This window comes from Acidisoma sibiricum (genome assembly GCF_057837225.1).
This window is the reverse complement of sequence record NZ_CM174445.1, coordinates 581,098-691,915: the sequence shown is the minus strand read 5'-3', so window position 1 is coordinate 691,915 and position 110,818 is coordinate 581,098. Positions and strand designations below refer to the sequence as shown.

Below are 110,818 nucleotides of genomic sequence, written 5' to 3'. Positions count from 1 at the left end.
GCATCGCGCGCGACAATGGCGGCCGCGCCTTCGCCTGGGCGACGGACACGGATGAGCGCAACCGCCTCTGGAAGGCGCGGCACGATGCCTATTGGGCCTGCCGCGCCATGCGCCCGACCTATGGCGCGCTCATCACCGATACCATCGTACCCGTTTCCAGACTCGCCGAAGCCGTGCTGGGCGTGAAGCAGGATATTGCCGAATCCGGCCTGCTGGCGCCGATGGTGGGGCATGTGGGGGACGGCAATTTTCACACCGTCATTCTGGTGCCGCCGGAGGAGGGCGGGTTGGAGCGCGCCTGGGCGCTGGACCGCAAGATCGTCGCGCGCGGCCTGGCTTTAGGTGGGTCGTGTTCGGGCGAGCATGGCGTGGGCGGCGGCAAGCGCGGCTTTCTGGTGCAGGAACACGGCGCCGAGACGATCGCGGTCATGCGCCTGATCAAGGCGGCGCTGGACCCCACGGGCATTCTCAATCCGGGCAAGCTGCTGCCGGACTAAGCCCGGCAGCAGTTCCAACGCGCTAAGGGCGGGTTCTCAGCCGGTCAGCTCGGAAAGAAAGACGTCATGCGTCATCGGGCGCGAGAACATCGGATAATTCTTTTCGACGGCAAAACGCTGTTCCTCGGCGCTGACCGTTGCTGTGCAATCGGTCAGCGTGACGACGTCGAAGCCTTTCTCATAGCCGGTGCGCATGGTGGATTCGACGCAGCAATTGGTGAGAAAGCCGCCGAGCGCGATGGTTTTGATGCCCCGCGCGCGCAGGATGAAATCGAGATTGGTGGTGGCGAAGGCATCAAGCCCGCGCTTGCCCTCGATCACGATATCCTCCTCCTCGGGCTTCAGCACATCGACGATCTCAGCGCCCCAGCTGCCCTTGCGGAAGGATTTGCTGTCGACCACGCCTTTAAGGATGCCGTAAGGCGCGGGGCTGACTTCGCGGTAGTCCGGCGCGAAGGAGATGGGCGCATAGACGATGAGCGCGCCGGCGTCGCGTGCCTGGCGCACCAGGGACACGGTATTGCCGAGCATGCCCGTGCTCTGCATCACCGGCTTCACCGCCTCATGCAGCGTGCCGCCTTCGGTGGTGAAATCGTTCTGATATTCGATCAGGACCAGGGCGGTGGTTTCTGGCGACATCGGACGGCTCCTTTTTTATGCGTGTTCCCGGATGCTGTCCGAGATGACGTCTTTTTTGAAGCGCCGGCCAGTATAGCGTCTTGTCAGGCCGGCGTGTAGCCAGGCTTCTTGTAGAGGGTTTCTGGCTTGTTGGTGATGTCAGGCCCGTAGACCTTCTCGGCCCAGTCGCGCTCCTCGAATTCCTCGATGCTGACGGAGACGAGATCATCCGACAGCTTGGCGGAAGAGGCGACAGCTGCCGTCACCGCGGCCGCGATCTCCTGCTTCAGCTGTTCGGACCGTCCGGTGGTCAGTTTGACGATGACATGCGGCATTTTTGTTTTTCCTTGAGCCTCGATGGCAAAGCCAGGCGAGACTAGCGCCAATCGCGTACCGCGAATACTGACCATCGCGCGGCGGGCCCATGGCCCGCCGCTTCGACAGAAAGGCGTGAGACTTACGGCGCCTGCGGAGGGGCGGCAGGAGCACCGTTGGCGTCAGGCGCGGGCGGGGGCGGCGGAGGCGCGCCGGCATCGGGGCCCGCGCCGGGCGGGGGCGGGGGCGCCATGCCGATCGGCTCCAGCGTGCCGCCCGCCGGGCCGATTGCCCGCGCGGCCAGAACGTGGCCGAGGTCCGAACTCATCTCGTTGCCGGACACCGTGATCGCTTTCCCCGGCACGAGCAGGCTGGCCATTTGTGCCGCGGCCGGTGGCGGCATCCGCACGATGGTGCCATTGGTCAGCAGCACACCGTTGACCTCTCCCCGCGGACCATGAAGCGTCATCTTGACGGTATCCTGGATCTGCGTGCTTTGACCGTCATCGGAGCCCGGGGGCGGGGGTCCCATCGGACGCGCGGCACCCGGCCGGCCTGCACCAGGCCGGGGCCCGCCAAATCCGTTGGTATCGGCAATGACGGTGCCGCTTTTATCATTGGTTACAGACATGGCCTGAACCAGCGGGATGGCACGCGCGCGCAGGCCGTGGATGGTGACGCTGTCGCCGGGCTTGACGCCCTGGACAAGCTGTTGGCCGAGATAGGGCGGGATATGGACTTCAGTGCCATCGGTCAGGATGAGGCCATCGACATCGCCGCGGGGCGTCAATTCGTATTGTGAGACGGTGCCCTTGGTCGTCGGCATTTGCGCGGGATCGAACAAACCCGTGGCCGTCTGGGCGAGCGCTGGGACGGAGGCCATCGCAAGGAGGAGCGGCGTCGTCAGCAGCGTATGCGAAAATAGTCTGGTCATCTGTTTCATTCCTTCTGTCCGGGCCATGCCCGTGGCCTCAACAGCGCAACTCCCGTACCAACCCATAATGCGTTAAGATCATTGAATAAAATTCCCCCGCGATGCCATAGGGCGTCGTCTTTCCAGACGCGACCCGTCTGGATTCACGACGCGTCCAGCCCGTAGCGCTGGATCTTGGTGTGCAGCAGCTGCCGATGGATACCGAGCGCCCGCGCGGCCTCGGCTCTATTGCCACCGGAGGCCAGCAAAGCGCGCCGGATCATGGCGGCTTCCAGACGGCCGACCGCCGTCGTCAGGTCTCCACTCAGCCAATCGACCGCATCCGTATCCGGTGGCAGCGCGGACAGAAAGCTGAGATCCGCGGCCGCGATGATGGACCGCCTGACGAGCGCATTCACGCGCTGCATCGCGTTCTGCAATTCGCGCACATTGCCCGGCCAGGGATAGCGCAGCAGGAAGGCGGCTGCGTCCGCCGATAGCTGCTTGGGCGGCTGCGCCACTTCGCCCAGGAAATGCTCAGCCAGTGGCACGATATCGGCCAGACGCTCGCGCAGCGGCGGCAGGTTGAGCGGCACCACGCGGAGCCGGTAGAGAAGATCCTCCCGAAACAAACCCCGCGTGACGGCAGCCGGCAGATCCCTGTGGGATGCGGCGACGATGCGCACGTCGATGGCAACGGATTTGCCACCAACCGGCGTGACGATGCGTTCCTGCAGGACCCGCAACAGCTTGGCCTGCATGGCAAGGTCCATGTCACCGATCTCGTCCAGGAACAGCGTGCCGCCATGGGCTTCCCGGAAAGACCCCAGCCGGTCGGCGACCGCGCCCGTAAAAGCGCCGCGGACATGACCGAACAACTGGCTTTCCAGCAGCTCAGTCGGAATAGCGGCGCAATTGACCGCAACGAAGGGCTTGCTGCGGCGATGGCCATGCCGATGCAGTGCGCGCGCGACCACTTCCTTGCCGGTTCCAGTTTCGCCGGAAATGAGCACCGTCACGTCGCTGTCAGCCAGAAGGCCGATCGCCTTCTGCACGTCGCGCATGGCGGCAGACGGCCCGACCAGCGTTTCACCGGAGTCAGTGCCGGGCTCCGGCCGGCCCAAACTGGTCGGCACCACAAGCATCCGATCGACGAGGGCCAAAAGATCGCTGCGCCCGATCGGCTTTGTCAGATGATCCGCCGCGCCGAGCCGCATGGCCTCGATCGTATTGGTTGCATTGGCAACGGCTGTGAGAATGGCGGTGGGCGGCGCATGGGGGGCTTTGACGATGCGTGCGAGCACTTCCAGCCCGTCCATGCCCGGCATTCTGAGGTCGAGCAGAACGGCGTCGACCGTCTGCCGCCGCAAAATCTCAAGAGCCTTCTCGCCGTCGGCTGCGGTGAGCACGGCATGCCCGGCATCGGACAAGGTTTCAGCGATGCTGCCGCGCATGGCGGCGTCATCGTCAACGATGAGAATGGTCGGCATCGTCACCCTGCGGCAGTTCGATGATAAAAGTGGCGCCCGGCTGGCCTTCGTCTTCTCTGTCCAGCAGAAGCCTGCCGCCATGCGCCTCGACCAGCTCGCGGGCGATGGCCAGGCCCAGACCCGTGCCGTCCGCGCGGCCTGTGGCAAAAGGCTCAAAGAGCTGCGTGCGCAAGTCCGGCGCGATGCCCGGTCCTGTATCGCTCAGGATGATGCGGAGCGCGGCCTTGTCCCGCTCCACCCGGATCGTGACCTCACCGCCCGGCGGCGTATGCCGGATGGCGTTCAACAGAATATTGTCGATGGCGCGGCCGATCAGGCGCGGATCAAACCGCGCGGGGTGATCGGCATCGGCGACGGTCACTGCAACATCCTCCGCCTGCGCCGCCTCGGCATGCTCCCGGACGCGGTCAGCCAGGAAGTCCGTCAGCGTCACAGCCTGCCATTCCGGCATCTGGCGCTGGGTCATGGCCAGCAGTTCAGTTACCAGGGCATCGACCCGGCCGATCTGGGCGAGGCTGGTCTCGAGCGCGGCGCGCTGGCGCGCGGCGTCACCCGCCAGGGCGTTTTCGATACGCAGCCGCATGGCCGCCATCGGGTTGCGAATTTCATGGGCGACACCGGCTGCGACCCGCCCGAGGGCGGCGAGCCGCTCGGCGGCGGTGACCTTGGACGCCATGGCCTCTGCCTGGCGCCGCGCCTGCGCCAGCCGCTGGCTGGCCTCGTTCAAGGCACCCACGATGCGATCCAGCTCGCGTTCGCCGGTGACCGGCATTTGCGGCAGCGTCTCCAGATCATGGCGGCCCAGGGTGGTCTCGATTTCCGCGACATGCCGGCCCCAGACCGAGGTCAACCAGGTGACCCATCCAGCGATGCCGAGGACGAGGGCGAAGAGGAGTGCCAGGCCGATCGTCAGCCGGTCATAGAATGGCGCCGCCTGCACGCGCGTCATCGCCCAGGCGGTCATCCCTGCATAGGGTCCCGCCAGGGGACAGGCGGCGAGGAGGAGGGTTTGCGACCCTCTGGCGGACCGGCGAAACACCGGCTGATCGGTCGCCGCCGCCGCTTCGTTCGCGGACCGGATGTCAGCGGTTTCGGCGGAGGGGAGATCGGCCTTCAGTCTGCCGCCGGGATAGGTCGGAAAGGCATAGGCCAAAGGGCCTGAAGCGGCCGACCAGATCCCGCCTTCCACGCCGCTCTGCTGTGCCAGAGCCGCGTTGACGACCGGGATGAGGTCACGGCGAAAGCCGCGATCGGTGGGTGAGGCGCCGGCGCCGTTCCAACCGGTCACGTAGAAGGCGTATTGCGCTCGGATCAGGTCGCATGACCGCTGCACCACGGCTTCCGCCTGCCCCGCCTGCGCGACCATCGAGGCGCGATAGAGCTGGAACAGGAGGAAACCGACGGAGAGCGACGCCGCGAAGGTCAATCCCCATAAAATCCAAAGACGTGAACGAAGTGAGCGCATCCTGCCCATATGGAGGTCACTTGCATTTCCACGAGGTCTCGGACGGCGAGACGGCGCCCCAGGCGCCTGCGGTTCCCGTTTTCGCCCTTCTGCTGTAAAGGCCCCGGCGACAGCACGAAGCCGCCCGAGGACCCTGAGCGCCCATGATCCGCCTGGACAATATCACGAAGCAGAACGGCCAGCGTCTGGTCTTCATCGAGGCTTCGGCCGCCCTGCAGAAGGGCGAGAAGATCGGCCTGGTCGGCCCCAATGGCGCCGGCAAGACGACGCTGTTCCGCATCATCACCCGCCAGGAAGAGCCGGACGAAGGCCAGGTTCTGGTCGAGCGCGGCGTCACCATCGGCTTCTTCAGCCAGGATGTGGGTGAGATGGCGGGGCGGAGTGCCGTCGCGGAAGTCATGGATGGCGCGGGGGATGTGAGCACGGTCGCGGCCGAACTTTCCGCACTTGAGACCGCCATGGCGGACCCCGAGCAGTTCGATAAGCTGGACGCCATTCTGGAGCGGTTCGGCGAGGTGCAGGCCAGGTTCGAGGAACTGGGCGGCTATGCGCTGGATGCCCGCGCGCGCGAGGTGCTGCACGGGCTTGGCTTCAGCCAGGAGATGATGGACGGCGATGTCAGCCGGCTTTCGGGCGGCTGGAAGATGCGGGTCGCCTTAGGCCGCATTCTGCTCATGCGCCCCGATGTCATGCTGCTCGACGAACCGTCGAACCATCTGGATCTGGAAAGCCTGATCTGGCTGGAGCAGTTCCTGGCCAATTACGACGGCGCGCTGCTGATGACCTCGCATGACCGCGCCTTTATGAACCGCGTCATCAATCGCGTCATCGAAATCGACGGCGGCAATCTGACAGTCTTTTCCGGCGATTACGAATTCTATGAGCAGCAGCGCGCGCTGAACGAAAAGCACCAGCAGGCGCAGTTCGAGCGGCAGCAGGCGATGCTGGCCAAGGAAATCAACTTCATCGAGCGTTTCAAGGCCCGTGCCTCCCACGCGGCCCAAGTGCAGAGCCGGGTGAAGAAGCTGGACAAGATCGAGCGCGTGGAGCCGCCGAAACGCCGCCAGACCGTGGTGTTTGAGTTTGCAACGCCGCCGCGCTCGGGCGAGGACGTGGCCAATCTGAAAGGCGTCCACAAGCGCTACGGCAATCGTGTGATCTATGAGGGGCTGGATCTGATGGTGCGCCGGCGGGAGCGCTGCTGCGTGCTGGGCGTGAATGGCGCCGGCAAATCGACGCTGCTGAAGCTCGTCACCGGGTCGACCACGCCGGATGCGGGCACGGTGACGCTGGGGGCGAGCGTGAAGATGGGCTATTTCGCCCAGCATGCGATGGATCTGCTGGATGGCGAGCGCACGGTCTTCGAGACGCTGGTCGATACCTTTCCGGCGGCCGGCCAGGGCGCGCTGCGCTCGCTGGCTGGCGGCTTCGGCTTCTCAGGCGATGAGGTCGAGAAGCGCTGCCGGGTTCTGTCCGGCGGGGAGAAGGCGCGGCTGGTGATGGCGCTGATGCTGTTCGACCCGCCGAATTTCCTGGTCCTCGACGAGCCGACCAACCATCTCGATATCGGCACGAAGGAAATGCTGATTTCCGTGCTCTCGCAATTTGAGGGCACGATGCTGTTCGTGAGCCATGACCGGCATTTTCTGGCCGCCCTCTCCAACCGGGTGCTGGAGCTGACGCCCGAGGGCATCCACCAATATGGCGGCGGCTATACCGAATATGTCGCGCGCACTGGGCAGGAAGCGCCCGGCCTGCACGCCTGAGCGCGGTGCAAACCCTACTATGTTGGCCGTCTAGCGGGTTTGCACGGCACATACCCGATCGCGGTCCAGGTTACCGGCTTTGCGCCGGCAGGTTGCGGATATCGGCGCCGATGCGGGTCGCGAGAAGGCTGAGACTCTGGTTGGTGAGGCTGACCACATCAGCGTCCGTCGCGACGGGACCGGTGGCCGCCAGGCTCGCGCGGCCCTGGATCAGCGCCAGACGCTCATTGCTGGGGATGATCGTCCAATTCGCCTCCAGCGCGGCCGCGCCGCTGTCGCTGATATCGAGCCGGCTGATCGCAATTGCGAGCCGGTAGGCGGGTGGTGCCACAGGCGGCTGATCCGTGATCAGCAGGTCTGGCCGCTGCGCTGCCAGTTCGGCGGTGATGAGGTCGGTGGCTGCGATGGACAGCCGGCTGGCCCAGCGGCCCTGGCTGCTGCGGTCGATGAGATTGCCGCGGCGCAGCACGATATCCTGGCTGTCCAGATAGTCGGGCAAGGTGACGCGGCTGACGACCATGACGGTCGTTGAGGTGGTGGGCGTCGCACTTGCGGCGATGGCGGGTGCGCCGAGCGTATAGAGTTTGAGCGGTGGCGCCGCACAGCCGGCAAGCAGGAGGGCGAGCGCCGGCGCCATCAGCCCAAGCGCACGGCGCGTCAGCACGGAGCCAGGATCGTGTCTCATTGCTTGCGCCCCATCAGCAGCAGTTGCGGATTGCGTTCGACGTCGCTCGCGAAGCCGCGCAGTGCTGCGGTCGCGGCGGCCAGATCCCGCAAGGTCGATTCGAGATTGGCGCGGTCCGGGGAGCGCGCATTCGTCATCTCCCGCAAATCCGCGAGGGTTTGGTTGAGCTGCCGGACGGTCTGGCCGGCACCCGCCATCAGCACATGAAGGTCGGCGCTGCGCGCGACGATCTGCTGGTTGGTTGAAGCCGTGAGCGTATCGACGCCGGTGAGGGTGGTATCCAGACGCTGCTGGAGATCGCTCATCGTGCTGGTGGCATTGTCGACCAGCTGCCGCGAATGGTCCGAGGTCTGAGTGACGCTCTGGATCAGCGGCGGCAGGTCGCGATCGAGTTTCTCGGCCAGGGTGCGGATGCTTTCCAGCGAGGCATTGGCATTGTCGGCCAATTGCTTCAGCGGCAGCTGCGACAGGGTCTGCTGCGCCTTCTGGATGACGGATTGGCGGGTCGGGATTTCGGGTAGATTGGTCAGGCCGGGATGGAGGACCGCGGGTGCGCTGGGATCGAAATCAAGATCGATCTGCGCCTGTCCGGTGACCAGGCTTTGGATATTCAGCTCGGCGCGGAGGCCATGCTGGATCAGCGCCGAGAATTGCAGGGGGCTGTTATCCTCGGTCAGGCGCACCTGATCCGGCTGCAATTCGACCGTGACCGGGATGAAGGCAGCATAGGCCTTCTGGTCGAATTCGATGGAAATATCGCTGACCGCGCCGACGCGCACGCCCCGGAAGGTGACGGGGGCGCCGACCGACAGGCCGCTCGCCGAGCCCTGGAAGATGACGACGGCGCGGGTGGTGGTGGAGAAGGGGTTGAAATTGCCGAAGAGGATGAAGGCCGCCACGGCAAGGATTACCCCGCCCACCACAAAAAGCCCGACCATCGTTTGCCTGTTTGCCATGGTGTCAGCTTGTCCTGCTCGGCTCGTCTTCGGGATTGCGACGCTGCATGAAGGCGCTGACCTGCGGGTCCTGGCAATGATCGCGCAGCCATGCCGGCGCGCCATGGGCAATGGGCATCTTGGTTTGGGCGTCCAAAAAGATGCCATCATCGGCAATGGCGAAGAGGCTGGGCAATTCATGGCTGACCATGACGATGGTTGCCCCCAGACCGTCGCGCAGGTTGAGGATCAGCTCGTCCAGCCGCACGGAGGTGATGGGGTCGAGACCGGCCGAAGGCTCGTCGAAGAAGAGCACATCGGCATCGAGCGCCATGGCCCGCGCGAGACCGGCTCGTTTGCGCATGCCGCCGCTGAGTTCGGACGGATATTGGTCGATGGCATCCAGCATGCCGACCAGGCCGAGCTTCAGCTCCACCTGCGCCCGAATGGACGGCGCATCGAGCCTGGTGTTCATCTGCATGGGAAGCGCCACATTCTCCCCCACCGTCATCGAACTCCAGAGCGCGCCGCTTTGGAACAGCACACCGAAGCGTTGCGCAATCACCGCGCGGCGCGCGTCACTCGCCGCCCAGTAATCCTCGCCCTCGACCTCGTAGTGTCCGGCCTGCGGGCGCAGGAGGCCGATCATGCTGCGCAGGACGGTGCTTTTGCCGCAGCCCGAGCCACCCATGACGGCGAAGATGCTGCCCTTTCGCACGGTCATGGCGATGTCGTGCTGAATGGGTTTTGTTCCATATCCGAGACTGAGGCCGCTCAATGTCAGTAGCGGCGGGCGCGGATCATCCGGTGGTGTGGCGGCGGCCATGTCAGATCCCGATGGCATTGGCGATCACCGCGAAGATGGCGTCGATGGCGATGACGCCGACGATACCGACGACGACCGCGCGCGTCGCGGCGATGCCGACATCATTGGCGCTGCGCCCGGCGCGGAGACCGATATGGCAGCTGATGAGGCCGATGAAGGCCGCGAAGACCAGGGATTTCATGAAGCCGAAGACGAACTGGTCGATCGGCACGGCGCGCAGGCTTTGGTGAATATAGCCCGCCCAGGTCACGTTCAGCATGGCGATGGAGACCACGCCACCACCCGCGATGCTGACCAAACAACTGTACAGATAGAGCAGCGGCATGGTTGCCATCAAAGCGAGGACAGAGGGCAGGATGAGATAGCTGGTGATGGGGATGCCCGCGACGGTCAGCGCGTCGATCTCCTCATTGCCCTGCATGGTGGCGATGCGGGCGGCATAGGCGCCGCCTGTGCGGCCGGCCATGATGATGGCGGTCATCACCGCCGCCATCTCCCGCACCATGGCGATCCCGACGAGGTTGGCGACATAGATATCGGCCGCGAATTTCTTGAGCTGAACGGCGCCGACAAAAGCGAGGATGGCACCGATCAGAAAATTGACGATGCTGACGATGAGGAGTGAGGAAGGCCCGGCATCGCGGATATTCGCGAGCAGATCGACCCCGCGCATGCGGCTGCGGCCGAAGAGCGCCGTGATGCCCTGGCGACCGACCGAGGCCGCCAGCTCAGTCACCGTGCCGATTTCGGTCAGGCCGTCCAGCGTCTTGCCGCCGAGAGCGGTGACGGGCCGGAAGGGGGTGTGGCGCGGTGCGGCCGGTGCGGGCGGCCGCTCAGGCAAAAGATCGAGCAGCTTGCGGGCTGATTGGGGCAGACTGTCGCTGCCGAAACCCATGCCCGCCTGGGCCGTCGCTTGCTTGACCTGCCACAGAAAACCGATCAGCGCGGTATTCCAGCGGCCAAGGTCCGCGGTATCGAAGACCAGCGGCTGGCCGGCTTGCGCCTGCTTCAGACCGTCGCTCGGGAAATGCAGCAGCTTGCCGGAATGGCTGGTCCAGTCACCGGACAGCACGAGGCGGTTGTGCTGGTCTGTCGTGTCGAGCCGCCACTGCGGAGGGTGGGCGGTGAGGTCTGTCATTCTATCCGATCAATCGGTTAAGGCTCGGCGCGCGGTCTGATCGGGGGTCGCTCCTCACAGCGTCTCTGGAATGGCGATGGCTGCGTCATTCACGATGCGAAAAACCGGAATATGGGCCAGTCCCACGACGAGGCCGGCATCCGCGCCGAGGGCGGTCTTCCAGTCATGCCCTTCCGTCAGGATGACGCCGATGCCGATGATCTCAGCCCCCGCACGACGCAGCAGGCGCAGCATGGCGGCGAGGCTTGATCCGGTTGATGCCACATCGTCCACCACGAAGACGCGGCGTCCGGCGAGCAGCGGCAGGGCGCGGCGATCCAGCATCAGGTTCTGCGCGCCATGGGAGGTGACGGAGGTGACGCTTTCCCGCAAGCTGTCGGCCAGATGGATTTTGGGCGATTTCTGCAGGATGACGTAGTCGTCGAGGCCCAGCGCCCGCGTCACTTCGATGGCGACCGGAATGCCCAACGTCGCCGGACCCACCACGATATCGGGAGAGAGCGGCCGGGCGAGATCGGCCAGCGCCGTGCCGATGCGCGCGCCGAAAGCGACGCCGCGGTCGATCACCATCAGCAGAGCGATGGCGACCGCGTCATTCAGCGCGATGACCGGCAGGTCTTCATCCCGCCCAGCGATGGTGACGGTGTGGAATGCGGGTGAGAGGGTCATCGGTTGCTCATCGGTTGCGCATCGCCATGGCGGCCCAGACTTCCGTCGCTCGCGGGATCGGCGCGATGGCGCCGTAGCCGGTGGTGGAGATGGCAGCGGCTGCGGCCGCGTAATGGGCGGCGTCCTCGGGGCTTTCGCCTTTCAGCAGCCGGGCGATGACGGCGCCGCAGAACGTGTCGCCGGCGCCGGTCGCGTCCACTGGTGCTGCCGGGAAGGGCGCGATCTTTTGGCGCCCCTCGGGCGTGCCGAGATAGACGCCGTCGGCCCCCATTTTGAGAAGCACGAGGCCCGGGCCCAGGCCGAGATAGAAATCGAGCACCGCGTCCGGGTCTGTGAGGCCGGTCAGCGCGCGCGCGTCATCGAGCCCCGGCATGGCGATATCGGCCTCGCCTACCGCGGCATGGATGATGGCGGCGGCGCGCCGCGGCCCCCACAAGGCCGGGCGGTAATTGGTGTCATAGGCGATGGCGACGCCCGCCTGCCGCGCGAGGGTGAAGGCATGGAAGACGGCATCTGCGGCGCTGTCGGAAATGCCGTGGCTGATGCCGCTGGCGAAGAGGATGCGCGCCTCGGCAATCGCCTTGGCGGGAATATCGGCGGCCGTCAGGGCCGCGGCGGCGGAGCCCTTGCGATGGTAGCTGAAGCGATGGCCGCTCGGCCCGTGGGTCACGAAATAGACGCCGGTCGGATGCGTCTCCGAGCGTTTCACGTGAGACACGTCAACGCCTTCCGCCTCCCACAAGGCAAGCAGCGCTTCGCCCGCCGGGTCACGGCCGACCGCCGAAATATAGCCGGCGGTAATGCCCTGGCGCGCTGCCGCGACGGCGACGTTTGAGGTGTCACCGCCGAAACCCTGCTGATAGAGCACGCGGCCGTCCGGCAGCGTCGGCTGCTGGTTGAATTCCAGCATCGGTTCCCCGATGCAGAGCAGTTCGGCCGCCATTCTGTCGCGCTCCTTTTTGGCCTGTTCAGGCCCGGACGAGGATCTGCTCGGCGACGGCGAGGACGGCTGCCTTGTCGCCCGCCGCGACCAGGCTTTCATCCACCAGCTTGCCGCCCATGCCGACGAAGGATGCACCGGCAGAGAGATAGGCGTCCAGATTGCTGGGATCGACACCGCCGGTGGGGCAGAAGGTGACGCCCGGGAAGACGCTGACCAGGGCTTTGACATGGCTGGGACCGCCGGCGGAGGCGGCCGGGAAAACCTTCACAACCTCGGCCCCGGCCTTGAGCGCTGCGCGCACTTCGGTGGGCGTGGTGGCACCCGACATCAGGATGGCGCCGGCCGCGCGGCAGGGCGCGACGAGATCAGGATCGACCCAGGGCGAGACCACGAAACGCGCCCCGGCGCGCAGGCAGAGATCGGCGGTCGCGGCATCGGGCACGGTGCCGGCACCGACCAGCAAAGCCGGATCGGAGGAGAGTTCGCGGATCAGCGCCGGCGCGTCCGGGATGGTCATGGTGATCTCAAAAATGCGCAGGCCCGCGTCATACAGCCAGCGTACGGCGGTCGCCGCATGGGCCGCATTCTTCATCCGCACCACCGGCACCACCCGTGCCGCCTTGAGCTGCCCGATCAGGGGATGTTCGCGCATGGCCTTGTTCCTCTCCTATGCGATCAGCGTGACGGGACCGGTTTTGGCACGGCTGCCCGTGCCGCGGCCAGCACCGCATCGACCAGCGCGTCGGCATCCGCGTTCCGGCTGCGATGGTTGACGAAGGCGGCGCGGATGGCGAGATGGCCCGCGATGCTGGTGGTGGAGGGTGCTGCCAGCCCGGCTTCCTGGATATCGGCGACGATCGCCGCATTCAGCGCATCGAGCATCTCGACCGGGGCTGCGCGATAGCGGAAGCAGACGATGTTGAGCGGCACGGGAGCGAGCAGTTCCAGCGCCGGCTCGGCCGCGACGCGCGCGGCCAGATGGGCCGCGACGGCGCAGGATTGCTCGGCCACCGCGCCCAGGCGATCGGCGCCAAAGACCTGCAGCGCGAACCACAGTTTCAGCGCCCGAAACCCGCGGGAGAGGTCAGGGCCGAGATCGGCCGGCCAGGGCGCATTGGCGGCGAGGCCGCGGCTGGTGGCCGTCAGATAGGCGGCGGGGGAGGCGAAGGTCGCGATCTGGTCCGTCTGATCGCGCACCAGGATGCAGCCGGCGTCATAGGGCGCCTGCGCCCATTTGTGGAAATCGAAGGCGATGGAGCGGGCGCGGTCCATACCGGCGACTTTCGGCGCGAGTGCCGGTGAGAGAGCGGCGAGTGCGCCGAACGCGCCGTCGACATGGAACCAGAGATCCTCCGCCGCCGCGATATCGGCGATGGCGGCGAGGTCGTCGAAAGCGCCGATATCGACCGAACCCGCCGTGCCGACAACCAGGAAGGGCGTGGCGCCCGCGGCACGGTCGACGGCGATGGCGGCGCTGAGGGCCGCGAGGTCCATGCTGAAATCGGTATCGACGGGAATGCGGCGCAGCGCGGCACTGCCAATCCCGGCCATGTCCAGCGCATCCGGCACACAGCGATGCACGCCTGCGGAGGCATAGGCCGTAAGGCGGGCGCCCCCGACGCCGGTCTTGCGGCTGTCCTGGCCGAGTGCGGTGCGGCGGGCCATCAGCACGGCGATGAAATTCGCCATCGAACTGCCGGTGACGAGCAGGCCGCTCGCTGTGTCCGGCAGGCCGAAGGCCTGGGCCGCCCAGCGGATGACCTGGCGCTCGGCCTCGATCGGGGCATGGTCACGTCCACCCAGATTGGCGTTGAGGCCGCCGGCCAGCATCTCCGCCAGCATGCCCAAAGGCGTGCCGCCGCCATGGACCCAGCCCATGAAGCGCGGATGCGTATTGCCGGTGCTGTAGGGAAGGATGCTCTCGCGGAAACGGTCATAAACCGTTTCGGCCGTAGCACCGTTTACGGGGAGAGGCTGGCGGAAGCCGTCGCGCAGATCAGAGGGAAGGGGGCGCCAGACGGGTTCCTGCCGCCGCGCTTGCAGGTGATCGACCATATCGTCGAGCATGCGGTGGCCGAGCACGCGGAAGGCGTCCCAATCATCGGGATCGAGATCGCGGGCCTCATCCACCGGCAGAGGAGCACCCTGAGCCGCATGCTTCGGAAAGTCGTTCACGCGCTGCCCTCATCTGGCGGGAAAAGCGCGTTCAGAAGACCCCCTGCCGCCGATCCGTCAAGCCGTTATCGGCGGTGGAGAGATAGCGAAATCAGCAGCGTCCGCCCCAGGCGCCGACCCACTGCTGGTCCCGGTGCAGGCCGCCGAGATCAAGTCCGCTGCGGCCGAAAACCTCGAACCCGCCGTAATCCTGATCGACCGCAACCTCCGTCTCCGTCGCCGGGGGGGCCGGTACGGCGGGATGAGAGGCAACCAGCCCGAGGCGGGCGGCGATGGTCTGGAACATAATCTTGCACCAACTTTGTCGTGTTCGCGGCCCAATTAAGACACAATTGAGCCATAATCGCTATCACGAGGCGGTGATGCTTCGGCGCTGTCCCATCACGAATTGCGTCACAAATAGGGCGACGCGCTCAAACGGCGCGGTCTACGGCCGTTTTTGGGGCCGCGCTGTCAGAGAATGATGCGCGCGCCGGACACCCGCAGCACCAGAACGGTCACCAGGAGGGCGACCACAATCACCGTCAGAATCCACCGCAGCCACAGATAGGTGCCCGGCACCCAGCCGCGGCGATGGGCTGTGTGCTCGGCGATATTGGTGGCGAGAAACCCCGCAATGAGCACGCAGAGGGCGATGGAGGGTGCCGGAATCAAAAGTCCGATCAGCAGCGCCGCCCAGCCGATCAGGGCGGGGACCACGCCGAGCACCAGGCGCGGCTTGTGCGCCGGGTCCTGGGCATAGGGCAGCGGTGCCAGCCCGGCGAGGGATTGCGGCGGCTCGGCCAGGGCGAAACCCCAATGCACGGCGCCAAGGAAGGACAGAATGATCGCGCTATAGGTCAGCAGCGCCGTTAACGCCTGGGCATCGGAGGGGCTGCGCCAGGCAGAGGCGAGGTAGGCGGTCACGACGAAAGGGATCAGACCCAGAAAGCCGAGCAGCAGAACCATGGGGGCAGGGGCACGCATGCTGTCTTCCTTATGTGATGCGAACGTGAACCGGGTCGGCTCGGCTTGGGTGGCAGTTTTGTGGCAACCAGAGGCCGCACGGCAATAACGGCTGGAGATGGTACCGTCCTCCTGCTCTAACAGAGATATGGGCCGGCCTATCGGTCTGTGACAATGGAGGCGCGTCAGGCGTGGAGATCTCGATAGAAGCGATCGGCATATTGGTGCTGATCCTGATCAATGGCCTCTTTGCCTGCAGCGAACTTGCCTTGGTTTCCGCCCGTCGGGCGCGGCTTGCCGTGCTGGAGCGCAAGGGCGTGGCCGGCGCCGCCGTGGCCCGGAAACTCGCCGAAAACCCCCATATCTTTCTGCCGACGGTGCAGGTCGGCATTACCCTCGTCAGCGTCATCACCGGCATGTTCAGCGGCGAGCGGGTGACCGGCGATGTCGAGCATGCGCTGGTCCAGGTCGGCGTGCCGGAGCGTTTCGCTTATGCCCTGGCTTTCTTCCTGACCGTGGTGCTGATCACTTTCCTGACGATGGTGCTGGGCGAGTTGGTGCCCAAGCAGCTGGCGCTGCGCCGGCCGGAAATGGTCGCCGCGCGAGCGGCGCCGATGCTGATCGTGATCGCGCGCGTGACCAAGCCCGTGGTCTGGCTGCTGAGCAAGACCTCCGCCGGGATTTTGAGCCTTTTCGGCGTCACCGGCACCCGGCCGGATCATCCGAGTGAAGAGGAGCTTAAGGCGCTGCTGGCCGAAAGCACCCAGACCGGCGTGCTGGAGAGCGAGGAGAAGCTGATGATCGAGCGGGTATTGCGTCTGGCCGACAAGCCGGTGCGTGCGATCATGACGCCGCGCACGGAAATCGCCTGGATCGATCGCGCGGCGCCGGTGGCCGAGATGATCGCGCGGCTGCGCGCGAGCCCGCATTCGCGTTTCGTGGTGGGTGACGGATCGGTCGACAATGCGGTCGGCATCGTACTGGCCAAAAACCTGCTCGACCAGCTGCTGGAGGGCGGGGAGGTCAGCCTGGATGCCGCAATATTGCAGCCGATGATCGTGCCGGATGCGATTTCGGCGCTGGACGCCTTCGAGCGGCTGAAGGGCGATGCCAATGGCATGGCCTTCGTGATCGACGAATATGGCAGTTTCGAGGGGCTGATCACGGCCGCGGATATGCTGGAAGCGATTGTCGGCGACAGCGACGAGACGGTGGCCGAGCATGGCGGCACCCAGACGGGGGCGGCCGAGGAAACCAGTTTCGTGCTGGACGGGCTGATGCCGCTGGATGAGCTGATGGAAAAGCTGTCCATCACCGAGGTTCCCGCCCAGGGCACCTATCACACCGCGGCCGGGCTGATCCTGGCTTTGCTGCGCCGGGTGCCGCAGGTTGGCGACCGCATCATCTTCGCGGGCTGGCGGTTCGAGGTTCTGGCCATGGACGGCAGGCGGGTCGATCGGCTGAGCGCCGACCGTGAAACCGGCGTGACGGAGACGGCAGCGTGAGGGACGAGAGCGGACGCCTGGCCCGCGCCGATGGCGTGGAACTCGCCTGGAAGCGAATCGCGGGCGCGGGGCCGACGATCGTCTTCCTGCCCGGCTTTCGCAGCGACATGGAAGGCAGCAAGGCGGTGTTCCTGGCGGAAGTCGCGGAAGCCAGGGGCCACGCGCTGCTGCGCCTGGATTATTCCGGCCATGGGGTCAGCGGCGGCCGTTTCGAGGATGGCAGCATCGGCATTTGGACGGCGGACGCTCTGGCGGTGATCGACGCCACGACCGCGGGACCGCTGATTCTGGTCGGCTCCTCCATGGGCGGCTGGATCGGCCTCAATATCGCGCTCGCCCGGCCGGATCGGGTGGTTGCCTATATCGGCATCGCCGCTGCGCCTGATTTTACCGAGAGCCTGATCTGGGCGCAGATGCCACCCGCCATCCAGGCGAGGCTGATGGAGGAGGGCGTGGTCTATGCGCCGAGCGACTATGGCGACCCGCTGCCTTTGACCCGCCGGCTGATCGAAGACGGCCGCCGCCATCTTCTGCTCGACAAGCCCATTCCGCTGACCTGCCCGCTGCGGCTGTTGCAGGGGCAGGAGGATGCGGAAGTGCCGTGGCAGACGGCGCTTGCCATCGCTGAGCGGGTGGAGAGCCGGGACGTGCGCGTGACGCTGATCAAGGACGGTGACCATCGGCTGTCGCGGGAGAGCGATCTGTCTCTCCTGCAGGAAAGGGTGGCGGAATTTCTGCCGGGCTGACCGGCTGGCTGAAAGACAACAAGGCAGGTTGGGCGGGCCGGCGGTGACCGGTTAACCCTCACCACCCACATACTGCATGTCCATGGCAATGGCCGGGCGGCGCATCAGCTCAAACCCCGAAAGATGCAGATAATCGACCAGCCGTTCCGCCGTGATGCGGGCCAGCGCGTCATCCCCGCGGCGGCGGCCGCGGGCACCCGGCCAGCTGCGCAGCACGTAGGCCAATTCCTTGACGACTTCCTGGTCTTCAGCCGGGCGCAGTGACGCAGGGCGCAGCGGGCTATGCGAAATGAGATCAGGCATGGCGCGAACCTCGTTGTGAGAACGAGAACAGGCTAGCGAATGAAACGGGAACAAGGCAAGAACATTTTTTGATCTGCGAGTCAGGGTCGGGAGGCTTGCCATCCGCCGCCAAGTGCCTTGAAGAGCGCGATCTGGTCCTGGATCAGCTGCGCGTCTGACCCTGCCACGGCCCCCGCGGCGCTGACCTGAGTCTGGGAAGAGGTCAGCAGGTCCAGATTGCTGATCTGCCCGGCGGCGAACTGCGCCTGCGCCATGGAGAGGGCGCGCGTCGCATCATCGGCCGCCGCCACCAGCGCCGCATGATGCGCCGCTTCGGCATTATAGGCGCTGAGCGCCTGTTCCGTTTCCTTCAAAGCCTGCAGCACCACCGCATTGAAGCCGGCCAGCGCCCCGCGTGCCTGGGCGCGGCTTTGCGCAAGCTTGGCGAGCGGCCCGGCCATATTCGGAAAGGTCCAGCTGATCGCCGGTCCCAGACCCCAGGCGAGGCCAGAATTGGACCCGAGCAGGGTGATCTGGTTGCTGGCGCCACCATAAAACCCGTTGAGTGTGACACGGGGAAAGAGATCCGCCTTGGCCACACCGATCTGGGCCAGGGCGACGGCGAGCTTGCGATCGGCCTCGCGGATATCGGGCCTGCGGCGCAGCAGGGCCGCACCATCCCCCACCGGCAGGGGGGCAGCGAGTTGCGGCGGCGTTACGCAGCTTTCGACATCCGTGGGCGCTTCGGCGGGCGTGCGGCCGAGGAGCGCCGCCAGTTCAAACACTGCCGAGCGGCGGGCGCCGTCCAGCGGCGGGATCGTCGCCTGCACCTGCGCAACCAGGGTCTGTGACCGCACAACATCAAATTCCGTGCCGGCCCCGGCACTCAGCTGGTTCTGCACGATGTGCAGCTGGTCCGAGACGATGGCGAGCGATTGATGGGCGACCGTCAGTTCCTCGCCGATTGCGCAAACCTCGCCATAGGCCCGCGCTGTTTCCGCCGCGATGGTGACGCGCAGGGCATCGCGCGCGGCGGCGACGGCTTCGGCATTGTCGCGCGCCGCTTCGACCTGCCGGCGGACATGGCCGAAGAGGTCGATCTCATAGGAGACGTCGAGCGCCGCATCGAAGATCCAGCCGTCCTGCGGCTCGTGCCCCTCGGTCTCGACAATGGTGTCGAGCGTCGGATCGCGGCCATAGGTGCCGCTGCCGGACACGCCCGTCTGCGGCAGTTGCAGGGCCCGCGCGCCTTCAAAGATGGCGCGGGAGGCGGCAAGATTCGCCTCGGCCACTTTCAGGTCCTGGTTGGCGGCGAAGGCCTGGGCAATGAGCGCGTTCAGCCGCTGATCGTCGTACAGCTGCCACCAGCCGTCGGGCAGCGCGGACGTGGCGCTCTCCGCCGGATCGGTCGACAGAAAGGCGTGATCGGCGCCCAGGGGCGGCACGGGCGGCTTATAGTCGGGCCCGAGCGCGCAGGCGCTGAGGGCGGCGAGGACCATGATGGCGGCAAGGCGTCTCATCCCGCGGCCTTGCGGCGAAACAGCGGCCGGTGCGAGGCCGGGGTGCGCGGCGGCGGCCGCAGCAGCACGATCATGACGAAAAGCCCGAAGCCCGCGCAGCAGGCGACGCCCACGAAACTGTCGATCGTCGCCAGGGTCGTCGCCATGGTGCGGACGACGGCGCCGAGCAGAAGCGGGGCGGCGCTGCCCGGATGGCCGTGATGGGCGATGGTCTGGGCATAGGCGGCCAAGCGCTGATGCACCGCTGGATCGCCGATTTGCAGATGCTGGCCGATGAGATTGGAAGCGCGCTGTTCGCGCAGGCGCGCCAGCGTTGAGACGAAGGCCTGCCCGGCCTCGCCGCCGAAGAGGCGGGCGATCTGCAGGAGCGCGCCAAAGGAGAGCGCATCCTGTGGCCGCAGATGCAGGACGCCGTTGAAGATGATGCCGGAGAGCGCGCAGCTTTGCCCGACCGCCTGCAGAAGCTGGGAGAGCAGGAACTGATCCGAGCCCCAATTGGGCGTCAGCGTATAGGCGACCGTCATGCAGGCGATACCGATGAGGCAGAGGCCCATGGAGGCGACAAAGCGCGGATCGAGCCGGCGCAGCATGAGCGCCGCGATGGGACAAATGATGAGCTGCGGCACCGCGATCCAGATCAGCGTGTCGCCCACCTGCAGCGCGCGAAAGCCGCGCACGCCGCCGAGAAAATAGGGAATGAGATAGGCGGTGGAGAGGATCGTCAGCCGCAGCAGGCCGATCATGAGCAGCAGATAGGGCATCGGCCGGTTGAGCAGGACATGGAAATCGAGCCAGGGCTGTGCGGTCGTCTTCTCATGAATGACGAAGGCAATGAGCATGAGAATGCCGGCGAGGCCCAGCCCCCAGACCAGGCCGGAATTCAGCCAGTCGACGCGGTTGCCCTGGTCGAGCGCGGCATAGAGGAGTGCGAGGCCGAGGCCGCAGGAGACGAGGCCGTAGATATCCTTGTGGATGCGGACCGGCGGCGGCGGTTGATAGCGCACACCAAAATGCAGACAGATCGCCATGCCGAGGGCCAGTGGCACGTTCTGCCAGAAGATCCAGTGCCAGGAGAGGTTGTCGACATACCAGCCTTCAAGCGAGGCCGAGATATTGAGCGAAAGCTCAAGGTTGAGCGCATAGAGCACGATGCCATAGGCCCAGAGCCTGAGCGGCATGTTGCGCAGAATGTAGCTCAGCGTCAGCGGAATGAAGCAGCCTGAGCCGAGGCCTGAGAGAAACATCAGGACCAGCACGGTCGAGAGATTTTGCGAAAAGGGAATGAGGGCGGAGGTCGTGGCGAAGGACAGTGCTGCGATGATGAGGATGCGGCGCGGGCCATAGATGCTGCCGACCCAGACGGCGATCGGCGTGATGAGCATCTGCGCGACGGTGAAGGCGGTGGTGATCCAGGCGCCTTCGTCGAAGCCCGCATGCAGGGCGCCGCGCATGTCCGTAAGGCCAAAGGTCGAGAGCCTGCCGGTCAAGGTGGAGATGAAGGTGCCGAGCAGCACGGCGATGAGGCCGAGCCAGGGGATCGGTGCCTCACCCGGCGGTGCCGGTGCGGCGGCCGCACTCATGGGCGGCTGCCGTCGGGCAAGGTGGTGTCGATCCGGGGGATTGCGGACATGCCGGCGCGCAAGCGTCCGGTCAGGCCATCGGTATCGGTGATCGCAATCTTGACCGCAATCCGCTGCACGATCTTGGTGAAATTGCCGGTCGCGTTGTCGGGTGGCAGAAGCGCGAATTGCGAGCCTGAGGCAGGCGAGATGGCAACGACCTTGCCATGCAGCACATAGCCCGGAAAGGGATCGACGGTGATGGTGGCACTTTCACCGACCACGACATGGGTGAGCTGGGTTTCCTTGTAATTGGCGATAACCCATAGCAGCGGCAGCTGGGCGAGCGTGGTGACCTGCGTGCCGGGTGCGACATATTGTCCGGGCAACACCTGCCGCAGGCCGATGATGCCATCCGTCGGCGCCGTGATCTGCGTATAGCCGAGATTGATCTGGGCGATACGCAGCGCCGCCTGCTGGGCGGCGAGGCTTGCCTCCGCCTGCTCGCCTTGGGCGGAGAGCAGCGCGATCTGGCGGGAGACGGCATCCGCCTGCGCCTGATTCTGCTGCAGGCGGGCCACGAGTTCCGCGTGGCTGGTCGCCATTTTTTCGAGATCGGCCTGAGACGAAGACCCTGATGTCAGCAGGCGCTGCTGCCGCGTGACATCACGGCCGCTCTGGCCGAGAGAGGCGGCAGTGCCGGCGACCACGGCCTGGGCCGCGCGCAGATTGGCCTCCAGCAGCGGCCGCTGGGCGGCAAGCTCGGCGATGGCCGCTTGCGCCCCGGCGATTGCCGCTTCCGCGCGCGCGACTTCGGCACGATAGGGGGCGTCGACGATGGTCGCGATGACCTGTCCCGCCGTGACGGTTGCGTAATCCTGCACCGGGACACGGCCGACATAGCCCGCGACCTGGGCGCTGAGCGGGGTGAGATTGGTCTGCAGATAGGCATCGTCGGTCGTCTGGAACCGCGCCAGGCCTTCCCAGCGATTCCATTGCGTGAAGCAGATATAGACGATGGCCGCGGCCAGGACGAAGGTCAGCAGCCGCCAAAAAACGCCGAAAAACGCGACGAGGCGGGTGCGTGCCCGCGCTGGGGCTGGTGGCTGCACGATGGTTGGGGACGATGGCGGCGCAGACGGCGGATCAGCCGGGGACAAGGACCGCCGCTCCTTCGATCCGGGCCCGTCGCAGGGAGGATGTCATTCCGGTCATCATACTCACACTCACAGCGCAGAATGAGGAACCAGGGCCGGCGCTGCCCATGCCGGCCCGGGTCCGATCCCCTTGAGAGACGACAAGGGTGGACTACTTCAGGGCCGCAATACTAGTGCGCCCGTGCGCTGTCCGTAAATTTTCATGGCGAAACGGACGCGACGGCCTGCGTCGTCCGCGCCCGGTCTGGATCTTAGGCCGCCGCTGCCGCTTCAGTCGCGATGACCTGGCCGAGGCGTCGCACCGCCTCGGTGATCCAGTCGGACTTGGCCCCCGCGAAGCTTAGCCGCAGATAGGGGGCTGTCGCTTCGGCGGGAAACCAGAAGCGGCCGCTGCCGACGAGCACATCCTCAGCCGCGGCGCGGCGGGCGACGGCTGCGTCCGACAGGCCGGGCGGGAGGGCGACCCAGAGATGCAGGCCGCCGGCCGGCACATGGGCGATGGCGGCCTCGCCCAGTTCCGCGCGCACGGCCGCGACCAGCAGATCCCGGCGATGCTTCAGCTCGGCCCGCAGCGCCTTCAGATGCTTGGGCCAGCTGGCGGCGGTGACCAGTTGCAAAGCCGTCTCCTGCATCAGGCCGGGGACCGAAAAATCATCCGTCAGGCGCGCCATGCGCAGCCGCTCCAAAGCCGCGCCGCGGGCGCAGATGGCGCCGATGCGCAGGCCGGGCGCCGCGCATTTGGTCAGCGACCGGATATAGACGACATGGCCGTCGCGGTCGGCGCGGGCGAGCGGGGGCGGCGGCTCACCCTCCAGGCTGAAATCGCGGGCCCAGTCATCCTCGATCAGGAAAGCGCCGGCGCGGGTGACAATGTCTATCACCGCGTCCCGCCGGGCGGGCGACAGCACCGCGCCGGTCGGGTTGGAGAAGGTGGGCTGGCAATAGAAGAGCCGCGCGCCGGTGCGGGCAAAGGCCTGTTCCAGCAAATCCGGCCGCACGCCGTCTTCATCCATCGGCACCGGCACGAGGCGCAATCCGGCATTCGCGGCGGCGGCGATGGCGCCGGTATAGGTCGGGCTTTCGACGATGACGGGATCGCCGGGCTGGGCGAGCGCGCGAAAGGCTGCGGCATTGGCGGCCTGGGTGCCGGGGCAGATGGTGACTTCCGACGGCAGATAGGCATCGCCCGTTTCAGAGGCGAACCAGGCCCGCAGCGCTTCCAGCCCTTCGATGGGCACGCGCGCCCAGATGCCCGGACGGCGCAGCGCCCGTCCGCCGGCGGCCGAGAGCAAGGCATGCGGCAAGGTCTCATCCGGCAGATAGCCGAGGTTGAGCGCCATGACGCCCGGGCGCGGCATGCGCAGCAGCGAATTCAAACCGTCGGCGCGGCCGCGGGGCGAACCGAGGGCCAGGCTCTGCCACCCGAAATCGGGCGCGGCCGGAGTGGGGCCATCGGCCTCACGCTCGCGCACGAAGGTGCCCTGGCCGGGCCGGGCCTCGATCAACCCCGCCTGGACCAGCGCATCGATGGCGCGCTGCACGGTGACGGGGCTGACGCCGAGATCACGCATCAGGTCGCGCACCGAGGGCAGGCGCGCGCCGGGCTGGGCTGCGCTGGCCAATTGGCGCAGGTGTTGAGTAACGCGGTTACTGCTGTTATTCGTTTCTATGGAAAACATAGATAACGCTACTGTCTTTTCCCCGATAACGCAACCGCGCCGTCGCGTCCGCATCCTGCGGGCCATCTGGCCGGTCCTGCGATCGATTTGGAAGACGGCGCGCAGCCGCCGCGAGCTGGTCGGGATGGATGCCCATCTGCTGGCCGATATCGGTGTCTCCAGAGGTGAGGCGCTGATGGAAACACAGCGCAAACCCTGGGATCTTGAGGCGCCGATCGACCCCACCCGCCGGTCGCGCGCCGACTGATCCGACAGGGCTGTAGCGCCGCCTTATCTCCGCGCAGCCGTCGTCCGCAGCACCAGCAGGGCGACGGCTGACAGCACCATCAGACCGGCCGAGACAGCCAGGGCAAAGCGCGGCCCGGCATCGTCGAGGATGAGGCCGAACAGCAAGGGTGCGACCCCTTGCAGGACGCGCGAGGGCGCCGCGAGAATCCCCGTGCGCAGGCCATAGCCGGCCGGGCCGAACAAGGTCAGCGGCAGGGTGCCGCGCGCAATGGTCAGCAAGCCATTGCCGGCGCCATGCAGGAGGGCGAAAGGAATGGCGAGGGGCGCGCCGAAGATCACCAGAAGGACGGCACCCACGGGATGCAGCGTCGCGGCCAGCCGGGCGGAGAGCAGGGGCGAGGCCCGTTTCATCAGGCTGAACTCGGCCAGGCGGGCGGCGACCTGGGCCGGGCCGATGCAGGCGCCGGCGGCGATCGCGGCTGCCGGTGTTGCGCCCAATGCCTCCAGCAGGCGCGGCAGATGCGCGGCCAAGGCGGTCGCCACGAACCAGGTCGCGCCGAAGACGCCGGCGAGCACGATCATGGTCCATCGCGTCCCGCCTGCCGGCGTGGCGGCTGTTTCATGTGCCGCGGGGGGCGATCGCGGCGGCGCTTGCGGCACCAGACACCTGTTGAGTGGTAAACCGACCACAAGATGCAGACAGGCCCAGGCCAGGCAGGCACCGCGCCAGCCGAAGGCGTGGATGAACCAGGCGCTCAGCGGCCAACCGATGGTGCTGGCGAAACCCGCGAACAAGGTGATGCCCGTGATCGCGCTGCGGGCATCAAGCCCGTAAAGCCGCGCGGCCGTCGCGAAAGCGGCTTCATAAAGGCCGAAGCCCATCCCGAGGCCGAGCACGGCCCAGGCGAGCGCCAGGGTGGCCAGGCCCTGCGCCTGTGACAGCAGGACCAGCCCCGCCGCACAAACGAGGCTGGTGCCAGCGAGAACATCCCGGCCCCCATAGCGATCAATCCAGCGCCCGGCGAGCGGTCCAAACAGGCCCGACAGCAGCAGGGCCGCGGAAAAGATCGCGAAAAACCAGACATGGGGCAGATGCAGGCTGGCGGATATCGGATCGGCAAAGACCGCCGCCAGATAATAGGTCGAGGCCCAGGCGAGCGTTTGCGTGATGCCCAGGGCGGAGACGACAGGGATGCGCGTCTGCATTGCCCGGCCTATCCGGCCGGTTTGCGTTCGTACCATCCCCGGCTGCGGTGCAGGATCTGCACCACGGACAGCATGACCGGCACTTCCACCAGCACGCCCACGACGGTCGCGAGTGCGGCGCCCGACTGGAAGCCGAACAACGCGATGGCGGTCGCGACCGCGAGTTCAAAGAAATTGCTGGCACCGATCAAGGCGGACGGGCCGGCCACGCACCAGGCGACACCCAGTTGACGGTTCATCCAATAGGCCAGACCCGCGTTGAAATAGACCTGGATGAGGATCGGCACGGCCAGAAGTGCGATCACGGCCGGCTGGCGTATGATCTGCTCACCCTGAAGGCCGAAGAGCAGCACAAGGGTCAGAAGAAGGGCTGCGAGCGATAGGGGTGAGAGCACCCGCAGCGTGCGGCCGAGCACCCCCGGTCCGCCGCGGCGGAGGAGCGCGTAACGCCAGAGCTGGGCGACGATTACCGGCACCACGATATAGAGGGCGACCGAGATGATCAGCGTGTTCCATGGCACTGTGATCGAGGACAGGCCGAGCAGCAGCGCCACGATCGGCGCGAAGGCCAGGATCATGATGCTGTCATTCAGCGCCACCTGGGACAGCGTGAAATGGGGCTCGCCCTCCACCAGATTGGACCAGACGAAGACCATGGCCGTGCAGGGTGCGGCCGCCAGCAGAATCAATCCCGCCATATAGGCGTCGATCTGTCCGGCCGGGAGCAGCGGCCGGAACAGATGGGCGATAAACAGCCAGCCGAGCAGCGCCATGGAGAAGGGTTTGACAAGCCAATTCACCCCGACCGTGACGGCAATGCCACGCCAATGCTGGCCGACCTTGCCGAGTGCTGCGAGATCGATCTTGAGCAGCATCGGCACGATCATCAGCCAGATGAGGATCGCGACCGGCAGATTGACCTGCGCCACGCTCGCGGAGCCAAGACGATGGAAAAGGCTGGGGATGATGTGTCCCAGGCCGATGCCGGCCAGGATGCAGAGCGCCACCCATAAGGTCAGGTAGCGCTCGAAACGGCCCATGGACGGCGCTTTGACTGGCGCCGCGACCCTGTCACTCATGGCCCGGTTTTCCGATGCGATGACCGCTCGCATCGACCACCGGGGCGCCGTCTTCCTTAACGAAAGCGCCCTGCTGGAGGTTCGGCAGAATATCGAGCACCACTTCCGACGGGCGGCAGAGTTTCACGCCCAGATCCGTCACCACGATCGGACGGTTGATGAGGATCGGATGCGCCAGCATGGCATCCAGCAGCGCATCGTCGGAGAGCGCGGGATCATCCAGACCCAGGGCCTGATAGGGCGTGCCCTTCTCGCGCAGCAGAGCGCGCACCGGAATTCCCATGCGGCCGATCAACGCGATCAGTTCGGCCCGGCTGGGCGGTGTTTTGAGATATTCGACGACCCGGGGCTCCGCGCCGCTGTTGCGGATCATCGCGAGCACGTTGCGCGAGGTGCCGCAGGCCGGGTTGTGGTAGATCGTCACCGACATCGCGATTTCCTTGGGACGGTTTCAGGCGCAGGTCGTAGCGGGGGTGCTGGCGCATGCGGCCAGGCCGGCAACCGCCGGGGCGCAGACTTCCGGCCGTCCCTGGCAGCAATCGCGCATCAGGAAGCCGATCAGGCCGGACAGCGCGTCATAGGCCGCCGTGTAGCGGATGGACCGCCCTTCGCGGCGGGACTGGATCAGCCCCGCATGTTCCAGATGCGCGAGATGGAAGGACAAGCGCGACGAGGTCGCCTCCAGCGCATCGCCAATGGCGCCGGCCGGCATGCCGGCCGGACCGGCGGTGACCAGGGCGCGTACGATCCGCAGGCGGGTTTCCTGCGACAGAGCCGAGAGGGCCATGAGAGCTTGCGCTTCGTCCATAACATTTCAATATCTCAAGAGACATTGAAATGAAAGAGGCGTCTGACTGGCGGGCCATATCGGCACGCCATGCTGGAACCGGCGCATTTGTGACCAAACCTTCCGTCACGCCGGCCCTTACGCGTGCGAAACCGGCCCCTATATCCGGGGCCTAGCAGGCTGGCCGCGTCCTTTGGCGGAGCGCGGGCTGCACCAGTTTCCGGGGAGATGGTTTATGTCGGACGTGGAAGAAGCGTCGGCCCTGCCCGGTGCGGGTGTGCCGGCATCCGAGACGCCACGTCCACAAGGTTTGCTCATCTTGCTCGTTTTCGTTGTGGTCGTGGCGGCGCTCTATTTCGCCAAGACCGTTTTGATTCCGATTACGCTGGCCGTTCTGCTCAGCTTCGTGCTGGGGCCGGTGGTGGCGCTGCTGCGCCGCTGGCGCCTGCCGAAAGTCGTCTCGGTCCTGCTCGCGGTGCTGCTGGCGCTGGCGGTCATCCTGCTGCTCGGTGCCATCATCGGCATGCAGATCGCCGATCTGGCCGGCAGCCTGCCGCAGTATCAGGCGACCATCACGCAGAAATTCGAGTCCGTGCAGGGCTATTTCACCCAGCATCTGCAAGCGGTGATGAGCCATTTCGGCCAGGGCGGTGATTTGCCCGGCCATCGTGCCTCGGGTCCAGCCTCCGCCCATGCCGGGACCAGCGCCGGCGGGCAACTGGTCGAAGTAGCACCGGCGTCTGGTGGCACGACATCCACTTTTTCGCTTTTGAAGACGGTGCTGGAGCCGGTGGTGGCGCCGATCGAGACGGTTGGCATCGTCATCGTCTTCGCGATCTTCTTTTTGCTGCAGAAGGAGGATCTGCGCGACCGGCTGATCCGGCTGTTCGGGTCCAGCGACCTGCATCGCACGACGCTTGCGATTGACGATGCCGGAGACCGCCTGTCGCGCTATTTTCTGGCCCAGATCGGCATCAATGCCGGTTTCGGCGTCGTCGTCTGCATTGGCCTGACCCTTCTCGGCCTGCCCAACCCCATCCTTTGGGGCGTGCTGGCCATGCTGATGCGCTTCGTGCCCTATATCGGCTCGCTGATTTCCGCCCTGCTGCCGATTGCCCTGGCCGCTGCCGTCAGCCCGCATTGGGGTCTTGCCATCTCAACCCTCATTCTCTTCGTGGTCGCGGAAGGGATAACCAGCCAGGTCATCGAACCCATGACCTATGGCAGCACCACCGGCCTGTCGCCGGTGGCGGTGCTGGTCGTCGCTGTTTTCTGGGGCTGGATCTGGGGGCCGATCGGCCTGATCCTGTCGACGCCGATGACACTGTGTTTGGTTGTCGTCGGGCGCCATGTGAAACGTCTGGAATTCTTCGACGTGCTGCTGGGCGACAGGCCGGCGCTGACGCCGGTCGAGACCTTCTATCAGCGCATTCTGGCCCATGACCCGGACGAGGTGCAGGAACAGGCCGAGCAGCTGCTGCAGACGCGCTCGCTCTGCGCCTATTATGACGGGGTCGCCCGCCGCGGCCTGGAACTTGCGGCCAGCGACATTCTGCGGGGTGCCATGAAGCCGCTGCAGGTGACGCGGCTGCGCGCCGATGTCGAAACGCTCATCGACGAGCTTGAGGATTACGAGGATGTCGATCCGCCGCAGCGCCTGCGCATGCAGGACGAGGCGGTGGCCGGCGTGGCGCGGCCCGAGCGGACGGTCGTCAAACAGGCGGCGCCGGATGTGGAGGTGGAGGCCGCGGCCCCTGACGGCGCGCCCATGGCGCCCCCGCTCGCGCTCTGCGTCGGCGGCCGCGGTCCACTGGACGATATTCCGAGTGCCATGCTGGCGCAGCTGCTGCGCAAGCATGGATTCGAGACCCGTACCGTGACGCATGACGCCGTCTCCCGCGCCCAGATCGGCAGCCTGAACACGCAGGACGTCGCGCTGATCTGCGTCACCTGCCTGGAACTGGTGGGCCAGCCGCCGCATCTGCGTTATCTGCTGCGCCGGTTGCGCCAGCGCATGCCCGAAACCCCGATCGTGGTCGGCCTGTGGACGCCCGAAGCCGAGATTCTGGACAATCAGGCGCTTGCACAGATGATGGGTGCGGATGCCTATGTCACCTCGCTGCGGGATATGGTGATCGAAGCGGTGGGGCGGGTGAGCGCTACGGCGTAGCGGGCCGCCGCCAGGCGAGGCTGGCCAGGCCGAGCCAGCCGAGCATGGTGAGGAAACCGCCCGTCGGCGCCATGGCCGGGATCTCGGTCCCTGCCAGCGCCAAGACATAGAGGGCGCCGCAGAAGAGCAGGGTGCCGAGCAGAAGGCCCGACCCCGCGACCAGCACGCGGCGGCTGCCGGGGCGCTGGCGGGCGAGCACGCCGCAGCCGATGAGGGCCAGGGCGTGCCACATCTGCATGTCAATCGCCGTATGGACGAAGCCGAGGTCGATCGCCGAGATGCGGCCTGGCAAGGCGTGGGCGGCGACCGCCGCCATGATGACGCCGGTCAGGCCCAGCAACCCACCCGTACCCAGCCATACTCTATCCATGCACCTTCCCCCTCGTTCCTGCATCGCATTTCCGCGCCCGGACGGCTTGCCCCACCCGGCAGAGACGGCTATATGCCGGCCCTCGGTCGGACACGGCCGGGTCACGCTGACCCGGTCCGTCCAGACCCCAGGTAACGGGACGTAGCACAGCCTGGTAGTGCGCCTGCTTCGGGAGCAGGAGGCCGGAGGTTCGAATCCTCTCGTCCCGACCATCCCCCAATCCAGGTCCTGGCGCCGCGGTAAAAGCTGACGGCGACGGCCGTTCGCGTGTACAACTCGTAAACATACCGGGAGCAGGAGACCTAGCCATGGCCGCCGTCCATGTCCGTATTGCCGCCGTCACCGAGCGCGTGCGGGAACGCAGCGCCGCGACCCGCAGCACCTATCTGGCGCGGGTGAGCCAGGCGGCTGCGGCCTATCCGGCACGGTCCGGCCTGTCCTGCGCCAATCTCGCCCATGCCTATGCGCCGATGTCGGCCGGTGACAAGCATCGCCTGGCGACGGGAGCCGCGCCGAATATCGGCATCATCACCTCCTATAACGACATGCTCTCGGCCCACCAGCCCTTCGAGCATTATCCCGAGCTGATCCGCAAAGCCGCGCGTCTGGCGGGTGGCCTGGCGCAGGTTGCGGGCGGTGTGCCGGCCATGTGCGACGGTGTCACGCAGGGCAATCCGGGCATGGAGATGTCGCTGTTTTCGCGGGACGTCATCGCGATGAGCACGGCGATCGGCCTGTCGCACAATGTCTATGACGCGGCGCTGATGCTGGGCGTATGCGACAAGATCGTGCCGGGGCTGATTATCGGTGCGCTGCAATATGGCCATCTGCCGACGATCTTCGTGCCTGCCGGCCCCATGACCTCAGGCATTTCCAATGCCGAGAAGGCGAAGGTGCGCCAGCAATATGCGCTGGGCGAGGTCGGGCGTGACGCGCTGCTCGATTCCGAAATGAAGGCCTATCACGGGCCGGGCACCTGTACTTTCTACGGCACCGCGAATTCCAACCAGATGCTGATGGAGGTCATGGGCCTGCATCTGCCGGGTGCCGCCTTCGTGCATCCGGGCACGCCGCTGCGCGATGCGCTGACGGCCGCCGCCGCCCGCCGTGCGCTGGAAATCACGTCCCGCGGCAACGAGTTCATTCCCATCGCCGAGATCGTCGATGAGCGCGCGGTGATCAACGGCATCGTGGCGCTGATGGCGACCGGGGGATCGACCAATCACACCATTCATCTGGTGGCCATGGCGCGGGCTGCCGGCATTCTCATCACCTGGGATGATTTCGACGATATCTCGGCCGTGACGCCGCTGCTGGCGCGCGTCTATCCGAACGGCAAGGCCGATGTGAATCACTTCCACGCCGCCGGCGGCATGTCCTTGCTGATCCGCGAACTGCTCGACGCTGGTTTGCTGCATGAGGATGTGACGACCGTCATGGGGAAGGGTCTGCGCGCCTATACGCAGGAGCCCGCGCTGGTCGACGGTCATCTGATCTGGCGGGACGGTCCGGCGGTGAGCGGCGATACGGCGGTGCTGGCGACGATGGACAAGCCCTTCTCGCCCGATGGCGGCCTGCGCCTGATGCGCGGCAATCTGGGGCGTGGGGTGATCAAGATTTCCGCCGTTGCGGCCGCGCATCGCCAGGTGCGGGCGCCCGCCATCGTCTTCGAGACGCAGGACGCCCTGGCGGCCGCGCATAAGCGGGGTGACTTGCAGCGGGATTTCGTGGCCGTGCTGCGCCATCAGGGGCCGCGGGCCAATGGCATGCCCGAGCTGCACCAGCTGACGCCGATATTGGGCGCGCTGCAGGATCAGGGCTTTCATGTTGCCCTGGTGACGGATGGGCGCATGTCGGGCGCCTCGGGCAAGGTGCCGATGGTCATCCACCTGTCGCCCGAAGTGACCATGGGCGGCCCGATCGGCCGCGTGCGGGACGGCGATATCATCACGCTCGACGCCGAGGCCGGCACGGTGATGGCGGAGGTTGCCGAAGACGCATGGGCCGCGCGGGAGGTTTTGACCGGCGCCCCGGACCCGCTGGCCGAGACGCTGGGCCGCAACCTGTTTGACGGGATGCGCGCCCGCGCGCTGACCGCCGAAGAGGGCGCCTGGAGTTTTGCGGCCTGAGGCGCAAGATCGCGCCCACTACCCCGTCGTCCTGCGATACATTCATGGGCATCAATGTAATGATGTTTATGAACCTATGGATCTAAGGCCCGCCTGGATGATTTGCTGAGCGGCCTTGTGATACCAATCGCCTTGCCGCCATTCAGTTGAAACCATTCGGGGAGTTTTTCAGCATGACGCGACTTCGTCTCTCCGCCGCCTGTCCCGGGCTGCTGTCCCTGGCCGCCGCGGCCGGTCTCGCGGTCTTCGGCCTCGCCGGTCAGGCCCAGGCGGCCGGTCAGCTCAATGTGCTGACCTGGTGCGATCATGAAGATCCGACCTTGCTCAAACCCTTCGAGGCCGCGAATGGCGTGAAGGTCAATTTCAAGGATATCGGCAGCACCGCCGATGCCCTGGCCATCCTCGGCCAGTCCAAGCCGGGTGACTGGGACGTGCTGGTGGTGGATGAGACCGATACCGGGCGTCTGGCCAAGATGGGCCTGCTCTCCCCGCTCGATAAGGCGGATTACCCCTTTGCCTCCATCCCCGCCGTGATTGCCGATCCGAAGCTGACCAGTGTGGATGGCACGCTGTACACGGTGCCGGAAAAGTTCGGCTACAACACGGTCGCCTATAACAAGGCGTCGGTCGATCCGGCGGCGATGACGGATATCGGGGCGCCCTGGGACCCGAAATATAAGGGCCGCGTTGCGGTCTATGACTATTACGTCCCCGAAATCCAGTATGCCGATCTGGCACTGGGCAAGAACCCCGACACCATCACGGACGCCGATCTGCCGGCGATCAAGCAGAAGCTGCTGGCGCTGAAGGCGAACGCGGCGCTGGTGGGTGACGTGACAACGACGCAGCAGGCGCTGACCACCGGGGCTGTCGATATTCTGGTCGGCGGCGGCGAATGGGTGACGGCCGGCATCGCCAAGGACAGCCCCAATCTGGACTACACCATCCCGAAGCAGGGCGGCATCCGCTGGCAGCAGGGGCTGGCGGTTTTCGCCTCCTCCAAGAGCAAGCCCCTGGGCGTGAAATTCATCCAGTATATTCTGAGCCCCGAAGGCCAGGCCAAGCTTGCGACCTCATCCTGCTACTGGGGCATGCCGGCGAATACGGCGGCGGCGCTGAACGCGGATCAGAAATCCATCCTGCGCTGGGACCAGCAGCCGACCTATCTGAAGTCCTCCTATACCTATCTCCAGATGACGCCGGCGCTTGATAAGAAGCTGCAGGCGCTCTGGGCGGAAGTGATGCAGGGCAAGTGAGCAGGCCGGCTTCCGCGGAAAGCCGTGCCGCCGCCCGGCAGCGGCTTTCCGGCCTTTATTTCTCCGTGCCGGCGCTGGCCTGGATTGTGATCTTTTTTGCCGCACCGGTGATCGTGATGGGGGTCTATAGCCTGCATCCGCTGTCACCCACCGGCGCGCTGGGCGCGTTCGGCTTTGGCGATTACAGCGCTTTCTTCCAGGAAAGCGCCTATCGCCAGGCGCTGTGGAATTCGATTGTAACGACCATCATCGTCGTCATTTTCAGCACCTTGCTCGCCTATCCCTTCGCCTATTGCATTGCGCGCGTGGTGCCGCCTGCCTGGCAGCGGCTGGCGCTGATTGCCGCCATCCTGCCCTTCTGGACCTCCTATGTCGTGCGGTCCTATGCCTGGCTGCTGGCGCTGTCGCCGGTGGGTGTTGTCAACAAAACCCTGATGGCGCTGGGCGTGATCCATCATCCCGTGATGTTCGCCTATAATCCGCATGCGACCGAATTCGGCTTCGTGCATTTCTTCATCATGCTCAATACGCTGACGATTTATGCGAGTCTGGTGCAGATCAATCCGCGCTATGCGCTGGCGGCCCAGGATCTGGGTGCCTCGGCCTGGCGCAGCTTCCTGTCCGTCACTTTGCCGCTGAGCATTCCGGGTGTCGCCGTTGGCGCCTTTCTGACCATCGTGCTGACGATCGGCGATTACGTGACCCCGCAGATTCTGGGCGGCTTCCGCCAGCTGCTGCTGCCGCAGGCGATCATGATGCAGATCCAGCGCCAGCTTGATCTGCCCATGGCCTCCGCCATGTCCCTGATCCTGACGGTGATCGTCGCGCTCGCGTATCTCGCTATGCAGCGCTGGCTGAAGATGGCCCGGCTATGAGAGGGGTTTTGCACAAGGCGGGCACCACGCTCGCGGGCCTCTATATGGCCCTCTGCTACTTCTTCATTTTCCTGCCCGTCGGCGTGCTGGTGCTGTTTTCTTTCCAGGGCGGGCGGCTGCCGGTGCCACCCTTCAACGGGCCGTCTCTGCGCTGGTATGCCGCAGCCTTCGCCGATGACCGGCTGGTGCAGGGTTTCCTCAATTCGCTGATTGTGGGCGGCCTATCCTCAGCACTCTCCGTGCTGCTCGGCTTTCTGGCCGCCTACGGCCTCGCCCGGCACGAGTTTCCGGGCAAGCAGCTGGTGCAGGGCGTCATCCTTCTGCCTTTGGCCGTCTCTTACCTGCTGGTCAGCATGGGGCTGCTGGTGAGTGCATCGGCGCTGGGCATCGGCCCCAGCCTTGTCACCGTCATCATCGGCCATGTCGTCATCAACATGCCGCTCGCCTTTGCCATCTGCCTCGCGCAATTGGGCGAGCATCAGCGCCGCATTGAGATGGCGGCGCGGGATCTCGGTGCTTCCACCGCACGCGTGCTGTGGAGCGTGACCGCGCCGATGATTCTGCCAGCGCTGATCGCGGCCTTTTGCCTGTGCTTCACGCTGTCCTGGGACGAATTCCTGATCGCCTTCCTCAATACGCGTTTCGACGTGACCCTGCCGGTTGTCATCTGGAGCCTGCTGCGCGGCGGGTTGAACCCGGAGACCAATGCCGCCGGTTCCTTCATCTTCCTGTGTTCGGTTGTGCTTGTGATGATAGTCGAACTTCTTCTGCTGAGGCGCCGCCGCTCATGACTGCTCCCCATCTGGTGATCGACCATGTGCGCAAGGTTTATGCTGGGGCCGCAGCCCTGGATGATGTGTCTCTGTCGGTGGCGGCCCATGACTATGTCGTGCTGCTCGGGCCTTCAGGCTCAGGCAAGACGACGCTGCTCTCCATCATCGGCGGGTTCACCATCCCGACTGCCGGCCAGCTGAGCATCGCCGGGCGGGATGTGACCAATCTGGGTCCTGCCGCGCGGCCGACCACGACAGTGTTTCAGGATTATGCGTTGTTTCCGCATATGAGCGTTGGCCAGAATATTGCCTTTGGCCTCAAGCTGCGGCGCGTGCCCGGGCCAGAGCGCCAGAGCCGTGTGGACCGTGCCCTGGAGATGGTGGGGCTCGCGGGGCTTGGAAAGCGCGGCATTCATGAACTGTCGGGCGGGCAGCGGCAGCGCGTGGCTTTGGCGCGTGCCCTGATTGTGGAACCCGAAATCCTGCTGCTGGATGAGCCTTTGGGCGCGCTCGACCTCAATCTGCGGCGGCAGATGCAGGATGAGCTGCTGGCTCTGCAGCGCCGTACCGGGCGTTGCTTTGTCCATGTGACTCATGACCAGGAGGAGGCGATGGCGCTGGCCAGCCTCATCGTCGTCATGAATCACGGCCGCATCGAAGATGCCGGGCCGCCGCAGCGTGTCTATGCCCGGCCGGCGACGCGCTTCACGGCCGCATTCATGGGTGAGAGCACTGAGATTGCCGGCACCGTGGTGCCGGGTGGTGTCCGCTCCGTGCTCGGCGATCTGCCGGTGGCGCCCAAGGGCACGGCCGGAGAGGCGGCGACGGTGATCATCCGGCCCGAGAATGTTCGTGCCGATGGCACGGGCGCGGTGTCTTTGGGAGAGGCCCGCATTACCGAGGCGATCTTCCAGGGCGCCCATTACCGCGTGCAGGCGCGATCTGAGACCACCGATCAGATGTTCATCCTGCGCCTGCCGCCGCGTGCGGCGCCCGAGGCGGGCGGCCTGCTGAACCTGTCCTGTGCGGAGGCCGATCTTGTCGCCGTCTGACCCTGTAAGCGCAGAAGACTGGTTCGAGACCATCACCATGGGAGAGGGGGTGACCCTGATCCATGAACCCTGGATCAAGCCTTTCTTCCGCTGCAATATGTGGTTTGTGCGCGGGCGTGACCGCGATCTGCTGTTCGACAGCGGCTTGGGGACTTTTCCGTTGCTGCCGACCGTTTCCGCCATCACGGGCCGGATGCCGGTCTGCGTCGCGAGCCATACCCATTTCGACCATATCGGCGGCCACCATGAATTCAGCTGCCGTTGCGTCCACAAAGCCGAAGCCGCGATCCTCGCCGACCCGCGCAACGAATGGACGCTGGCGGACGCTTATGCGACGGAGGAGATGTTCGACGCGCCGCCCATGGGCTGGGATACCGCCGCCTACCGCGTGCAGCCGGCGCCGGCGTCAGAGCTGCTGGACGATGGATCGGTCATCGATCTGGGCGACCGCGTCTTCGAGGTTATCCATACGCCGGGTCATTCCCCCGGCGGCATTGCGCTGTGGGAGGCAAAGACCGGCGTGCTGCTCTCGGGCGACATTCTGTATGACGGGCCGCTGATCACCGATACCTATCATGCCAGTCTTGGTGACTATGATGCGTCGATCGACCGGCTGGAGCAGCTGCCGGTCAGTGTGGTGCATGGCGGTCATTTCCCAAGCTTCGGGCGCACCCGCCTGCGCCAGCTGGCGGCCGAATATCGCGCCGGCCGGCACCAGCCGGGCTGCCACCTGGCCGCGCTCTGAGGCCCGCGCTTGTCCCGGCTTGATACCGTCGATCTGCGCCTGCTCCGCGTTTTCGCGACCGTGGTGGAAGCGCGCGGCTTTACCGCCGCGCAGACCATTCTGAATGTCAGCGGCTCCACCATCAGCAATCAGATCACGGCACTGGAGACGCGGCTTGGCGTGAAACTGTGCCAGCGCGGGCGGGCCGGCTTCAAGCTAACCGAGGATGGCGAGCTGGTCTTTGCCGAGGTGCAGAAGCTTTTCTCGGCGATCGACAATTTCGATCTGCGGGCCAGCGCGTTGCGCGCGCATATTCGCGGCAATCTCGTTGTCGGCCTGGTCGACAATATGATTTCGGATGAGCGCGTGCGGCTCGCCGCCCTCTTCAGGCAATTCACCTCCAGCATGCGCGATGTGCAGCTGTCATTGGAGATGAAGTCGCCCAACGAGCTGCTGCGCGATCTGCTCGACAATAAAATTCATCTGGCCATCGGCTCTTTCCCGCGCATCATGCTGGGGCCGGTTTATGTGAAGCTGTATGAGGAGACGCATGTCTTCTATTGCGGGCGCGGTAACCCGCTATTCGATCTTCCGCCTAAGCGCATCACGCGGGAGCTGATTTCGGCGCAACGCCTCGTCTCCCGCGGATATTGGGGCACGCGCGATACCAAGCAGCTTGGCGGCGGCCGCGGCAATGCGACGGTGAACAGCATGGAGGCCGGCGCCCAGCTGATCCTGTCAGGCGAATATATCGGCTATCTGCCGGAGCATTACGCGAAAGGCTGGGTCGCACGCGGCGAGATGAAGGCGCTGCTGCCGGAGGAGCTGACTTATGCAGCGCCTTTCGAGCTTGTCTATGACCGTGCTGTCGAGAAGCTGGCCCCGGCGCGGCTGTTTATCGAGCAGGTGCTGGCGCATTTCGGCGCCGAGCCCGGATAATCTTAGTTTTTGTCGTTGTCGTTGTCGCTTTCGACCGTGTCCTCGTCCTCGTCCTCCGCATCATCGTCGATGATGCACAGAATGGCGCCGACCCGGGCCACCTCATCCTCATCGACGACGATGGTCTTGAGGAAGCCGGTGGCCGGGCTTTCCAGATCCATATCCATCTTCGGCGTGCTGATGACGGCGATGACATCGCCGGCCTCCACCGGATCACCTTCCGAGACGGTCCAGGCGCGGACCTGCGCCTCTTCGATCTTTTCGCCCAGCACCGGCATGACCAGTTCGATATCCATGATCCGTTTCCTTTGCCCGCAGGCGTTCAATAAGGCGGCGCTTTGCGCGACTTTTGGGCCTTGGTGGCTTCCGTCCACCAGGCCAGATCATCGGCGAAGCGCGGGAAGGCGTGGCTGAGAGCCTCGCCTGCGCTGCCCGTGGGCAGGCCCGCGGCATCCAGCGTCGCCGCAATCGGCCCGACCGTCAGGGTCGAGGAAATGACCACCATGCCCATTTCGGACAGCGTGCAATGCCAGGCTGAATTCGCCCGCGCCCCGGACAGCCGGCCGGCCGAATAGCTGGCAATGGCGGCCGGGCGCCAGAACCATTCCTCCAGGAAATGATCGGTCAGATTCTTGAGGCCCGGCTGCAGGCCCCAGTTATATTCGCCGGTCACGAAGAGAAAGGCATCCGCGGTGCGGATCTTTTCTGCGAGCACCTCCATCGCCGCCGGCGCCTCGCCCTTGGGATATTCCTTATACATGCGATCCAGCATGGGCAGGCCCACGGCCTGCGCGTCGATCAGCTCGACGTCATTGCCGCGTTCGGCAAGGCCCCGCACCAGGTAATCCGCAAGCCGGATGCCCATGCGGTCGGACCTATACGATCCGTAAAAGACAAGAATGCGGTCAGCCATGGTGGCTCCTGGTCATGTTGGGCCGGCACGGCCTATTGGTCGAAACCGGCGCAGGCATCGACCGTGGTGACGCCGACCGCTTCCTGCTGGAATTCCTTCTCATAGGCCTTCATGACATGCAGCAGCTTGCCTGCGAGCGCAGTCGATTTGGGTGCGGCGACGGTGAGGATCTTGGTCGGATCATAATCCGTTTCGTGGTTTTTCTCATCCATCCACTGGCCTGAACCGTCGGCCACGGTAAAGCCGTCCGGGAAGGTGGGGGTGATGACCTTCGCCGTAAAATCGGCCCATTGCGCTTCCGTCACCCGGCCATGGTCGCCGATCGTCTCCCCGAAATAGAGGGTCGCGATGACCATGGGTGTCTGGCCGGTGACCAGGCAATCGGCGCGCGCGGCGGTGGGGACGAGGGCAAGGCCAAGAGCGGCCAGGCCAGAGAACAGGAAGGGCAGGGCGGCTGCACGCAGGGTCATGGAGAACGGGTCCTCATTCGCCGGAATTGGCGCTGGCAGAATTCCACCGCTTCGTGCCCGCATGCAATCTCCTCACGGCGTCTCGCGGCAGAAGCAGCCCTGGGCGTGGTCATCGACCAGGCCCACCGCCTGCATCCAGGCATAGACGATGACGGGGCCGACGAATTTGAAGCCGCGCTTTGTGAGCGCTTTGGAGATGTCCTGCGACAGCGGCGTCTGCGCGGCGAGCGTCACCCCGTCGCCGCGGATCGGGCGGCCGCCGGTGAAGCCCCAGGTGAAATCCGAGAAGCTCACGCCCTCGGCCTGCATGGCGAGATAGGCCCGCGCCCCGCCGATGGTCGCCAGAATCTTGGCCCGCGCGCGGATGATGCCGGGATCTGCCATCAGCCGCTCGACATCCGCGGGGCCGAAACCGGCTACCACCTCGGGCACGAAATTCTGGAAGGCGGCGCGGAATCCGTCGCGCCGGTGCAGGATGGTGCGCCAGGAGAGGCCGGCCTGGAAACCTTCCAGCATCAGCGTCTCCCATAGCAGCCGGCTGTCGCGGATAGGCTTGCCCCATTCCGCGTCATGATAGGCCGCCATCAGCGGATCGCTATTCGCCCAGGAACAGCGCAAGACGGAGCCGGCCGCCTTAGCCATGCATGCGGGACAGGAATTGCCGGCAGCGTTCGGATTTCGGGTTCAGGAAGACTTCGTCGGGTGTGCCCTCTTCCTCGATCTTGCCCTGGTGCAGGAAGACGACGCGATTGGCGACCTGACGGGCAAAGCCCATTTCATGGGTGACGACCAGCATGGTGCGGCCTTCGTCGGCCAGTTTGCGCATTACCGCCAGCACTTCGCCCACCAGTTCGGGGTCCAAGGCCGAGGTCGGCTCGTCGAACAGCAGCACGGCGGGCTCCATGCAAAGCGCGCGGGCGATGCCGACGCGCTGCTGCTGGCCGCCTGAGAGCTGGATGGGATAGGCGTCGCGCTTGGCAGTGAGCCCGACCTTTTCCAGCATGGCCTCGGCCCGCTCGGTCGCTTCGCGCCGGCTGAGGCCGAGCACATGCATTGGCGCCTCAACCAGATTCTGCACGACCGTCATATGGCTCCAGAGATTGAACTGCTGGAAGACCATGCCGAGTTCGCGGCGGATGCGTTCGACCTGCCGGGCATCGGCGGGTTCCTGGCTGCCGTCGCGCCGGGCGCGCATCTTGATGAGTTCGCCCTTGATGCGCACATCGCCCGAATTCGGCATCTCAAGCAGATTGATGCAGCGCAGGAAGGTGCTTTTGCCGGACCCGCTGCTGCCGAGGATGGCGATGACGTCATGCTCATAGGCCGTGAGCGAAATGCCCTTCAGCACCTCATGCGGGCCGAAACTTTTGTGCATGTCGTGAACACGTAACGCCTCCACGCCGGTCGTCAGGACGGGAGCTGCATTCTCTGTCTGCACGAGACCCATGCTGCGCTTACATCTTTCTGAGGAAAGCCGATTGATCCCCGCAAGAGGGCAGGCCTGTCAAGCGAATGACGCATTTTCACAAAAAAGACGTTTCGAGCGGCGTGGCGGCGTCACACCCGCTTGCTGCCGGGCGCATTTGGTAGCAGAGGGGCGGCGGCGATGGGATCGGTCGCGGCTTTTTGTGAACCGCATGGCCTGTCGCTTGCATGCCTGTCGCTTGCATTTCGATTATAGATTGCCTTTCAACGGTATCGGGCTGCTCGGGCGATTGCGCCCAGGCCAGCAAGACCAAAGGGAGACTACCTCATGAAGAAGCTTATGGCTGCCGGCGCAATGGCGGTGATGATGCTTGGCCTGACCGGAACCGGCCCGGCCCATGCCAAGGCCTTTACCGAGATCAAGTTCGGTGTGGATGCGACCTATCCGCCTTTCGAGAGCCTGTCGCCCTCCGGCCAATTCGTCGGCTTCGACATGGATCTGGGCCGCGCCATCTGTGAGCATCTGAAGGTCAAGTGCGTGTTCGTCTCGCAGACCTTCGACGGCATCATCCCGGCGCTGCAGGCGCGCAAGTTCGACGCCATCCTCTCCTCGATGTCGAAGACGCCCGAGCGCGCCAAGGCCATCGCCTTTTCCACCGAGATGTATAATGAGCCGACCAGCCTGATTGCCAAGAAGGGTTCTGGCATCACGGCGTCTGCCGATGGCCTGAAGGGCAAGACCGTGGGTGTCGAAGCCGGCACCATCCAGGAATCCTATGCCAATACCTATTGGAAGCCCAATGGCGTGAAGGTCGTCTCCTATCCCGGTCAGGATCAGGTCTATGCCGATCTTCTCACCGGCCGTCTGGACGCGTCGCTGCAGGATTCCGTCGAAGCCGATTACGGTTTCCTGAAGACCCCGAAGGGCGCCGATTACGCGCTCGTCGCCAATGTCACCGACGATCCGAAGGATGTGCTCGGCTCCTACGTCGCCATCGGCGTGCGCAAGAACGAGACGGCGCTGCTGGCCAAGATCGACGAGGCGATCGCCGCTCTGCACAAGGACGGCACCTACGACAAGCTGCAGGCGAAGTATTTCAACTTCAGCATCTACCAGCCGAGCGCGAACTAAAGCGGGCCCAAAGGGCATAGCTTTGGAGGGACCGCAGGCGGGTTGCCTGCGGTCCCTCGACCATGACTAAGACAGCGGCAGGCCAGAGTCGGAAGGGAGTTGCATGTTCAATTTGGCAGGCTATGGCCCGACCATTCTCGCCGGCACGCTGACGACGATCGAGCTTTCGCTCCTCACCCTTGTCGTCTCCTTCCTGCTCGGTCTGCTTGGCGCGTCCGCCAAACTGTCACGCAGCCGCACGGCGATCGGGATTGCGACCGTCTATACGACGATTATCCGCGGCGTGCCTGACCTCGTGCTGATGCTGCTGCTGTTCTATAGTCTGCAGATCTGGCTGAACGATCTGACCGATGCGCTGGGCCTGGATCAGTTCAATCTGGACCCCTTCACCAGTGGCGTCATTACCCTCGGCTTCATCTATGGCGCCTATTTCACCGAGACCTTTCGCGGCGCCTTTCAATCGGTGCCGCGCGGGCAGATGGAAGCCGCGCGCGCCTTCGGCATGCGCCGTTTCTACGCGTTCCGCCGCATCCTGTTTCCGCAGATGATGCGCTACGCCCTGCCGGGCCTGGCCAATAACTGGCAGGTCATTCTGAAGGCGACGGCGCTCGTCTCGATCATCGGCCTGTCGGACATCATCAAGGCGACCCAGGACGCCGGCAAGGCGACCTTTCAGACCTTTATCTTCTCCGTGCTGGCGGCCGTCATCTACCTTGTTTTGACAACGGCATCGAACGGCGTGCTGCTGCTGCTGGAACGGCGCTACGCCATCGGCGTGCGGAGGGCGGCCCTTTGATCGACATCATCCAGCAATACTGGCGGGCCTATCTTTACACTGACGGCTATACCATGACCGGCGTCGCGATGACGCTGTGGCTGCTGGTGATTTCCTGCCTGATCGGCTTTTGCCTCGCGATTCCGCTGGCCATTGCGCGCAATGCCAAGAATCCGTTTATCCGCGGGCCAGTCTGGCTCTATGTCTTTTTCTTCACGGGCACGCCGCTCTATGTGCAGCTGCTGATCATCTATACCGGCATCTACAGTCTGAGCATCGTCCAGCACACGAGCTTTCTGAATGCCTTCTTCCGTCAGGGCATAGATTGCACGCTGCTCGCCTTCGGCCTCAATACCGGGGCCTATACGACGCAGATCTTTGCCGGTGCGATGCGCGATATCGCTTTCGGCGAGGTGGAGGCGGCGCGGGCGATCGGCATGTCGAGCTTCACCCTTTATCGTCGCATCATCATCCCGAGCGCGCTGCGCCGGGCTTTGCCGATGTATAGCAATGAGGTCATCCTCATGCTGCATTCGACGACGCTGGCTTTCACCGCGACGGTGCCCGATATCCTGAAGATCGCGAATGACGCCAATTCAGCGACCTATCAGCCCTTCTGGTCCTTCGGCATCGCGGCCGTGCTGTATTTGTGCATTTCCTTCACGCTGATCTTCGCCTTCCGCCGCGCGGAATATCGCTTCCTGGCGTTTCTCCGGCGTTAGGGTGCAGGAAGCCGTGATAGGCCGCCATCCGCTGCCGTTGTCGAACAGCACTCATATCGGCATATGCGATCACAGCGGTGAGCGCATCGTGGCCGTACAGGACCTGACAGGGCAATTACAGGTGGATGGGCTCATTCGCCTATCCGAGAAGGACTTTGCGCAACTACCCGTGGAAATGGGTAGCTTCGTGCATTTCAATCTGGAGTTTACCCTCAACGAAATGGGGCGGCGTTACGCGATTGTGCCCTTGATCCGAGCCGGGCGGCGGCTTGACGATGGGCAGGAGGTGTTGCCTGTTATCGACCCCTCGCGGTCGCACTCAGGCCTTTGCACTGAAATTGTTCAGCATCTTCCGACCGGTGATGTGAGCGAGGCATATTTCGCCTTTTCGCTTCCGACGATACGAACCCATGCAGCGCTGAGAGCCGCACTTTCAGAACGCTATGGCCGGATGTTTCCCAATCTTTCGGATGACGCGCTGATGGCCCGAGGATGCGCCATCACCCGCATTGTTTTCGATCAATCATAACGGCGGTGCGCCCCGGCGGGTAGATGCGCGGGTCGGGGCCCGCGCATGACAGGGAAAAAGCGTTTCAGCCTTAGCCCCATTCGCCTCAGGCGCGCAGCAGCTGCTCGGCGAGCGTTGCCCAATAGGAAGCGCCGACCGGCAGCACCTCATCGTTGAAGTTGAACTGAGGGTGATGCAGGCCGGGCGCATCCGCGCCGCCGCCTGTGCCCAGCATGATGTAGCTGCCCTGCTTGACGTTGAGCATATAGGAGAAATCCTCGGCCCCCATGGTCGGGCGCGCCATCTCGGCCACACGCGCCTCACCCGAGACCGTCCTGGCCGCCTGGGCGGCGAGGGCGGTTGCCGCCGCATCATTCACCGTCGCCGGATAGTTGCGCTTGAACGCCACCTCTGCCACGGCGCCGAAGGCGGCCGCAATGCTGGTCGCGATGCGGATGACGCCCGCTTCAAGCACGTCGCCCACCTCGGGCTTGAACCAGCGCGCAGTGCCCTGCATGACGGCGCGCTCGGGAATGACGTTGGAGGCGTTGCCCGCGGCAATGCTGCCGATCGTCACGACCCCTGCCTCGGTCGGCTCCATATTGCGGGCGACGATGGATTGCAGCCCGGTCACGATATGGGCGGCGACCAGAATGGGATCGATTCCTTCATTCGGCTTGGCGCCATGTGCGCCCCGGCCGACGACGGTGATGGTGATCTCGCCGGTGGCCGCCATCACCGGGCCATTACGCCAGACGAAATGGCCTTCCGGCAGGCCAGGCCAGTTATGCAGACCGTAGATCTGATCCATGGGGAAGCGCTCGAACAGCCCTTCCTCCACCATCACCCGGCCGCCGCCGCCGCCCTCTTCCGCGGGCTGGAAGATGACATAGACAGTGCCGTCGAAATTGCGCGTCTCGGCCAGATAGCGCGCCGCGCCCAGCAGCATGGTGGTGTGGCCGTCATGGCCGCAGGCATGCATGAGGCCCGGCGTTTGCGAGGCATAGGGGACGCCCGTCTCCTCCAGGATCGGCAGGGCGTCCATATCGGCGCGGAGGCCAATGGCGCGGCCATTGTCGGCATTGCGGCCGCGGATGACGCCGACCACGCCGGTTTGGGCGATGCCGGTGACGACCTCATCGACGCCGAATTCGCGCAGCTTTTCGGCGACCACGGCGCTGGTGCGCGGCAGGTCGAAGCCAAGTTCGGGATGAGCGTGCAGATCCTGCCGCCATGCGGTCATATCGTCATGAAAATCGGCGATGCGATTGATGATCGGCATGGGGGGAACTCCAGTCTTAAAGGATCAACGTGCAGCGCGGTGCGGCGGGGGACAACCCCTAACCCACCGGCAGCGCCTCCAGTTCATGGCGCCAAGGCAGGTCCGCGCCCAGGCGGCCGCAGGTGAGTGCGGCGACGCCGGTCGCGGCCTGCAGCGCTTGGTCCAGCACAAGAAGCGGCAGTTCGCCGAGCCTGTCCAGCGTCAGGAAACCGGCAGCATGCAGCTGCCAGAGCAGCCCGGCCGTCATGCTGTCACCGGCGCCGACCGTATCGATCACCGCGACCCGGCGGGCCGGGCAATGCACGCGGCCCTGGCGCGTGAAGGCGGTGACGCCTTCGGCGCCCTGAGTCAGCACCACCAGTGCGGCGCCCGCGGCGAGCCAGGATGCGACGGCGTCCTCGGGCACCACATCGGGCAGGAGATAGGCAAGGTCGGCCACCGAGAGCTTGATAATATCGGCCAAGCCCAGCAGCGCCTGCATGCGCGCATGATAGCGGGCCGGGTCTTGCACCAGGCTTGGCCGGCAATTGGGGTCGATGGAGAGCAGGCGCTGCCCCTTCTGCGCCCGGAACAGGGCTTCCGCCTCATCGGCAACGGCATTGGCGATGAGCGGCACCGAGCCGATATGGAGAAGGTCGATGTGCGGCCCGATGGGCGGGGCCTCTGCCCGCCGCCACAGGCTCATGGCCGTATCGCGATCAAAGAAGGCGTATTGCGGCTCCGTGCCCGAGAGTTCGACGAAGGCGAGGGTACTGCCTTCCGGGCGATGGCTGACATAATCGAGCGATACGCCGGCCTCGGTCAGGCGCCGGGCGAGGAACTGGCCGAAGAAATCGGTCGATAGGCCGCCCATGAAGCCCACCGGCACGCCAAGCCGGCCGAGGCCGAGCGCGACATTGAAGCATGAGCCGCCGGCCACCGGCAGATAGGGCGGAAGCCCGCCCGGCGGCGCCGTTTCTGGCGCGGTTCCGGGCAGAAAATCAATGATCGCATCGCCGTAGATGAGGAGCATGGACGTCTCGTATTGATGGTATCAGACAGTAGAGCGCCGATCCGCGTGGCGAAAGATGCCCTGGCGCCTGCCTCGCTAAAGCCGTTGTGAACACCGCCGGTCTGATAGTTTGAGGATCAGCCCCATATCCGCTGTGGGGGCAGCCTAGGATTCGCCGCCGCCTTCGTGCTGCCATGACGAGACGGAGCAGATCTGCCAATGACATTTCAGTCTGGGCTTCACGCAAACCGTCCTGACACATCGGCCTCTGCGCCGGTATCCGGCCGGGATGTGCCGCGAGTTTATCTGTTTCACCCACTTCTTGCCGGCAGGATCGGCGATTGGGGCGCGTGGTTCGACCATGCCGCCGGCCTGGGCTTTACCCATGTCTTGAGCGCACCGTTCTTCGCCGGACCCAGCTTGCAGCTGCCGGCCGACTTTTCGCGGGTTTTCAGTGCGCTCGGCTGGGACGGATCGGCCGAGGAGGCCGTGGCCACCTATGCCAAGGCGGCACGCAGCGCCGGGCTTTCTCCCTTGCTGGATGTCTATCCCGGCCGCGTCGCGAGCGGCGCCGGTGCCGGTCTGTTCACGTCGCCCGCATCCGGTCATGCGCGCGATCCGCGGCATTACGCGGGTGTCGCGGGCGCGGCAGAGGCCGATTGGGGCCACCAAGCGGCTGAGCTGGGGGATTTTTGGGCATCCCATCTAAGTGGCTGGCAGGATCTGGGCATCGCGGGCTTCCGGCTGGATCTGAAGCAGATTGCCACCGCCCAGCGCGCGCCAATTCTGCGAGTGTTGCGCGAAACCGTCTCCGGCGCGCTGCTCGGCTGGACGCCCGGCTTGCCCTGGGGCGAGGTCCGGGCGCTTGCCGGCAGCGGCCTGGATTTCGTCTTCTCCTCCCTGCCCTGGTGGGATTTCCGCGCCGATTGGTTCTGGGAAGAGGCCGCGATGCTGGAGGGCATTGCGCCCACCATTGCGCCATTGGAAGACCCGTTCGGCACGCCGCTGGCGGCCTCCATCGGGGATCTTGGCCTGCTGGGCACGGCGCAGCGGCGGCTGGTGAATTTCGCCCGCGCCACCGGCCAGGGTCTGATGATGCCAATGGGCTTTGAATCCGGCGCGACCCGGCCCTGGGATGGCCGGCGCGGCTATGATCTGCCGCGGGAGAGCCTGCCGGACCTGGCTACCGCTTTGCGGCAGGTCACCGCCATTCCGGCCAGCGGCCGCACCGCGCGCATCGGCAGCCCGACCGGCGACGTCTTCTCCTTCGTACGCAGCGAGGCCGACCTGCGCTTCGCCGAGGAGGCCGAGCTGATGCTGTTCAACCCGTCCTTGCGGCGGCGCGTGGCTGCCCCCATCGAGAGCGCGATGACGGCGTTGAGCGGGCGGTTTGTCCCGAACGCGCCGATCGCCCAGGCGCCGGTGCTGGAACCAGGCGCGCTGCAAAGCCTGGTGCTGCGGGCGCATAGAACGCCGGTCAAACCGCGTCCGGCGCTGACCGCGACGGTGATCAAGGCCGCTGACCTCTCCCGCCGCGTCGCGATCGAGGCGGTCGCACCCGCGGTCGATGACGGGCATTTCGCGGTCAAGCGGCTGGCCGGCGAGATCGTGACCATTACGGCCGATATCCTGTGCGATGGGCATGATCAGCTGGCGGCCGCCTTGCATTGGCGCCGCGCCGAGGAGGATGCCTGGCAGCAGGCGCGGCTGAGCCTGGTCAATAACGACCGCTGGCAGGCGCCGCTGTTTCTGGCCGAGGTCGGGGTCTACGAATTCTTCGTCGAAGCCTGGCGCGACCAGTTCGCGACCTATCGCGACGAATTGGGCAAAAAGCACCGTGCCGGTATCGACGTGACGGTCGAACTGATGGAAGGCCGCCATTTGCTGCAGGCAGCCGGTGCGCCGATCGCGCCCGTGCTGACCCGCTTTGACCAGTCACGCCGCGAAGATCAGATCGCGCTGCTGCTCTCGGCTGAGCTCGCGCAGCAGATGATGGAAATCGATCCGCGTCCTTTCGCGACGCGATCGGCCATTCACATGATCGACGCCGACCGGCTGGAAAGCCGCTTCGCCAGCTGGTACGAAATCTTTCCGCGCTCGATGAGCGATGACCCCAACCGCCACGGCACGTTCCGCGATGTCGAGCGGCATTTGCCGCGTATTCGCGACATGGGTTTCAACGTTCTGTACTTCCCGCCGATCCATCCCATCGGTCACGCCAATCGCAAGGGCCCCAATAATACGTTGACGCCTGCTCCCTCCGATCCGGGCAGTCCCTATGCGGTCGGCAATGCGGATGGCGGGCATGATGCCATTCACCCGGAACTCGGCACGCTGGAGGATTTTCTGCATTTGCGGGAGGCCGCCGCCGCGCACGGTCTGGAACTGGCGCTGGACTTTGCCATTCAATGCGCGCCCGATCACCCGTGGCTGAAGCAGCATCCCGGCTGGTTTGACTGGCGGCCTGACGGTTCGATCAAATATGCCGAGAATCCGCCGAAGAAATACCAGGACATCGTCAATGTCGATTTCTACGCCAAGGACGCGGTGCCGGGGCTGTGGGTCGCTCTGGCCGAGGTGGTGCTGTTCTGGTGCGAACAGGGTGTGCGCATCTTCCGCGTCGATAATCCGCATACCAAGCCCTTTCCCTTCTGGGAGTGGCTGATTGCGGAAGTGCGCGCGCGCTTCCCTGGCACGCTGTTTCTGGCAGAGGCGTTCACGCGGCCCAAGATCATGAACCGTCTGGCCAAGATCGGCTTCAACCAGTCCTATACCTATTTCACCTGGCGCAATACGCGGGCGGAGCTGGAAGAGTATCTGACGACCTTGACGACGGGGCCGGAGGCCGATTTCTTTCGCCCGAACTTCTTCGTCAATACGCCGGACATCAATCCTGTCTTCCTGCAGACGTCCGGCCGGGCCGGTCATCTGATCCGCGCGGGCCTAGGGGCCACGCTGTCCGGTCTATGGGGCGTCTATTCCGGCTTCGAGCTTTGCGAGGCGACGCCGCTGCCGGGGCGCGAGGAATATCTCGATTCCGAGAAATATCAGATCCGAACGTGGGAATGGGACCGGCCCGGCAATATCGTGGCCGAGATCACGCTGCTCAACCGACTGCGCGCCCAGAACCCGGCGCTGCAATCTCATCTCGGCCTGCGCTTCCTGCCGTCCGACAATGAGCGCGTGATGATTTATGAGAAGTCGAATGCGGACCGCAGCAATGTCATCATTGTCGCGGTCAGTCTGGACCCGGTCAGTGCGCAAAGTGCCAATACCGAGATTCCCTTCTATCGCTGGCGCGTGCCCGACGATGGCGCATTGACTGTCACCGATCTGGTGCCGGGCCGCCGCCAGACCTGGCAAGGAAAATGGCAGCGATTCACGCTCGATCCGAGCTTCCCCTTTGCACTATGGCGCGTTGAGCCGGAGATTACCTGACCGTGGACAATATGACGCAGACTGCGACCATCCTGGAAGATCCGCTATGGTACAAGGACGCGGTGATCTATCAGCTGCATATCAAGTCCTTTTTCGACGCTGATAATGACGGCGTCGGTGACTTCAAAGGCCTGCTGCAGAAGCTGCATTACATCGCCGAACTTGGCGTCACCGCCGTGTGGCTGCTGCCTTTCTATCCTTCGCCGCGCCGCGACGACGGCTACGACATCGCCGATTACCGCTCGGTCCATGAGGACTACGGCGATCTGGATGATGTGAAGCGCTTCATCGACGCGGCCCATGCGCTGGGGCTGCGGGTGATTACCGAACTGGTCATCAACCATACCAGCGATCAGCATCCGTGGTTCCAGCGCGCGCGGATGGCGCCCCCCGGATCACCCGAGCGCGATTTCTATGTGTGGTCCGACACGGACAGTAAATATGCCGGCACGCGCATCATCTTCGTGGATACCGAGAAGAGCAACTGGACCTGGGACGATCAGGCCCAGGCCTATTACTGGCATCGCTTCTATTCGCATCAGCCGGACCTGAATTTCGACAATCCGGCCGTGCTGGATGAAGTCCTCAGCGTCATGCGCTTCTGGCTGGATCTGGGCGTGGACGGGCTGCGCCTGGACGCCGTGCCCTATCTTGTTGAGCGTGAAGGCACGATCAACGAGAACCTGCCCGAGACGCATGACATCCTCAAGCGCATCCGGGCGGAGATGGATCGGCATTCGCCAGGCAAGATGCTGCTTGCCGAAGCCAATCAGTGGCCGGAAGATGCGCAGGTCTATTTCGGCGATGGCGACGAATGCCACATGTCGTTCCACTTTCCGCTGATGCCGCGGATGTATATGGCGATCGCGCGCGAAGACCGTTTTCCGATCACCGATATCATGCGGCAGACGCCCGATATTCCCGACAACTGCCAATGGGCCATTTTTCTGCGCAATCATGACGAGCTGACGCTGGAGATGGTGACCGACAGTGAGCGCGACTATCTGTGGGAGACCTATGCCCATGACCGCCGCGCGCGCCTGAATCTGGGCATTCGCCGCCGTTTGGCGCCGCTGCTGGAGCGTGACCGCCGGCGTATCGAGCTGATGAACACGCTGCTGCTGTCCATGCCGGGAACGCCCGTGATCTACTACGGTGACGAGATCGGCATGGGTGACAATATCCATCTCGGTGACCGTGACGGCGTGCGCACGCCCATGCAGTGGTCTTATGACCGCAATGGCGGCTTCTCCCGCGCCGATCCGGCGTCCCTCGTGCTGCCGGCGATCATGGACCCGCTCTATGGCTTCCAGGCGCTGAATGTGGAGGCGCAGGAAAGCGACCGGCATTCCCTGCTGCATTGGACCAGGCGGATGCTGGCCGTGCGGAAGGCGCATCCTGCTTTCGGCCGCGGCACGTTGCGCTTCCTGTATCCGGGTAATCGCAAGATCTTCGCTTACTTGCGCGAAATTCCAGGCGATGACGGGGAAACTGTCCTGTGCGTCTGCAACCTGTCGCGTACCGCGCAGGCGGTGGAGCTTGACCTATCGACGCTTACCGGCCGCGTGCCTGTCGATATCGTCGGCGGCTCGATCTTTCCGCCGGTGGGGCAGCTGCCCTATCTGCTGACCTTGCCGCCTTATGGCTGCTTCTGGTTCCTGCTGGCGCAGCAGGCGGAATTGCCGTCCTGGCATACGCCGGCACCGGAATCGCTGCCGGAATTCGCGACGCTGGTGGTGCGCAACGGCGTGACAGACATTGCGCTGCCTGCCGCGAAGCATGTGCTGGAAAGCGAGTCACTGCCCGCCTATGTCGCCAAGCGCCGCTGGTTCGGTGCCAAGGGCGCGCGCATCGACCGTCTGGCGCTCGCCTATACCGTGCCTCTGCCGGGTGCGGCGGATGTGCTGCTGGCGGAGATCGTCTGCGAAAGCGGCGGCCAGACCGATCGCTATGTTCTGCCGCTGGGCATTTCCTGGGAAGGGGAGACGGCACCGGCTTTGGTGCAGCAGCTCGCCCTGGCGCGCGTGCGGCTGTTCCGCCGTGTCGGCCTGTTGACGGATGCCTTCGCGCTTGATGCCTTTGCGACCGGCATTGTGGCTCATCTCATGGGCCGCAGCCGTATTGCTATTCCCGGTGGCGAAATCCGTTTCGAGCCGAGTTCCATCGCGGATAACCTGACGCTGAATGACGCGCCGGAGATCCGCCGGCTGTCAGCCGAGCAGTCCAACAGCTCGCTGGTCGTGGGCGATGAATTCGTCGTCAAGCTGATCCGTCATGTCAGCCCCGGCATCAACCCGGAAGGCGAGATGACGCGCTACCTGACGGAGAAGGGTTTCGCCAATACGGCCACCCTGGTCGGCGAAGTGCTGCGCGTGGATGATGACGGGTCACCCAACACGCTGATGATTGTGCAGAAATTCGTGCGCAACCAGGGTGACGGCTGGAGCTGGACGCAGGATTACCTGACCCGTGCGGTCGGCGAGCTTGCGCTGGTCGGCCCGCAGGAGGGCGCCGAGGAAGACCTGTTCGGTCAATATACGACCTTCGCCCGCGCGCTCGGCCAGCGCCTGGGCGAGCTGCACGCGGTGCTGGCCGAGCCGTCCGGCGATCCTGATTTCGCGCCGGAAGTGGTGGATGCCGCCATGGCGGAGGAATGGGCGGAGTCCGCGATCGAGCAGATCACACTCGCCTTCACTTTGCTGCGTGAGCGGACGGACTGGCCGGACGCGGGCACCGAAGATCTGGCCCGCGATGTTCTGGCCCAGCAGGAGGCGCTGATCGCCCTGGTACGCGATCGGGCGCGCCAGGGTATCGGATCGCTGCGCACCCGCATCCATGGCGACTTCCATCTGGGCCAGGTGCTGGTCGTGCAGAACGACGCCTTCATCATCGATTTCGAGGGCGAGCCCGCGCGGCCGCTGCATCAGCGGCGGATGAAATCCTCGGGCTTGCGGGATGTCGCGGGCGTGCTCCGCAGTCTTGACTATGCAACGGCCACGGCGGCCACGGCTCATGCCACAAATGCTCTGTCACCCAACGCGGCCGAACGGCACAGCATTCTGCTGGAACAGTTCCGGCTGGATGCGGAGGACGCGTTGCTGGGCGCCTATCGCGAGGCCTTGGCCGCTTCCGCCAATCCTTGGGTGCGGCCGGAGGCTGAGACGGCCCTGCTTGATCTGTTCCTGATCGAAAAGGCGGCCTACGAAATTCGCTACGAAATCGCGAACCGGCCGGCTTGGCTCGCGATCCCGCTGCGCGGTCTGCATGACATTGCCGCCCGCTTGCTGACACCGGAGCCCGTGGCATGAGCGCAATTTTGACGAATGCGCATGCGCCTGATGCGGGCGCGGTTGAGGCGATCGTCCAGGCGCGCCACGGCGATCCCTTTGCGGTGCTGGGGCCGCATGAGGTGGCGCAGGGATGCGCCATCCGCTGCTTCCTGCCCGGCACCATCAAGGTCGAGGTTCTGTCGCATGACAGCAGCCAGTCTCTGGGCGAGCTGGAATTGCTGGATGCGGCCGGTTTCTGGAGCGGTCTTATTCCCGCCCATGTGCCCTATCGCCTGCGGGTGACGCGGCCGGACAGTCTCGTAGTCATCGATGATGCCTATGCGTTCGGGCCGGCGCTGGGCGATGTGGATATCTATCTTCTGGCGGAAGGACGGCACCGGGAAATCGGCCGTGCGCTGGGCGCTCATCTGACGCGGCAGGATGGTGTCGATGGCACGCGCTTTGCCGTCTGGGCGCCGAATGCGCGCCGCGTGTCGGTCATTGGCAGTTTCAACGACTGGGACGGGCGGCGGCATCCGATGCGCTTTCATCCCGGCGGCGGCGTGTGGGAAATGTTCGTGCCCGGCGTCACCGCGGGCGCGGTCTATAAATACGAAATTCTGGGGCCGCAGGGCTGGGTTCTGCCGCTGAAGGCGGACCCGGTGGCGACGGCCGCTGAAATACCGCCGGCGACCGGCTCCATCGTCACCGATGACCGTTTCGTCTGGACCGATCACGACTGGATGGAAACGCGGCAGGCGCGCGCCAATGCACATGACGCGCCGATCTCAGTCTATGAGGTGCATGCCGGGTCCTGGGCACCGGAGGGCGGCGAGGGCGTGGATGTGTGGAGCGAGCTGGCTGAAAAGCTCGTTCCTTACGTCCTTGCCATGGGCTTCACCCATGTCGAGTTCATGCCGGTGATGGAACATCCTTTCGGCGGCAGCTGGGGCTATCAGCCGCTGGGCCAGTTCGCGCCGAGTGCGCGGCTGGGTAGCCCGGACAACTTTGCGCGCCTGGTCGATCGCTGCCATCAGGCCGGTATCGGCGTCATTCTGGACTGGGTGCCGGCGCATTTCCCCGGCGACGCGCATGGTCTGGCGCAGTTCGACGGCACGTCGCTGTATGAGCATGCCGATCCCAAGGAAGGGTTCCACCAGGATTGGAATACCTACATCTATAATCTGGGCCGCAACGAAGTGCGCGGCTTCCTGATCGGCAGCGCACTGCATTGGCTGGAGCATTATCACGTCGATGCGCTGCGCGTGGATGCCGTCGCCTCGATGCTCTATCGCGACTACAGCCGCAAACAGGGTGAGTGGGTGCCCAATATCTATGGCGGCCGCGAAAACCTGGAGGCGATTTCCTTCATCCGCGAGCTGGCGGAGATTGTCGGCAGCCGCTGCCCCGGCGCGTCGCTGATGGCCGAGGAAAGCACGGCCTTTCCGGGCGTCAGCCGGCCGGTACACGAGGGCGGCCTGGGTTTTGACTACAAATGGAATATGGGCTGGATGCACGACACCCTGCATTACATGCAGGAGGACAGCATCAATCGCCGCTGGCACCATGATCAGATCGCCTTCGGCCTGGTCTATGCTTTTTCCGAAAACTTCATTCTGCCGCTATCGCATGATGAGGTCGTCTATGGCAAAGGATCGCTCATCGAAAAGATGAGCGGCGATCCTTGGCAAAAATTCGCCAATCTGCGCGCCTATTTCGGCTTGATGTGGACGCATCCCGGCAAGAAGCTGCTGTTCATGGGTGGGGAGTTCGCGCAGGAGCGGGAATGGAACCACGACCGGCCGCTGGATTGGTGGCTGCTGGACCGGCCGGCGCATAGCGGCGTGCAGCAGCTGGTGAGCGACCTCAATGCGGTCTACCGCAATCACCCGGCGCTGCATCGGCGCGACACCCGCGGCGACGGATTTGCCTGGGTGGTGCTGCATGACAATGACCAGAGCGTTTTCGCCTATCTGCGTTACGGTGAGGAGGGCGACCGGCCGGTGCTGGTTGTCTGCAATTTCACGCCCGTGCCGCGGCATGGCTATCAGCTTGGCGTGCCCCGTGCCGGCGCCTGGCAGGAAGTGCTGAATACGGATGCCGAGCGCTATGGCGGCTCCAATCTCGGCAATGGCGGTTGGGTCGAGGCCGCGCCCCAGGCCTGGGGCGACTATCCGGCCACGCTGACGCTGACCCTGCCGCCGCTCAGCACCACCATCTTCGAGGCCGCCTGATGGCGGGTCATGAAACGGCGGAGCGTCAGCCGGATGAACACTTCATGCGCCGGGCCATCGCCCTCGCGCGGGAGGCCGGGAATGAGGGTGGGGCGGTGCCGATCGGCTGCGTCATCGTGCGCGACGGCGTGATCATCGGCGAAGGTGTCAACGAAGTCGCCCATCAGCATGACCCCACCGCGCATGCCGAAATCGTTGCGATCCGCCGCGCGTCCGCGGACAATGCCACGCTGCGCGGTGCGACGCTGTATTCCACCCTGCAGCCCTGTGGCATGTGCAGCATGGCGTCCATCTGGTCGCATCTGTCGCGCATCGTTTATGGCGCCGAGCGGCATCAGGTCCATGAGATGTATTTCGAGGACCGGCATTATGATACAATGGATTTCATCCGCGACGCTTTTCGTGGCGATCTGACCTTCACGGGTGGCGTTCTGGGCGACGACTGCGCGGCGCTCTATTACCGGCCAGGCGATCAGGTTCCGCGAGAAGAACAGGGGAATATATGACGGCGCTGCAGGTCAAACGTATTCTGGAAACTGCGCTTTATGTCGCCGATCTTGATGCGTCCCAGACCTTTTATGCGCAAGTCTTTGCTTTTGCGCTGCTGTTCCGGGACCCGCGCATGTGCGCGCTGGATGTGCCGGGGCGGCAGGTGCTGCTTCTGTTCAAGCGGGGCGGCAGCGTGACCCCCAGCGAGACGCCCTTCGGCACGATCCCGAGCCACGACGCGCAGGGCGTGCAGCATTTGTGCTTTTCCATCGATCAGGACGAAATCGCCAGCTGGCAGACCCATCTGGAGAGCCTGGGCATTGCGGTGGAAAGCCGGCTGGTCTGGCCCAAGGGCGGCACCAGCCTCTATTTCCGCGACCCGGACGGCCACTCGCTTGAAGTGGGCACGCCCGGACTTTGGGCCAATGACCCGATGGGTTGAGCGGTCACCCAGCCAGGTCTGCGACGCTGCCGCGGGCGCCTGATTGCGTCAAGTTGTTATAGGCCTGCGTCACGCCATCCACGAAGCGGCGATTGTCCGGCAGGTCAGTGCCGAAGACCTCCGTGAGCCCAATGACGGCGCGCACGCGGCCGGCGGCATCGGGTGCCGCGTCCTGCACCGCGCGCAGCGTCGCCGCCAAGGGGTCTCGCACGTCGATCGGCGCACCCGTCTCATCCACGCCGCCGACATAGCGTATCCAGCCTGCGACCACGAGGGCGAGGCAGGGCAGCGGCAGGCCGCGCGCTAAGCGTTCGCGGATGGTGCCAAGCAGGCGCTGCGGCAATTTCTGGGATCCGTCCATGGCGATCTGCCAGGTGCGATGACGGATGGCGGGATTGCTGAAGCGCTCCTTCAGCGCCGCGACATAGGCGAGCAGATCGGTCTTGGGCGGTGGCGGCACCACGGGCACGATCTCCTCTCGCCACAGCCGCTCCACAAAGCCGGCATAGGCCGCATCCTGCATGGTATCCGCGATCGTCTCATGCCCGCCGAGATAGCCGAGATAGGCGAGTGCGGAATGCGCACCGTTGAGCAGTCTCAGCTTCATATGCTCGAAGGGTTCGACATGTTCCACGAACTGCGCGCCGCCTGCCTCCCAGTGCGGACGTGCGCCACCCACGAAACGATCCTCGATGACCCATTGCCGGAAGGGTTCATGCACGACGGGCGCGGCATCCGCGAAGCCGGTCAATCGTTCGACCTCGGCGATATCGGCCTCCGTCGTCGCGGGCACGATACGATCCACCATGGCGCAGGGGAATTGTCCATTCGCCGCGATCCAGGCCGCCAGATCGGGCCGGACTCGCGTGGCGAATTCCTGCACGAGGCCGGAGACGACATGGCCGTTGGCGGGCAGATTGTCGCAGCAGAGCACGGTGAAGGGCGGCAGGCCGAACGCTTGGCGGCGGCGCAGCGCTTCGACCATGAAACCGATCGCGCCCTGGGGACGGCTTGGATTGGCGAGGTCATGCGCCACCGTCGGATGCGCCCAGTTCAGCCGCCCGGTCGCCGGGTCATGGCAATAGCCTTTTTCGGTGATGGTGAGCGTCACGATGCGCGTCTCCGGCGCGCTCATCGCCGCCAGCACCACTTCGGGGTCTTCGGGTGCCACGAGGACGCCGGTCAGGCAGGTGACCAGCCGGGGCATGTTGCCTTCGGGCCGCCGCTCCAGCGCTGTGTAAAGAAAGTCCTGCAGCGCCAGATGATCCCGCTGGTCGGGCCGCTGCAGGCTGACGCCGAGAATGCCCCAATCCCGCGCGCCGGTATCTTCGGTGTAAAGCGCCAGATGGGCGCGGGCGAAGGCGCCAAGGCCGAGATGGACGATGCCCGTGGTCCAGGGGGATTGGTCTTCTGTTCTGTGCAGCCGCATGACGTGTCCCTTGGTCGAAGCGCCAGGACCGGACGTGCTTTGAGCCTGTCCCGGCAATGCGCTAGCCTATCTGCGCCAGTCTAAATTGGTATATCAGCAAGGGATAGGGCGATGTTCGTTGCCATGAACCGCTTTCGCGTCATCAAGGCGGAGGCCGGGGCCTTTGAGGAGCGCTGGATCGGGCGGGATAGCCAGCTGCATGCCGTGCCCGGCTTCGTGAGTTTCAACCTGCTGCGTGGGCCGGAACGCGAGGATCATATCCTGTACGCTTCGCACACCATCTGGAAGGATTACGCGGCCTTCGAGGGCTGGACGACGTCCGAAGCCTTCCGTCTGGCTCATGCCGGGGCCGGCGGGTCTAAGCCGCTGACGCTCGGCCACCCGGAATTCGAGGGCTTCGAATCCGTGGGCGGGGCTGAGCGGGGCGAGCAGCCGGCCTAACGGGTTAGAATCTTCTGCATGAGCAGCAGGTCGAGCCAGCGGTCGAACTTGCGGCCGACTTCCGGCATGCGGCCGACGGTGGTGAAGCCGAATTGCTCATGCAGCCTAATGGAGACGTCATTATCCGCCGAAATGGCGCCGACCATGACATGCAGTCCGGCCGCCGTCGCGTGGTCGAGCAGGGCGGACAGGAAGGCGCGGCCAAGTCCGCGGCGCTGAAAGCGGCCATCGACATAGATGGAGTGCTCAACCGTCAGCGCGTAGCCGCCATAGGCGCGGAAGCTGCCGTAGCTCGCGAAACCGGCGATCTCGCCCTCAATCTCGCTGACCAGAACGGGCTGGCCGGCGTCCTGCCTGTCCTGCCACCATTGCAGGCGGGCTTCGAGCGTGGTCGGCACGGTCTGCCAGCTGGCGGTGGTGTGGTCGATGGCGTGGTTGGTGATCGCGAGAATGGCCGGCAGATCCTGCGCGGCGGCTGGGCGGATGGACAAGGGCTGCTCCTCTGCTGCCGCCCGCGCCTAGTCGGCAGCCTCTGCGACCTCGGGTAGGGCGACGCTGCCAGCCCGCTTGCCAGAGATCAGCCAGTCCGACAACCAGCGCGCGGCGGGGCCGAGGGTTCTGTCGGTGCGGTGGATCAGACACATGGACAGTTCTACCCCGCCGCCGCAATTGCCCCACTCCTCCAGCCGGATCATGCGGAGACGCCCGGCCGCGATATCGGCCTCCACCATATGGAAGGGCATGCCCCCCCAGCCGAGGCCGCCGAGCAGCATGTCATGCTTGGCGCCGAGATCGCCGATGCGCCAGTTGCGCCGCGAGAGCACGCTGTAATCCCGCTTGTCGGTGCGGCCGGAGGGATCGGTCAGGACGAGCTGGACGTGGTTCTGCAACTCATTGGTGGTGACAGGCCCGTCGATCGCGGCCAGGGGATGGCAGGTGCTGGCCACGGCCACCATGCGGACGGTCTCAATCTCATGCTGCACCATGCCGCTGCCCTGTGCCGCGAAGGTCAGCGCGATGCCGATGGTGCAGGTGCCGTCTGCCACCAGATTCGGCGTGGCCCCCATGGAGGCGACATAAATACGGGTCGGCACGGTGGGGTAGCGTTCGCCAAAGACACGCAGCCCATCGACGATGCGGTTCATCGGAAACATCGCGTCGATGACGATGGCAAGTTCTGGCTCCAACCCCTGGGTGATCCCGCGGGCCTGATCGGAAAAGGCGCCGACTTCGCTGATGATCCGCGCCGCGCGCGGCAGCAGCGCCGCCCCTGCCTCGGTCAGGCTTGGGCGATAGGCGGAGCGGTCGAAGACGGAGACGCCGAGCTGGTCCTCCAGCTTCTGGATGGCGTAGGTGACGGCCGATTGTGCCCGGTTGAGCTGGCGGGCAGCAGCCGAAAAACTGCCGGTTTCGGCCACGGTGACGAAGACGAGGAACTGGTCGAGGGAGAGGCCGGAGAGGTTCATACAGACACTCTATCGAATTTCTAGATGAACTTCAGCTGATTTTTATCAGTTTCTTCTGGGGGCCGGTTTCTTCTATGAGTGTTGCCATCAACCTTTCCCGGGGATTTCGATGGCCCAACTTCTAGTGATCGAGAGCAGCGCCAATCTCGCCAGCTCGGTCAGCCGCGATCTGACCAACGCTTTTGTGGCCGGCTACAAGGCAGCCCATGCCGGCGCGACCGTGGTGACCCGCGATCTCGTCACCGATCCGGTGCCCCATCTCGGCGTTGATCTGATCGGTGGCTTCTTTGGCAAGCCGGAAGAGCGGACCGAGGCGCAAGCCGCCGCGATCACGCTGTCCGACACGCTGATCGATCAGGTCGAGGCGGCGGATGTCATCGCCCTTGGCGTGCCGATGTATAATTTCGGCATCCCGTCGACGCTGAAAGCCTGGATCGACCATATCCTGCGCGCCGGCCGCACCTTCAGCTATACCGAGAACGGCCCGCAGGGTCTGGTGACCGGCAAGAAGGTCGTGCTGCTGCTGGCCTCAGGCGGCGTCTATTCCGACGGTCCCTATAAGCCCTACGATTTCCAGGAGAGCTATCTCCGCGCCGTGCTCGGCTTCATCGGCCTGACCGATGTCACCGTCGTGCGCGCCGAAGGCCTGGCCTTGGGGCCGGATGCCGCGGCCAAGGCCGTGGCTGAGGCGAAGTCTGCCGTCGCCGCACTCGACCTCTGATTTTCTGACCTCGTCCCAGACCAAGGATAGACCATGATTCGCAAGATCCTGCTCGGCACCGCCATGGTAGCCGGCCTCGCCGCCGCCGCGATTGCTCCCGCTTCCGCTCAGGTTGTAACCACAACCGCCGCGAAGGTGCCGGCCGGCACCTATAACGTCGAGCCCTATCACACCCGCATCCTCTTCGCGGTGTCGCATATGGGCTTCACGACCTGGTACGGTAACTTTTCGTCCGCCAGCGGCACGCTGAATTTCGACCCCAAGAACCCGGCCAAGAGCGCGCTCTCCGTCAGCTTCCCGACGGATAGCGTCAGCACGACCAACACCAAGCTGGACGGCGAGCTGAAGAGCCCAATGTGGTTCGATGCCGCCCAGTTCCCGACCATCACCTTCAAGTCGACCAAGATCATCGTCATCAGCCACGGCAAGGGCGTGATCGAGGGTGACCTGACCTTCCATGGCGTGACCCATCCGGTGACACTGACAGCGCATTTCAACGGCGGCGGCACTAACCCGCTGGACAAGAAATACACCATCGGCTTCGAGGCGACCGGCTCTCTGTCCCGCGCCGAATTCGGCGTGAAGACCTATGAGCCGCTGATCGGCGACAAGGTCGAGCTGCTGCTGAGCGGCGCCTTCGAGCTGGCGCAGTAACACCTGTCTGGCTGAACGGAGCGCGATCGCCATGGCGTCCCTGAAAACCTCTTTTTCGGAACGCTATACGGCGGTCGCGATCCTGCTTCATTGGCTAATCGCGCTGGGTATTCTGGCGCTGATCGTCATCGGCCTGCTGATGACGCAGTGGCCGAATGCGATCGGCCCGATGGAAACCTTCAAGCTGTTCCAGCTGCATAAGTCGATCGGCATCACCGTGCTGCTGCTGGTGGTGATCCGGGTGCTCTGGCGCTTTACGCATAAGCCACCTCCACTGCCGGCCGATATGCCGGCCCTGGAGAAGGGTGCCGCGCATGGCCTGCACTGGCTGCTGTATATTCTGATGCTGGGCCTGCCGCTGACCGGCTGGGCCGTGGTCTCCTCATCGCCATTCAACCTGCCCACCGTGCTCTACAACCTAGTGCCCTGGCCGGATCTGCCGGTGCTGCCGCATCTCGCCAATAAGGGCGCCGTCAGCCACGTGCTGGGCTGGGTGCATGCCTATGGCGCGTGGACGCTGATCGGCCTGCTGGTCGTTCACGTGGCTGCCGTCTTCCGGCACCAGATCATCAAACGTGATACTATACTGGCGCGCATGGTCCCGGGCCTGAGGCCCGCCGGCCGCCGCCAATAACCGTCTATCCGCAACCGACAGGGACGGATCATCATGCTTCGCTCATTGGGACTCGCCGCCGTTCTTCTGGCGGGCGCCAGCCTCTCTGCCCGGGCCGCGACCTGGACGATCGACCCGGCGAAGAGCCAGCTCGGCTTCACCGGCAGCCAGAGCGGCACGCCGTTTTCGGGAAAGTTCGGCAAATTCTCCGGCACCATCGTGTTTGATCCGGCCAGTCCCGGCGCGGGCCATGCCGATATCACGGTCGAGACCGGCAGTGCGACGACCGGCGACCAGCAGAAGGATGGCGCCTTGCCAGGGTCCGACTGGTTCGCGGCCGATAAATTCCCGACGGCACATTTCGTCGCGACCAGCTTCAAATCGACCGGTACCGGCACCTATGAGGCGGACGGCCAGCTTACCATCCGCGGCATCTCCAAGCCGCTGGCGCTGCCCTTCACGCTCGCCATCAGCGGCGACACCGCCAAGGCAGACGGCAAGGTGCAACTTGTCCGCACCGATTACGGCGTCGGCCAGGGTGCCTGGGCGTCGTCGCAATATGTCGCGCTCGAAGTGGCCGTGACCGTCGCCATCGTTGCCACAAGGACCGCGCCATGAGCACCCCCGGCCGGCTGCCGACCTATTTCGTGCCGCATGGCGGCGGTCCCTGCTTCTTCATGGACCCGCCGCCCGGCGGGCCGGGCACCTGGGACCATATGGCGGATTTCCTGCGCAGCCTGCCCGGCGACCTGCCGGAACAGCCGCGCGCCATCCTGGTCATCACTGGTCATTGGGAGACGCAGGGTCTGGCCGTCACGACCGGCGCGCATCCTGGCCTGATCTTTGACTATTTCGGCTTTCCCGACAGCACCTATGAGCTGACTTATCCGGCGCCGGGTGACCCGAAACTGGCCGGGCAGGTCGCCGATCTGCTGGAGGCGGCGGGTTTCCCGGTCCTGTTCGATGCCGAGCGCGGCTTCGACCACGGCATGTTCATTCCGCTGAAAGTGGCCTTCCCGGAGGCCACGATTCCGGTGGTGGAGCTGTCTGTGCGCAAGGATATGGACCCGGCCGCGCATATCGCCATCGGCCGCGCCCTGGCGCCGCTGCGGGATGACGGCGTGCTTATTCTGGCGACCGGCATGAGCTACCACAATCTGCGCGGGTTTTTCGCCGATGACCCGCGGGTCGAGGCGATTTCGGAAGCGTTCGACACCTGGCTAGCTAAGGCCGTCTGCCAGAATCAGGCGAGCCGCGAGGCCGCGCTGATCGGCTGGGAAGGCGCCCCCGGCGCCCGGATCTGCCATCCGCGCGAGGAGCATCTGATTCCGCTGATGGTGGCCGCCGGCGCGGCGGGGGCCGATCAGGCTCGCCACGCCTATTCGGATGTCGTGCTGGGCAAGAAGCTGTCGGGCTTCCGCTTCGGCTGACCTGCGCCAGGTTGAGGTGCAAACGCCCCCAAACTTGTCATGCCCGGCCTTGTGCCGGGCATCCAGGCCTGTAGGCGCCTGTACATGGATCGCCGGGTCAAGCCCGGCGATGACGATAGGGGCCCGGGGATGACGACCTTTATGCGTTCCTGATCTCGTCTCACACAGTCTAAAATACGATACCCAGATGCTCTGCTGCTTGGGCCACGCAGCGCTCGAAGACATCCAGCGCATCGAAAGGCCGGTCCTGGCCGTCCGCGGGCAGGACCATTGCCGGCCTGGCGCCGGCCTGCACGGCACCCGGGATCATGAGATTGTCCGGCAGGCCGAAGCCTTCGACCGTCACGCCCGCTAGCGGATCGGGATTGCGGGCGAGATAGTCCTGCGAGCGCTGCTGGAACAGCACCGCCGTATTGGAATAGCCGAAGATCGGCCGCCCGCGGCCCAGGAACCAACCAACTTCGATCAGCGTGCCGGAATCGGCCGAAGTGCCGCGGAAGGGCGTTAGATTGGCGATGATGATATCGGCCGCCTCCATCATCTCCACGTCCTTGGTGAAGATGGCGATGCCGGCCTGCGGCTCGGTCATGCTGGCGAGGCTCGCGATATCCTCGTTCAGCGGGGGCTGACCGCGAATGCCGTAGCGCGCGCAGATGTCCACTTTGCGCGCCGCGTGCTGAACGGCATTGGGGAGAAAGACATCGGGACCGGCGAGATAGGCTGTGATCATCGGATGATGATGCACAGCCTTTGCGTCGGCTGCAATCGGGCTAGAGGTTGTCGGGTTTTCCTCGAAGTGGCGTCATCCCCGTGCTTGTCACGGGGATCTTCTGTCTTGGGCGCCACAGTCAGAAGATCCCGGCTCAAGGCCGGGATGACGCGTTTGGAAGGCGAATCCGTTACCTTCTGACAAACGCCAGGGCCTCAGACCTTGCGGTTGGTCACGAGATCATCCACCACCGAGGGATCGGCGAGGGTTGAGGTGTCCCCGAGACTATCGACTTCATTGGCCGCGATCTTGCGCAGGATGCGCCGCATGATCTTGCCGCTGCGGGTTTTCGGCAGGCCCGGCGCCCATTGAATGACATCGGGCACTGCGATCGGGCCGATTTCCTTGCGCACCCAACCGGCGAGTTCCTTGAGCAGCGCATCCGTCGGCTCGATCCCGCGCTTAAGCGTGACATAGGCGTAGATGCCCTGGCCCTTCACGTCATGCGGATAGCCGACGACCGCCGATTCAGCGACTCCCTGATGCGAATCAAGGGCGCTTTCCACTTCCGCCGTGCCCATGCGATGGCCGGAGACGTTGATCACGTCATCGACGCGGCCGGTGATCCAGTAATAGCCATCGGCATCGCGGCGGGCACCGTCGCCGGTGAAGTAGAGGCCCTTGTAGGTGCTGAAATAGGTTTTGATGAAGCGGTCATGATCGCCGAAGACGGTGCGCATCTGTCCCGGCCAGCTGTCGGCGATGCAGAGATGCCCATCCGCCTCGCCTTCCAGCGGCGTGCCGTTGCTGTCGACGATGAGCGGCTTGACGCCGGGCAAGGGCAAGGTAGCGGAACCCGGCTTGAGCGGGCTGGTACCGGGCACGGGGGAAATGAGGATGCCGCCGGTTTCCGTCTGCCACCAGGTATCGACGATCGGGCAGCGGCTGTCGCCCACCACGGTGTAATACCATTCCCAGGCCTCGGGGTTGATCGGCTCACCGACGCTGCCGAGCAGCCTGAGGCTCGCGCGGCTGGCGCGCTTCACCGGTGCATCGCCATCGCGCATCAACGCGCGGATGGCGGTGGGCGCCGTATAGAAAATTTCGACCTTGTGCTTGTCGACCACCTCCCACAGCCGTCCGCAATCGGGATAGGTGGGCACGCCTTCAAACATCAGGGTCGTGGCACCATTCGCGAGCGGTCCGTAGACGATATAGGTATGACCTGTCACCCAGCCGACATCCGCCGTGCACCAGTAGATTTCCCCCGCGCGGTAATCGAAGACATGCTGGTGGGTGAAGCTGGCCCAGACCATATAGCCGCCGGTCGTATGCAGAACGCCCTTGGGGCTGCCGGTGCTGCCTGACGTATAAAGAATGAACAGCGGATCTTCCGCGCCCATCTCCGCAGGGGGGCAATCGGCCGAGGCATTGGCCACCAGCGCCGCATAATCATGATCGCGCCCCTCGACCCAGTTGACCTTGGCGCCCGTGACCGGCACCACGACGACGGTTTTGACGTCCGGGCATTTGGCGAGGGCTTCGTCGGTATTGGCCTTCAGTGGCACCCGGCGGCCGCCGCGACGGCCTTCGTCAGCGGTGATGACAACGCTCGACTTGCAGTCCTGAATGCGGCCAATCAGGCTTTGCGGCGAGAAGCCGCCGAAGACGACGGAATGGATGGCGCCGATGCGGGCGCAGGCGAGCATGGCGACCGCCGCTTCGATGACCATGGGCAGGTAGATGGTGACGCGGTCACCCTTCTGGACGCCGAGGCCCTTGAGCGCATTGGCGAATTTGCAGACGCGCGCATGGAGTTCGCGATAGGTGACGGAATCCTGCGTGCCCGGCTCGTCGCCTTCCCAGATGATGGCGGTCTGATCGCCGCGCGTTTCCAGATGCCGGTCGAGGCAGGAGACGGAGGCGTTGAGCGTGCCGTCCTCGAACCATTTGATCGAGACATCGCCCTCAAAGCTCGTGTTCTTGATCTTGGTCGGCGGCTTGACCCAGGCGATGCGCGACGTCGCTTCGCGCTTCCAGAAGCCTTCGAGGTCGGACGCCGCCTCGGCGCGCAGCTTTGCGACCCGCCCGGCGCTTTCCGTCAAGCGGGGCGAGGTTGGATGACTGGCGTAATTCACATGGTCAGGCATGGTGGCCTCCTCCGTCATTCACAGCGCCTTGCGGCGTCCGTGGCGTCCGGCTTCATCGTCCGGTTCCCCTCAAAATCCGAGCCTTGGACGCGGAAGTCAAACGCTTTTGCGGCAGCCTGGGGCTTGGTCAGGGCTGCCCGCTATGGGCAAATTCATGCAAAGCCGAAACAATTGTCGAGAAGGCTTCGGCGATGGTGCCGCTGACGGCGCGGCCGCGCAGATAGCCATGCACCAGGCCGCGGCCGGGATGGAACGTCACGGGCACGCCGCAGTCTTTCAGGGCCGCGTAATAGTCATGCGCGTCCTCGGCCAGCGGGTCGATATCGGCGGCGAAGATGGCGGTGGGCGGCATGCCGGCGAAGTCCCGCGTCGCGAGCGGCGACGCTTCGGGATCGGTGGTGACGACCGGTTCGCCGCCCAGATAGGCGCCGACATAGAAGGCGAGACTTGCCGCCGGCAGCAGGGGCGCATCTGCCTTCGGGCTGCCGATAGCGCGGGCGTAATCGGGATGCAGCATGGGGTAGATCAGCACCTGGGCCCATGGCATGGGTTTGCCGCGGCGGCGAAGACGCAGGCAGAGGGCGGCTGCCAGGGTGGCACCCGCACTGTCCCCCGCCAGAATGACATGCTGATGGCTGTCGAGCAGATCGTCATAGGCAGCTTCGGCATCATCCAAAGCGGCCGGATAGGGATGTTCGGGCGAGAGCCGGTAATCGAGAGCGACGATTGCGACCTCGGCCCCGGCGGCGAGATCGGCGCAGATACTGTCATGGCTGTCGAGCCCGCCGACGACGAAGCCGCCACCATGCAGATAGAGCACGACGCGGCCGGGAATGGCATCCGGTGAGGCGAAGCTGCGCACCGCGAGTGTGCGCGCCGGGTTCTGGGCGTGCAGGATGGCATCCCGCGTGCGCAGTCCCGGCGGGTGGCGAATAGCGAAGGCCGCGCACATCTGGTCATAGGCGTGCCGGATCTCTGCCAGGGTCGCGTCTGAACCCAATCCTTTGCCGAAGCTTTCGGTCCGCTTGATGAACGCGCGAACCCCTGCATCGAGATCGAACTGGGTCATGGCCGTTTTCCTAGTCGGCTGTGGCGGAGGAGCCTGATTTGATTTTGTAGGACATGCCGATTTCAACTTCGGTAATGGCCTGATGCGTGTAGTTCAGCGCGGCCTGGACATGGCCGGCCTTGTCCTGCGGTGCCTGACCCAGCGCCGCGGCGGCCGTGGTCAGCGCGTCGAGTGCTGCATTCATATGACCCTGGTGGTGCAGCGCGCAGCCCGCGATAAGGCTGCCGCCGGCGAAGGCGCCCGCCAGGACGACGCCGCGGACAGTACGGCGGGAGAGCAGAGACGGCATCATGGCGTCACCGCCTGGATCTCGGCCTGGGCCTTGGCGATCAGCGCCAGTGCCGCGGCCGGATGGCCGCCCTTGTTGTCCGTGGTGGCAGCAAGCGCGTCATGCGCGCGGCCCAGCGCGGCCATCGCCGTTGCCAGATGCGGCTCCTCGGCGATCGCCGACGCCGTCAAAGCCCCGGCCGCGACCGCGGCCACTACCCAAAGTCCAAAGCGTACGCCCGTCATCCCCGGCTCCCATTCCTATGCGCCCAGGATAGCCGGAACCCGGGCGCGCGCCAGAGCCGATCGCAGGCTTCAGGAAGCGTGCTGTTCCGCCGCGGCCCGCTCGCGGATGGCGCGCGCCATAGAGGCGATGCCATTGCCCCGGTTGGTCGACAGCGCTTCCAGCAAACCCAGTTCTTTCAGGAAGACAGGGTCGGTCGCCCGGATTTCATCAGGGGTGCGGCCGGAATAGACGCGCAGCAAAAGGGCGACCAGGCCGGAGACGATGGCAGCGTCCGAAGCGCCGGCGAAGAACAGGCGGCCGTCGCGGGCCTCGGCCTCCATCCAGACCCGGCTTTGGCAGCCGGGCACGCGATGCGCGTCATTCGCCCAGGCATCCGGGAAGGGCGGCAGCTTACGGCCAAGCTCGATGATATAGCCGTAGCGCTCCATCCAATCGTCGAAGACGCCCAGCTCATCTCCGATGGCGGAGATGGCCTCGGCGGCCGTCTCCTCCTCGGGTGTCACGAAGGGGGCAGCCGCCTCCGTCACAGGATGAACCGGCTGAGATCGCCGCGGGCGGCTAAGGGCGCCACGCGATCCCGCACCGTCCCGGCATCGACCGTCACTGTCTCACCCGGCCGGTCGGAGGCGGTGAAGCTGATCTCCTCAAAGAGCTTCTCCAGCACCGTCGAGAGCCGGCGGGCACCGATATTCTCAACCCGGTCATTGATGTCGGCGGCGAGTTCGGCGACCGCGTCGATCGCATCCTCGGTGATATCGAGCGAGACATGCTCGGTGCCCATCAGCGCGACATATTGCTTGAGCATATTGTGCTCAGGCTCGGTCAGGATGCGGCGCATATCCTCGCGCGAGAGCGGCGACAGCTCGACGCGGATGGGCAGACGACCCTGCAGTTCCGGCAGCAGGTCCGACGGTTTCGCGACATGGAAGGCGCCGGAGGCGATGAACAGGATATGGTCGGTCTTCACCGCACCATGCTTGGTGTTCACCGTGGTGCCTTCGATCAGCGGCAGCAGATCACGCTGCACGCCTTCGCGGCTGACATCGCCGCCGCGGAAGCCGCCATCGGAGCGAGCGCAGATCTTGTCGATCTCGTCCAGGAAGACGATGCCGTTATTCTCGGCATGATGGACGGCGTCCTTGATGAGCTGCTCATTATCGAGCAGCTTGTCGGCCTCCTCACGCTCCAGCGCGCGCCGGGCATTGGCGACCGTCATCTTCTTCGCCTGGGGCTGGCGGCCGAACATGCCCTTCATCATATCGCCGAGATTGATCGCCTGGCCGGGCTGAAGGTCCATCTGGCCGATAGCATTGGGCGGGGCTTCGGCGACCGAGACCTCGATCTCCTTTTCCTCGAACTCATCATTGCGCAGCATGCGACGGAATTTGGACCGGGTGTCGGCGGCCGCACCCTCGCCCACGAGCGCGGTGACGATGCGCTCCTCGGCGTTCAGCTCGGCCTTCGCCTGCACATCCTTGCGGCTGGTCTCGCGCAGCATGGCGATGCTGACCTCGACCAGGTCGCGGACAATGCTTTCAACGTCGCGGCCGACATAGCCGACTTCGGTGAATTTGGTCGCTTCGACTTTCAGAAAGGGCGCCTGGGCGAGCTTGGCGAGGCGGCGGGCGATTTCGGTTTTGCCGCAGCCGGTGGGGCCGATCATGAGGATATTGCGGGGGACGATCTCTTCACGCAGGCCCTCGGGCACCTGCTGGCGGCGCCAGCGGTTGCGGAGTGCAATGGCGACCGCGCGTTTCGCATCATTCTGGCCGACGATGAAACGGTCGAGTTCGGAGACGATCTCCCGGGGGGAGTAGGTGGGGACTTCCATAACTATCTATTCCTAGCACCGCGGCCCGGCCCCGCTTGGCGGCAGCCGATCGCAGCCTGAAAATTGGTCATTACCGCTTAAAGCGGGGCCCGCGAAGGACGGGCAGAGAATGCGGTCAGATGGTCTCCACGACAAGGCTGTGGTTGGTATAGACGCAAATGTCGCCAGCGATCTTCATGGAGCGGCGAACGATCTCTTCGGCTGAGAGGTCAGGGATATCGATGAGCGCGCGGGCGGCGGAGAGGGCGTAATTGCCGCCCGAGCCGATGCCGATGATGCCGTCTTCCGGCTCCAGCACGTCACCATTGCCGGTGAGCGTATAGGAATGGTCGCGGTCGGCGACGATCATCATGGCTTCCAGCCGGCGCAGGTAGCGGTCGGTCCGCCAGTCCTTGGCGAGTTCGACGCAGGCGCGTTCGAGCTGGTTGGGGAAGCGCTCAAGCTTGGCTTCGAGCCGTTCCAGCAGGGTGAAGGCGTCAGCCGTGGCGCCTGCGAAGCCCGCGATCACCTGACCATTGCCGATGCGGCGGACTTTCCGCGCATTGCCCTTGATTACGGTCTGGCCGAGCGTCACCTGGCCGTCACCGCCGACCGCGACCTGATCGCCGCGCCGGACTGAGAGGATGGTTGTGCCGTGCCAACCGATAGGATCGTGCGGCGAGGGGGATGTATTGAACATGGCTCCGAGATGGTTCTGCACACGATTTCGTGCAAGCGGTTGATCCTCTACCGGTCATGTGACTGACGCATGAGAGGGGTGGCTAAATGCCGCGCCGGCCGAAAAGCGTCTCGATTTCGGAGCGGCTCATCTTGAGGAAGGTCGGCCGGCCATGGCTGCAGGTGGCGGCCCGCGGCACCTGTTCCATCTGGCGCAGAAGCGCGTTCATCTCGTCTGCATTCATGCGCCGCCCAGCGCGGATGCTGCCGTGGCAGGCCATGCGCGCGATGACGGCGTCAAGCTTTTGGGAGAGCGCCGTGCTTTCCTCCATCTCGGCCAGTTCCTCGGCGATGTCGCGCAGCAGGGGCGCCGGATCGGCCGTGCCGAGCACGGCGGGCATGGCGCGGACCAGGATGGCACCGGGGCCGAAAGCTTCAATCTCCAGGCCGAGACGGGCGAGGTCGGGGGCGGCCTCGCCCAGGCGCGCCGCATCACGCGGCGCCAGATCCACGACGGAAGGCAGCAGCAGCGGCTGGCTGCGCGGACCCACGCTGCCGATGACCTGATCGCGCAAGGCTTCATGGGTCAGCCGTTCATGGGCGGCGTGCTGATCGACCAGGATCAGCGTCCCGTCATCGGCGACCGCGATAATATAGGTGTCGAGCACCTGGGCGACGGCCGCGCCCAGCGGATGGCCGGGTTCGGGATCGGCGGGTACGGCCGTCGGCAGCGCGCGGGCGGAGGGTGCGTCGGCGAAGGGCAGCGGCACCTCGGCGGCATAGACGGGCGCCGGGCCTGTGCTCGCGACGGCGGGCTGGCGCTCGGCCAGCATCTGGGCGCCGGTTCCCGCGTAGGACGGACCCGTGTAGAGCGGCGCCGGGATCGCATCCGGCCTTGTATAGGCGTTGACCGCGCGGCCATAGCCGCGGATCGCCGCGCGCGGCTGGAATTGCAGTGCGGCCGGGCGGGAGAGCGCGCCGCGCAGGGCGCTGATCAGCAGGCCGCGGATGCGCTCTGCGTCGCGAAAGCGCAGTTCCGTCTTGGCGGGATGGACATTCACATCGACCGCGCGATGCGGCAGGTCGAGCCAGAGGCCGGCGACCGGAAAGCGGCCCCGCGGCATGACCTCCTGATAGGCGACGCGCAACGCGGTTTTGAGCAGCGGGTCCATCACCGGCCGGCCGTTGACGACCAGATACTGCCCGGCGCCGGTGGCGCGATGGGTGGCGGCAGCCCCCGCGAAGCCCGAGAGGCTGATCTCCTCGCGCTCAGCCTCGACCACCAGCAGCGTCTCAGCCTCATCGGGGCTGAGCAGGGCGGCAAGGCGTGCGCGGCGATCGGAGGCCGGCAGGTCGAGCAGAAGGCGGCCGTCATGCTCCAGCCGGAAGGCGACATCGGGTGCGGCCAGCGCCAGGCGGCGGATGACCGCCTCGGCGTGATCGGCCTCCGCCCGCGGGCTGCGCAGGAAGGCGCGGCGGGCGGGCGTCGCGAAGAACAGGTCCGCGACCACGATGCGCGTGCCGGCCTGCCCGGCAGCCGGCTCGACCTCCGAGACCAGCCCGCCCTCGACGCGGATGCTGTGCGCGCTGTCGGCGCCCGGCGGACGGCTGGTGATGGACAGGCGCGCGGCCGCGCCGATCGAGGGCAGCGCCTCACCGCGGAAGCCGAGCGTGGTGATATGGACGAGGTCGGCGGCCTCATCGAGCTTGCTGGTGGCATGGCGCTGAATGGCGAGCGGCAGCTGTCCGGCTGTGATGCCGCAGCCGTCGTCGCTGACCTCGATGCGGCGAATGCCGCCTTCCTGAAGCGAGACGCGGATATGCCGCGCCCCGGCATCGAGCGCGTTTTCGACCAGTTCCTTCACCGCGGCGGCCGGACGCTCGACCACCTCGCCGGCGGCGATGCGGTCCACGACATGGCTCGGCAGGAGGCGAATCGTCGGCATGGTGCTGGACTGTGCCATAGAAGCGCGGGCCGCTCCATGAGAAGGGTGGGGGTGTGATCTGAACCGGACTGTGTCCTCTCAGAGCCTATGCCGCCGTTCGCACGGCCTGTCTGTGCCGCCGATAGAGGAAGCGGTCCATCTCCGGCACAAACCTGACGACTTCAAATCCTGCCTTTTCCAAAACATGCCGCGATCCAGCATTCGCAGGGTGGGCGAAGGCTCTCACCTCCGGCAAGCGCAGCGCATGGTCGGCAAGGCTCATGCAGGCGGCAACCATCTCCGAGGCATAGCCCTGTCCCCAGACCGATGGATGGAAGAAATAGGCTATCTCGACACCCCAGCCCGGATCGAACGGATCGTCGTAGAGCCCGCCCCAACCGATACTGCGCCCATCCGATTTGGCGACAATGGTCCACGGAGCGTAGCCATCATAGCGGCGGCGCCATTCATGGACAGCGATCCGGCGACGGCATTCGCGCAGGGAGGCATCGGTATGGGTATGCTGCATGGCCTTGGCATCGCCCAGGAACTCGAAAAGCGCTGATACGTCTGCCAGGCGCGGCCGGCGCAGAAGCAGTCGCGGTGTTTCAATCTCCACAGGCAGCCCTCCTGCTGAAAGCTTGATCGCCCCACCGTCCGGCAGGAGCGATGGGCAGACCTTGCCTGAGAGCCCCGGCATTGGTCAGGCGCGGCCAGTCAATGTGCGCCGCGCCAGGATGGGACTGCCATTCCTGTGTGCCTGCAGCGAGGCGCGGTCCCAGTCATAGACGACGGCGCGGAGATCAACCGACCAGGCGCCGCCCGGCCCGCGCGTGGCGACCGCATAGCGGGCGTGTGGCGATCCGGTTTCGATCGCATGCGGGACGGGGCCGTCATCCGTATAGGCGGGCATCCCGATGCTGCCAGGATTCACCACCGTAACGGCCCCGACCTGAACCAAGCGCGGCACGTGGGTATGACCGCAGAGGACGAGGCTGGCCGGGCCGATGCCTTTCAGGCGCGGCCGGATCGCGTCTTCTGACGCCAGGACCGCGCGGCCGCTGGTCACGTTCTCGAGAAGATATTCGAGATCGCCGCCGGCAGGACTGCCGTGGCAGGCGAAGATGTCACCATCCGCCAGCTGCAGCGTTGCAGGCAGGCTCCTGATCCATGCCATATGCGCCGCCGACAAAAGGGGGCGTGCGAAAGCGACAGAACTGCTGCTGTCATCACCTGCAATGAGATTCCGCTCGTGGTTACCGGTCAGGGTTGGGCAGCCCAGCGCGATCTGCGTATCGGCGCTGCCAGCCGGGTCGAAGGGGCCGGTGACCAAGTCCCCAAGATTGACCACTAAGTCGGGTGCCTGGCCGCGCAGATCCGCGACGACGGCTTCAAGAGCCAGCAGATTGCCATGGGTATCAGCGAGGATAGCGACGCGCATAGTAGCGCCGGCGGCGAACTTCGGATCTGCCACGCTAGAGCCCGGCATAGGCCGCGGCGTCTTCTGGGCCGGTCCATTCGCCAAAGGTCGCGAAGGGGTCGTCCTGCGCTGGGGTTGCGTGCTTTCGCGTCAGGATCACTCGCCCAGCCTCGATGACATAGGCAAGTTCGTCCCCGTCCCGCAGGTGCAGCGCCTGGCGCACTGACTTGGGTATGCTGGTCTGAGAACGGGGCCTGAGACGGCTGGTGATCATGCTTTGAGGCTAGAGCGGGACATGAGCGTCTTCAAGCAAATGCGCCGCCTGCGCTGGGCTGCCTCCCGCGGGGAGAGTCGCAAAATCCCGCTGGACAGGGTAGGTGGCGGGCCCGGCCCCGATGGACGGGGCTGCTACCTGGGTTCGACGCATGGCTTACGCCGTCAAGGAAATTTTCTATACGCTGCAGGGCGAGGGCCGGAATGCCGGCCGCGCGGCGGTCTTCTGCCGCTTTGCCGGCTGCAATCTGTGGTCCGGCCGCGAAGAGGACCGCGCGGCGGCCGCCTGCCGCTTTTGCGATACCGATTTCGTGGGCCTCGACGGGCCGGGCGGCGGCCGGTTCGCGACGGCCGAGGCCCTGGCCGCAGCCATCGCGGCGACCTGGCCCGCGGGCGCGGGCGGCCTGCCCCTGGTGGTGCTGACCGGCGGCGAGCCGCTGCTGCAGGTCGATGCCGGGCTGACGGAAGCGCTGCACCAGGCGGGGTTCGAGATCGCGGTCGAGACCAATGGCACGCTCCCCGTGCCGGCGGGCATCGACTGGGTCTGCGTCAGCCCCAAGGCCGGCAATGCGGTGGTGGTGACCCAAGGCGACGAACTCAAGCTTGTCTATCCGCAGGCGGGGGCCGAGCCTGCGCTTTATGAGCAGCTTGCCTTCGACCATTTCCTGCTCTCACCCATGGATGGGCCGGGGACGGCCGCCAATACACAGGCGGCGGTCGCCTTCTGCCTGCAAAACCCGCGCTGGCGGCTGAGCCTGCAGACGCATAAGTTTCTTGGAATCGCCTGATGTTTGAATTGACGAAACAATTTCGCTTCGATGCTGCCCATACCCTGGACCGTCGCATCGATACCGAACCGAGCCGGCGTATCCATGGCCATTCCTACCGGGCGACCGTTACCGTGCGCGGCACGCCAGACCCGGAGAGCGGCATGGTGATCGACCTTGGCCTCTTCGAGCGGCTGCTGGCCGAAGCGCGGGACGGGTTGGATCACCGTTTTCTGGATGAGGTTTCCGACCTTGGCCCGGCGACGCTGGAGAATCTCTGTCTCTGGATCTGGCGGAAGCTAGAGGGTCGGTGTCAGGGCCTGGCCAAGGTCGCCGTCCACCGGGACAGCGAAGGTGACGCCTGCGTCTATTTCGGCCCGGACGTCTGACCGCCGGCCGCGGCCGTAAAGCTAACCTTAACGCTATTGCGGCATCTTCATTTCAGGACGTTTCGCTATTCGACGCTGATCCTCACCGGATTAGAGTCGAACTGGGGGCCGGCATTGGAGTAGAGATTGCCTATGGCGACTTTTCGATCTCGCACCGAACCCGCCAGGGCGGAAATTGCAGGCTCCGAATTCTTTCTTGGTCGCCAGCCCATCGTTGGCCGGCGGCGAGAACTGATTGCCTATGAGCTTTTGTTCCGATCCGGCCAGCATGACTTTGCCGGCGTTACTGATGATTTCGCAGCCACAGCCACCGTCATCGACAATCTGTTTTCCTCCCTCGGCATCGACCGGGCGCTCGGGGATCGCAAAGGCTTCATCAACGTCAGCGAAGACGTCCTGATGAGCGATATCATCGAGATCCTGCCACATAGCCGTATTGTTCTCGAAATATTGGAAGATGTGCCACTGACATCGTCTGTCCTGGAACGGTGCCAACAGCTGCGTGGCTTAGGCTATCAGCTGGCTTTGGATGACGTCGTCACCCTGCAGACCGAGCATAAAGCCTTTCTTGACCATATCGATTACGTCAAATGCGATATCGGCGGTATGAGCACGCGGTGTCAGGTCGATCTGGTTCGCGAAGTGCGCGGCCATGGCGCCATCCCTTTGGCGGAGAAGGTCGAGACGGTCGAGCAGTATGATGACTGCAAGGCGGTGGGCTTCGATCTGTTCCAGGGCTATTTTTTTGCCCGCCCGGTGATTTTGAGCGGACGCCGCGTGCAGCCATCCAAACTGGGGCTGATCCGCATTCTGCGTCTGCTCGCCGATGCGGAGGATAACCAGTCGCTGGAGGTGGCGCTGAAGGAGGCGCCGGACCTCGCCATGCGCATTCTCAAAACCGCGAGCTGTGCGGCCTATAGTCCGGTCAGCAAGGTCACCAGTCTCCGTCAGGCGATTGCGCTTCTTGGTCGGCGGCAGATCCGGCAGCTGGTCCAGATCATGCTGTTTGCCCAGCACGGGGGCGCCGATCTCGGCTCCGACCCGCTGGTCCAGACGGCCGCCATCCGTGGCCGGCTGATGGACAGTCTGGCCGCTGGCCAGGGACTGTCGCATTTGCGCGATGAAGCTTTTACGGTCGGCATCCTGAGCCTCGCGGATAGTCTGCTCGGCCAGAGCATGAGCGAACTCATGACCCTGCTCAATTTAGAGGATGCGTTGCGCGCCGCTGTGGTGGAGCATGCCGGGCCGCTGGGACGGCTGCTGTCGCTGGTCGAAGCAAGCGAGGGGCGCGACCAGGACAGGTTCGGCGCGATCGCGACACATCTCGCCGGGACCGATGCCATGGTCTTCAACCATATGCAGATCGAAGCCATCCAATGGGCGAGCCGGCTTTAAGCCAGCTAACAGTCCGTGCCGGCTGACCTTTTGGGCCAACCGGCACGGCTTTGCGTCAGCCTTCGCCGCGGAGCGACAGGAACTGCTGCATCAGGCCGGTGGTGGAGCCGTCGTGCTGGCCGAGATCGGCATGGGGCTCCAGCGAGGGGATGATCGCCTGGGCCAGCTTCTTGCCGAGTTCGACGCCCCACTGGTCGAAGCTGTTGATGCCCCAGATGGCACCCTGAACGGCCACCTTGTGTTCGTAGAGCACGATCAGACGGCCGAGGCTGTAAGCGTCCAGCTGCTTGTAGAGGATCGTCGTGCTGGGCCGCTGGCCGGTGAAGACGCGATGCGGCGCGACCCGTTTGATGGTCTCCTCATCCGTGCCGGCCTTCCGCATCTCCGCGGTCACTTCGTCGAGCGATTTGCCGGCGAGCAGCGCCTCGGCCTGCGCGAAGACATTCGCGGCCAGGATACGGTGCGCCTCGGGCCGGTTATGGTCGGGCACCGCGGCCAGGATGAAATCGACCGGCACCAGCGCCGGGCCCTGATGCACGAGCTGCATGAAGCTGTGCTGCGCGTCGGTGCCGGGCTCGCCGAAGACGACCGGGCAGGTCTGATGCGTCACCTGGTCACCCGCGAGGCGGGTGGACTTGCCGTTGCTCTCCATCTCAAGCTGCTGGAGATAGGCCGGGAAACGGGCGAGGCGGGCATCATAGGCGAGGATGCAGAGTGTCGCCGCATGCAGCACGTCCAGGTTCCAAATACCGGTCAGCGCCAGCAGAACCGGCAGGTTCTTCTCAAGCGGCGTCGCGCGGAAATGGTGGTCCATGGCCCGCCCACCGGCGAGGAACTGCTCGAACGCGTCCCAGCCGGCGGCCAGCGCCACTGAGAGGCCGATGGCAGACCAAACCGAATAGCGGCCGCCGACCCAGTCGCGGAAGCCGAAGACGCGATCTTCGGGGATGCCGAATTTCGCCGTCTCCTTCAGATTGGTAGAGAGCGCCGCAAAGTGATGCTTCACCGCATCCTCGCCCAGCGCCGCCGCCAGCCAGTCACGCGCGGCATGGCCGTTGGTCATGGTCTCCAGCGTCGTGAAGGTCTTGCTGGCGACGAGCACCAGGGTGCGCGCCGGATTCAGCTCACGCGCAAATTGCGCGAAGGCATGGCCATCGACGTTCGAGAGGAAATGCGGTGTGATCTTGGCGCCATGCACGAAGGTCAGCGCGAGCGAGACCATGCGCGGCCCGAGATCGGAGCCGCCGATGCCGATATTGAGCACATCGGTGAAGGGCTTGCCGTCGGCCGCGACAATCTCGCCCGCATGCACGGCGCGGACGAATTTTTCCATATGATCGCGCTCATGCGCCGCGACCTTCGACGCGTCCTCATAGCTGCCGTCGGGCAGGATGGCGCGGAAGCCGTCTCCCGGCAGGCTGCGCAGCGCCATATGCATGGCCGAGCGATGCTCGGTGATATTCACCGGCTCACCGGCGAAAAGGCGGGCGATGAAATCTTCGACCTTGGCCGCGCGGGCGAGGTCGAACAGACCTTCCAGCGCCGCGGGGCTGATCGAGGTCTTGGAGAAATCGAGGAAGAGATCCTCGAAGCTGGCCGAGAATTTTTCGGCGCGGTTGGGGTCTGCCGCAAACAGCGGGGTGATCAGCCGGCCGCCGGGCGCCGCGGCCAGGGCATCGAGCTTATCCCAGGCGGCTTTCGTCGCGGCGGCAGGCAAGGGGGTGGGTTCGGACATCGAATTCTCCTTCGGGGAAGCGCGTTCAGCCGGCGAGCAGCCGTTTCACATGAGCGGCGGACGAGGCCGCCAGGGCGTCGAGATCATATCCGCCTTCGAGAAGCGAGACGACCCGTCCGTCGGTATGGCGGGCGGCAACCGCCAGGATGGCATCCGTGACCCAGGCGAAATCCTCCGCCTCCAGCAGCAGCCCGGCGAGCGGATCGTTCCGATGGGCATCGAAACCCGCGGAGATGATGATGATTTCGGGCCGGAAGGCGTCGAGCGCGGGCAGGATATGACCCATCCATGCTGCCTCGAAAGCTGCGCGGCCGCTGCCGGCCGGCAGCGGCGCATTGACGATCTGACCATGCGCCCCCGTCTCGGACGCCGCACCCGTGCCCGGATAGAAGGGAAATTGATGGCTGGAGGCGAAGAAGAAATCGGCGTCATCCCAGGCGATGGCCTGGGTGCCGTTGCCATGATGGACGTCGAAATCCACCACCGCCACGCGGGTCAGCCCATGGGCTGTTCGCGCGTGCAGGGCCGCGATGGCGGCATTGGAGAAGAAGCAGAAGCCCATGGGCCGGTCGGGCTCGGCATGATGGCCGGGCGGCCGGGTGGCCACAAAAGCGCGGGTCACGCGCCCACTCAGAACCGCATCCACGGCCGCGATGGCGCCACCGGCGCCATGCAAGGCGGCTTCGGCCGAGCCCGCGCTCATCACCGTATCGGGGTCGAGATGGACAAGCGCGCCCGGCCGCGGACGGGTCCCGAGGATGCGATCGATATGGCTTTGCGGGTGTGCCAGGCGCAGCTGCGCTTCGGTGGCGGGCGACGCCTGCTCCCGGATGAGCGCAGCGAAATCGGCATGGGCGAGGGCTGCTTCCACCGCCACGATGCGCGCGATGCGCTCGGGATGTCCGCGTCCGGTGTCATGCAGGCGGCCGGACGGGTGGGTGAGAAGCAGCACGCTCATGGTCAGATCGTCCGCAGCATGCCGCCATCGGCGAAGATCGCGGAGCCGACGCAGTAGCTTGCACGGTCTGAGCAGAGGAAGACGAAGAGATTGGCGATCTCCTCGGGCGAGGCGAAACGCTTGATGGGAGCGAATTCATCGGCGACGGACTGCAAATGCCCCTCCCAATCGCCGCCCGTATCGGCGGTCAGCTGCTTAGCGGTCTTGATCCAGTCCGGCGTCAGCACGAGGCCAGGATTGACGGTATTGACGCGAATATTGTCACCCACGACCTCATTGGCGAGGTTCTTGGAGAACATGACCAGGGCCGCTTTCGTGACATTATAGATCGGCTCATAGCCCAGCGGCTGGGTCGCGCAGATCGACGCATTATGCAGGATGACGCCGCCGCCGCGGGTCTTCATGCCGGGGACAAGGCCGCGGGCGAGCCGGACGGCGGCCATGACATGCAGGTTCCAATAGAAGTCCCACTTGTCGTCGGGCGCCGCCATGATGGTCTCATTGCTGCCGGTACCGGCATTGTTGATCAGGATATCGGCGCCGCCGAAGGCGCTGTCCGCTTTCGCGACGATGGCGTCGATCGCGGCGGGGTCGGAGACGTCACCCGCGGCGATGTCCACCTGCACGCCGAAGGTGCTGGCGATGCGCGCGGCCTCGTGGGTCAGGCGGGCTTCGTCCCGTGCCGAGAGCAGGAGATTGACCCCTTCGGCCGCCAGGCCTTCCGCGATGGCGAGGCCGATGCCGACGCTGCCGCCGGTGATGACGGCCGCCTTGCCACTCAGACCGAGATCCATTGTCTTTCCTCCATGGGTGTTGGTCGCCGGCCCCTCTGCGGGGGCCTGGCAGATGCGGATCAGTCGCCGGCGCGGCGCTTGATCGTGAAACTGTAGATGCCAGCCTCTTCGCTCCAGGAGACCAGGATATGGCCGGTTTCCCGGCAATAGCTCTGGAAATCCGCGACCGAGGCGGCGTCGGTCGCGAGCACGCGCAGCCGCTCCCCGGCCGGCATGGCGCGGAGCGCGCGATTGGCGCGAAGCACGGGCAGGGGGCAGATCAGATCTTTGAGATCGAGCACGGTTTCGCTCATGCCCGCATCCTGGCGCCCTCGGGGCGGCGGATCAAGGGATGGTCTCCTTCCCGCTGGCATCAGTGCCGGCCTGCATGGAGGGCGTGGCGCTCCGCGGCGCTATCCGTTATCTGGCCCCACGACGAGACGACAATCACTTTGGAAAGGACCGGGACTATGACCGGAGCCGAAATCGAACGCGTGCAGACCTATCTTCGCCGGATTCTGGGCAGCGACAAGCTGACCATCGTGCCGCCGCTGAAGCCCGGCTTCCCGATCGAAGTGGCCGTCGAGGGTGAGACCATCGGCACCGTGGACAAGGACACCGATGAGGGCGAGGTATCCTATGCGGTGACCTTGACCGTGCTTGACGAGGATCTGCCGCCGCTGCCGAAGGCCGCTGCCAAGCCCGGCGCCAAGGCACCGAGCCGCCGCAGCTAAATCCGGCTGCGCCAGACAGCCAGTGAAAAGGGATGGGGGCATCGCGCCAGCGGCGCCCCTTTTCTTTTGGCTGTCCCTCCAACCGTTTCACGTTGGAGATGGCACCCCGGCTTGCCAGTCATGCGATTCCCCTTGGCAGAAAAATGTTACGGAAGTAGACTTTTGTTATCGGGAATTGGAGGCGGTGATGCGGATGTCGCTGGCTGCGGCTGCGCTTTTTCTTGTGGGTGCGCAGGCCATGCCGGCGATGGCCGGGGGTGCGGGGGCGACCATCCTGCCCTGCGCGGTTGTCGCCGGGCAGACGGCGCTGCCCGCTAATCTCTGCCGGCATCTGGCGGCAGCGGTTTTTGGACGCGCGGCCCGAATCGATTTTTCCGTCCTTGCTCCGGTCGGCGCCACGATACCCGCGCTGGCCCGGATTCCGGTGACGCCAGCCACCTCGCCCATGGCGCCCGGCACGGCGCTGGCAAGCAGCACTGCCTTTCAGGCCCATTTGGACAAGGGTGTGACAATTTACGGCAGCCTCTTTGGCGCGGATAGGCGCTCTGGTATCGCCTATGAGATGCCCGCGGCGCCGTCCGTGCTTTGGCCGGGTGGCAATCCTTTCGCCGCAGGCCACACGGACTGACGCCGCCTCGCGCGGGAAGGAAGACTATGGTCCTGATCAATCAGGGTGAATATCACGATCCCTGGCGGGGCGACGGCGAGATGGGCGAAGCGCCCTGGCTGCATCCCGATGCCCTGATCCGCAATACCGAGATCGGCGCCTGGACCTCCATCGGCCCGCGCTGCGAGGTTTTCGACAGTACGATCGGCGACTGGACCTATCTCGTCAAAGACGACCAAGTCTTTAATGCCGAGATCGGGAAGTTCGGCAATATCGCCTCCAACGTGCGCATCAACCCGACCAACCATCCCTTCTGGCGCGCCACGCTGCACCATTTCACCTATCGCAGCCGCTGCCATGGACTGGCCGACGAGGATGATTCCGAGATTTTCGCCTGGCGGATGCAGCACCGGGTGACGATCGGCCATGATGTCTGGATCGGCCATAACGCCACGCTTCTACCGGGTGTCTCGGTCGGCGACGGGGCGGCGATCGGCGCGGGTGCCATCGTCACCAAGGATGTGCCGGCCTTCACCATCGTCGCCGGCAACCCGGCCCGCATCATCCGCAGGCGCGTGACGGAAGAGGTTGAAGCGTCGTTACGGCGCATCGCTTGGTGGCATTGGAGCCACGCGCAGCTGAAAGCGGCCTTGCCCGATTTTCGCGCCTTGGACGCCGCTGATTTCGCCGCCAAATACGATCCGGGCGTCTGATATTCCCAAATTGAAATTCGGGAATATTTTTTCATTTTATCACAATTTCTGTTGCCGATCTTCAATTGACAGTGCCAATCTTCCGCCGCTTTGCCGGAAGAGAGAAGAGATCTGTCATGACATCGGATTACACGAAATTTTATATCAACGGCGCCTTCGTCGATCCGGTTGAGACGCGCCCCCTGGGCGTGATCAATCCCGCGACAGAACAGGTTTTCGCGACTATCTCGCTCGGCGGCCAAGCGGATGTGGACCTTGCGGTTGCGGCCGCGCGTACGGCGTTTGAGACCTTCTCCCAGACGAGCCGCGACGAGCGCTTGGCGATGCTGGAGCGCATGCTGACCATCTACAAGCGCCGCTATGAGGATATGGCCCTGGCAATCAGCCAGGAAATGGGCTCGCCGATCGCCCGCGCGCGCGATTCCCAGGCCTTCGCCGGCCAGGGACATCTGGAAGCGCTGATTGAATCCTTCAAGACCTTCGCCTTTGACGAGCAGCGCGGCACGACGGTGGTAACGCATGAGCCGGTCGGCGTGGTGGCCCTGATCACGCCGTGGAACTGGCCGATGAACCAGATTATGTGCAAGGTCGCACCGGCGCTTGCTGCCGGCTGCACCATGGTCCTGAAACCCTCCGAAATCGCGCCCATTTCCGGCATGGTCTTTGCCGAAATCATGCATGAAGCGGGCGTGCCCCGTGGCGTCTTCAATCTGGTGAACGGCACCGGACCCGAAGTGGGCGCCGCTCTGTCATCCCACCCCGATATCGATATGGTGTCCTTCACCGGTTCGACCCGCGCGGGCACCGATGTGGCACGTAACGCGGCTGCCACCGTCAAGCGCGTGGCGCAGGAACTGGGCGGCAAATCGGCCAATATCATTCTGCCCGATGCGGACCTGGAACAGGCGGTGAGCCAGGGCGTCATGGGTTGCTTCGGCAATACCGGCCAGTCCTGCGATGCGCCGACGCGCATGCTGGTGCCCGCCGACAAGCATGACGCGGCGCTGGAGATTGCCCGCCGTAACGCGCTGGCCGTGGTCACCGGCGATCCGCGCGACGAGGCGACAGAGCTTGGCCCGCTGGTCAGCGACATTCAGTTCAACAAGGTGCAGGCGCTGATTCAGGCGGGCATCGATGAGGGCGCAACCCTTGTGGTCGGCGGCACCGGCAAGCCGGACGGCATCAATGCCGGCTATTTCGTGAAGCCGACCGTCTTCGGCCATGTGAAGCCCGGCATGCGCATCGAACGGGAAGAGATTTTCGGGCCCGTGCTGGCCATCATCCCCTATGAGACGGTCGAGCAGGCGATTGCGATCGCCAATGACACGCCCTATGGCCTGGCCGCCTATGTTCAGGGCACGGATATGGACGAGGTCCGCCGTGTTGCCCGCCGTCTGCGTGCGGGTGCCGTGCAGGTGAACTACCCGGACTGGGATCTGTTCGCGCCCTTCGGCGGCTATAAGCAGTCCGGCAATGGCCGCGAATATGCCGATTTCGGCCTGCGTGATTTCATGGAGATCAAGGGCATCATCGGCTACGGCGCCTGAAGCATGCGGGACAGGAAGCGGTGGGTATCGGCCGCTTCCGCCGCTTGCAGCCCATGGGCGATGACGGGACCCGCAAACCCCACCTCGCGCATGCGCTGGAAGAAGAGCGGAAAGTCGATGATGCCCTGGCCGGGGGGCACCGCTATCCCGTCGGCATTGCGATCCCTGGCATGGAGGATCGCAACCCGGTCACCGAGCAGATCGCAAGCCTCAGCGAAGATGTGCTCCTGATCAGCCTGCGCTGAGGTCACCAGATTGGCCGGGTCGAGCAGGATGCAGAGATGGGGGGAGCGGATATCCTCCAAAAGATCGGCGGCGCGCAGGGCCGAGCAGACGACATTACCCATGTCAGGCTGAATGCCGAGATCGATGTCGAACTGATCGGCGAGCGCCGCCGCCTGCTCCATTTCCGTCAGCAGCAGGGACCAGGCCTCCGGTCCCTCATTATCGGGGTGGTGGTGCCAGCGGTCATGCGGGTCGCGCGTGCCGGTACACAGGGTGACAAGGCCTGTCTCCATGGTCCGCGCATGGGCGAGCAGCAGAGCGAGGCGGGTCAGCCCCTGGCGCCGTATCGCGGGATCGGGGTGGATCATATTATAGGTGCCGGTCAGCCCAGCGATGGTGACCCCGCTCTCGGCCGCCGCCGTGGCGATGCCGGCCGAGGTTGCGGGATCAAGACTGTCCGGCATGGCGGGTAGGCCGCAGCAGGAGAGGCTGAATTCCGTGCAGCAATAGCCCGCTGCCCGCACCTGCGCCAGGACGGAGGCTGCCGTATGTCCGGGAAAGGTCTTGGCGACAATGCCGACCGGGTTCATGGCGCGCTTTCGATTTCATCCGGTCCGATGGCCAGTCAACTGCCGACCATGAGCCGCACGATCTCCTCAGGGTCCACTTCGCCCACGCGCCGTTCGCCGGCCACAATGCCGCGCCGGAGCACGACGATGCGGTCACTGACCGCGAACATATCGGCGAGATTGTGGGAGATGAAGATGACGCCGAGGCCTTTGGTCTTCAATGACCGGATGAGGTCCATCACCTTGCGCTGTTCCGGCACGCCGAGGGCGGCCGTCGGCTCATCCATGATCAGCACCCGCGCATCCCAATGGATGGCGCGCCCGATGGCGACGGCCTGGCGCTGCCCGCCCGAGAGCGCGCGTACGGGCCTGTCCAGCCTGTCGAGATGCACGTCCAGCACGCGGATGGCCTTGGCCGCTTCTTCCCGCATCCGCTTGCGGTCAATCCGCGGCAGGAACAGGAATTTGCTTTTGAGTTCGCGACCCAGGAAGACATTCCCGCCGATATCGAGATTATCGGCAAGGGCCAGATCCTGGTAGATCGTCTCGATCCCCGCTGCGCGGGCGGCCTGCGGACCGTCGAAGGAGACGGGCTTGCCGCAATAGCGGATCTCGCCCTCGCTCGGCTGGAAGACGCCGGAGATGATTTTGGTGAAGGTCGATTTGCCGGCGCCGTTGTCCCCGGCCAGCGCCACAACCTCTCCTGCGCGGAGGCTGAAATCCACCCGCTCCAGCGCATGCACGCCGCCGAAGCGCTTGGAAATGCCGCGCGTTTCGAGAACCGTGTCCCCGGTCGCGATCTCACTCATCCTGCCGCCCTCCACCCAGGCGCCGCTGGCTTTGGTCGACCAGCACGGAAATGATGATGACCAGTCCCACCGCGATGAATTGCCAGAAGGGCTCAACATTGAGGAAGACGAGGCCGTATTGGATGACGGCGATGATCAGCGCACCGATGATGGTGCCGATGATGGTGCCCGATCCGCCAAAGAGGCTGGCGCCGCCGATGACGACGGCGGCGATACTGTCCAGCAGCAGGGGCTCGCCCGCCTGGGGCGCGCCTGCGGCGAAGCGGCCGGTATAGAGGATGCCGTCGATCCCCGCCGTCAGCGCCGAGAGCATATAGAGGATGATGGTGACGCGGCGGACATTGACGCCCGCCCTGAGCGTTGCCTGCCGATTGCCGCCGATCGCATAGGTATATTGCCCGAACTGGGTCTCGGCGAGCAGGTAATGGAAGATCGCGATGATGATGGCGGCGATCACCACGACGGCCGGAATTCCGATGATGCGGCCATTGCCGAGCCAGGTCAGCCAGCTGTTGTTGACCGGTACCGTGGTGCCATTGGCGAGCAGATAGGCGGCCCCGCGGGCCACGCCATACATGCCGAGCGTGCCGATGAAGGGTGGCACGCGCAGGCGGGCGACCAGCACGCCGTTGATCCATCCCGGCACCATGGTGGCGCCAAGTGCTATGACGACACCCGCGACAAGCCCGATGCCGGGTCCGGCCGCGGCGCCGACACTGTTCGCGACCTGGGCCGAGATGACGGCCGCGAAACCCATGGTGAAGCCGACCGACAGATCGATGCCGCCCGAGATGATGACCAGCGTCTGGCCAAGGCCGAGCAGCACGGGTGCGACGGCAAAGACCGCGATGGAGCGGATATTGAAGGGGCTGAACAGGAAAGTGCTGCCATAGGCGATCTGCGACCAGATCTCAAAGATGATCAGCAGCAGAATGAGAAAGATCCAGGCCCGCGCGGCGGCCAGCGCGGCCAGGGTGCGGCGGCCCCGGGGCGTGCCCGGTGCCGCGCGCAGGGAAGTGGCCGTGCTCACGCCGAATAGACGAATTTCTGGATGCCGGGGTCATCGACATTCTGCTTGTCGATGACGGTGAAGCCGGTCGCGATGGCGGGCGGGATGGATTGCCCGGTCAAATGCGCATAGGCGGCAGCCACCCCGAACCAGCCGATTTCGGCCGGATGCTGGGCGATCGCGATATCGATCAGTCCGCTTTTGATATTGCCGATGATGGTCTGGGGCGCATCGAAGGCGACGACCTTCACTTTGCCGCCGGCGCCGCTTTGCTGGATGCCGTTGGCCGCACCCATGGCGGAGAAGAGATTGGCGCCGAAAACGCCGCCCAGGTCGGCATTGCGTGCGAGCACGGACTGCGCCTGAGAGGCGGCCTTGTTGGCGTCATCATCATTGAACTGCGTCGGCAGCACGGTGATGCCGGGAAAGTTCTGTTTCATCTCAGCGATGAAGCCGGCTGTCCGCTCATCGGTTGTCGATACGCCCGGTTCGATATTCGAGACGTAGACCTTTCCCTTGCCGCCCAGTTCCTTCGCCAGCGCCCGCGCGCCCATCTGGCCGCCCAGCGTATTGTTCGATGCAATGTAGGAGAGTGGGAAATCGGCATTGCCCGAGCCGGTCTGATAGAGGCCGGTGCCGATATAGGTATCGACCGTGATCACCGGAATGCCGGCCGCGGCCGCACTTTGCAGCGGCTGGATCAACTGGACCTTGTCGGTGGGCGCGATCAGCAGCGCATCCGGTTTGCGGGCGATCACCGCATCCAGCACCGGGACCTGTTCCACCGGATTGAAGGAGGGCGCACCCTGGAAGACGAGGTTGATGCCGAAGGCCTTGGCCGCCGCCGCAGCCCCGCGATGCATGGTGATATAGAAAGCGTCGGTGGTCAGGCCCGGAATGAGCGCGACCGTGAAGGATGTGCCGGCAGCGCGGGCGGGTTTCGCCGCGATCAGGCTGGCGGCACCTGCAAGCCCTAGGCCCAGACCGCCGATGACAGAACGCCGTTCCATGATGTGTCTCTCCTCATCGTGTTTTTATTGTTCATTCTTATGAGGCCGCCCTTTCCGGGCGCGTTCACCTATCAGGCCACGTCGCTGGCGCGACCGCTAGTCCCCTTTTTAAATTTTGATCCCCGGTGACCGCACATCTGCGCGCAGGCCCTCGCTTGCGCGGACGCGCCCCTGCTCCAGCGGAAAGCGTATCGCGTCAGCGGGCGCGAAGAGTTCCGCCCGGTCGCGGCCCAATTCCTTGGCGCGGTAGAGGGCGCGGTCGGCGGCGGCAATCAGGGCTGCGGGGGTGGCGAGGTCCGCGGTCATCGCCGCGACGCCCAGGCTGACGGTGACCACCCCGCTGTCCTGCCCGGCATGGCGCACGCCCATGGCCCGGACGGCGGCACGCATGCGCTCGGCCAGACCCAGAGCCGCTTCGGCCTCGGCCCGGCGGAGCAGGACCGTGAATTCCTCGCCGCCATAGCGCATCACCTCATCCTCGGGATGGGTGATCGTCTCGGCCAGGCATTGGGCCACGGCGCGCAGGCAGGCATCGCCCGCCGGATGGCCGTAATAGTCATTATAGGCTTTGAAATGGTCGATATCGATCATGATGACGGCGAGCCCATGCCGCCGCCGCTGGGCCAGGGTGACCGCCTGGGCCAGCGCCGTATCCAGCTGCCGCCGGTTGCCGATGCCGGTCAGCGCATCCCGATAGGCTTCGGCGCGGCCGGCATGCTCTGCCGTCTCCTTCGCCCAGGCGACGAAGGCGTAGCTCATCAGCAGATGGAAGCCGGTGAGGGTGAAGGCGGAGAAGGGGATATTGATGGGCGGCCCGAAATGGGCGCGGCCGATTGCCGTCAGCGCCTGTCCGACAGCCCAGACCGCGCAAATGATGGCCTCGGCGCCCAGCAGCAGGGCCACGAACCAATGACCCGGCCGGCGCGGCCGGTCCGGCGCCACGGCTGCCCGCAGGGCGAGACAAAGCAGGACGGTCGCGAGACAATAGGCGATGGCGGTGCGGCCGCGCGGCTGGCCAAGTTGCGCCGAGAGGACGCAAAGAATCGGCCAGGCCAGAAGAGCGGCAGCCAGCCCCGGCCAATATGGCCGCCGGCCGGCGGCGAGACGGCAGCCTTTCCAGACGCAGCCGAGGCCGAACAAAATGGCCGGTATGCCGAGGAAGATGGCCTGCGGCTCCGGCAGGGTCGCCCGCAGATAGAGGCCGCTGCCGCTGATGAGTGCCGCCGCCGCCATCCAGAGGAGCGATGTCTCTTTGCGGTTCTGAAACCAGATGACCAGGTAATTGACGCAGGCGAGCAGGATGACGAGCACCAGAATGGTGACGAAGGTCAAAGGCTCGGGCAGATAGAGATGGTCCAGCATGCGAGGCTCGCCTTGTCTTCGGAACTGCAGGCACGCGGCACGGCTTGACCCTGAGGGCCGCTTCTGACCGTCTATGTCGCATGACCCAGGATAACCCGCTCCTTACCGACTGGAAGACCCCTTTCGGCCTGCCGCCCTTCGATCGCATCAGACCTGAGCATTTTCTGCCGGCCTTCGAGGCCGCCATGGCGGCGAATCTCGCAGAGATCGCGGCGATTGGCGGCAACGCCGCGGCGCCGAGCTTCGCCAATACCGTGGAAGCCCTGGAACGCTCGGGCCGCCTGCTGTCCCGCGTCAGCGCGGTTTTCTACAATCTCGTCAGCAGCCTGGGCGGAGAGGCGCTGGAGGTGCTGGATCGGGATCTCGCCCCCCGTCTGGCGCAGCATGGCATGCGGGTGGCACTTGACCCTGCGCTGTTCGCGCGGATCGCAGCCCTCCATGTGAAACGCGCGGCGCTGGGCCTGGAGGAGGACCAGATGCGCCTGCTGGAGCGCACCCATTTGGGCTTCATCCGCAGCGGCGCGGCGCTGGACGCGGCCGGACGCGTTCGCATGACGGAGATTTCCGAGCGGCTGGCCGAGCTTCACACGGCCTTCGGCCAGAATGTGCTGCATGACGAAAAGACCTGGTTCCTGCCCCTGACTGAGGGCGATCTTGAGGGCCTGCCCGATTTCGTCCGCGCCGGGGCGGCCCAGGCCGCGGCCGAGCGGGCTGTTCCGGGCTATGCCATTACCCTCTCGCGTTCCCTGATCGAACCCTTCCTCACCTTCTCAGGCCGGCGGGATTTGCGCCAGCAGGCCTATGAGGCCTGGATCGCCCGCGGCATGCATGAAGGCGCGCATGACAACCGGCCTTTAATTCCTGAAATCCTGGCGCTCAGGGCCGAGCGCGCCAAGCTGCTCGGTTTCGCCGATTTTGCGTCCTTCCGTCTGGCCGATACCATGGCCGGCACGCCCGCGGCGGCGGACGCTTTGCTCGCCGAGGTTTGGGCGCCGGCCAAGCATAAGGCGGCGGCCGAGCGCGACCGCCTGCTGGAGGCGGCGCGCGCGGAAGGCTTCAATGACGCGATCCGCCCCTGGGACTGGCGGTACTATTCTGAAAAAGTGCGTCAGGCCGACTACGCCCTGGATGAGACGGAGCTGAAACCCTATTTCGTGCTCGAACAGTTGCAGCAGGCGGTGTTCGACACGGCTGGAAAGCTGTTTGGCCTCTCCTTCGTGCCCTTGCCGGATGTGCCGCTGTATCACCCGGATGTCCGCGCCTATGAGGTGCGGGACGCGCGCGGCCATGTCGGCATCTTCCTTGCCGATCAATATGCGCGGGGGGACAAGCGTTCCGGCGCCTGGATGAGCAGTTTTCGCGACCAGGAAAGCATGGACGGCGTGATTTCACCGGTCATCGTCAATAACAACAACTTCGCAAAATCGACGCCGACGCTGCTCAGCTTTGACGATGCCGAGACGATGTTCCACGAATTCGGCCATGCGCTGCACGGGCTGCTGAGCCAGGTGCGCTATCCGTCACAGTCCGGCACCTCGGTGCGGCGCGATTTCGTGGAAATGCCTTCGCAGATCTACGAGCATTGGCTGTCCGTGCCGGAGACGCTCAGAACCTATGCGCGCCATTATGAAACGGGGGCGCCGATTCCCGATGCGCTGGCCGAGCGGCTGATCGCCGCCCGCGGCTGGGGCGAGGGCTTCGGTACGGTCGAATACACGGCGGCTGCCCTGATCGACATGGCATTGCACGCGCATCCTGACCCGCAATCGATCGATATCGAGGCCTATGAGCGGGAGTTCGTGGCGCGTATCGGCATGCCGGCCGAAATCGGCATCCGCCACCGTCCGGCGCATTTCCAGCATCTGTTTGCGGGCGGCGGCTATGCCGCCGGCTATTATTCCTATCTGTGGTCTGAAGTTTTGGACGCTGACGGGTTCGAGGCCTTCAAGGAGGCGGGCAGCGTCTTTGACCAGGCCACAGCGGCGCGGCTGCGCGTGCTGCTGTCGGCTGGTGACACGCGCGACCCGATGGCGCTGTACGTCGATTTCCGCGGTCGCGCGCCGTCCACGGCCGCGCTGCTGCGTGCGCGGGATCTGGTGCCAGGCTGAACCTTCGCCCCCGGCATGCGCCGGGGGCTTTTTAACGGCTCAGTAGGGCGAGTCGGGGTGGTAGTATTCCGCTGCATTGTCCTTGGTGATGAGCGGTGACTGAACAATGAAGCGGCCGCGCATCGGCACATCCGTTTCAAACTTCAGCGCCGTCAGCTCGATCGCCGTGCCGACCATGGCGGGGTCGTAGCCGACGTCGATCGGCACCAGCGTGCTGCCATCCATGACCTGCTTGATCGCCTGCTTCATGCCGGCGCCGCCGACCACGAACATCTCCTTCTCGCGTCCGGCCTGCTTGATGGCGGCGATGGCGCCGATGGCGGTGTCATCATCCTGCGCCCAGACCGCGTCGATCTTGGGGAAGCGCGACAGGAAATCCTGCATCACCTTGAACCCGTCATCGCGGTTCCAATTGGCATATTGAATGCCCAGAACCTTAATCTTGCTGCCGGCGATGGCGCCCTGGAAGGCATCGACACGTTCCTTGTCGATGGGGATCGGCAGGCCGCGCAGGATCACGATATTGCCGCCGTTCGGGAAGCGCTGCAGGAAGTATTCGCCTGTGGTGCGGCCAAGACCGGGATTGTCGCCGGCGACATACAAATCCTCGATGCCCGGCTGGGAGAGTTTGCGGTCTACCACAGTCACGAATTTATGCGCCTGCTTCACCCGCTGGATGGGTGATGTCATGGCATCCGGGTCACCGGGCAGGATAACGAGCGCATCGATATTGCGTGTCGCCAGCATGTCTTCGAGGTCAGACGCCTGTTTGCCGGGGTCGCTGGCGGTGGCCAGCACGAATTTGAGATTGGGATAGGTTTTGCTGAGCCGGGCGATGGTCTGCTGCGCGAAGTAATCGACGCCGCCGGTCCAGCCGTGATCGGCGGAGGGGACGGAGACGCCGATCGTATAGGTCTTGTCCTGGGCCAAAGCGGGGCCGGCGAGCGCCGCGCCGGCCAGGCAGGTGAGAGCGGCAAGCCGCAGAGTGAGGCGCGTCATCGTTCCTCCAATTTTCGTCTTGGTGTTGGTTGAAGCCACTACTGGCGTGCGCTCCGCATGCGTTGCAGGAAGACCGCCAGAATGATGATGACGCCCTGGAAGGCGCCATTGAGATAGGGGCTGACGATATTCGTCAGGTTCAGGATATTGTCGATGAGGCTGAGAATGGCGACGCCGATCACCGTGCCCCAGATGCGCCCGTAGCCGCCGCGGAGCGTTGTGCCGCCGATGATGACAGCGGCAATGGCCTCCAGCTCCCACAGGACCCCCGTCGTGGACGAGGCCGAGCCGAGGCGGGGCACATAGAGCAGCGTCGCGACGCCCACCAGCACGCCCTGCAAAACGTAAGTGAGCAGGCGAACCTGATCGACATGGATCGCCGAATAGCGCGCCACCTGCTCGTTGGAGCCGATGGCCGCGCAATGCCGGCCGAAGCGGGTGCGGCGCATGGTGATCTCGCCCAGGATGGCGACGATGGCAAAGACGATGACCGGCACAGGCACGCCCAGCACGGTGCCGTAATAGGCGGTGCGGTAGGTATCCATGACATCGAAGTTGAGCGAGAGCGTACCGCCATTGGCGAGGAAGGTGACCAGGGAGCGGAAGATGCCCATGGTGCCGAGGGTGACAATGAAAGCCTCGATCCGTCCGCGGGTAATGAGCAGGCCGTTGCCGATACCTGCCGCGCCGCCGAGGGCCAGGCCCGCCGCCATGCCGACCACGATCGTCGCCCAGCCGGTGCCGAAATGCGGTACCACGAGGTTGATGACGATGATCATGACGCCGGCCAGGAAGGCGGCCATGGAGCCCACGGAGAGATCGAGTCCGCCCGCAGTAATGACGAAGGTCGCGCCCACCGCGATGATGCCGGTGAAGGAGGAGCGCGCGAGGACATTGGCGATATTGCGCGGGCTGAGGAATTCGGGATTGAGCGCGGCACCGAGGATGACGAGGAGAATGAGTGCCACCAGCGGCCCGAGCAGATGCAGATTGAGGCGGAACGGCCGCAGACCGGGCTTGCCGGGAAGGGATGCGGCGTCAGACGGCGCCATGCGGGATCTCCTGCGGAGCATAGGTTGTCTGGCCAAGACCCATGGCCAGTTCGACAATCGCGTGTTCGCCGATCTCAGCACCGTCCAGCACGCCCATGATGCGGCCGGCGCGCATGACGATGACGCGATGGCAGAGGCCGATGATCTCCGGCATTTCGGAGGAGATGACGATGATGCTTTTACCCTGGCCCGCGAGCTTGTGGATGAAGCGGTAGATCTGCTGCTTGGTGCCGATATCGATGCCGCGGGTCGGCTCATCGATGATGATGATGGCGGGGTCTGTCAGCAGCGTCTTTGCGAGCAGAAGCTTCTGCTGATTGCCGCCCGAGAGATTGCCGACGGCGACGGCGCGGTTGGGTGCCCGGATGTCGAAATCGCGGATCGCCTGGTCGAGCGCCGCATTCTCCTTCTCCTCATCAATCAAAAACCGCGAGAACTGATCGAGCGCGAGGAGGGTCAGGTTGACGCGCATGGAGGAGTGCAGAAGCAGGCCGCGGCCTTTGCGGTCTTCAGTGAGATAGGCGATGCCCAGCGCCCGCGCGTCACTGGGGCGGCGTATGCGGCGGCGCTGGCCCATAACCTCGACCGTGCCGGTAGCCGCGCGCAAACCCATGATGCCTTCCATCAGCTCGGTCCGGCCGGCGCCGATCAGGCCGGAAAAGCCCAGGATCTCGCCACGGCGGAGATGGAAGGAGGCCTGGCGGACGAAGCCGGGGACGGAGAATTCGGTGACAGCGAGGACAGTATCTGTGCGGTGCGAAGTCGTGCGCACGGGGAAGAGTTCGGAGAGGTCGCGCCCCACCATCTGTCGCGCCATCTCCTGCTGCGTCATCGCGCCGCGCAGGGTGGTGATGACATGGCGGCCGTCGCGCAGCACAGTGATGCGGTCGGCGATCGCCTCGACCTCATCCAGCTTGTGAGAGGTATAGAGGATCGCGACATCTTGCGCCTTGAGGCGCGCGATCTGGCGGAACAGGACCGCAGCCTCGACCGGGGTCAACACCGCGGTCGGCTCGTCCAGAATCAGCACGCGCGCCTGGCGGGCCAGCGCCTTGGCGATCTCGACCATCTGTTTTTGCGGCACGGTCAGGGTCTGGACGCGCGCGGACGGGTCGATCGGCGTTTCCAACGCGGCCAGCAGACGGCGCGCCTCAGCCCGCATGGCGCCGATATCGAGCCAGGCGCCATGACGCCATTCGCGGCCGAGGAAGATATTCGCCTCTACCGTCAGATCTTCGGCGAGATTGAATTCCTGATGGATAAGGACGATGCCCGCATGCTCGGCCTCCTCGCTCGACGTGAACTGTACAGGCTGACCTTCAAGCTGGAGGCCGCCGTCGCTCGGGCGCTGGTAGCCCGAGAGGATTTTCATGAGCGTTGACTTGCCGGCGCCGTTTTCGCCGATCAGCGCATGCACTTCCCCGGCACGAAGCGCGATGGAGACATCCGAGAGCACGCGCACGCCGCCGTAATCCTTGGCGAGGGCGACGCCCGCCAGGATCGCGCCCGGCGCGGTATCCGTGGCTTGGGCTGAGGCCGCGCGCGCCCCCGTCATCGCAGACCGAGGCGCGTGCGGCGATTGTCACTGACGCGGTCAATCGCGGGGCCGGTGATCTTGCGCATGGCGGTCATCCCGAAAGCTCCCCTGGCTGCGGCCGGCACGCGCCTCGATCGAAAACGTTTACGAGCCACGGACACGCCATCAGCGCGCAGGGCCGAAATGCAGAGCGATGAAGGACTGGCCGGAACCGGTTGTGGTTTTTGTTGATCGTTGGCGGGGGAGAATAACCGGCGGGAGAGGAAGTTCAAGTCTCCACATCTGGTTGACTCATTATACCAGTAGCCATAGTCTCCGCGCCGATCGCAGCACACCGCCACAAGGCGGACCGGTAGCCGCGACCGTCCAGGAACTTGCGCTGCTTATTCAGGCGCCCAGTGAAGCCTAAGGGGGAACTGCCATGCCGGCAGACAATGCGGCCGTGCGCGCGACCGTCAGAAAAATTTCCATGCGGCTCGCCGCGTTCATCGGAATGATGTTCTTCGTCAATTTTCTTGATCGCGTCTCGATCTCCTTCGCCGGGCCGAGCGGGATGAATCACGATCTGGGCCTCACGGCCGCGCAATTCGGCTTTGCCGCGGGCGTCTTCTTCATCGGCTATATCCTGCTCGAAATCCCCAGCAACCTTGCCTTGCACCGCTATGGGGCGCGGGTTTGGCTCGCCCGCATCATGGTGACCTGGGGTATCGTCACCGTCCTGTTCACCTGGGTGCAGACGATAGAGCAGCTGTACTGGCTGCGCTTCTTTCTGGGCGTGGCCGAAGCGGGCTTCTTCCCCGGCGCCATCCTGTTCCTCAGTCTTTGGGTGCCACAGCGCTTCCGGTCCGAGGTGCTGGCGAGCTTCTATATCGCCCAGCCGCTGACCATCGTCATCGGCGCGCCGCTGGCCGCCATGCTCATGGAGCTGCACGGCTGGACCGGCCTCGCCGGCTGGCGGGTGATGTATCTGGGCGTCGGGCTGCTGGCCGTGATCGTCGGCATCATCACCTTCTTCTGCCTGCCGGACCGGCCGTCGGACGCGAAATGGCTGACTGCCGATGAGCGGCGCTGGCTGCAGGATGAGCTTGCGAAGGAAGATGGTCCGGCGCGCCATGCCTCGCCGCTGAAGGCTTTGACCAATGGCCGCGTCTGGCTGCTCGCGATTGTCTATTTCGGTCTCGTCTACGGGCTTTATGCCATTGCCTTCTTTCTGCCGACCATCATTGCCGGCTTCCAGACCAAAGCGGGCGTGCATTTCGGCGTGATGGAAAAGGCGCTGATCACCGCCATTCCCTATCTGCCGGCGGCGATCGTGCTGTTTTTGTGGAGCCGGGATGCGACCCGCCGCGGCGTGCGCGCCTGGCATGTGGGCATTCCGGCGATCGTCGGCGCCATTGCCATTCCGCTGGCGGTGCATGTCTCGGCGACGGTCGCCATCATGGCGCTGATGACGGTGGTCGCCTGTGCGATCTTCGCGGCCTTGCCGCCATTCTGGTCCATCCCCTCCCGCTTTCTGTCGGGCGGGGCGGCGGCGGCCGGCATCGCGTTGATCAATACGATCGGCAATCTGGCCGGCTTCACCGCGCCCTATATCACTGGCTGGCTGAAGAGCCTGACCGGCGGCTATCAGCTGCCGATGCTGATCGTTGGCATCTTCATGGCGCTGTCCGCCGTCGTTATCTTTAGCCTGACGCTGACGCCGACGCCGCCCGCGCCGGGGGCCAGCCCCGTCCGCCGCACGACGTCCTGACGCGTCAGTCCGTCGCCACCATCACGTCTGAGGCCTTGATCACGGCCATGGCCGCGTCGCCGGTCTTGAGGCCGAGGTCGTCGATCGCCTCATTCGTGATGGAAGAGGTGATGATAACGCCCTGGCCGATATCGATGCGGACATGCCCGGTCGTCTGGCCCTTCACGACCGAGACGACGGTGCCTTTGATCTGATTGCGGGCGCTGAGTTTCATTGGTTTCTCCTTCCTGATGTCGAGGCTGTGTAAGACTAGCCGAGTGCCATTTATTCGTCTTTCTCCCAGACCTGGATGGCGCCAGGTGGCACGGTGACCTGCACGGGTCCGAGCCTAAGCGTGTCATCGGGTGCCTGGATCATGGGCAGTTCGGCCGCGCCCAGCCGGATGATCAGCCGCTGCCGTCCCGCGACCGGTGGTTCAGTTGCGATGACCTCAGCCGGCAGGCCGCCATCGCTTGCGATATGGATGCGCTCGGCCGCCGCCGTCCAGCCGATGCGGGCGCCACGCCGCAGCGGCGGCCCCGCGACCGTGAGGGTGATGCCCTGGCCGATGGCGATGGTGTCCGCAGCGGCCACCTCGCCTGTCGCGGTCGCTTCCGCGCCGAGCAGGCGCGCGACCAGCGCGCTGCGTGGCCGCAGGAAAACAGTGTTCACAGGCCCCGCCTGCAAGACCCGCCCACCGTCCAGGATGATGATGTCATCGGCGAGGGCGAAGGCGTCCGTCGGATCATGCGTGACGAGAACGCAGGTTGCGGTGATCTGCGCCTGCAAAGCCCTCAGGGCTGCGCGCAGTTCCGCCCGCAGTGGCGTATCGAGCGCTGCGAAAGGCTCATCCAGCAGCAGAAGATCAGCCGGGCGGCTGAGCGCGCGGGCGATAGCGACCCGCTGCTGCTGCCCGAGCGAGAGCGCGGCCGGGTGCCGCCGCTCAAGCCCGGCCAGGCCCAGCGCCCCGAACCAGTGCCGGGCCAGCGCGGCATCGGCATGGCGGGGGAAGGCGAGCTGCTGTGCCGCCGTCAGATGCGGAAAAAGCCCATAGCTTTGCGGCACATAGGCGACGGCGCGGGCCTCGGCCGGCATCCCCGCCCAGTTCTCTGCGCCGATTGTCAGGCGGTCTGTCCCTTGCGCGTCCAGCCCCGCCAGTGCGCGCAGCGTCAGGGATTTGCCGGAGCCTGACGGACCCAGAATGGCGATCCGCCTGGCCGAGCCGCGATAGGCGACGTCGAGCGCGAATCCGTCCAACTGCCGCGCCATAGCAAAGGCGAAGTCTTGCTGGCGGGCGGGCGTAGTCACGGTCATGCTTGGTTGGGGAAGGGCCGCTTCGGTCTCTTCTGGCCGCGCGTTTCGGCGGGCAGGGATCGTCAGCCGCGTGGCGGCGAGCATGACGAGGATCGCGGCGCCGAGGGTGGGCAGCAGCACCGGCACCATGGCCGGCAGCCCTTCCGCTCCGAAAGCGACGTAGGTGTAAACAGGCAGGGAATAGGGGTGATAGGCGACCATGACGGTCGCACCGAATTCGCCGAAGGCGCGCAGCCAGGCGAGCAGCAGCCCGGCCAAAATGCCGCGACCAGCCAGCGGCAGGGAGACGCGCAGAAAGACGCTCGTAGGCCGATGGCCCAGGGTGCGCGCCACATCCTCCAGCACCGGATCGACCTCAGCGAAGGCCGAGCGCGCGGCGATGATCAAGAAGGGCGCGGCGACGAAGGTTTCCGCCAGCACGATGCCGGTGAAACTGTCGGTCAGCGCGCCCGCCGTGATCCGACCGAGTGGGCTCGCATAGCCGAGCAGGAAGAGTAGCAGAATGCCGCTGGACAGCGGCGGCAAAGCCAGCGGCAGCTGCACCAGAAAGCCGAGCAGACCCATCGCCCGTCCGGGGCGCCTGGCGAGCAGATAGCCGAGCGGAATGCCGCCCAGTGCGATCAGCAGCGTCGCTGCCGTGGCGCTGAGGACCGAGACCAGCGTCGCCTGGCCGAGCCCTTGCCAATCGGCCCCGTGCCAGTCGGCGGCGCCGAGATGGGCAAGGCCGGCGACGAAGGGCGCGGCGAGATAGAGGGCGAGCAGACCGCCCAGGACCGGCAGCACCGGCCAGTGACGTCCTCGCGCCATGCGGATTGCTTAGTGTGCGGCTTTGGCGAGGGCCAGGATAACTGGCGGAACTGTCGTCGCGTCACCCGCCAGCTTCAATCCAGTCAGTGTCAGACCATGGTCGCGCATGATGGCCGCACCCTGATCGCCGAGCAGGAAGGCCAGGAAGGCGACCGCCGCATCGCGATGCGGTGCCGCGTTCAGCACGGTGGCCGTGTAATGCGCGGCCAGCGCGGTTTCCTTCGGCAGAGCGATGAAGGGAATTTTGAGATCGGTCGTCTCGGTCGAATAGAAGAAGGCGGCGTCCAACTGGCCGGATTGCAGGCGGCCGACGAGGGATTCCTCGGGCAGGACCTGAGCCGGGTTCTCCGGCGTGCCCAGAATCTTCTCGCTGAGGTCGGGACTTTTGTAGACGCTCTCAGCCTTCTGCAGCAGCTCCAGCGTCAGCTTGCCTTTGGGGTCCAGCTTGGGATCGGTGCGGCCGACGCGGATGCCGGGCATCTGCAGCACTTCGTACCACGGCTTGGTCTTGAGCGCGGCGGCGAAGCGGCTGTCGGGATTATAGCCGATGACCAGCGGAGACTGCGCAAAACCGACATACCAATCGACCCAGCTGCCATTGGCCGCGCCCATCAGGCTGTCATTGACCTTCGGCGCGGCGCTGATGAAGACATCGCCCGGGACCAGCTTGCCCTTGATTTCATTGGCAAGCTTGTTCGATCCGCCGGCATAGCCGCGGAACGCGCCGCCCGTGGCCGCATCGAAGGCCGGGCCGATACCATGCTCCATCAGATTCACCATCGACCCTGCATAGAGAACATTGACCGGGCCGATGCCGGTCGCGGCCAGGGCGACCCCAGGCAGCAAAGCAAGCGACAGGCTGGCAAGAAGGACGTCACGACGGTGCACGGCAAGTCTCCTGAACCCTGGACGCGCCCGGCGCGCGTTATTCCCGACGGACAATAACGACTGGCGGCGCAGTCGGCCAGCCGCCTTAAACTTTCGACGGGTCCTGGATTTCAGCGTCGAGTGCGGCGATGTCCTGGGCGCTCGCGGTGCCGATGGCGGCCTCGACCGACCGGAAGCGGGCGATGAGCGCGTGGCCCAGCGGCGTCAGCTCGGCGCCGCCGCCCTGGCGGCCGCCGGCATGGCGCGTGGTCACCGGCCGGCCGAAGATACGGCCGGTCTCCTCCACCAATTCCCAGGCACGGCGATAGGACATGCCCATGGCGCGGCCGGCGGCCGCGATGGAGCCAAGCCGGCCGATATGCTCCAGCAATTCGATCTTGCCGGGGCCGATATGCCCCCGGCCGTCGAAATAAATACGAAACCGTATAGCGGGCAGGGGCATTCTCCCGATGACGCAGGTGCCATCTTGCTGTCGGATGACCGCCTGGCGAAATTGAATTATAGGCCGTCCGAAATAAAATGGAGACGTCGGTGTTGCGCGCATGGCTATACGGGACTGTCGCTGCCTGCATGCTGGCCCTGAGCGGGCCGGGCGCGATGGCGCATGGCAATGGCGCAAAGGACAAGGCGGCTGGCGCCTATTACATCGATCCGTCGCAGGCCGATCTGGACCATTTGCTGCCACCGCCGCCGGCGCTGGGTTCCGCACAGGAATCCGCCGATATCGCCACCGTCCTGCAAGCCCAGGCGTCCCGCACGGCCGAGGCCGCGGTCAAGGCCGAGGCGGACCATCAGCGGTCCATCTTTCGCTTTGCCGATGTGATGGGGCCGCAGTTCGCGCCGGAAAATCTGCCCTTCGCGACAGGTTTTTTCGCCCGCGTCTATGCGGATGAAAAGCAGATCGTCAACCAGACGAAAGCCTATTTCAACCGGCCGCGCCCCTTCATGGTCGATAGCAACCTGTCACCGATGGTCGACCCGCGGCACACCCCATCCTATCCCAGCGGGCACACGACCTGGGCTTATGTCATGGCCATCATCCTGGCCAATATGGTGCCGGAAAAGGCCCCGCTCATTTACGATCGCGCGGCGGAATATGGCTATAATCGCGTCATCGCCGGAGCCCATTTCCCGACCGATGTCGAAGCCGGGCGCATTGCCGGCACGGTGATCGACAGTGCTTTCTTCCATGACGAGAAATTCCTGAACGATTTCTATAAAGCGCGGGCCGAAGTGCGGCAGGCCCTGGGACTGCCGAGCATGGGCGACATGGACCGCTGACGGACCGTACCGTCTATGCCGCAAGAGTGGGTGAGGCGCGCAGCCTGACCTTCTAGGCGACAGATTATCGTCCATATGGCAAACAGGCAGCGCCTGAGGATCGCCCCGGTTTGATATCCGCTTCAGCCCATCTCGCCCTGATTAACTTCTTTACTGGGGATATCCAGGGCGGCCTTGGGCCGTTCCTGGCGACGTGGCTTGCCGGGGAAAGCGGGTGGAGCCCCGCCCATGTGGGCTCGGTCATGACCGTGATCGGCTTTTTTGCCCTGGTGTTGAACGGTCCAGCGGGCCTGATCGTGGATCATACGAGCCGGCCACGGCTGCTGCTGGCAGGGGCCTGCGGTGCCATTCTGCTCGGCACCGCCATCATCGTGCCGTGGCATGGCCTGTTTTGGGTGATTCTGTCGCAGTGCCTGGCCGGGGCGGGGGGCACGCTGCTGCTGCCGGCGCTGACCCTGTTCACCCTGGGCATCGTCGGCAAGAACCGCTTTCCGGCCCAGCAGGGTCTGAACCAGGCTTTCAACCATGCCGGCATCGTCTGCGCGGCGGCCGCCATCATGCTGCTGGGGCCGGCGCTGGGGCGCACAGCGCCCTTCTGGGTTTTTGGCACGATGGCGTTCGGCGCGATCATCGCCATTGCCGCCACGCCGATCCACGCCTTCAACGGACGGCGCGCCCATGGCTGGGCGGAGCATGAACCGGACGAGGTCGAGCATCGGTCTGCCATCAGCGATATCCTGCGTCACGGCGGCCTGGCGCGACTGGCGGTGGCCTTCGCCCTTTTTAACCTCGCCAACGGCTATATGCTGGCGCTGATCTGCCAGCGCCTGATCGCGACCGGGCAGAATGGCACGGACTGGCTCGCGATCTATGTCATTATCGTCCAGGCGGTGATGATTCCGGTGGCGCTCTGGGCGGGGCATATGGCGGACCGCCGCGGCCGCCGCTGGCTGCTCATCCTTGCTTGCCTTGCGCTGCCCATCCGTGCGCTGCTTGCCGCCAATACCACGGACCCGTGGCTGCTCATACCGGTCGAAATTCTCGACGGCATCAGTTCAGGCCTGATCGGCGTCGGCATTCCCGTCGTTGTCGCCGACATGACCTGGGGCACCGGACGCACGCAGACGGCGCTGGGCACCCTCAACACCATTCAGGGCATTGGTGGGGCGCTGTCTGGTATTGTTGGGGGCTTTCTGGTCGTCTGGCTGGGCTGGCAGGGAGCCTTTCTTGCCCTTGCCCTACCGGCGACCGTCGCCGCACTGCTCGTCCTGGGCATCCGGGAGAGCCGTCAGCAGGCAGCGCCCGGAACGCATCAGGCGACCCAGCCGGGCGATTAAATATGCGCGCCCCGGTAGCGAAGCTTGGCTGCCGGCGTTATCATCCGAACATTCGCACCAAGACGATGACGATAAAACACCAGTAAGCGGAAACGGATGCCATGACGACAAAGAAGCCCCTGCGCAGCCAGGAATGGTTCGGGCGGCAGGACAAGATGGGATTCTACTACCGGTCCTTCCTCAAGAACCGTGGCTTTCCGCAAGATCAGTTCGAGGGCCGGCCGGTCATCGGCATCTGCAATACCTGGTCTGAACTCAACCCCTGCAATTCGCATTTCCGCACGATCGCTGAGCATGTCCGCTACGGCATTTTGGATGCCGGCGGCTTTCCGCTGGAATTCCCCGTCTCGTCGCTGGGCGAGGTGACGATGCGGCCGACCGCCATGCTGTATCGCAACCTCGCCTCGATGGATGTGGAGGAGGCGGTGCGCGCCCATCCGCTGGACGGCGTCGTGCTGCTGATGGGCTGCGACAAGACCACGCCTGCTTTGCTGATGGGCGCGGCAAGCGCCGATCTGCCGACGATCGGCGTCTCCGGTGGGCCGCAGCTACGCGGCGTCTATAAGGGCCGCATCATCGGCTCGGGCACCAATATCATCTCGATGAGCGAGCAGCTGCGCGCCGGCGAGATTACGCTTGAGGAATTCCATGAGGCGGAAGCCGGCATGAACCGCTCCTCCGGCCATTGCATGACCATGGGCACGGCCTCCACCATGGCGTCGATGGTCGAAGCGCTGGGTGTTTCGCTGCCCGGCAATGCCGCCATTCCCGCGGTCGATGCCCGCCGCAACGAATTGGCCCGTTTTTCCGGCCGCCGCATTGTCGAGATGGTCAATGAAGACCTCGTTCTGTCCAAGATCCTGACCCGCGAAGCTTTCGAGAATGCCATTCGCACGCTGGCGGCGATTGGCGGATCAACCAATGCCGTGGTGCATCTTCTGGCCATCGCCCGGCGCGTCGGCGTCGATCTCAGCCTTGATGATTTCGATCGGCTTGGCCGCGGCGTGCATTGCCTTGTGAACCTGATGCCGTCGGGCCAGTTCCTGATGGAGGATTTCTATTACGCCGGCGGCCTGCCCGTGGTGCTCAAGACCCTGATCGAACAGGGACTGCTGCATGAGGGCGCGCTGACCGCAAATGGCCGCCCGATCGGCGAGAATGTGGGTCGCGCCGAGTGCTGGAATGAAGAGGTGATTACGTCTTTTGAATCGCCCTTCAAGCCGGATGCCGGCATCGCCATCCTGCGCGGCAATCTGGCGCCCGATGGCGCCGTCATCAAACCTTCCGCCGCGTCGCCGGAGCTTCTGAACCATACCGGCCGCGCCGTGGTCTTTGAGAACGTGGAAGAGATGCACGCGGCCGTGGAGGACGACACGCTGGATATCGACGCCGCCTGCATCATGGTGCTGAAGAACTGCGGCCCGAAGGGCTATCCGGGCATGGCCGAGGTCGGGAACATGCCGTTGCCGCATAAGCTGCTGAAAGAGGGCGTGCGCGACATGATCCGCATCTCGGACGCGCGCATGTCCGGCACGGCTTACGGCACCGTCGTGCTGCATGTGGCGCCCGAAGCCGCCGCCGGCGGGCCGCTGGCGCTGGTGCAGAACGGGGATCTGATCACGCTGGACGTCCCCGGGGGCCGCCTGCATCTGCATGTCTCGGACGCCGATCTGGCGCAGCGCCGTGCGGAATGGGCGCCACCCGCACCCGCCGCCATGCGCGGCTATACCAAGCTGTATATCGATCACGTGCTGCAGGCGAATGAAGGCGCTGACCTTGATTTTCTGGTCGGCCGCAGCGGCGCCGCGGTGCCGCGCGACAATCATTGAAACGATAAAGGGAAGGAACGAAACGACATGGCGGATATCAAGCGGCGCTACACGGGTATTTTCCCGGTTGCCCCGACCATCTTCGACGAGAACGGCAATATCGATCTGCCGGGCCAGTTGCGGGCGATCGACTTCATGATCGATTCCGGCTCCGACGGCATCTGTATCCTGGCGAATTTCTCCGAGCAGTTCGTGCTGTCGGATGACGAGCGCGAGATGCTGACGACCGCCATTCTGACGCATGTCGCGGGCCGTATTCCGGTGATCGTGACGACGACGCATTTCAGCAGCCGCGTGACCGCCGAGCGCAGCCGCCGCGCGCAGGACCAGGGTGCCGCCATGGTCATGATCATGCCGCCCTATCACGGCGCGACCTTCCGCGTGCCCGAAGCCGCGATTTACAGCTATTTCCAGGTCGTCTCCGATGCGATCGACATTCCGATCATGATCCAGGACGCGCCCGTGGCCGGCACGCCGCTATCCGCGCCCTTCCTGGCGCGCATGGCGAAGGAGATCGAGCAGGTTTCCTATTTCAAGATCGAAGTGGCGCAGGCCGCCTCCAAGCTGCGCGAGCTGATCCGTCTGGGCGGGGACGCCATCGAAGGCCCCTGGGATGGGGAGGAGGCGATCACCCTTCTGGCCGATCTGGATGCGGGTGCGACCGGGGCCATGACCGCCGGCGCCTATGCCGATGGTTTGAAACCCATCGTTCATGATTATCTGTCTGGGAACCGGGAAGCGGCGGTGGAGCGATACGGCCGCTGGCTGCCGCTGATCAATTACGAAAACCGTCAGGGCGGTCTGCTTGCCTGCAAGGCCCTGATGAAGGAAGGCGGTATCATTGCCTGCGATGCGCCGCGTCACCCGCTGGTGCCGCTGTCGCCCGAAACCCGCGCCGGGCTGATTGATGCCGCCCGCCGGCTTGACCCGCTTGTCCTGCGCTGGGGCAAGTGAGTGTTGAGCCGGAAACAGAGGAGAGACGCATGAGCTTGACCGGAGAGATGCTGATCGGTGCCGCCGCAGTGCGGGGCACGGGCCAGGCCTTCCAGGGATTTGATGCCACGACGGGCGCCGCCCTCGACCCTGCCTATGGCAGTGCGACGGAGACGGACGTCGCCCGCGCCTGCGCCCTGGCGGCCGACGCTTTCGGCGCCTATCGCGCGGCACCGCCGGAAATACGCGCCAAATTCCTGGAACTCGCCGCCGCGAAGATCGACGCCCTGGGCGATGCGCTGACCGACCGCGCCTGCGCCGAGACCGGCCTGCCGCGCGGGCGGATTGAGGGCGAGCGTGGCCGGACCGTCGGCCAGCTGCGCCTGTTCGCACAGGAAGTGCGCGAAGGCAGCTGGCAGGATGTGCGGCTGGACCCGGCTTTGCCGGACCGCAAGCCGCTGCCGCGCCCCGATATCCGCATGCGCATGATTCCCCTGGGGCCGGTCGCCGTTTTCGGCGCAAGCAACTTCCCGCTTGCCTTCTCGGTCGCGGGTGGCGACACCGCTTCGGCACTCGCCGCCGGCTGCCCGGTGGTGGTGAAGGGCCATCCGGCCCATCCCGGCACATCGGAAATGGTCGGCCGCGCCGTCCAGGCGGCGGTAAAGGAAGCGGGATTGCCGGAAGGAGTCTTTTCGCTCCTGTTCGGTGTGGGTGATGGTGTGGGTTCGGCCCTGGTCGCCGATCCGCGCATTCAGGCGGTGGGCTTCACTGGCAGCCGGGCCGGCGGTCTGGCTCTTGGCAAGATCGCGGCGGCCCGGCCCGAGCCGATCCCGGTCTATGCCGAGATGAGCAGCATCAATCCGGTTCTTCTCCTGCCCGGCGCGCTGGCTGCCAGCGGTGCTGCCCTGGGCAAGGCTTTCGTCGGTTCGCTGACCATGGGAGCGGGGCAGTTCTGCACCAATCCGGGCCTTCTGCTGGCGATCCCCTCGGACGGGCTCGATGCTTTCGTGGCGGCTGCCGGTGAGGCGCTGGGTGATGCCGCAGCCGGCGTCATGCTCCATAAGGGCATTCTCGCCGCCTATGAAAAAGGCGTGGCGCAACTCTCCGGCACCGCCGGGGTGAAGCCGCTGGGCGCGGGCCATACGGCGGAGGGCAAGGCGGGTGCCGCCTTCTTCGGCACGGATGCCGCGACCTTCCAGAAGACGCCGCATCTGGCCGATGAGGTCTTCGGTGCAGCCGGCCTGCTGGTCAGCGATGCCGATCTGATGGCGCTCGCGCGTTTGATCCAGGGATTGGAAGGGCAGCTCACCATTACCGTTCACATGACGGAGGATGATGAGGCGCTGTTCACGGCCCTGCTGCCGGTGCTGGAAACCAAGGCCGGGCGCATTCTGATCAATGGCTGGCCGACGGGCGTGGAGGTTTGCCATGCCATGGTGCATGGCGGTCCTTTCCCCGCGACATCGGACAGCCGCACGACGTCGGTCGGCACGCTCGCCATCCGGCGTTTTCTGCGTCCGGTCTGCTACCAGAACGTGGCCGAGCCGCTGCTGCCGGACGCCTTGCGCGATGCCAATCCGCTGGGCCTGTGGCGGCGGCTGGACGGGCGCGTGACGGCGCCGCTCTGATCAGCCTGGGCTGCCGGCGGGAGAGGGCTGGGCCGCTCTCTCCCGCGTTCTTTGCAAGCGGAGTCGCCCCGGTTTTAGGCAGTCAGAGTCGCTTGCTGGCGCAATGCCTCGGCGAAGGCCGGGGCCGGCATGGGGCGGCCGAAGTGGAAACCCTGGAAGATCGCGCAGCCGTAGCTTTGCAGGGTGGCGACTTCCTCGCTCCGCTCAACCCCTTCCGCCAGCACGGCGATATCGAGGCCGCGGCCGAGTTCGATCAGGGCCTTGCAGATGGCCCGTCCGCTGGCCGAACCATCCACGTCACGCACGAATTCGCGGTCAATCTTGAGCGTGTCGAAAGGCATGTCGCGGAGCTGGCTCATGGTCGAATAGCCGGTGCCGAAATCATCGATTGCGACGGTCACGCCCAGTTCCCGCAGCGCACCGAAGACCCGGCGGGTTGTGGCCCGGTCCTGCATGGCGGCGGTCTCCGTCATCTCCACTTCCAGCCGATCGCGGGACAGGCGATGGCCGCTGATTGAGTCCGCGATCAATTGCACCAGGCGTTGGTCGCTGAACTGCCGGGCGGACAGGTTGATGGCGAGCCGGAAGTTCGGCGGCACGATTGCTTCCCATTCCTGCATCTGGCTGCAGCCGGTCTTCAGAACCCAGGGGCCAATCTCGTCAATCAGGCCGCTGCGCTCGGCGATGGGAATGAAAACGCTCGGCGCCATGGCACCCAGGTCAGGATCGGTCCAGCGCAGCAGCGCTTCGGCGCCGATGATGGTGGGTGTGACACTGCCAGCGGTGAAGCGAACGACCGGTTGGTAATGCAGCGATAGCGCGTCCTGCTCGATGGCCCGGCGTAGCGCGCGCTGAACGTTCATCTGCAGGCGCGCGCTGGATTGGGTTTCCGGCGCATAGAAGGCCACGCTATCCGCATGCACGGTAGGAACTGCGGCCTGTGCCGCATCGAGCAGGGACACAGAGTCCTGCGCATCTTCCGGCGCCAGGGCGATGCCTGCGGTGACCTGGGGCGTGATCAGCAGTCCATTTTCCTGGATGTCACGACCCAGGAGGGCGAGGATGGTTTCCGCCTGCTCGGTCAGATTGGGCGCCTCGGGCGTCAGAGTAGCGCTGATGGCAAAACGCCGGCCATCGACGCGTGCAATCAAGGCATGCTTCTGGGCGATGGTCTGCAACCGGGCCCCGATGGTGCGGAGTGCCACCACGGCCCCGACCTCTCCAAACGCCGCCATGATCTCATCCAGGTTCTGCAGGCTGAGGATGCAAAGCGCGATGGGCTGGCGCCGGGCTAATTCGACGTCGAGACGTTTCAGAAGATCATCGCGGTTGGGCAGGCCGGTGACCCGATCAACATAGGCGAGCGTCTCAAGAACGGCATTGAGCCGCAGCAGCGAGGCAACAGTATCGGCCATCAATTGCCCTGCCTCATCCGTGCAATCGGTCGGCAGCGACGGCAAGTGGCCGTGCGCGACATAGGCGTGAACGGCGCTGCGGGTCATCAGAATGGGCTGCAGCAGACCGTTGAGAATGATCAGAGTGAGCCCGGTGCCGAGCAAGGTCGCCACCAGTGCGATACCGATGACCGGCAGGGCGGCCCGGAAGTTCTCCGTCCGCAGGGCGAAGAAGATGACAAGCGTCAGCAGCGGCACATGGGTGCCGACAAAGGCAATGAGCATGATCTTGTTGCGGTAGCCGAGCGGAACCACACGGGCCACGGCCCGGTAGAGGCGCAGCTGCCGCGCGGAGGAGGCTGCTGTCTTCGCTGCATCCGTCGTGTCGGGCGGGGTCATTGAAGCCTTTCCTGGAGCTTGGCGGACCAACGCGTCTGTACGCCCGACGAGCTGGATGTTGCGTAAACGGCTTGACCATTGCGGTCTGTGGCAAGGCTTGAGGCGAGCGGCACCGATATTGCTACCCGATAGTCCTGACCGGTGGTCCTATCCGTCTCCCTGACGATAGCCGTGGCCGACGAGACCTTTACGACGCAGACCAAGGAGTGGACGTGCCATGTCGCAACGTAGGATGCATCTGGTCGCTTTCCTGATGACAGGGCCGACCTGCCATCATCACGGCGCCTGGCGCCACCCGGAGACGGAGGTCGACAATATCCTGGAGCCGGCACGATATGAGCACATTGCCCGCGTGCTGGAAGCCGGCAAGTTCGATGCGCTGTTCTTTGCCGATATCCTGGGCATCTACGACATCTACGGCAAGACCTACGACACCATGCTGGGGCGGGGCGGCCAGGTCTGTCTGCTCGACCCATCCGTCATCCTGCCGATGATGGCGCGGGTCACGGAACGTCTGGGCCTCGGCCTGACCTATTCCTCGACCTTCAACCACCCCTATCAGATTGCACGCATGCTCGGCACGCTGGACCATCTGAGCCGCGGGCGCGTCGCCTGGAATGTCGTCGCCTCGACCTCGACGCTGGAAGCGCAAAATTTCGGCATGACCGAGATGCCGGGGCGCGCCCAGCGCTACGACCGGGCGGACGAGGTGCTGGAAGCCTGCATGGCCTTGTGGAACAGCTGGGAGGCGGGGGCGCTCGTCCTTGACAAGAAGCAAGGCATTTTTGCCGATCCCGCCAAGGTTCATTACGCCAATTACGACGGCCAGTGGATCAAGTCGCGCGGGCCGTTGACCGTGCCACGCAGCCCGCAAGGCCATCCCGTCATCATGCAGGCGGGCAGTTCCGAGCGGGGGCGGGATTTCGGCGCACGCTGGGGGGAGATCATCTTCACCCTGCAGCACCAGAAAAGCGACATGCAGACCTTCTATAAGGATTTCAAAGGGCGGATGCAGAAGTTCGGCCGCGCGCCGGAAAGCTGCGTCGTGCTGCCTTCGATCGATTGCGTCATCGGCGAGACGGACGCAATCGCGCGGGAGCGGGCGCATTATGTCAACGAACTGGTCGATACCCAGCTTGGCATGGCCTGCGTCTCCGGCCAGATTGGCATCGACCTGTCGCAGATGGACCCGGACCAGCCGCTGCGCGACATCCAGGTCGAGCAGGGGTCGCGGGGTTCCTTCGACGTCATTCTGCAGGGGACTGCGGCGGAAGGGCTGACGCTCGGCGAGGCAGCGCGGCGTTTTGCCACGAGCGAGCTGTGTCCGCAGCTGGTCGGCACGCCGGAGATGATCGCCGACCGGCTCATCGATCTGTTTCAGGACCATGCCTGTGACGGGTTCGTGCTGACGCCCACGACCTTCCCGGGCATGTACGAGCAGTTCACCAAGACGGTGGTGCCGATCCTGCAGGAGCGTGGCCTGTTCCGAAAAGAGTATGCGAGCGCCACCCTGCGGGAGCACCTACAGGACTAAATTCCCAGACAGAAAACAAGATTTTAGTTTTTTCAAGGCGTTAGCACGCAGGCCGTGTTACGGCTCCGCGACGACGTATGGAATTTGTGGTCGATATAAATAAAAAACTGGAATTCATGGTCGAAATAGGCCAAAAGCGCAGGAGCAGGATGCGGCTTGAAAAGCTGCGCTCGGGCGCCTGACTGAACCGTTGACCACACGCAACAAGCATTCGACAAGACCAAGAATAAACCGTCAGAGGGAGGATAAAGCCGGCAAAGGTCAGCCGCGCGCCAGTCGTCTTCGTACGTCGCAAACAACAAGTCCAAATCAAAACCAGATGCGCCTGCGTTGATTGCCCATAAGGGCCATAGGGAAGGAACAAAAAGAATGAAAACTATCCTGCGGAAAGCCGTCGCTTGCTCTGCGGCGATCGCTGCTATCGCCTTCACCACGTCGCTCAGCCCGGTCAGCGCTTTTGCGCAGTCCGAGCACGAATATACCTTCGCCATGATCACCCATGCCCAGCCGGGCGATACCTTCTGGGACATCATCCGCAAGGGCGCTAATGCCGCGGCGAAGAAAGATCACGTCAAGCTGCTCTATCTCTCGAACCCGACCGCTTCGGGCGAGGCCGAGCTTGTGACCAATGTCATCGCCCAGCATGTTGACGGTATCGCGCTGACGCTCGCTTTCCCGGATGCCGAGGCTACCACAGTGAAGAACGCGATCGCCGCAAATATTCCGGTGATTGGATTCAATGCAGGCACGGATGCCTGGAAGGATATCGGGCTGCTCTCCTATGTCGGCCAGGATGAGACGATCGCCGGCCGCGCGGTCGGTGACAAGCTCAACAAGCTTGGCGCGAAAAGCGTCGTCTGCGTCGATCAGCAGCAGGGTGCGGTGCAGCTTGAAGCGCGTTGCGACGGCATCAAGGCGACCTTCAAAGGTAGCTTCTACGTTCTGTATGTGCCGGGCTACGACATGGCCGCGACGCAATCCCGCATCGTGGCCAAGCTGCAGCAGGACAAGAACGTCGATTATATCGTGACGCTGGGCGCGCCCTTCGCACCGACCGCCATTCAGGCGGCCGATACGGCCGGCAGCCAGGCCAAGGTCGGCACGTTTGACCTGACACCGCGGGCCGTCGGCCTGATCCAGCAGGGCAAGCTGCAATGGGCGATTGATCAGCAGCCTTTCGTCGAAGGCTATCTCGCGGTCGACTTCCTGTGGCTGAACAAAGTGAATGGCGATGTCGTGGGTGGTGGCCAGCCGGTGCTGACCGGACCTGCCTTCGTCGATAGTTCCAACGTCGCCGATGTCGCGAAATTCGCCAAGGCCGGCACGCGCTAGAGCGTGATCGTGTCAGATGCGAACGAGACCGTTTTCGTCTGATGCGCATAACTCTCTAAGTCACTGATGGGTCTGCGGAAAGGTTCGGTTGGTCTGCCTAGAGGCGCCAACCGGACCGACCAGGCCCGGCCCGAAGACGGCGGCCGGCAACGGCCGGGAGGAGATCAGGTGAACGCTCTCACTGAAAGCGTGGATGCACGCGCCATGCAACGTCAACTGCCCAAGACGCCCTTATGGAAGCGTGTCCTCAAGCGACCGGAAGTCGGCGCGCTGGGCGGTGTCATTCTTGTCTTTGTTTTCTTCTATGTGATGGCGCCCCCCTTCCGCCAGCTCTCGGCCTTGTCGACCGTCCTCTACCAGGCTTCCATTCTCGGCATTCCGGCGGTCGCCGTGGCGCTGCTGATGATCGGCGGAGAGTTCGACCTCAGCGCCGGCGTTGCGGTGGTAACCTCATCACTGGCGGCATCGATGTTTGCGACGGAAGTGACGGGCAATCTGTGGCTGGGCATTCTGCTCGCCCTGTTCCTGTCCCTCGCGATCGGTGCCTTGAACGGCTATCTGCTGGTGCGCACCAAGCTGCACAGCTTTCTGGTCACGCTTTCGACCTTTCTGATGCTGCAAGGCCTCAATATCGCCATCACCAAACTGGTGACCGGCAATGTTGCGACCCAGGATATCAGCGGCATGGATGGCTTCGACCTCGGCCAGCGGATCTTTGCCTCCAACTTCCATGTCTTCGGTGTCAGCGTCAGCATCGCCATCGTCTATTGGCTTGTCTTCGCGGCGATTGCGACCTGGATTCTACTGCGTACCCGCATGGGCAACTGGATTTTCGCGGTCGGCGGCCAGGGTGACAGCGCCCGCGCGGTCGGTATTCCGGTCAAGCGCGTCAAGATCGGTCTGTTCATGATCGTGGGCTTCGCCTGCTGGTTCACCGGCATGCATATGCTGTTCGCCTATGACACGGTGCAGTCGGGTGCCGGTATCGGCAACGAGCTTCTGTATATCGCCTCCGCCGTGGTGGGCGGTTGCCTGCTCACCGGTGGTTATGGGTCTGCCGCCGGTTCGGCCCTAGGCGCCTTCATCTTCGGCATGACGACCGAGGGCGTCATCTATGCCGACTGGGACCCGGATTGGTTCATGTTCTTCGTGGGTGCCATGCTGCTGCTGGCGACCGTCTTCAACGGTTGGCTGCGCCTGCGCGCCCTGAGCCGGAGCAAGTAAGATGACAGACACAACAACAGCGCCCATCATCCAGCTGAGCAATGTCGGCAAAAGCTACGGCAATATCAGCGCCCTGCGCGATG

110 protein-coding genes, 1 tRNA gene and 1 pseudogene (2 of these 112 running past the window's edge) are annotated in these 110,818 nt (G+C 64.9%); 48 read left to right on the top strand and 64 right to left on the bottom strand.

Features of this window, described 5'->3' with window-relative positions:
- Positions 1 to 497, top strand: partial view of an FAD-binding oxidoreductase gene (locus AC3G7M_RS03335; protein WP_489215938.1) — the 3' portion only. Its footprint begins 838 nt before the window's first position; 497 of the gene's 1,335 nt are visible here — the last part of the coding sequence; the start codon falls outside the window, past its left edge; its stop codon occupies positions 495 to 497.
- A gap of 36 nt (positions 498 to 533) precedes the next feature.
- Here AC3G7M_RS03335 and AC3G7M_RS03330 read toward each other — a convergent pair whose 3' ends face one another.
- The 5 genes from AC3G7M_RS03330 to AC3G7M_RS03310 all read right to left on the bottom strand — a co-directional run bounded on the left by AC3G7M_RS03330 (position 534) and on the right by AC3G7M_RS03310 (position 5,259).
- The gene (locus AC3G7M_RS03330) at positions 534 to 1,136 is read right to left on the bottom strand and encodes a cysteine hydrolase family protein (protein WP_489214300.1); all 603 of its coding nucleotides are present in this window, start codon (positions 1,134 to 1,136) and stop codon (positions 534 to 536) included.
- 83 nt (positions 1,137 to 1,219) lie between these two features.
- On the bottom strand, positions 1,220 to 1,450 hold the full coding sequence (locus AC3G7M_RS03325; protein ID WP_489214299.1) for a tautomerase family protein: 231 nt from the start codon (positions 1,448 to 1,450) through the stop codon (positions 1,220 to 1,222).
- Positions 1,451 to 1,572: 122 nt separating this feature from the next.
- Positions 1,573 to 2,364, bottom strand: a complete 792-nt coding sequence (locus AC3G7M_RS03320) for a hypothetical protein (protein ID WP_489214298.1) — start codon at positions 2,362 to 2,364, stop codon at positions 1,573 to 1,575.
- 143 nt (positions 2,365 to 2,507) lie between these two features.
- Positions 2,508 to 3,833, bottom strand: a complete 1,326-nt coding sequence (locus AC3G7M_RS03315) for a sigma-54-dependent transcriptional regulator (protein WP_489214297.1) — start codon at positions 3,831 to 3,833, stop codon at positions 2,508 to 2,510.
- Complete coding sequence (locus AC3G7M_RS03310) at positions 3,811 to 5,259, bottom strand: sensor histidine kinase (protein ID WP_489214296.1); 1,449 nt, start codon at positions 5,257 to 5,259, stop codon at positions 3,811 to 3,813. Before AC3G7M_RS03310 ends, AC3G7M_RS03315 begins: the two co-directional genes overlap by 23 nt.
- 182 nt (positions 5,260 to 5,441) lie before the next feature.
- Between AC3G7M_RS03310 and AC3G7M_RS03305 the strand changes: the two genes are divergently transcribed.
- Positions 5,442 to 7,064: an ABC-F family ATP-binding cassette domain-containing protein gene (locus tag AC3G7M_RS03305; protein ID WP_489214295.1), complete on the top strand. Its 1,623-nt coding sequence runs from the start codon at positions 5,442 to 5,444 to the stop codon at positions 7,062 to 7,064.
- 70 nt (positions 7,065 to 7,134) lie between these two features.
- On the opposite strand, the gene AC3G7M_RS03300 is transcribed toward AC3G7M_RS03305, so the two are convergent.
- From AC3G7M_RS03300 to AC3G7M_RS03255, 10 genes are all read right to left on the bottom strand, one after another.
- On the bottom strand, positions 7,135 to 7,749 hold the full coding sequence (locus AC3G7M_RS03300; protein ID WP_489214294.1) for a PqiC family protein: 615 nt from the start codon (positions 7,747 to 7,749) through the stop codon (positions 7,135 to 7,137).
- A complete protein-coding gene (locus AC3G7M_RS03295) occupies positions 7,746 to 8,705 on the bottom strand; it encodes an MlaD family protein (RefSeq protein ID WP_489214293.1) in 960 nt (319 codons plus the stop codon). The genes AC3G7M_RS03300 and AC3G7M_RS03295 overlap by 4 nt, the downstream gene beginning before the upstream one ends.
- Before the next feature lie 4 nt (positions 8,706 to 8,709).
- Positions 8,710 to 9,528, bottom strand: coding sequence for an ABC transporter ATP-binding protein (locus AC3G7M_RS03290; protein WP_489214292.1), 819 nt, complete (start codon positions 9,526 to 9,528; stop codon positions 8,710 to 8,712).
- On the bottom strand, positions 9,512 to 10,648 hold the full coding sequence (locus tag AC3G7M_RS03285) for an MlaE family ABC transporter permease (protein WP_489214291.1): 1,137 nt from the start codon (positions 10,646 to 10,648) through the stop codon (positions 9,512 to 9,514). The genes AC3G7M_RS03290 and AC3G7M_RS03285 overlap by 17 nt, the downstream gene beginning before the upstream one ends.
- Before the next feature lie 54 nt (positions 10,649 to 10,702).
- The gene (locus AC3G7M_RS03280; protein ID WP_489214290.1) at positions 10,703 to 11,317 is read right to left on the bottom strand and encodes a phosphoribosyltransferase family protein; all 615 of its coding nucleotides are present in this window, start codon (positions 11,315 to 11,317) and stop codon (positions 10,703 to 10,705) included.
- 7 nt (positions 11,318 to 11,324) lie between these two features.
- Entirely contained in the window at positions 11,325 to 12,260 is a 936-nt protein-coding gene (locus AC3G7M_RS03275) for a sugar kinase (RefSeq protein WP_489214289.1), read from the bottom strand.
- A 25-nt stretch (positions 12,261 to 12,285) separates the two neighbouring features.
- The gene (locus AC3G7M_RS03270) at positions 12,286 to 12,912 is read right to left on the bottom strand and encodes a bifunctional 4-hydroxy-2-oxoglutarate aldolase/2-dehydro-3-deoxy-phosphogluconate aldolase (protein WP_489214288.1); all 627 of its coding nucleotides are present in this window, start codon (positions 12,910 to 12,912) and stop codon (positions 12,286 to 12,288) included.
- A gap of 23 nt (positions 12,913 to 12,935) precedes the next feature.
- A complete protein-coding gene (locus AC3G7M_RS03265; RefSeq protein ID WP_489215936.1) occupies positions 12,936 to 14,327 on the bottom strand; it encodes a pyridoxal phosphate-dependent decarboxylase family protein in 1,392 nt (463 codons plus the stop codon).
- Between the two features lie 199 nt (positions 14,328 to 14,526).
- Positions 14,527 to 14,721 carry a hypothetical protein gene (locus tag AC3G7M_RS03260; RefSeq protein WP_489214287.1) on the bottom strand — a complete coding sequence of 65 codons (195 nt, stop codon included), beginning with the start codon at positions 14,719 to 14,721 and terminating at the stop codon, positions 14,527 to 14,529.
- Between the two features lie 167 nt (positions 14,722 to 14,888).
- The gene (locus AC3G7M_RS03255; RefSeq protein WP_489214286.1) at positions 14,889 to 15,401 is read right to left on the bottom strand and encodes a DUF3429 domain-containing protein; all 513 of its coding nucleotides are present in this window, start codon (positions 15,399 to 15,401) and stop codon (positions 14,889 to 14,891) included.
- A 176-nt stretch (positions 15,402 to 15,577) separates the two neighbouring features.
- Here AC3G7M_RS03255 and AC3G7M_RS03250 point away from each other — a divergent pair, with 176 nt between their 5' ends.
- Together AC3G7M_RS03250 and AC3G7M_RS03245 are read left to right on the top strand one after the other, a co-directional pair.
- On the top strand, positions 15,578 to 16,885 hold the full coding sequence (locus AC3G7M_RS03250) for a hemolysin family protein (protein ID WP_489215934.1): 1,308 nt from the start codon (positions 15,578 to 15,580) through the stop codon (positions 16,883 to 16,885).
- Entirely contained in the window at positions 16,882 to 17,631 is a 750-nt protein-coding gene (locus AC3G7M_RS03245) for an alpha/beta hydrolase (protein ID WP_489214285.1), read from the top strand. Before AC3G7M_RS03250 ends, AC3G7M_RS03245 begins: the two co-directional genes overlap by 4 nt.
- Before the next feature lie 51 nt (positions 17,632 to 17,682).
- Here AC3G7M_RS03245 and AC3G7M_RS03240 read toward each other — a convergent pair whose 3' ends face one another.
- From AC3G7M_RS03240 to AC3G7M_RS03220, 5 genes are all read right to left on the bottom strand, one after another.
- Positions 17,683 to 17,934 (bottom strand): hypothetical protein, encoded by a 252-nt coding sequence (locus AC3G7M_RS03240; protein ID WP_489214284.1) that lies wholly within the window; start codon positions 17,932 to 17,934, stop codon positions 17,683 to 17,685.
- A gap of 80 nt (positions 17,935 to 18,014) precedes the next feature.
- Positions 18,015 to 19,433 (bottom strand): efflux transporter outer membrane subunit, encoded by a 1,419-nt coding sequence (locus tag AC3G7M_RS03235; protein ID WP_489214283.1) that lies wholly within the window; start codon positions 19,431 to 19,433, stop codon positions 18,015 to 18,017.
- Complete coding sequence (locus tag AC3G7M_RS03230; RefSeq protein WP_489214282.1) at positions 19,430 to 21,013, bottom strand: MFS transporter; 1,584 nt, start codon at positions 21,011 to 21,013, stop codon at positions 19,430 to 19,432. Before AC3G7M_RS03230 ends, AC3G7M_RS03235 begins: the two co-directional genes overlap by 4 nt.
- The gene (locus AC3G7M_RS03225) at positions 21,010 to 22,152 is read right to left on the bottom strand and encodes an HlyD family secretion protein (protein WP_489214281.1); all 1,143 of its coding nucleotides are present in this window, start codon (positions 22,150 to 22,152) and stop codon (positions 21,010 to 21,012) included. The genes AC3G7M_RS03230 and AC3G7M_RS03225 overlap by 4 nt, the downstream gene beginning before the upstream one ends.
- Before the next feature lie 248 nt (positions 22,153 to 22,400).
- The gene (locus AC3G7M_RS03220) at positions 22,401 to 23,771 is read right to left on the bottom strand and encodes an aminotransferase-like domain-containing protein (protein ID WP_489214280.1); all 1,371 of its coding nucleotides are present in this window, start codon (positions 23,769 to 23,771) and stop codon (positions 22,401 to 22,403) included.
- Positions 23,772 to 23,817: 46 nt separating this feature from the next.
- Here AC3G7M_RS03220 and AC3G7M_RS03215 point away from each other — a divergent pair.
- Together AC3G7M_RS03215 and AC3G7M_RS03210 are read left to right on the top strand one after the other, a co-directional pair.
- Positions 23,818 to 23,952 (top strand): annotated as a pseudogene (locus AC3G7M_RS03215) (hypothetical protein); the annotation flags it as partial.
- The gene (locus AC3G7M_RS03210) at positions 23,953 to 24,075 is read left to right on the top strand and encodes a hypothetical protein (protein WP_489216137.1); all 123 of its coding nucleotides are present in this window, start codon (positions 23,953 to 23,955) and stop codon (positions 24,073 to 24,075) included.
- A 23-nt stretch (positions 24,076 to 24,098) separates the two neighbouring features.
- On the opposite strand, the gene AC3G7M_RS03205 is transcribed toward AC3G7M_RS03210, so the two are convergent.
- The 4 genes from AC3G7M_RS03205 to AC3G7M_RS03190 are packed head-to-tail and all read right to left on the bottom strand — an operon-like array spanning position 24,099 to position 27,149.
- Complete coding sequence (locus AC3G7M_RS03205; protein ID WP_489214279.1) at positions 24,099 to 25,262, bottom strand: MFS transporter; 1,164 nt, start codon at positions 25,260 to 25,262, stop codon at positions 24,099 to 24,101.
- Between the two features lie 8 nt (positions 25,263 to 25,270).
- Positions 25,271 to 26,341 (bottom strand): ACR3 family arsenite efflux transporter, encoded by a 1,071-nt coding sequence (gene arsB / locus AC3G7M_RS03200; protein ID WP_489214278.1) that lies wholly within the window; start codon positions 26,339 to 26,341, stop codon positions 25,271 to 25,273.
- A complete protein-coding gene (gene arsC, locus AC3G7M_RS03195; protein ID WP_489214277.1) occupies positions 26,334 to 26,771 on the bottom strand; it encodes an arsenate reductase (glutaredoxin) in 438 nt (145 codons plus the stop codon). Before arsC ends, arsB begins: the two co-directional genes overlap by 8 nt.
- A gap of 21 nt (positions 26,772 to 26,792) precedes the next feature.
- Positions 26,793 to 27,149, bottom strand: a complete 357-nt coding sequence (locus AC3G7M_RS03190) for an ArsR/SmtB family transcription factor (protein ID WP_489214276.1) — start codon at positions 27,147 to 27,149, stop codon at positions 26,793 to 26,795.
- Between the two features lie 214 nt (positions 27,150 to 27,363).
- Between AC3G7M_RS03190 and AC3G7M_RS03185 the strand changes: the two genes are divergently transcribed.
- A complete protein-coding gene (locus AC3G7M_RS03185) occupies positions 27,364 to 29,298 on the top strand; it encodes an AI-2E family transporter (RefSeq protein ID WP_489214275.1) in 1,935 nt (644 codons plus the stop codon).
- Here AC3G7M_RS03185 and AC3G7M_RS03180 read toward each other — a convergent pair.
- Positions 29,288 to 29,668, bottom strand: coding sequence for a DUF423 domain-containing protein (locus AC3G7M_RS03180; RefSeq protein ID WP_489214274.1), 381 nt, complete (start codon positions 29,666 to 29,668; stop codon positions 29,288 to 29,290). The two genes, AC3G7M_RS03185 and AC3G7M_RS03180, sit on opposite strands and share 11 nt — an antisense overlap.
- Positions 29,669 to 29,803: 135 nt before the next feature.
- On the opposite strand from AC3G7M_RS03180, the gene AC3G7M_RS03175 reads away from it, so the two are divergent.
- The 8 genes from AC3G7M_RS03175 to AC3G7M_RS03140 all read left to right on the top strand — a co-directional run bounded on the left by AC3G7M_RS03175 (position 29,804) and on the right by AC3G7M_RS03140 (position 37,416).
- Positions 29,804 to 29,880: transfer RNA gene (locus tag AC3G7M_RS03175), tRNA-Pro, on the top strand.
- A gap of 96 nt (positions 29,881 to 29,976) precedes the next feature.
- Positions 29,977 to 31,797 (top strand): phosphogluconate dehydratase, encoded by a 1,821-nt coding sequence (gene edd, locus AC3G7M_RS03170; protein WP_489214273.1) that lies wholly within the window; start codon positions 29,977 to 29,979, stop codon positions 31,795 to 31,797.
- A 173-nt stretch (positions 31,798 to 31,970) separates the two neighbouring features.
- On the top strand, positions 31,971 to 33,053 hold the full coding sequence (locus AC3G7M_RS03165; protein ID WP_489214272.1) for a polyamine ABC transporter substrate-binding protein: 1,083 nt from the start codon (positions 31,971 to 31,973) through the stop codon (positions 33,051 to 33,053).
- Positions 33,050 to 33,928, top strand: a complete 879-nt coding sequence (locus tag AC3G7M_RS03160) for an ABC transporter permease (RefSeq protein WP_489214271.1) — start codon at positions 33,050 to 33,052, stop codon at positions 33,926 to 33,928. The genes AC3G7M_RS03165 and AC3G7M_RS03160 overlap by 4 nt, the downstream gene beginning before the upstream one ends.
- Complete coding sequence (locus AC3G7M_RS03155; RefSeq protein ID WP_489214270.1) at positions 33,925 to 34,719, top strand: ABC transporter permease; 795 nt, start codon at positions 33,925 to 33,927, stop codon at positions 34,717 to 34,719. The genes AC3G7M_RS03160 and AC3G7M_RS03155 overlap by 4 nt, the downstream gene beginning before the upstream one ends.
- Complete coding sequence (locus tag AC3G7M_RS03150) at positions 34,716 to 35,753, top strand: ABC transporter ATP-binding protein (RefSeq protein WP_489214269.1); 1,038 nt, start codon at positions 34,716 to 34,718, stop codon at positions 35,751 to 35,753. The genes AC3G7M_RS03155 and AC3G7M_RS03150 overlap by 4 nt, the downstream gene beginning before the upstream one ends.
- Complete coding sequence (locus AC3G7M_RS03145; protein WP_489214268.1) at positions 35,740 to 36,498, top strand: MBL fold metallo-hydrolase; 759 nt, start codon at positions 35,740 to 35,742, stop codon at positions 36,496 to 36,498. Before AC3G7M_RS03150 ends, AC3G7M_RS03145 begins: the two co-directional genes overlap by 14 nt.
- 9 nt (positions 36,499 to 36,507) lie before the next feature.
- Positions 36,508 to 37,416 carry a LysR family transcriptional regulator gene (locus AC3G7M_RS03140; RefSeq protein WP_489214267.1) on the top strand — a complete coding sequence of 303 codons (909 nt, stop codon included), beginning with the start codon at positions 36,508 to 36,510 and terminating at the stop codon, positions 37,414 to 37,416.
- A gap of 2 nt (positions 37,417 to 37,418) precedes the next feature.
- Here the strand turns inward: AC3G7M_RS03140 and AC3G7M_RS03135 are convergent, their stop codons facing one another.
- The 5 genes from AC3G7M_RS03135 to AC3G7M_RS03115 form a co-directional block, all read right to left on the bottom strand.
- The gene (locus tag AC3G7M_RS03135; RefSeq protein WP_489214266.1) at positions 37,419 to 37,712 is read right to left on the bottom strand and encodes a lipoyl domain-containing protein; all 294 of its coding nucleotides are present in this window, start codon (positions 37,710 to 37,712) and stop codon (positions 37,419 to 37,421) included.
- Between the two features lie 26 nt (positions 37,713 to 37,738).
- A complete protein-coding gene (locus tag AC3G7M_RS03130) occupies positions 37,739 to 38,329 on the bottom strand; it encodes an NADPH-dependent FMN reductase (protein ID WP_489214265.1) in 591 nt (196 codons plus the stop codon).
- A 32-nt stretch (positions 38,330 to 38,361) separates the two neighbouring features.
- Positions 38,362 to 38,799 carry a DUF3574 domain-containing protein gene (locus AC3G7M_RS03125; RefSeq protein WP_489214264.1) on the bottom strand — a complete coding sequence of 146 codons (438 nt, stop codon included), beginning with the start codon at positions 38,797 to 38,799 and terminating at the stop codon, positions 38,362 to 38,364.
- Between the two features lie 72 nt (positions 38,800 to 38,871).
- On the bottom strand, positions 38,872 to 39,441 hold the full coding sequence (locus tag AC3G7M_RS03120) for a DNA-3-methyladenine glycosylase I (protein WP_489214263.1): 570 nt from the start codon (positions 39,439 to 39,441) through the stop codon (positions 38,872 to 38,874).
- The gene (locus AC3G7M_RS03115) at positions 39,434 to 40,246 is read right to left on the bottom strand and encodes an ABC transporter ATP-binding protein (protein ID WP_489214262.1); all 813 of its coding nucleotides are present in this window, start codon (positions 40,244 to 40,246) and stop codon (positions 39,434 to 39,436) included. The genes AC3G7M_RS03120 and AC3G7M_RS03115 overlap by 8 nt, the downstream gene beginning before the upstream one ends.
- Before the next feature lie 306 nt (positions 40,247 to 40,552).
- Between AC3G7M_RS03115 and AC3G7M_RS03110 the strand changes: the two genes are divergently transcribed.
- The 4 genes from AC3G7M_RS03110 (at position 40,553) to AC3G7M_RS03095 (ending at position 43,382) form a co-directional block, all read left to right on the top strand.
- Positions 40,553 to 41,356 (top strand): ABC transporter substrate-binding protein, encoded by an 804-nt coding sequence (locus AC3G7M_RS03110; protein WP_489214261.1) that lies wholly within the window; start codon positions 40,553 to 40,555, stop codon positions 41,354 to 41,356.
- Positions 41,357 to 41,459: 103 nt separating this feature from the next.
- Positions 41,460 to 42,152, top strand: a complete 693-nt coding sequence (locus AC3G7M_RS03105; RefSeq protein WP_489214260.1) for an ABC transporter permease — start codon at positions 41,460 to 41,462, stop codon at positions 42,150 to 42,152.
- Positions 42,149 to 42,853 (top strand): ABC transporter permease, encoded by a 705-nt coding sequence (locus tag AC3G7M_RS03100; protein ID WP_489214259.1) that lies wholly within the window; start codon positions 42,149 to 42,151, stop codon positions 42,851 to 42,853. Before AC3G7M_RS03105 ends, AC3G7M_RS03100 begins: the two co-directional genes overlap by 4 nt.
- A gap of 1 nt (position 42,854) precedes the next feature.
- Positions 42,855 to 43,382 carry a hypothetical protein gene (locus tag AC3G7M_RS03095; RefSeq protein ID WP_489214258.1) on the top strand — a complete coding sequence of 176 codons (528 nt, stop codon included), beginning with the start codon at positions 42,855 to 42,857 and terminating at the stop codon, positions 43,380 to 43,382.
- Positions 43,383 to 43,467: 85 nt separating this feature from the next.
- On the opposite strand, the gene AC3G7M_RS03090 is transcribed toward AC3G7M_RS03095, so the two are convergent.
- The gene (locus tag AC3G7M_RS03090) at positions 43,468 to 44,643 is read right to left on the bottom strand and encodes a M20 aminoacylase family protein (RefSeq protein WP_489214257.1); all 1,176 of its coding nucleotides are present in this window, start codon (positions 44,641 to 44,643) and stop codon (positions 43,468 to 43,470) included.
- Between the two features lie 58 nt (positions 44,644 to 44,701).
- Positions 44,702 to 45,655: a carbohydrate kinase family protein gene (locus AC3G7M_RS03085; protein WP_489214256.1), complete on the bottom strand. Its 954-nt coding sequence runs from the start codon at positions 45,653 to 45,655 to the stop codon at positions 44,702 to 44,704.
- A 198-nt stretch (positions 45,656 to 45,853) separates the two neighbouring features.
- On the opposite strand from AC3G7M_RS03085, the gene AC3G7M_RS03080 reads away from it, so the two are divergent.
- The 5 genes from AC3G7M_RS03080 to AC3G7M_RS03060 are packed head-to-tail and all read left to right on the top strand — an operon-like array spanning position 45,854 to position 55,506.
- Positions 45,854 to 49,072 (top strand): alpha-1,4-glucan--maltose-1-phosphate maltosyltransferase, encoded by a 3,219-nt coding sequence (locus AC3G7M_RS03080; protein ID WP_489214255.1) that lies wholly within the window; start codon positions 45,854 to 45,856, stop codon positions 49,070 to 49,072.
- A gap of 11 nt (positions 49,073 to 49,083) precedes the next feature.
- A complete protein-coding gene (treS, locus tag AC3G7M_RS03075; RefSeq protein ID WP_489215932.1) occupies positions 49,084 to 52,380 on the top strand; it encodes a maltose alpha-D-glucosyltransferase in 3,297 nt (1,098 codons plus the stop codon).
- A complete protein-coding gene (glgB, locus tag AC3G7M_RS03070) occupies positions 52,377 to 54,575 on the top strand; it encodes a 1,4-alpha-glucan branching protein GlgB (protein WP_489214254.1) in 2,199 nt (732 codons plus the stop codon). Before treS ends, glgB begins: the two co-directional genes overlap by 4 nt.
- Entirely contained in the window at positions 54,575 to 55,081 is a 507-nt protein-coding gene (locus AC3G7M_RS03065) for a nucleoside deaminase (RefSeq protein WP_489214253.1), read from the top strand. The genes glgB and AC3G7M_RS03065 overlap by 1 nt, the downstream gene beginning before the upstream one ends.
- A complete protein-coding gene (locus tag AC3G7M_RS03060) occupies positions 55,078 to 55,506 on the top strand; it encodes a VOC family protein (RefSeq protein WP_489214252.1) in 429 nt (142 codons plus the stop codon). Before AC3G7M_RS03065 ends, AC3G7M_RS03060 begins: the two co-directional genes overlap by 4 nt.
- Before the next feature lie 4 nt (positions 55,507 to 55,510).
- Here AC3G7M_RS03060 and AC3G7M_RS03055 read toward each other — a convergent pair whose 3' ends face one another.
- The gene (locus AC3G7M_RS03055) at positions 55,511 to 56,935 is read right to left on the bottom strand and encodes a mannitol dehydrogenase family protein (protein ID WP_489214251.1); all 1,425 of its coding nucleotides are present in this window, start codon (positions 56,933 to 56,935) and stop codon (positions 55,511 to 55,513) included.
- A gap of 111 nt (positions 56,936 to 57,046) precedes the next feature.
- On the opposite strand from AC3G7M_RS03055, the gene hmuQ reads away from it, so the two are divergent.
- Positions 57,047 to 57,376 (top strand): heme-degrading protein HmuQ, encoded by a 330-nt coding sequence (hmuQ, locus tag AC3G7M_RS03050; protein ID WP_489214250.1) that lies wholly within the window; start codon positions 57,047 to 57,049, stop codon positions 57,374 to 57,376.
- On the opposite strand, the gene AC3G7M_RS03045 is transcribed toward hmuQ, so the two are convergent.
- Positions 57,373 to 57,867, bottom strand: coding sequence for a GNAT family N-acetyltransferase (locus AC3G7M_RS03045; protein ID WP_489214249.1), 495 nt, complete (start codon positions 57,865 to 57,867; stop codon positions 57,373 to 57,375). The two genes, hmuQ and AC3G7M_RS03045, sit on opposite strands and share 4 nt — an antisense overlap.
- 27 nt (positions 57,868 to 57,894) lie before the next feature.
- Positions 57,895 to 58,842: a LysR family transcriptional regulator gene (locus tag AC3G7M_RS03040; RefSeq protein WP_489214248.1), complete on the bottom strand. Its 948-nt coding sequence runs from the start codon at positions 58,840 to 58,842 to the stop codon at positions 57,895 to 57,897.
- Positions 58,843 to 58,951: 109 nt separating this feature from the next.
- Here AC3G7M_RS03040 and AC3G7M_RS03035 point away from each other — a divergent pair, with 109 nt between their 5' ends.
- The 5 genes from AC3G7M_RS03035 to AC3G7M_RS03015 are packed head-to-tail and all read left to right on the top strand — an operon-like array spanning position 58,952 to position 62,260.
- Positions 58,952 to 59,563 (top strand): FMN-dependent NADH-azoreductase, encoded by a 612-nt coding sequence (locus tag AC3G7M_RS03035; protein WP_489214247.1) that lies wholly within the window; start codon positions 58,952 to 58,954, stop codon positions 59,561 to 59,563.
- 33 nt (positions 59,564 to 59,596) lie between these two features.
- Complete coding sequence (locus AC3G7M_RS03030) at positions 59,597 to 60,217, top strand: YceI family protein (protein WP_489214246.1); 621 nt, start codon at positions 59,597 to 59,599, stop codon at positions 60,215 to 60,217.
- Between the two features lie 31 nt (positions 60,218 to 60,248).
- The gene (locus AC3G7M_RS03025; RefSeq protein WP_489214245.1) at positions 60,249 to 60,851 is read left to right on the top strand and encodes a cytochrome b; all 603 of its coding nucleotides are present in this window, start codon (positions 60,249 to 60,251) and stop codon (positions 60,849 to 60,851) included.
- Between the two features lie 33 nt (positions 60,852 to 60,884).
- Positions 60,885 to 61,448, top strand: a complete 564-nt coding sequence (locus AC3G7M_RS03020) for a YceI family protein (RefSeq protein ID WP_489214244.1) — start codon at positions 60,885 to 60,887, stop codon at positions 61,446 to 61,448.
- On the top strand, positions 61,445 to 62,260 hold the full coding sequence (locus AC3G7M_RS03015; RefSeq protein WP_489214243.1) for a DODA-type extradiol aromatic ring-opening family dioxygenase: 816 nt from the start codon (positions 61,445 to 61,447) through the stop codon (positions 62,258 to 62,260). The genes AC3G7M_RS03020 and AC3G7M_RS03015 overlap by 4 nt, the downstream gene beginning before the upstream one ends.
- A gap of 169 nt (positions 62,261 to 62,429) precedes the next feature.
- Here the strand turns inward: AC3G7M_RS03015 and AC3G7M_RS03010 are convergent, their stop codons facing one another.
- From AC3G7M_RS03010 to AC3G7M_RS02955, 12 genes are all read right to left on the bottom strand, one after another.
- Positions 62,430 to 62,990, bottom strand: a complete 561-nt coding sequence (locus AC3G7M_RS03010; RefSeq protein ID WP_489214242.1) for a nucleoside 2-deoxyribosyltransferase — start codon at positions 62,988 to 62,990, stop codon at positions 62,430 to 62,432.
- Between the two features lie 194 nt (positions 62,991 to 63,184).
- Entirely contained in the window at positions 63,185 to 65,137 is a 1,953-nt protein-coding gene (gene acs / locus AC3G7M_RS03005) for an acetate--CoA ligase (protein ID WP_489214241.1), read from the bottom strand.
- A 109-nt stretch (positions 65,138 to 65,246) separates the two neighbouring features.
- A complete protein-coding gene (locus AC3G7M_RS03000; protein ID WP_489214240.1) occupies positions 65,247 to 66,188 on the bottom strand; it encodes an alpha/beta hydrolase in 942 nt (313 codons plus the stop codon).
- A 10-nt stretch (positions 66,189 to 66,198) separates the two neighbouring features.
- Positions 66,199 to 66,480, bottom strand: coding sequence for a hypothetical protein (locus AC3G7M_RS02995; protein ID WP_489214239.1), 282 nt, complete (start codon positions 66,478 to 66,480; stop codon positions 66,199 to 66,201).
- The gene (locus tag AC3G7M_RS02990) at positions 66,477 to 66,701 is read right to left on the bottom strand and encodes a hypothetical protein (protein ID WP_489214238.1); all 225 of its coding nucleotides are present in this window, start codon (positions 66,699 to 66,701) and stop codon (positions 66,477 to 66,479) included. The genes AC3G7M_RS02995 and AC3G7M_RS02990 overlap by 4 nt, the downstream gene beginning before the upstream one ends.
- Before the next feature lie 69 nt (positions 66,702 to 66,770).
- On the bottom strand, positions 66,771 to 67,229 hold the full coding sequence (locus AC3G7M_RS02985; protein ID WP_489214237.1) for a SufE family protein: 459 nt from the start codon (positions 67,227 to 67,229) through the stop codon (positions 66,771 to 66,773).
- A complete protein-coding gene (gene hslU / locus AC3G7M_RS02980; RefSeq protein WP_489214236.1) occupies positions 67,226 to 68,533 on the bottom strand; it encodes an ATP-dependent protease ATPase subunit HslU in 1,308 nt (435 codons plus the stop codon). The genes AC3G7M_RS02985 and hslU overlap by 4 nt, the downstream gene beginning before the upstream one ends.
- A gap of 115 nt (positions 68,534 to 68,648) precedes the next feature.
- Positions 68,649 to 69,212, bottom strand: coding sequence for an ATP-dependent protease subunit HslV (gene hslV, locus AC3G7M_RS02975; protein ID WP_489214235.1), 564 nt, complete (start codon positions 69,210 to 69,212; stop codon positions 68,649 to 68,651).
- Between the two features lie 82 nt (positions 69,213 to 69,294).
- Positions 69,295 to 71,154 (bottom strand): DNA mismatch repair endonuclease MutL, encoded by a 1,860-nt coding sequence (gene mutL, locus AC3G7M_RS02970; RefSeq protein WP_489214234.1) that lies wholly within the window; start codon positions 71,152 to 71,154, stop codon positions 69,295 to 69,297.
- A gap of 67 nt (positions 71,155 to 71,221) precedes the next feature.
- Positions 71,222 to 71,734: a GNAT family N-acetyltransferase gene (locus AC3G7M_RS02965; protein ID WP_489214233.1), complete on the bottom strand. Its 513-nt coding sequence runs from the start codon at positions 71,732 to 71,734 to the stop codon at positions 71,222 to 71,224.
- 84 nt (positions 71,735 to 71,818) lie between these two features.
- Complete coding sequence (locus AC3G7M_RS02960; RefSeq protein WP_489214232.1) at positions 71,819 to 72,589, bottom strand: metallophosphoesterase family protein; 771 nt, start codon at positions 72,587 to 72,589, stop codon at positions 71,819 to 71,821.
- A gap of 1 nt (position 72,590) precedes the next feature.
- Positions 72,591 to 72,809: an AbrB/MazE/SpoVT family DNA-binding domain-containing protein gene (locus tag AC3G7M_RS02955; protein WP_489214231.1), complete on the bottom strand. Its 219-nt coding sequence runs from the start codon at positions 72,807 to 72,809 to the stop codon at positions 72,591 to 72,593.
- Positions 72,810 to 72,960: 151 nt separating this feature from the next.
- On the opposite strand from AC3G7M_RS02955, the gene queE reads away from it, so the two are divergent.
- The 3 genes from queE (at position 72,961) to AC3G7M_RS02940 (ending at position 75,359) form a co-directional block, all read left to right on the top strand.
- The gene (gene queE, locus AC3G7M_RS02950) at positions 72,961 to 73,596 is read left to right on the top strand and encodes a 7-carboxy-7-deazaguanine synthase (RefSeq protein WP_489214230.1); all 636 of its coding nucleotides are present in this window, start codon (positions 72,961 to 72,963) and stop codon (positions 73,594 to 73,596) included.
- Positions 73,596 to 73,964 (top strand): 6-pyruvoyl trahydropterin synthase family protein, encoded by a 369-nt coding sequence (locus tag AC3G7M_RS02945; protein ID WP_489214229.1) that lies wholly within the window; start codon positions 73,596 to 73,598, stop codon positions 73,962 to 73,964. The genes queE and AC3G7M_RS02945 overlap by 1 nt, the downstream gene beginning before the upstream one ends.
- A 132-nt stretch (positions 73,965 to 74,096) precedes the next feature.
- On the top strand, positions 74,097 to 75,359 hold the full coding sequence (locus tag AC3G7M_RS02940; RefSeq protein ID WP_489214228.1) for an EAL and HDOD domain-containing protein: 1,263 nt from the start codon (positions 74,097 to 74,099) through the stop codon (positions 75,357 to 75,359).
- Positions 75,360 to 75,414: 55 nt separating this feature from the next.
- Here AC3G7M_RS02940 and pgi read toward each other — a convergent pair whose 3' ends face one another.
- The 4 genes from pgi to AC3G7M_RS02920 are packed head-to-tail and all read right to left on the bottom strand — an operon-like array spanning position 75,415 to position 79,139.
- Positions 75,415 to 77,094, bottom strand: a complete 1,680-nt coding sequence (pgi, locus tag AC3G7M_RS02935; protein WP_489214227.1) for a glucose-6-phosphate isomerase — start codon at positions 77,092 to 77,094, stop codon at positions 75,415 to 75,417.
- Positions 77,095 to 77,119: 25 nt separating this feature from the next.
- Positions 77,120 to 78,052, bottom strand: coding sequence for a histone deacetylase family protein (locus tag AC3G7M_RS02930; RefSeq protein WP_489214226.1), 933 nt, complete (start codon positions 78,050 to 78,052; stop codon positions 77,120 to 77,122).
- A gap of 2 nt (positions 78,053 to 78,054) precedes the next feature.
- A complete protein-coding gene (locus AC3G7M_RS02925) occupies positions 78,055 to 78,846 on the bottom strand; it encodes an SDR family NAD(P)-dependent oxidoreductase (RefSeq protein WP_489214225.1) in 792 nt (263 codons plus the stop codon).
- Positions 78,847 to 78,905: 59 nt separating this feature from the next.
- Positions 78,906 to 79,139, bottom strand: a complete 234-nt coding sequence (locus tag AC3G7M_RS02920) for a sulfurtransferase TusA family protein (protein ID WP_489214224.1) — start codon at positions 79,137 to 79,139, stop codon at positions 78,906 to 78,908.
- Positions 79,140 to 79,295: 156 nt separating this feature from the next.
- On the opposite strand from AC3G7M_RS02920, the gene AC3G7M_RS02915 reads away from it, so the two are divergent.
- From AC3G7M_RS02915 to AC3G7M_RS02900, 4 genes are all read left to right on the top strand, one after another.
- The gene (locus AC3G7M_RS02915; protein WP_489214223.1) at positions 79,296 to 79,559 is read left to right on the top strand and encodes a DUF3126 family protein; all 264 of its coding nucleotides are present in this window, start codon (positions 79,296 to 79,298) and stop codon (positions 79,557 to 79,559) included.
- A gap of 187 nt (positions 79,560 to 79,746) precedes the next feature.
- Positions 79,747 to 80,187 (top strand): hypothetical protein, encoded by a 441-nt coding sequence (locus AC3G7M_RS02910; RefSeq protein ID WP_489214222.1) that lies wholly within the window; start codon positions 79,747 to 79,749, stop codon positions 80,185 to 80,187.
- 26 nt (positions 80,188 to 80,213) lie between these two features.
- Positions 80,214 to 80,879, top strand: a complete 666-nt coding sequence (locus AC3G7M_RS02905; protein WP_489214221.1) for a DapH/DapD/GlmU-related protein — start codon at positions 80,214 to 80,216, stop codon at positions 80,877 to 80,879.
- A 116-nt stretch (positions 80,880 to 80,995) separates the two neighbouring features.
- Entirely contained in the window at positions 80,996 to 82,426 is a 1,431-nt protein-coding gene (locus AC3G7M_RS02900; RefSeq protein WP_489214220.1) for an aldehyde dehydrogenase family protein, read from the top strand.
- On the opposite strand, the gene AC3G7M_RS02895 is transcribed toward AC3G7M_RS02900, so the two are convergent.
- From AC3G7M_RS02895 to AC3G7M_RS02875, 5 genes are all read right to left on the bottom strand, one after another.
- Positions 82,414 to 83,241 carry a sugar phosphate isomerase/epimerase family protein gene (locus tag AC3G7M_RS02895; protein ID WP_489214219.1) on the bottom strand — a complete coding sequence of 276 codons (828 nt, stop codon included), beginning with the start codon at positions 83,239 to 83,241 and terminating at the stop codon, positions 82,414 to 82,416. The genes AC3G7M_RS02900 and AC3G7M_RS02895 overlap by 13 nt on opposite strands.
- 35 nt (positions 83,242 to 83,276) lie before the next feature.
- Positions 83,277 to 84,029, bottom strand: coding sequence for an ATP-binding cassette domain-containing protein (locus AC3G7M_RS02890; protein WP_489214218.1), 753 nt, complete (start codon positions 84,027 to 84,029; stop codon positions 83,277 to 83,279).
- Complete coding sequence (locus tag AC3G7M_RS02885) at positions 84,022 to 85,059, bottom strand: ABC transporter permease subunit (protein WP_489214217.1); 1,038 nt, start codon at positions 85,057 to 85,059, stop codon at positions 84,022 to 84,024. The genes AC3G7M_RS02890 and AC3G7M_RS02885 overlap by 8 nt, the downstream gene beginning before the upstream one ends.
- A complete protein-coding gene (locus AC3G7M_RS02880) occupies positions 85,056 to 86,048 on the bottom strand; it encodes an ABC transporter substrate-binding protein (protein ID WP_489214216.1) in 993 nt (330 codons plus the stop codon). Before AC3G7M_RS02880 ends, AC3G7M_RS02885 begins: the two co-directional genes overlap by 4 nt.
- 108 nt (positions 86,049 to 86,156) lie before the next feature.
- Complete coding sequence (locus tag AC3G7M_RS02875; protein ID WP_489214215.1) at positions 86,157 to 87,410, bottom strand: GGDEF domain-containing protein; 1,254 nt, start codon at positions 87,408 to 87,410, stop codon at positions 86,157 to 86,159.
- 80 nt (positions 87,411 to 87,490) lie between these two features.
- Between AC3G7M_RS02875 and AC3G7M_RS02870 the strand changes: the two genes are divergently transcribed.
- Positions 87,491 to 89,518, top strand: a complete 2,028-nt coding sequence (locus tag AC3G7M_RS02870; protein WP_489214214.1) for a M3 family metallopeptidase — start codon at positions 87,491 to 87,493, stop codon at positions 89,516 to 89,518.
- 39 nt (positions 89,519 to 89,557) lie between these two features.
- On the opposite strand, the gene AC3G7M_RS02865 is transcribed toward AC3G7M_RS02870, so the two are convergent.
- Genes AC3G7M_RS02865 through AC3G7M_RS02855 form a run of 3 tightly spaced genes read right to left on the bottom strand, consistent with a single transcriptional unit; the run spans position 89,558 to position 93,124 of the window.
- Entirely contained in the window at positions 89,558 to 90,517 is a 960-nt protein-coding gene (locus AC3G7M_RS02865; RefSeq protein ID WP_489214213.1) for a substrate-binding domain-containing protein, read from the bottom strand.
- Positions 90,518 to 90,555: 38 nt separating this feature from the next.
- Positions 90,556 to 91,569 carry an ABC transporter permease gene (locus AC3G7M_RS02860; protein ID WP_489214212.1) on the bottom strand — a complete coding sequence of 338 codons (1,014 nt, stop codon included), beginning with the start codon at positions 91,567 to 91,569 and terminating at the stop codon, positions 90,556 to 90,558.
- Entirely contained in the window at positions 91,556 to 93,124 is a 1,569-nt protein-coding gene (locus tag AC3G7M_RS02855; RefSeq protein WP_489214211.1) for a sugar ABC transporter ATP-binding protein, read from the bottom strand. The genes AC3G7M_RS02860 and AC3G7M_RS02855 overlap by 14 nt, the downstream gene beginning before the upstream one ends.
- Before the next feature lie 403 nt (positions 93,125 to 93,527).
- Here AC3G7M_RS02855 and AC3G7M_RS02850 point away from each other — a divergent pair, with 403 nt between their 5' ends.
- Positions 93,528 to 94,856 carry an MFS transporter gene (locus AC3G7M_RS02850; RefSeq protein WP_489214210.1) on the top strand — a complete coding sequence of 443 codons (1,329 nt, stop codon included), beginning with the start codon at positions 93,528 to 93,530 and terminating at the stop codon, positions 94,854 to 94,856.
- 4 nt (positions 94,857 to 94,860) lie between these two features.
- Here AC3G7M_RS02850 and AC3G7M_RS02845 read toward each other — a convergent pair whose 3' ends face one another.
- The 4 genes from AC3G7M_RS02845 to AC3G7M_RS02830 form a co-directional block, all read right to left on the bottom strand.
- On the bottom strand, positions 94,861 to 95,070 hold the full coding sequence (locus AC3G7M_RS02845) for a TOBE domain-containing protein (RefSeq protein WP_489214209.1): 210 nt from the start codon (positions 95,068 to 95,070) through the stop codon (positions 94,861 to 94,863).
- 50 nt (positions 95,071 to 95,120) lie between these two features.
- Positions 95,121 to 96,956, bottom strand: a complete 1,836-nt coding sequence (locus AC3G7M_RS02840) for an ABC transporter ATP-binding protein/permease (RefSeq protein WP_489214208.1) — start codon at positions 96,954 to 96,956, stop codon at positions 95,121 to 95,123.
- 9 nt (positions 96,957 to 96,965) lie between these two features.
- A complete protein-coding gene (locus tag AC3G7M_RS02835; protein WP_489214207.1) occupies positions 96,966 to 97,844 on the bottom strand; it encodes an extracellular solute-binding protein in 879 nt (292 codons plus the stop codon).
- Between the two features lie 85 nt (positions 97,845 to 97,929).
- On the bottom strand, positions 97,930 to 98,286 hold the full coding sequence (locus tag AC3G7M_RS02830) for a winged helix-turn-helix domain-containing protein (protein ID WP_489214206.1): 357 nt from the start codon (positions 98,284 to 98,286) through the stop codon (positions 97,930 to 97,932).
- Between the two features lie 89 nt (positions 98,287 to 98,375).
- Here AC3G7M_RS02830 and AC3G7M_RS02825 point away from each other — a divergent pair, with 89 nt between their 5' ends.
- The 5 genes from AC3G7M_RS02825 to AC3G7M_RS02805 all read left to right on the top strand — a co-directional run bounded on the left by AC3G7M_RS02825 (position 98,376) and on the right by AC3G7M_RS02805 (position 104,852).
- Positions 98,376 to 99,125 (top strand): acid phosphatase, encoded by a 750-nt coding sequence (locus tag AC3G7M_RS02825; protein WP_489214205.1) that lies wholly within the window; start codon positions 98,376 to 98,378, stop codon positions 99,123 to 99,125.
- Positions 99,126 to 99,235: 110 nt separating this feature from the next.
- Entirely contained in the window at positions 99,236 to 100,462 is a 1,227-nt protein-coding gene (locus AC3G7M_RS02820; protein ID WP_489214204.1) for an MFS transporter, read from the top strand.
- 101 nt (positions 100,463 to 100,563) lie between these two features.
- Positions 100,564 to 102,291 carry an IlvD/Edd family dehydratase gene (locus tag AC3G7M_RS02815; protein ID WP_489214203.1) on the top strand — a complete coding sequence of 576 codons (1,728 nt, stop codon included), beginning with the start codon at positions 100,564 to 100,566 and terminating at the stop codon, positions 102,289 to 102,291.
- Between the two features lie 27 nt (positions 102,292 to 102,318).
- Complete coding sequence (locus AC3G7M_RS02810) at positions 102,319 to 103,245, top strand: dihydrodipicolinate synthase family protein (RefSeq protein ID WP_489214202.1); 927 nt, start codon at positions 102,319 to 102,321, stop codon at positions 103,243 to 103,245.
- A 29-nt stretch (positions 103,246 to 103,274) separates the two neighbouring features.
- Positions 103,275 to 104,852, top strand: a complete 1,578-nt coding sequence (locus AC3G7M_RS02805; RefSeq protein ID WP_489214201.1) for an aldehyde dehydrogenase (NADP(+)) — start codon at positions 103,275 to 103,277, stop codon at positions 104,850 to 104,852.
- A gap of 74 nt (positions 104,853 to 104,926) precedes the next feature.
- Here the strand turns inward: AC3G7M_RS02805 and AC3G7M_RS02800 are convergent, their stop codons facing one another.
- Entirely contained in the window at positions 104,927 to 106,645 is a 1,719-nt protein-coding gene (locus tag AC3G7M_RS02800; protein WP_489214200.1) for a putative bifunctional diguanylate cyclase/phosphodiesterase, read from the bottom strand.
- Positions 106,646 to 106,862: 217 nt separating this feature from the next.
- On the opposite strand from AC3G7M_RS02800, the gene AC3G7M_RS02795 reads away from it, so the two are divergent.
- From AC3G7M_RS02795 to AC3G7M_RS02780, 4 genes are all read left to right on the top strand, one after another.
- A complete protein-coding gene (locus tag AC3G7M_RS02795; protein WP_489214199.1) occupies positions 106,863 to 108,179 on the top strand; it encodes an LLM class flavin-dependent oxidoreductase in 1,317 nt (438 codons plus the stop codon).
- Positions 108,180 to 108,548: 369 nt separating this feature from the next.
- Entirely contained in the window at positions 108,549 to 109,511 is a 963-nt protein-coding gene (locus tag AC3G7M_RS02790; protein WP_489214198.1) for a substrate-binding domain-containing protein, read from the top strand.
- A gap of 168 nt (positions 109,512 to 109,679) precedes the next feature.
- Positions 109,680 to 110,735, top strand: coding sequence for an ABC transporter permease (locus AC3G7M_RS02785; protein ID WP_489214197.1), 1,056 nt, complete (start codon positions 109,680 to 109,682; stop codon positions 110,733 to 110,735).
- Between the two features lies 1 nt (position 110,736).
- On the top strand, positions 110,737 to 110,818 hold the 5' end (the start) of the coding sequence (locus AC3G7M_RS02780) for an ATP-binding cassette domain-containing protein (protein ID WP_489214196.1). 725 nt of this gene lie beyond the right edge of the window; 82 of the gene's 807 nt are visible here — the first part of the coding sequence; its start codon is at positions 110,737 to 110,739; the stop codon falls past the right edge of the window.

Excerpts from the sequence above, each read along its gene's own strand:
- AC3G7M_RS03330 (WP_489214300.1), bottom strand. The coding sequence starts at position 1,136 with ATGTCGCCAGAAACCACCGCCCTGGTCCTGATCGAATATCAGAACGAT.
- AC3G7M_RS03325 (WP_489214299.1), bottom strand. The coding sequence starts at position 1,450 with ATGCCGCATGTCATCGTCAAACTGACCACCGGACGGTCCGAACAGCTG.
- AC3G7M_RS03320 (WP_489214298.1), bottom strand. The coding sequence starts at position 2,364 with ATGACCAGACTATTTTCGCATACGCTGCTGACGACGCCGCTCCTCCTT.
- AC3G7M_RS03315 (WP_489214297.1), bottom strand. The coding sequence starts at position 3,833 with ATGCCGACCATTCTCATCGTTGACGATGACGCCGCCATGCGCGGCAGC.
- AC3G7M_RS03305 (WP_489214295.1), top strand. The coding sequence starts at position 5,442 with ATGATCCGCCTGGACAATATCACGAAGCAGAACGGCCAGCGTCTGGTC.
- AC3G7M_RS03300 (WP_489214294.1), bottom strand. The coding sequence starts at position 7,749 with ATGAGACACGATCCTGGCTCCGTGCTGACGCGCCGTGCGCTTGGGCTG.
- AC3G7M_RS03295 (WP_489214293.1), bottom strand. The coding sequence starts at position 8,705 with ATGGCAAACAGGCAAACGATGGTCGGGCTTTTTGTGGTGGGCGGGGTA.
- AC3G7M_RS03290 (WP_489214292.1), bottom strand. The coding sequence starts at position 9,528 with ATGCCATCGGGATCTGACATGGCCGCCGCCACACCACCGGATGATCCG.
- AC3G7M_RS03285 (WP_489214291.1), bottom strand. The coding sequence starts at position 10,648 with ATGACAGACCTCACCGCCCACCCTCCGCAGTGGCGGCTCGACACGACA.
- AC3G7M_RS03280 (WP_489214290.1), bottom strand. The coding sequence starts at position 11,317 with ATGACCCTCTCACCCGCATTCCACACCGTCACCATCGCTGGGCGGGAT.
- AC3G7M_RS03275 (WP_489214289.1), bottom strand. The coding sequence starts at position 12,260 with ATGGCGGCCGAACTGCTCTGCATCGGGGAACCGATGCTGGAATTCAAC.
- AC3G7M_RS03270 (WP_489214288.1), bottom strand. The coding sequence starts at position 12,912 with ATGCGCGAACATCCCCTGATCGGGCAGCTCAAGGCGGCACGGGTGGTG.
- AC3G7M_RS03265 (WP_489215936.1), bottom strand. The coding sequence starts at position 14,327 with ATGCTCGACGATATGGTCGATCACCTGCAAGCGCGGCGGCAGGAACCC.
- AC3G7M_RS03260 (WP_489214287.1), bottom strand. The coding sequence starts at position 14,721 with ATGTTCCAGACCATCGCCGCCCGCCTCGGGCTGGTTGCCTCTCATCCC.
- AC3G7M_RS03255 (WP_489214286.1), bottom strand. The coding sequence starts at position 15,401 with ATGCGTGCCCCTGCCCCCATGGTTCTGCTGCTCGGCTTTCTGGGTCTG.
- AC3G7M_RS03240 (WP_489214284.1), bottom strand. The coding sequence starts at position 17,934 with ATGCCTGATCTCATTTCGCATAGCCCGCTGCGCCCTGCGTCACTGCGC.
- AC3G7M_RS03235 (WP_489214283.1), bottom strand. The coding sequence starts at position 19,433 with ATGAGACGCCTTGCCGCCATCATGGTCCTCGCCGCCCTCAGCGCCTGC.
- AC3G7M_RS03230 (WP_489214282.1), bottom strand. The coding sequence starts at position 21,013 with ATGAGTGCGGCCGCCGCACCGGCACCGCCGGGTGAGGCACCGATCCCC.
- AC3G7M_RS03210 (WP_489216137.1), top strand. The coding sequence starts at position 23,953 with ATGGATGCCCATCTGCTGGCCGATATCGGTGTCTCCAGAGGTGAGGCG.
- AC3G7M_RS03205 (WP_489214279.1), bottom strand. The coding sequence starts at position 25,262 with ATGCAGACGCGCATCCCTGTCGTCTCCGCCCTGGGCATCACGCAAACG.
- arsB (WP_489214278.1), bottom strand. The coding sequence starts at position 26,341 with ATGAGTGACAGGGTCGCGGCGCCAGTCAAAGCGCCGTCCATGGGCCGT.
- arsC (WP_489214277.1), bottom strand. The coding sequence starts at position 26,771 with ATGTCGGTGACGATCTACCACAACCCGGCCTGCGGCACCTCGCGCAAC.
- AC3G7M_RS03190 (WP_489214276.1), bottom strand. The coding sequence starts at position 27,149 with ATGGACGAAGCGCAAGCTCTCATGGCCCTCTCGGCTCTGTCGCAGGAA.
- AC3G7M_RS03185 (WP_489214275.1), top strand. The coding sequence starts at position 27,364 with ATGTCGGACGTGGAAGAAGCGTCGGCCCTGCCCGGTGCGGGTGTGCCG.
- AC3G7M_RS03180 (WP_489214274.1), bottom strand. The coding sequence starts at position 29,668 with ATGGATAGAGTATGGCTGGGTACGGGTGGGTTGCTGGGCCTGACCGGC.
- edd (WP_489214273.1), top strand. The coding sequence starts at position 29,977 with ATGGCCGCCGTCCATGTCCGTATTGCCGCCGTCACCGAGCGCGTGCGG.
- AC3G7M_RS03165 (WP_489214272.1), top strand. The coding sequence starts at position 31,971 with ATGACGCGACTTCGTCTCTCCGCCGCCTGTCCCGGGCTGCTGTCCCTG.
- AC3G7M_RS03155 (WP_489214270.1), top strand. The coding sequence starts at position 33,925 with ATGAGAGGGGTTTTGCACAAGGCGGGCACCACGCTCGCGGGCCTCTAT.
- AC3G7M_RS03150 (WP_489214269.1), top strand. The coding sequence starts at position 34,716 with ATGACTGCTCCCCATCTGGTGATCGACCATGTGCGCAAGGTTTATGCT.
- AC3G7M_RS03135 (WP_489214266.1), bottom strand. The coding sequence starts at position 37,712 with ATGGATATCGAACTGGTCATGCCGGTGCTGGGCGAAAAGATCGAAGAG.
- AC3G7M_RS03130 (WP_489214265.1), bottom strand. The coding sequence starts at position 38,329 with ATGGCTGACCGCATTCTTGTCTTTTACGGATCGTATAGGTCCGACCGC.
- AC3G7M_RS03125 (WP_489214264.1), bottom strand. The coding sequence starts at position 38,799 with ATGACCCTGCGTGCAGCCGCCCTGCCCTTCCTGTTCTCTGGCCTGGCC.
- AC3G7M_RS03120 (WP_489214263.1), bottom strand. The coding sequence starts at position 39,441 with ATGGCTAAGGCGGCCGGCTCCGTCTTGCGCTGTTCCTGGGCGAATAGC.
- AC3G7M_RS03115 (WP_489214262.1), bottom strand. The coding sequence starts at position 40,246 with ATGGGTCTCGTGCAGACAGAGAATGCAGCTCCCGTCCTGACGACCGGC.
- AC3G7M_RS03110 (WP_489214261.1), top strand. The coding sequence starts at position 40,553 with ATGAAGAAGCTTATGGCTGCCGGCGCAATGGCGGTGATGATGCTTGGC.
- AC3G7M_RS03105 (WP_489214260.1), top strand. The coding sequence starts at position 41,460 with ATGTTCAATTTGGCAGGCTATGGCCCGACCATTCTCGCCGGCACGCTG.
- AC3G7M_RS03090 (WP_489214257.1), bottom strand. The coding sequence starts at position 44,643 with ATGCCGATCATCAATCGCATCGCCGATTTTCATGACGATATGACCGCA.
- AC3G7M_RS03085 (WP_489214256.1), bottom strand. The coding sequence starts at position 45,655 with ATGCTCCTCATCTACGGCGATGCGATCATTGATTTTCTGCCCGGAACC.
- AC3G7M_RS03080 (WP_489214255.1), top strand. The coding sequence starts at position 45,854 with ATGACATTTCAGTCTGGGCTTCACGCAAACCGTCCTGACACATCGGCC.
- treS (WP_489215932.1), top strand. The coding sequence starts at position 49,084 with ATGACGCAGACTGCGACCATCCTGGAAGATCCGCTATGGTACAAGGAC.
- glgB (WP_489214254.1), top strand. The coding sequence starts at position 52,377 with ATGAGCGCAATTTTGACGAATGCGCATGCGCCTGATGCGGGCGCGGTT.
- AC3G7M_RS03065 (WP_489214253.1), top strand. The coding sequence starts at position 54,575 with ATGGCGGGTCATGAAACGGCGGAGCGTCAGCCGGATGAACACTTCATG.
- AC3G7M_RS03060 (WP_489214252.1), top strand. The coding sequence starts at position 55,078 with ATGACGGCGCTGCAGGTCAAACGTATTCTGGAAACTGCGCTTTATGTC.
- AC3G7M_RS03055 (WP_489214251.1), bottom strand. The coding sequence starts at position 56,935 with ATGCGGCTGCACAGAACAGAAGACCAATCCCCCTGGACCACGGGCATC.
- hmuQ (WP_489214250.1), top strand. The coding sequence starts at position 57,047 with ATGTTCGTTGCCATGAACCGCTTTCGCGTCATCAAGGCGGAGGCCGGG.
- AC3G7M_RS03040 (WP_489214248.1), bottom strand. The coding sequence starts at position 58,842 with ATGAACCTCTCCGGCCTCTCCCTCGACCAGTTCCTCGTCTTCGTCACC.
- AC3G7M_RS03035 (WP_489214247.1), top strand. The coding sequence starts at position 58,952 with ATGGCCCAACTTCTAGTGATCGAGAGCAGCGCCAATCTCGCCAGCTCG.
- AC3G7M_RS03030 (WP_489214246.1), top strand. The coding sequence starts at position 59,597 with ATGATTCGCAAGATCCTGCTCGGCACCGCCATGGTAGCCGGCCTCGCC.
- AC3G7M_RS03025 (WP_489214245.1), top strand. The coding sequence starts at position 60,249 with ATGGCGTCCCTGAAAACCTCTTTTTCGGAACGCTATACGGCGGTCGCG.
- AC3G7M_RS03020 (WP_489214244.1), top strand. The coding sequence starts at position 60,885 with ATGCTTCGCTCATTGGGACTCGCCGCCGTTCTTCTGGCGGGCGCCAGC.
- AC3G7M_RS03015 (WP_489214243.1), top strand. The coding sequence starts at position 61,445 with ATGAGCACCCCCGGCCGGCTGCCGACCTATTTCGTGCCGCATGGCGGC.
- AC3G7M_RS03010 (WP_489214242.1), bottom strand. The coding sequence starts at position 62,990 with ATGATCACAGCCTATCTCGCCGGTCCCGATGTCTTTCTCCCCAATGCC.
- acs (WP_489214241.1), bottom strand. The coding sequence starts at position 65,137 with ATGACGGAGGAGGCCACCATGCCTGACCATGTGAATTACGCCAGTCAT.
- AC3G7M_RS03000 (WP_489214240.1), bottom strand. The coding sequence starts at position 66,188 with ATGACCCAGTTCGATCTCGATGCAGGGGTTCGCGCGTTCATCAAGCGG.
- AC3G7M_RS02995 (WP_489214239.1), bottom strand. The coding sequence starts at position 66,480 with ATGATGCCGTCTCTGCTCTCCCGCCGTACTGTCCGCGGCGTCGTCCTG.
- AC3G7M_RS02990 (WP_489214238.1), bottom strand. The coding sequence starts at position 66,701 with ATGACGGGCGTACGCTTTGGACTTTGGGTAGTGGCCGCGGTCGCGGCC.
- hslU (WP_489214236.1), bottom strand. The coding sequence starts at position 68,533 with ATGGAAGTCCCCACCTACTCCCCCCGGGAGATCGTCTCCGAACTCGAC.
- hslV (WP_489214235.1), bottom strand. The coding sequence starts at position 69,212 with ATGTTCAATACATCCCCCTCGCCGCACGATCCTATCGGTTGGCACGGC.
- mutL (WP_489214234.1), bottom strand. The coding sequence starts at position 71,154 with ATGGCACAGTCCAGCACCATGCCGACGATTCGCCTCCTGCCGAGCCAT.
- AC3G7M_RS02955 (WP_489214231.1), bottom strand. The coding sequence starts at position 72,809 with ATGATCACCAGCCGTCTCAGGCCCCGTTCTCAGACCAGCATACCCAAG.
- queE (WP_489214230.1), top strand. The coding sequence starts at position 72,961 with ATGGCTTACGCCGTCAAGGAAATTTTCTATACGCTGCAGGGCGAGGGC.
- AC3G7M_RS02945 (WP_489214229.1), top strand. The coding sequence starts at position 73,596 with ATGTTTGAATTGACGAAACAATTTCGCTTCGATGCTGCCCATACCCTG.
- AC3G7M_RS02940 (WP_489214228.1), top strand. The coding sequence starts at position 74,097 with ATGGCGACTTTTCGATCTCGCACCGAACCCGCCAGGGCGGAAATTGCA.
- pgi (WP_489214227.1), bottom strand. The coding sequence starts at position 77,094 with ATGTCCGAACCCACCCCCTTGCCTGCCGCCGCGACGAAAGCCGCCTGG.
- AC3G7M_RS02930 (WP_489214226.1), bottom strand. The coding sequence starts at position 78,052 with ATGAGCGTGCTGCTTCTCACCCACCCGTCCGGCCGCCTGCATGACACC.
- AC3G7M_RS02925 (WP_489214225.1), bottom strand. The coding sequence starts at position 78,846 with ATGGATCTCGGTCTGAGTGGCAAGGCGGCCGTCATCACCGGCGGCAGC.
- AC3G7M_RS02920 (WP_489214224.1), bottom strand. The coding sequence starts at position 79,139 with ATGAGCGAAACCGTGCTCGATCTCAAAGATCTGATCTGCCCCCTGCCC.
- AC3G7M_RS02915 (WP_489214223.1), top strand. The coding sequence starts at position 79,296 with ATGACCGGAGCCGAAATCGAACGCGTGCAGACCTATCTTCGCCGGATT.
- AC3G7M_RS02910 (WP_489214222.1), top strand. The coding sequence starts at position 79,747 with ATGCGGATGTCGCTGGCTGCGGCTGCGCTTTTTCTTGTGGGTGCGCAG.
- AC3G7M_RS02905 (WP_489214221.1), top strand. The coding sequence starts at position 80,214 with ATGGTCCTGATCAATCAGGGTGAATATCACGATCCCTGGCGGGGCGAC.
- AC3G7M_RS02900 (WP_489214220.1), top strand. The coding sequence starts at position 80,996 with ATGACATCGGATTACACGAAATTTTATATCAACGGCGCCTTCGTCGAT.
- AC3G7M_RS02895 (WP_489214219.1), bottom strand. The coding sequence starts at position 83,241 with ATGAACCCGGTCGGCATTGTCGCCAAGACCTTTCCCGGACATACGGCA.
- AC3G7M_RS02890 (WP_489214218.1), bottom strand. The coding sequence starts at position 84,029 with ATGAGTGAGATCGCGACCGGGGACACGGTTCTCGAAACGCGCGGCATT.
- AC3G7M_RS02880 (WP_489214216.1), bottom strand. The coding sequence starts at position 86,048 with ATGGAACGGCGTTCTGTCATCGGCGGTCTGGGCCTAGGGCTTGCAGGT.
- AC3G7M_RS02875 (WP_489214215.1), bottom strand. The coding sequence starts at position 87,410 with ATGCTGGACCATCTCTATCTGCCCGAGCCTTTGACCTTCGTCACCATT.
- AC3G7M_RS02870 (WP_489214214.1), top strand. The coding sequence starts at position 87,491 with ATGACCCAGGATAACCCGCTCCTTACCGACTGGAAGACCCCTTTCGGC.
- AC3G7M_RS02865 (WP_489214213.1), bottom strand. The coding sequence starts at position 90,517 with ATGACGCGCCTCACTCTGCGGCTTGCCGCTCTCACCTGCCTGGCCGGC.
- AC3G7M_RS02860 (WP_489214212.1), bottom strand. The coding sequence starts at position 91,569 with ATGGCGCCGTCTGACGCCGCATCCCTTCCCGGCAAGCCCGGTCTGCGG.
- AC3G7M_RS02855 (WP_489214211.1), bottom strand. The coding sequence starts at position 93,124 with ATGACGGGGGCGCGCGCGGCCTCAGCCCAAGCCACGGATACCGCGCCG.
- AC3G7M_RS02850 (WP_489214210.1), top strand. The coding sequence starts at position 93,528 with ATGCCGGCAGACAATGCGGCCGTGCGCGCGACCGTCAGAAAAATTTCC.
- AC3G7M_RS02845 (WP_489214209.1), bottom strand. The coding sequence starts at position 95,070 with ATGAAACTCAGCGCCCGCAATCAGATCAAAGGCACCGTCGTCTCGGTC.
- AC3G7M_RS02840 (WP_489214208.1), bottom strand. The coding sequence starts at position 96,956 with ATGGCGCGAGGACGTCACTGGCCGGTGCTGCCGGTCCTGGGCGGTCTG.
- AC3G7M_RS02830 (WP_489214206.1), bottom strand. The coding sequence starts at position 98,286 with ATGCCCCTGCCCGCTATACGGTTTCGTATTTATTTCGACGGCCGGGGG.
- AC3G7M_RS02815 (WP_489214203.1), top strand. The coding sequence starts at position 100,564 with ATGACGACAAAGAAGCCCCTGCGCAGCCAGGAATGGTTCGGGCGGCAG.
- AC3G7M_RS02810 (WP_489214202.1), top strand. The coding sequence starts at position 102,319 with ATGGCGGATATCAAGCGGCGCTACACGGGTATTTTCCCGGTTGCCCCG.
- AC3G7M_RS02805 (WP_489214201.1), top strand. The coding sequence starts at position 103,275 with ATGAGCTTGACCGGAGAGATGCTGATCGGTGCCGCCGCAGTGCGGGGC.
- AC3G7M_RS02800 (WP_489214200.1), bottom strand. The coding sequence starts at position 106,645 with ATGACCCCGCCCGACACGACGGATGCAGCGAAGACAGCAGCCTCCTCC.
- AC3G7M_RS02795 (WP_489214199.1), top strand. The coding sequence starts at position 106,863 with ATGTCGCAACGTAGGATGCATCTGGTCGCTTTCCTGATGACAGGGCCG.
- AC3G7M_RS02790 (WP_489214198.1), top strand. The coding sequence starts at position 108,549 with ATGAAAACTATCCTGCGGAAAGCCGTCGCTTGCTCTGCGGCGATCGCT.